This window comes from Sulfitobacter sp. R86518 (assembly GCF_042466275.1).
GTDB lineage: Bacteria > Pseudomonadota > Alphaproteobacteria > Rhodobacterales > Rhodobacteraceae > Sulfitobacter > Sulfitobacter pontiacus.
Window position 1 is genome coordinate 963,095 of sequence record NZ_JAXHCA010000005.1, and the last position, 112,339, is coordinate 1,075,433.

Annotated in this window: 112 protein-coding genes, 2 tRNA genes, 1 pseudogene and 1 riboswitch (2 of these 116 cut by a window edge); of the genes and pseudogenes, 62 read left to right on the forward strand and 53 right to left on the reverse strand. The window is 60.2% G+C overall.

Going from position 1 to position 112,339, the window contains the following annotated elements:
- Positions 1–753, reverse strand: partial view of a surface lipoprotein assembly modifier gene (locus SJY36_RS05530; RefSeq protein WP_386173527.1) — the 5' portion only. 642 nt of this gene lie to the left of the window's left edge; the window shows 753 of its 1,395 coding nt (coding positions 1–753); its start codon is at positions 751–753; its stop codon lies beyond the left edge, outside the window.
- A 5-nt stretch (positions 754–758) separates the two neighbouring features.
- On the reverse strand, positions 759–1,826 hold the full coding sequence (locus tag SJY36_RS05535; protein WP_386173529.1) for a hypothetical protein: 1,068 nt from the start codon (positions 1,824–1,826) through the stop codon (positions 759–761).
- Positions 1,827–2,027: 201 nt separating this feature from the next.
- Here SJY36_RS05535 and thyX point away from each other — a divergent pair, with 201 nt between their 5' ends.
- The 6 genes from thyX to SJY36_RS05565 all read left to right on the forward strand — a co-directional run bounded on the left by thyX (position 2,028) and on the right by SJY36_RS05565 (position 7,434).
- Positions 2,028–2,951: an FAD-dependent thymidylate synthase gene (thyX, locus tag SJY36_RS05540; RefSeq protein ID WP_386173531.1), complete on the forward strand. Its 924-nt coding sequence runs from the start codon at positions 2,028–2,030 to the stop codon at positions 2,949–2,951.
- Positions 2,944–3,930: a hypothetical protein gene (locus tag SJY36_RS05545; protein ID WP_386173533.1), complete on the forward strand. Its 987-nt coding sequence runs from the start codon at positions 2,944–2,946 to the stop codon at positions 3,928–3,930. Before thyX ends, SJY36_RS05545 begins: the two co-directional genes overlap by 8 nt.
- Positions 3,931–4,031: 101 nt before the next feature.
- Positions 4,032–5,531 (forward strand): IS21 family transposase, encoded by a 1,500-nt coding sequence (istA, locus tag SJY36_RS05550; protein ID WP_286699790.1) that lies wholly within the window; start codon positions 4,032–4,034, stop codon positions 5,529–5,531.
- Complete coding sequence (gene istB, locus SJY36_RS05555) at positions 5,528–6,280, forward strand: IS21-like element helper ATPase IstB (protein ID WP_286699791.1); 753 nt, start codon at positions 5,528–5,530, stop codon at positions 6,278–6,280. Before istA ends, istB begins: the two co-directional genes overlap by 4 nt.
- A gap of 113 nt (positions 6,281–6,393) precedes the next feature.
- The gene (locus SJY36_RS05560) at positions 6,394–6,813 is read left to right on the forward strand and encodes a hypothetical protein (RefSeq protein ID WP_386173535.1); all 420 of its coding nucleotides are present in this window, start codon (positions 6,394–6,396) and stop codon (positions 6,811–6,813) included.
- Positions 6,814–7,140: 327 nt separating this feature from the next.
- Positions 7,141–7,434 carry a hypothetical protein gene (locus SJY36_RS05565; RefSeq protein ID WP_386173537.1) on the forward strand — a complete coding sequence of 98 codons (294 nt, stop codon included), beginning with the start codon at positions 7,141–7,143 and terminating at the stop codon, positions 7,432–7,434.
- A 70-nt stretch (positions 7,435–7,504) separates the two neighbouring features.
- Here the strand turns inward: SJY36_RS05565 and SJY36_RS05570 are convergent, their stop codons facing one another.
- The gene (locus SJY36_RS05570; RefSeq protein ID WP_005852411.1) at positions 7,505–7,711 is read right to left on the reverse strand and encodes a cold-shock protein; all 207 of its coding nucleotides are present in this window, start codon (positions 7,709–7,711) and stop codon (positions 7,505–7,507) included.
- A 155-nt stretch (positions 7,712–7,866) separates the two neighbouring features.
- Between SJY36_RS05570 and SJY36_RS05575 the strand changes: the two genes are divergently transcribed.
- Positions 7,867–8,187, forward strand: a complete 321-nt coding sequence (locus tag SJY36_RS05575) for an arsenate reductase family protein (protein WP_386176449.1) — start codon at positions 7,867–7,869, stop codon at positions 8,185–8,187.
- A gap of 3 nt (positions 8,188–8,190) precedes the next feature.
- On the opposite strand, the gene SJY36_RS05580 is transcribed toward SJY36_RS05575, so the two are convergent.
- From SJY36_RS05580 to thrS, 5 genes are all read right to left on the reverse strand, one after another.
- Entirely contained in the window at positions 8,191–8,721 is a 531-nt protein-coding gene (locus SJY36_RS05580; protein ID WP_005852415.1) for a DoxX family protein, read from the reverse strand.
- Between the two features lies 1 nt (position 8,722).
- Complete coding sequence (locus SJY36_RS05585) at positions 8,723–9,472, reverse strand: putative DNA-binding domain-containing protein (protein ID WP_386173540.1); 750 nt, start codon at positions 9,470–9,472, stop codon at positions 8,723–8,725.
- A complete protein-coding gene (locus tag SJY36_RS05590; protein WP_386173542.1) occupies positions 9,469–10,317 on the reverse strand; it encodes a DUF692 domain-containing protein in 849 nt (282 codons plus the stop codon). The genes SJY36_RS05585 and SJY36_RS05590 overlap by 4 nt, the downstream gene beginning before the upstream one ends.
- A gap of 91 nt (positions 10,318–10,408) precedes the next feature.
- Positions 10,409–10,711 (reverse strand): DUF2282 domain-containing protein, encoded by a 303-nt coding sequence (locus SJY36_RS05595; protein WP_005852422.1) that lies wholly within the window; start codon positions 10,709–10,711, stop codon positions 10,409–10,411.
- A 220-nt stretch (positions 10,712–10,931) separates the two neighbouring features.
- Positions 10,932–12,881, reverse strand: coding sequence for a threonine--tRNA ligase (gene thrS, locus SJY36_RS05600; protein ID WP_278425290.1), 1,950 nt, complete (start codon positions 12,879–12,881; stop codon positions 10,932–10,934).
- A gap of 204 nt (positions 12,882–13,085) precedes the next feature.
- On the opposite strand from thrS, the gene SJY36_RS05605 reads away from it, so the two are divergent.
- The 5 genes from SJY36_RS05605 (at position 13,086) to SJY36_RS05625 (ending at position 16,836) form a co-directional block, all read left to right on the forward strand.
- Positions 13,086–14,366: an MFS transporter gene (locus SJY36_RS05605; protein WP_386173545.1), complete on the forward strand. Its 1,281-nt coding sequence runs from the start codon at positions 13,086–13,088 to the stop codon at positions 14,364–14,366.
- Positions 14,367–14,424: 58 nt separating this feature from the next.
- Positions 14,425–14,658, forward strand: coding sequence for a hypothetical protein (locus SJY36_RS05610; protein WP_005852428.1), 234 nt, complete (start codon positions 14,425–14,427; stop codon positions 14,656–14,658).
- A gap of 2 nt (positions 14,659–14,660) precedes the next feature.
- On the forward strand, positions 14,661–15,410 hold the full coding sequence (locus SJY36_RS05615) for an alpha/beta hydrolase (RefSeq protein ID WP_386173547.1): 750 nt from the start codon (positions 14,661–14,663) through the stop codon (positions 15,408–15,410).
- Between the two features lie 35 nt (positions 15,411–15,445).
- The gene (locus SJY36_RS05620; protein WP_386176451.1) at positions 15,446–16,060 is read left to right on the forward strand and encodes a hypothetical protein; all 615 of its coding nucleotides are present in this window, start codon (positions 15,446–15,448) and stop codon (positions 16,058–16,060) included.
- Between the two features lie 65 nt (positions 16,061–16,125).
- Entirely contained in the window at positions 16,126–16,836 is a 711-nt protein-coding gene (locus SJY36_RS05625) for an alpha/beta fold hydrolase (RefSeq protein WP_386173548.1), read from the forward strand.
- Between the two features lie 21 nt (positions 16,837–16,857).
- Here SJY36_RS05625 and SJY36_RS05630 read toward each other — a convergent pair whose 3' ends face one another.
- Together SJY36_RS05630 and phaZ are read right to left on the reverse strand one after the other, a co-directional pair.
- Complete coding sequence (locus SJY36_RS05630; protein WP_386173550.1) at positions 16,858–17,448, reverse strand: DUF6151 family protein; 591 nt, start codon at positions 17,446–17,448, stop codon at positions 16,858–16,860.
- On the reverse strand, positions 17,448–18,764 hold the full coding sequence (gene phaZ, locus SJY36_RS05635) for a polyhydroxyalkanoate depolymerase (RefSeq protein ID WP_064217447.1): 1,317 nt from the start codon (positions 18,762–18,764) through the stop codon (positions 17,448–17,450). Before phaZ ends, SJY36_RS05630 begins: the two co-directional genes overlap by 1 nt.
- Before the next feature lie 104 nt (positions 18,765–18,868).
- On the opposite strand from phaZ, the gene SJY36_RS05640 reads away from it, so the two are divergent.
- The 3 genes from SJY36_RS05640 to phaR all read left to right on the forward strand — a co-directional run bounded on the left by SJY36_RS05640 (position 18,869) and on the right by phaR (position 21,969).
- The gene (locus SJY36_RS05640; protein WP_386173552.1) at positions 18,869–20,674 is read left to right on the forward strand and encodes a PHA/PHB synthase family protein; all 1,806 of its coding nucleotides are present in this window, start codon (positions 18,869–18,871) and stop codon (positions 20,672–20,674) included.
- A gap of 151 nt (positions 20,675–20,825) precedes the next feature.
- A complete protein-coding gene (locus SJY36_RS05645; protein ID WP_005852437.1) occupies positions 20,826–21,269 on the forward strand; it encodes a phasin family protein in 444 nt (147 codons plus the stop codon).
- A 133-nt stretch (positions 21,270–21,402) separates the two neighbouring features.
- On the forward strand, positions 21,403–21,969 hold the full coding sequence (phaR, locus tag SJY36_RS05650) for a polyhydroxyalkanoate synthesis repressor PhaR (RefSeq protein WP_005852439.1): 567 nt from the start codon (positions 21,403–21,405) through the stop codon (positions 21,967–21,969).
- Positions 21,970–22,075: 106 nt separating this feature from the next.
- Here phaR and SJY36_RS05655 read toward each other — a convergent pair whose 3' ends face one another.
- From SJY36_RS05655 to SJY36_RS05730, 16 genes and pseudogenes are all read right to left on the reverse strand, one after another.
- Positions 22,076–23,254, reverse strand: a complete 1,179-nt coding sequence (locus SJY36_RS05655; protein WP_386173554.1) for a DegT/DnrJ/EryC1/StrS family aminotransferase — start codon at positions 23,252–23,254, stop codon at positions 22,076–22,078.
- A gap of 95 nt (positions 23,255–23,349) precedes the next feature.
- Positions 23,350–24,654 (reverse strand): NAD(P)/FAD-dependent oxidoreductase, encoded by a 1,305-nt coding sequence (locus SJY36_RS05660; RefSeq protein WP_386173556.1) that lies wholly within the window; start codon positions 24,652–24,654, stop codon positions 23,350–23,352.
- Positions 24,655–24,727: 73 nt separating this feature from the next.
- Positions 24,728–26,085: pseudogene (locus SJY36_RS05665) on the reverse strand (glutamine synthetase family protein).
- Positions 26,085–26,765, reverse strand: coding sequence for a type 1 glutamine amidotransferase (locus tag SJY36_RS05670; RefSeq protein WP_074635612.1), 681 nt, complete (start codon positions 26,763–26,765; stop codon positions 26,085–26,087). Before SJY36_RS05670 ends, SJY36_RS05665 begins: the two are co-directional and overlap by 1 nt.
- Before the next feature lie 13 nt (positions 26,766–26,778).
- Positions 26,779–28,113, reverse strand: coding sequence for a glutamine synthetase family protein (locus SJY36_RS05675; RefSeq protein ID WP_005852447.1), 1,335 nt, complete (start codon positions 28,111–28,113; stop codon positions 26,779–26,781).
- A 97-nt stretch (positions 28,114–28,210) separates the two neighbouring features.
- Entirely contained in the window at positions 28,211–29,017 is an 807-nt protein-coding gene (locus tag SJY36_RS05680) for an ABC transporter permease (protein WP_005852449.1), read from the reverse strand.
- A complete protein-coding gene (locus tag SJY36_RS05685) occupies positions 29,014–29,895 on the reverse strand; it encodes an ABC transporter permease (RefSeq protein WP_081781238.1) in 882 nt (293 codons plus the stop codon). Before SJY36_RS05685 ends, SJY36_RS05680 begins: the two co-directional genes overlap by 4 nt.
- A gap of 109 nt (positions 29,896–30,004) precedes the next feature.
- Complete coding sequence (locus SJY36_RS05690) at positions 30,005–30,739, reverse strand: transporter substrate-binding domain-containing protein (RefSeq protein WP_005852453.1); 735 nt, start codon at positions 30,737–30,739, stop codon at positions 30,005–30,007.
- 36 nt (positions 30,740–30,775) lie between these two features.
- The gene (locus SJY36_RS05695; protein ID WP_278425299.1) at positions 30,776–31,552 is read right to left on the reverse strand and encodes an ABC transporter ATP-binding protein; all 777 of its coding nucleotides are present in this window, start codon (positions 31,550–31,552) and stop codon (positions 30,776–30,778) included.
- 127 nt (positions 31,553–31,679) lie between these two features.
- Positions 31,680–32,120 carry a TerB family tellurite resistance protein gene (locus SJY36_RS05700; protein ID WP_005852457.1) on the reverse strand — a complete coding sequence of 147 codons (441 nt, stop codon included), beginning with the start codon at positions 32,118–32,120 and terminating at the stop codon, positions 31,680–31,682.
- 37 nt (positions 32,121–32,157) lie between these two features.
- Positions 32,158–32,595 (reverse strand): TerB family tellurite resistance protein, encoded by a 438-nt coding sequence (locus SJY36_RS05705; protein WP_005852459.1) that lies wholly within the window; start codon positions 32,593–32,595, stop codon positions 32,158–32,160.
- A gap of 135 nt (positions 32,596–32,730) precedes the next feature.
- The gene (locus tag SJY36_RS05710; RefSeq protein ID WP_005852461.1) at positions 32,731–33,024 is read right to left on the reverse strand and encodes a DUF1330 domain-containing protein; all 294 of its coding nucleotides are present in this window, start codon (positions 33,022–33,024) and stop codon (positions 32,731–32,733) included.
- A 10-nt stretch (positions 33,025–33,034) separates the two neighbouring features.
- Entirely contained in the window at positions 33,035–33,817 is a 783-nt protein-coding gene (rlmJ, locus tag SJY36_RS05715; protein ID WP_386173560.1) for a 23S rRNA (adenine(2030)-N(6))-methyltransferase RlmJ, read from the reverse strand.
- A gap of 24 nt (positions 33,818–33,841) precedes the next feature.
- Entirely contained in the window at positions 33,842–35,491 is a 1,650-nt protein-coding gene (locus SJY36_RS05720) for a CTP synthase (protein ID WP_005852465.1), read from the reverse strand.
- 177 nt (positions 35,492–35,668) lie between these two features.
- Positions 35,669–36,037 (reverse strand): preprotein translocase subunit SecG, encoded by a 369-nt coding sequence (gene secG / locus SJY36_RS05725; protein WP_005852467.1) that lies wholly within the window; start codon positions 36,035–36,037, stop codon positions 35,669–35,671.
- A 119-nt stretch (positions 36,038–36,156) separates the two neighbouring features.
- Positions 36,157–36,552 (reverse strand): DUF6524 family protein, encoded by a 396-nt coding sequence (locus SJY36_RS05730; protein WP_005852469.1) that lies wholly within the window; start codon positions 36,550–36,552, stop codon positions 36,157–36,159.
- Positions 36,553–36,767: 215 nt separating this feature from the next.
- Between SJY36_RS05730 and SJY36_RS05735 the strand changes: the two genes are divergently transcribed.
- Both SJY36_RS05735 and SJY36_RS05740 read left to right on the forward strand, forming a co-directional pair.
- A complete protein-coding gene (locus SJY36_RS05735; protein ID WP_005852471.1) occupies positions 36,768–38,063 on the forward strand; it encodes an adenylosuccinate synthase in 1,296 nt (431 codons plus the stop codon).
- A gap of 54 nt (positions 38,064–38,117) precedes the next feature.
- Entirely contained in the window at positions 38,118–38,348 is a 231-nt protein-coding gene (locus tag SJY36_RS05740) for a DUF2842 domain-containing protein (RefSeq protein ID WP_005852473.1), read from the forward strand.
- 105 nt (positions 38,349–38,453) lie between these two features.
- Here SJY36_RS05740 and SJY36_RS05745 read toward each other — a convergent pair whose 3' ends face one another.
- Both SJY36_RS05745 and SJY36_RS05750 read right to left on the reverse strand, forming a co-directional pair.
- On the reverse strand, positions 38,454–39,650 hold the full coding sequence (locus tag SJY36_RS05745; protein WP_386173563.1) for a hypothetical protein: 1,197 nt from the start codon (positions 39,648–39,650) through the stop codon (positions 38,454–38,456).
- Positions 39,651–39,723: 73 nt separating this feature from the next.
- Entirely contained in the window at positions 39,724–40,647 is a 924-nt protein-coding gene (locus tag SJY36_RS05750) for a hypothetical protein (protein WP_386173565.1), read from the reverse strand.
- Positions 40,648–40,784: 137 nt separating this feature from the next.
- Here SJY36_RS05750 and SJY36_RS05755 point away from each other — a divergent pair, with 137 nt between their 5' ends.
- Positions 40,785–41,477: a thiamine diphosphokinase gene (locus SJY36_RS05755; protein WP_386173567.1), complete on the forward strand. Its 693-nt coding sequence runs from the start codon at positions 40,785–40,787 to the stop codon at positions 41,475–41,477.
- Here SJY36_RS05755 and SJY36_RS05760 read toward each other — a convergent pair.
- Entirely contained in the window at positions 41,410–42,336 is a 927-nt protein-coding gene (locus SJY36_RS05760; protein WP_386173569.1) for a DMT family transporter, read from the reverse strand. The two genes, SJY36_RS05755 and SJY36_RS05760, sit on opposite strands and share 68 nt — an antisense overlap.
- 108 nt (positions 42,337–42,444) lie before the next feature.
- Complete coding sequence (locus SJY36_RS05765; RefSeq protein WP_386173572.1) at positions 42,445–43,860, reverse strand: diguanylate cyclase domain-containing protein; 1,416 nt, start codon at positions 43,858–43,860, stop codon at positions 42,445–42,447.
- An 89-nt stretch (positions 43,861–43,949) separates the two neighbouring features.
- Here SJY36_RS05765 and SJY36_RS05770 point away from each other — a divergent pair, with 89 nt between their 5' ends.
- From SJY36_RS05770 to SJY36_RS05790, 5 genes are all read left to right on the forward strand, one after another.
- Positions 43,950–44,243, forward strand: a complete 294-nt coding sequence (locus SJY36_RS05770) for a DUF3572 domain-containing protein (protein ID WP_009826578.1) — start codon at positions 43,950–43,952, stop codon at positions 44,241–44,243.
- 2 nt (positions 44,244–44,245) lie between these two features.
- Complete coding sequence (locus tag SJY36_RS05775) at positions 44,246–44,953, forward strand: HAD family hydrolase (RefSeq protein WP_386173575.1); 708 nt, start codon at positions 44,246–44,248, stop codon at positions 44,951–44,953.
- A 118-nt stretch (positions 44,954–45,071) separates the two neighbouring features.
- On the forward strand, positions 45,072–45,668 hold the full coding sequence (locus tag SJY36_RS05780; RefSeq protein WP_386173577.1) for a heme NO-binding domain-containing protein: 597 nt from the start codon (positions 45,072–45,074) through the stop codon (positions 45,666–45,668).
- Positions 45,669–45,712: 44 nt separating this feature from the next.
- On the forward strand, positions 45,713–46,714 hold the full coding sequence (locus SJY36_RS05785) for a diguanylate cyclase domain-containing protein (protein ID WP_386176454.1): 1,002 nt from the start codon (positions 45,713–45,715) through the stop codon (positions 46,712–46,714).
- A 230-nt stretch (positions 46,715–46,944) separates the two neighbouring features.
- Positions 46,945–48,693, forward strand: coding sequence for a sugar phosphorylase (locus tag SJY36_RS05790; protein WP_386173579.1), 1,749 nt, complete (start codon positions 46,945–46,947; stop codon positions 48,691–48,693).
- Positions 48,694–48,717: 24 nt separating this feature from the next.
- Here the strand turns inward: SJY36_RS05790 and SJY36_RS05795 are convergent, their stop codons facing one another.
- Together SJY36_RS05795 and SJY36_RS05800 are read right to left on the reverse strand one after the other, a co-directional pair.
- Positions 48,718–49,938 carry a glycosyl transferase gene (locus tag SJY36_RS05795; RefSeq protein WP_037963008.1) on the reverse strand — a complete coding sequence of 407 codons (1,221 nt, stop codon included), beginning with the start codon at positions 49,936–49,938 and terminating at the stop codon, positions 48,718–48,720.
- 13 nt (positions 49,939–49,951) lie between these two features.
- Entirely contained in the window at positions 49,952–50,737 is a 786-nt protein-coding gene (locus SJY36_RS05800; RefSeq protein WP_386173582.1) for an HAD-IIB family hydrolase, read from the reverse strand.
- A gap of 361 nt (positions 50,738–51,098) precedes the next feature.
- Between SJY36_RS05800 and SJY36_RS05805 the strand changes: the two genes are divergently transcribed.
- From SJY36_RS05805 to SJY36_RS05835, 7 genes are all read left to right on the forward strand, one after another.
- On the forward strand, positions 51,099–51,689 hold the full coding sequence (locus SJY36_RS05805; RefSeq protein WP_005852495.1) for a helix-turn-helix domain-containing protein: 591 nt from the start codon (positions 51,099–51,101) through the stop codon (positions 51,687–51,689).
- A 70-nt stretch (positions 51,690–51,759) separates the two neighbouring features.
- Positions 51,760–53,349, forward strand: a complete 1,590-nt coding sequence (locus SJY36_RS05810) for an ABC transporter substrate-binding protein (protein WP_064216036.1) — start codon at positions 51,760–51,762, stop codon at positions 53,347–53,349.
- Between the two features lie 92 nt (positions 53,350–53,441).
- A complete protein-coding gene (locus tag SJY36_RS05815; protein ID WP_386173585.1) occupies positions 53,442–54,551 on the forward strand; it encodes a M24 family metallopeptidase in 1,110 nt (369 codons plus the stop codon).
- Positions 54,545–55,552: an ABC transporter permease subunit gene (locus SJY36_RS05820; protein ID WP_005852501.1), complete on the forward strand. Its 1,008-nt coding sequence runs from the start codon at positions 54,545–54,547 to the stop codon at positions 55,550–55,552. The genes SJY36_RS05815 and SJY36_RS05820 overlap by 7 nt, the downstream gene beginning before the upstream one ends.
- 1 nt (position 55,553) lies before the next feature.
- A complete protein-coding gene (locus SJY36_RS05825; RefSeq protein ID WP_037962998.1) occupies positions 55,554–56,459 on the forward strand; it encodes an ABC transporter permease subunit in 906 nt (301 codons plus the stop codon).
- 3 nt (positions 56,460–56,462) lie between these two features.
- Positions 56,463–57,440: an ABC transporter ATP-binding protein gene (locus SJY36_RS05830; protein ID WP_005852505.1), complete on the forward strand. Its 978-nt coding sequence runs from the start codon at positions 56,463–56,465 to the stop codon at positions 57,438–57,440.
- Positions 57,437–58,408 (forward strand): ABC transporter ATP-binding protein, encoded by a 972-nt coding sequence (locus tag SJY36_RS05835; protein ID WP_386173588.1) that lies wholly within the window; start codon positions 57,437–57,439, stop codon positions 58,406–58,408. The genes SJY36_RS05830 and SJY36_RS05835 overlap by 4 nt, the downstream gene beginning before the upstream one ends.
- A 39-nt stretch (positions 58,409–58,447) precedes the next feature.
- Here SJY36_RS05835 and SJY36_RS05840 read toward each other — a convergent pair whose 3' ends face one another.
- Complete coding sequence (locus SJY36_RS05840) at positions 58,448–59,335, reverse strand: 2-dehydro-3-deoxygalactonokinase (RefSeq protein ID WP_386173590.1); 888 nt, start codon at positions 59,333–59,335, stop codon at positions 58,448–58,450.
- A gap of 172 nt (positions 59,336–59,507) precedes the next feature.
- Between SJY36_RS05840 and SJY36_RS05845 the strand changes: the two genes are divergently transcribed.
- The 6 genes from SJY36_RS05845 to panC all read left to right on the forward strand — a co-directional run bounded on the left by SJY36_RS05845 (position 59,508) and on the right by panC (position 65,224).
- Positions 59,508–60,431 (forward strand): choline ABC transporter substrate-binding protein, encoded by a 924-nt coding sequence (locus SJY36_RS05845; RefSeq protein ID WP_386173592.1) that lies wholly within the window; start codon positions 59,508–59,510, stop codon positions 60,429–60,431.
- Between the two features lie 84 nt (positions 60,432–60,515).
- On the forward strand, positions 60,516–61,349 hold the full coding sequence (gene choW, locus SJY36_RS05850; RefSeq protein ID WP_386173594.1) for a choline ABC transporter permease subunit: 834 nt from the start codon (positions 60,516–60,518) through the stop codon (positions 61,347–61,349).
- Positions 61,350–61,357: 8 nt separating this feature from the next.
- Positions 61,358–62,386, forward strand: a complete 1,029-nt coding sequence (gene choV, locus SJY36_RS05855) for a choline ABC transporter ATP-binding protein (RefSeq protein ID WP_243251690.1) — start codon at positions 61,358–61,360, stop codon at positions 62,384–62,386.
- 69 nt (positions 62,387–62,455) lie between these two features.
- Entirely contained in the window at positions 62,456–63,397 is a 942-nt protein-coding gene (locus tag SJY36_RS05860) for a DMT family transporter (RefSeq protein WP_386173597.1), read from the forward strand.
- A 157-nt stretch (positions 63,398–63,554) separates the two neighbouring features.
- Positions 63,555–64,382, forward strand: a complete 828-nt coding sequence (panB, locus tag SJY36_RS05865; protein WP_237278834.1) for a 3-methyl-2-oxobutanoate hydroxymethyltransferase — start codon at positions 63,555–63,557, stop codon at positions 64,380–64,382.
- The gene (panC, locus tag SJY36_RS05870) at positions 64,379–65,224 is read left to right on the forward strand and encodes a pantoate--beta-alanine ligase (protein ID WP_386173599.1); all 846 of its coding nucleotides are present in this window, start codon (positions 64,379–64,381) and stop codon (positions 65,222–65,224) included. Before panB ends, panC begins: the two co-directional genes overlap by 4 nt.
- A 73-nt stretch (positions 65,225–65,297) precedes the next feature.
- Here panC and SJY36_RS05875 read toward each other — a convergent pair whose 3' ends face one another.
- From SJY36_RS05875 to SJY36_RS05900, 6 genes are all read right to left on the reverse strand, one after another.
- Positions 65,298–66,815, reverse strand: a complete 1,518-nt coding sequence (locus SJY36_RS05875; RefSeq protein WP_386173601.1) for a catalase — start codon at positions 66,813–66,815, stop codon at positions 65,298–65,300.
- Between the two features lie 104 nt (positions 66,816–66,919).
- Positions 66,920–67,687, reverse strand: a complete 768-nt coding sequence (locus SJY36_RS05880; protein ID WP_005852524.1) for an ABC transporter ATP-binding protein — start codon at positions 67,685–67,687, stop codon at positions 66,920–66,922.
- Positions 67,684–68,712 (reverse strand): FecCD family ABC transporter permease, encoded by a 1,029-nt coding sequence (locus SJY36_RS05885; protein WP_386176456.1) that lies wholly within the window; start codon positions 68,710–68,712, stop codon positions 67,684–67,686. Before SJY36_RS05885 ends, SJY36_RS05880 begins: the two co-directional genes overlap by 4 nt.
- A gap of 20 nt (positions 68,713–68,732) precedes the next feature.
- Positions 68,733–69,749, reverse strand: a complete 1,017-nt coding sequence (locus SJY36_RS05890) for an ABC transporter substrate-binding protein (RefSeq protein WP_386173604.1) — start codon at positions 69,747–69,749, stop codon at positions 68,733–68,735.
- Between the two features lie 143 nt (positions 69,750–69,892).
- Positions 69,893–70,092: riboswitch (cobalamin riboswitch) on the reverse strand.
- A gap of 122 nt (positions 70,093–70,214) precedes the next feature.
- Positions 70,215–70,289, reverse strand: a tRNA-Glu gene (locus SJY36_RS05895).
- 183 nt (positions 70,290–70,472) lie between these two features.
- Entirely contained in the window at positions 70,473–71,420 is a 948-nt protein-coding gene (locus tag SJY36_RS05900) for an SDR family oxidoreductase (RefSeq protein ID WP_386173606.1), read from the reverse strand.
- A 167-nt stretch (positions 71,421–71,587) separates the two neighbouring features.
- Here SJY36_RS05900 and SJY36_RS05905 point away from each other — a divergent pair, with 167 nt between their 5' ends.
- Positions 71,588–72,484, forward strand: a complete 897-nt coding sequence (locus tag SJY36_RS05905) for an AraC family transcriptional regulator N-terminal domain-containing protein (protein WP_386173608.1) — start codon at positions 71,588–71,590, stop codon at positions 72,482–72,484.
- Between the two features lie 16 nt (positions 72,485–72,500).
- Here the strand turns inward: SJY36_RS05905 and SJY36_RS05910 are convergent, their stop codons facing one another.
- Positions 72,501–72,794 carry a zinc-binding dehydrogenase gene (locus tag SJY36_RS05910; RefSeq protein WP_386176458.1) on the reverse strand — a complete coding sequence of 98 codons (294 nt, stop codon included), beginning with the start codon at positions 72,792–72,794 and terminating at the stop codon, positions 72,501–72,503.
- Positions 72,795–73,115: 321 nt separating this feature from the next.
- On the opposite strand from SJY36_RS05910, the gene SJY36_RS05915 reads away from it, so the two are divergent.
- Positions 73,116–74,387, forward strand: coding sequence for a site-specific integrase (locus SJY36_RS05915; protein WP_237273468.1), 1,272 nt, complete (start codon positions 73,116–73,118; stop codon positions 74,385–74,387).
- 99 nt (positions 74,388–74,486) lie between these two features.
- Here the strand turns inward: SJY36_RS05915 and SJY36_RS05920 are convergent, their stop codons facing one another.
- Complete coding sequence (locus SJY36_RS05920; RefSeq protein WP_386173610.1) at positions 74,487–74,660, reverse strand: hypothetical protein; 174 nt, start codon at positions 74,658–74,660, stop codon at positions 74,487–74,489.
- A gap of 410 nt (positions 74,661–75,070) precedes the next feature.
- On the opposite strand from SJY36_RS05920, the gene SJY36_RS05925 reads away from it, so the two are divergent.
- The 7 genes from SJY36_RS05925 (at position 75,071) to SJY36_RS05955 (ending at position 82,401) form a co-directional block, all read left to right on the forward strand.
- The gene (locus tag SJY36_RS05925; protein ID WP_386173612.1) at positions 75,071–75,406 is read left to right on the forward strand and encodes a hypothetical protein; all 336 of its coding nucleotides are present in this window, start codon (positions 75,071–75,073) and stop codon (positions 75,404–75,406) included.
- Positions 75,403–75,909, forward strand: a complete 507-nt coding sequence (locus tag SJY36_RS05930) for a hypothetical protein (protein WP_386173614.1) — start codon at positions 75,403–75,405, stop codon at positions 75,907–75,909. The genes SJY36_RS05925 and SJY36_RS05930 overlap by 4 nt, the downstream gene beginning before the upstream one ends.
- A 259-nt stretch (positions 75,910–76,168) precedes the next feature.
- Positions 76,169–76,465: a hypothetical protein gene (locus SJY36_RS05935; RefSeq protein WP_386173616.1), complete on the forward strand. Its 297-nt coding sequence runs from the start codon at positions 76,169–76,171 to the stop codon at positions 76,463–76,465.
- Complete coding sequence (locus SJY36_RS05940; RefSeq protein ID WP_386173618.1) at positions 76,465–77,010, forward strand: hypothetical protein; 546 nt, start codon at positions 76,465–76,467, stop codon at positions 77,008–77,010. Before SJY36_RS05935 ends, SJY36_RS05940 begins: the two co-directional genes overlap by 1 nt.
- 325 nt (positions 77,011–77,335) lie before the next feature.
- Positions 77,336–78,106 (forward strand): hypothetical protein, encoded by a 771-nt coding sequence (locus SJY36_RS05945; protein WP_386173620.1) that lies wholly within the window; start codon positions 77,336–77,338, stop codon positions 78,104–78,106.
- A 63-nt stretch (positions 78,107–78,169) separates the two neighbouring features.
- A complete protein-coding gene (locus SJY36_RS05950) occupies positions 78,170–81,013 on the forward strand; it encodes a DUF927 domain-containing protein (protein ID WP_386173622.1) in 2,844 nt (947 codons plus the stop codon).
- A 782-nt stretch (positions 81,014–81,795) separates the two neighbouring features.
- Positions 81,796–82,401: a recombinase family protein gene (locus tag SJY36_RS05955; RefSeq protein WP_386173624.1), complete on the forward strand. Its 606-nt coding sequence runs from the start codon at positions 81,796–81,798 to the stop codon at positions 82,399–82,401.
- Between the two features lie 938 nt (positions 82,402–83,339).
- Here SJY36_RS05955 and SJY36_RS05960 read toward each other — a convergent pair.
- On the reverse strand, positions 83,340–84,020 hold the full coding sequence (locus SJY36_RS05960; RefSeq protein ID WP_386173626.1) for an outer membrane protein: 681 nt from the start codon (positions 84,018–84,020) through the stop codon (positions 83,340–83,342).
- Between the two features lie 227 nt (positions 84,021–84,247).
- Between SJY36_RS05960 and SJY36_RS05965 the strand changes: the two genes are divergently transcribed.
- Together SJY36_RS05965 and SJY36_RS05970 are read left to right on the forward strand one after the other, a co-directional pair.
- Positions 84,248–85,345, forward strand: a complete 1,098-nt coding sequence (locus SJY36_RS05965; RefSeq protein ID WP_386173629.1) for a hypothetical protein — start codon at positions 84,248–84,250, stop codon at positions 85,343–85,345.
- A 92-nt stretch (positions 85,346–85,437) separates the two neighbouring features.
- On the forward strand, positions 85,438–86,823 hold the full coding sequence (locus tag SJY36_RS05970; protein ID WP_386173631.1) for a DUF6161 domain-containing protein: 1,386 nt from the start codon (positions 85,438–85,440) through the stop codon (positions 86,821–86,823).
- A 155-nt stretch (positions 86,824–86,978) separates the two neighbouring features.
- On the opposite strand, the gene SJY36_RS05975 is transcribed toward SJY36_RS05970, so the two are convergent.
- From SJY36_RS05975 to SJY36_RS05990, 4 genes are all read right to left on the reverse strand, one after another.
- Positions 86,979–87,053: transfer RNA gene (locus SJY36_RS05975), tRNA-Glu, on the reverse strand.
- 75 nt (positions 87,054–87,128) lie between these two features.
- Complete coding sequence (gene recJ, locus SJY36_RS05980; RefSeq protein ID WP_386173633.1) at positions 87,129–88,868, reverse strand: single-stranded-DNA-specific exonuclease RecJ; 1,740 nt, start codon at positions 88,866–88,868, stop codon at positions 87,129–87,131.
- Between the two features lie 99 nt (positions 88,869–88,967).
- Positions 88,968–90,254, reverse strand: coding sequence for a homoserine dehydrogenase (locus SJY36_RS05985; RefSeq protein WP_386173635.1), 1,287 nt, complete (start codon positions 90,252–90,254; stop codon positions 88,968–88,970).
- A gap of 106 nt (positions 90,255–90,360) precedes the next feature.
- A complete protein-coding gene (locus tag SJY36_RS05990) occupies positions 90,361–90,657 on the reverse strand; it encodes a hypothetical protein (RefSeq protein WP_064216019.1) in 297 nt (98 codons plus the stop codon).
- A gap of 79 nt (positions 90,658–90,736) precedes the next feature.
- On the opposite strand from SJY36_RS05990, the gene SJY36_RS05995 reads away from it, so the two are divergent.
- The gene (locus SJY36_RS05995) at positions 90,737–91,324 is read left to right on the forward strand and encodes a TetR/AcrR family transcriptional regulator (protein ID WP_386173637.1); all 588 of its coding nucleotides are present in this window, start codon (positions 90,737–90,739) and stop codon (positions 91,322–91,324) included.
- A gap of 48 nt (positions 91,325–91,372) precedes the next feature.
- Here SJY36_RS05995 and SJY36_RS06000 read toward each other — a convergent pair whose 3' ends face one another.
- The 3 genes from SJY36_RS06000 to SJY36_RS06010 all read right to left on the reverse strand — a co-directional run bounded on the left by SJY36_RS06000 (position 91,373) and on the right by SJY36_RS06010 (position 94,206).
- Positions 91,373–92,053: a nitroreductase gene (locus tag SJY36_RS06000; RefSeq protein ID WP_037943891.1), complete on the reverse strand. Its 681-nt coding sequence runs from the start codon at positions 92,051–92,053 to the stop codon at positions 91,373–91,375.
- 93 nt (positions 92,054–92,146) lie between these two features.
- Positions 92,147–93,520, reverse strand: a complete 1,374-nt coding sequence (locus SJY36_RS06005; RefSeq protein WP_386173639.1) for an L-serine ammonia-lyase — start codon at positions 93,518–93,520, stop codon at positions 92,147–92,149.
- Entirely contained in the window at positions 93,520–94,206 is a 687-nt protein-coding gene (locus tag SJY36_RS06010; RefSeq protein WP_386173641.1) for a glutathione S-transferase family protein, read from the reverse strand. The genes SJY36_RS06005 and SJY36_RS06010 overlap by 1 nt, the downstream gene beginning before the upstream one ends.
- 228 nt (positions 94,207–94,434) lie before the next feature.
- On the opposite strand from SJY36_RS06010, the gene rpiA reads away from it, so the two are divergent.
- From rpiA to SJY36_RS06040, 6 genes are all read left to right on the forward strand, one after another.
- Complete coding sequence (gene rpiA / locus SJY36_RS06015) at positions 94,435–95,223, forward strand: ribose-5-phosphate isomerase RpiA (RefSeq protein WP_005852551.1); 789 nt, start codon at positions 94,435–94,437, stop codon at positions 95,221–95,223.
- A gap of 21 nt (positions 95,224–95,244) precedes the next feature.
- Entirely contained in the window at positions 95,245–96,711 is a 1,467-nt protein-coding gene (locus SJY36_RS06020; protein WP_341205357.1) for an FAD-dependent oxidoreductase, read from the forward strand.
- A gap of 93 nt (positions 96,712–96,804) precedes the next feature.
- The gene (hflK, locus tag SJY36_RS06025; RefSeq protein ID WP_386173644.1) at positions 96,805–98,028 is read left to right on the forward strand and encodes an FtsH protease activity modulator HflK; all 1,224 of its coding nucleotides are present in this window, start codon (positions 96,805–96,807) and stop codon (positions 98,026–98,028) included.
- Positions 98,028–98,939, forward strand: a complete 912-nt coding sequence (hflC, locus tag SJY36_RS06030; protein ID WP_009826613.1) for a protease modulator HflC — start codon at positions 98,028–98,030, stop codon at positions 98,937–98,939. Before hflK ends, hflC begins: the two co-directional genes overlap by 1 nt.
- A gap of 240 nt (positions 98,940–99,179) precedes the next feature.
- Positions 99,180–100,664, forward strand: coding sequence for a DegQ family serine endoprotease (locus SJY36_RS06035; RefSeq protein ID WP_386173647.1), 1,485 nt, complete (start codon positions 99,180–99,182; stop codon positions 100,662–100,664).
- A gap of 141 nt (positions 100,665–100,805) precedes the next feature.
- Positions 100,806–101,492: a TetR/AcrR family transcriptional regulator gene (locus tag SJY36_RS06040; RefSeq protein WP_235183770.1), complete on the forward strand. Its 687-nt coding sequence runs from the start codon at positions 100,806–100,808 to the stop codon at positions 101,490–101,492.
- Here SJY36_RS06040 and SJY36_RS06045 read toward each other — a convergent pair.
- A complete protein-coding gene (locus tag SJY36_RS06045) occupies positions 101,489–101,899 on the reverse strand; it encodes a Fur family transcriptional regulator (RefSeq protein ID WP_386173649.1) in 411 nt (136 codons plus the stop codon). The genes SJY36_RS06040 and SJY36_RS06045 overlap by 4 nt on opposite strands.
- A 146-nt stretch (positions 101,900–102,045) precedes the next feature.
- On the opposite strand from SJY36_RS06045, the gene SJY36_RS06050 reads away from it, so the two are divergent.
- Genes SJY36_RS06050 through SJY36_RS06065 form a run of 4 tightly spaced genes read left to right on the forward strand, consistent with a single transcriptional unit; the run spans position 102,046 to position 105,571 of the window.
- Complete coding sequence (locus SJY36_RS06050; RefSeq protein WP_009826617.1) at positions 102,046–102,951, forward strand: metal ABC transporter substrate-binding protein; 906 nt, start codon at positions 102,046–102,048, stop codon at positions 102,949–102,951.
- Positions 102,952–102,963: 12 nt separating this feature from the next.
- Positions 102,964–103,860, forward strand: a complete 897-nt coding sequence (locus tag SJY36_RS06055) for a manganese/iron ABC transporter ATP-binding protein (RefSeq protein ID WP_386176460.1) — start codon at positions 102,964–102,966, stop codon at positions 103,858–103,860.
- Entirely contained in the window at positions 103,857–104,732 is an 876-nt protein-coding gene (locus SJY36_RS06060) for a metal ABC transporter permease (protein WP_005852566.1), read from the forward strand. The genes SJY36_RS06055 and SJY36_RS06060 overlap by 4 nt, the downstream gene beginning before the upstream one ends.
- On the forward strand, positions 104,729–105,571 hold the full coding sequence (locus SJY36_RS06065; RefSeq protein ID WP_074635675.1) for a metal ABC transporter permease: 843 nt from the start codon (positions 104,729–104,731) through the stop codon (positions 105,569–105,571). Before SJY36_RS06060 ends, SJY36_RS06065 begins: the two co-directional genes overlap by 4 nt.
- A gap of 21 nt (positions 105,572–105,592) precedes the next feature.
- On the opposite strand, the gene SJY36_RS06070 is transcribed toward SJY36_RS06065, so the two are convergent.
- Genes SJY36_RS06070 through SJY36_RS06080 form a run of 3 tightly spaced genes read right to left on the reverse strand, consistent with a single transcriptional unit; the run spans position 105,593 to position 108,048 of the window.
- Positions 105,593–106,399, reverse strand: coding sequence for a carbohydrate ABC transporter permease (locus tag SJY36_RS06070; protein ID WP_386173652.1), 807 nt, complete (start codon positions 106,397–106,399; stop codon positions 105,593–105,595).
- Positions 106,399–107,271 (reverse strand): carbohydrate ABC transporter permease, encoded by an 873-nt coding sequence (locus tag SJY36_RS06075; RefSeq protein ID WP_386173654.1) that lies wholly within the window; start codon positions 107,269–107,271, stop codon positions 106,399–106,401. Before SJY36_RS06075 ends, SJY36_RS06070 begins: the two co-directional genes overlap by 1 nt.
- A gap of 21 nt (positions 107,272–107,292) precedes the next feature.
- Entirely contained in the window at positions 107,293–108,048 is a 756-nt protein-coding gene (locus tag SJY36_RS06080; protein WP_005852573.1) for a DeoR/GlpR family DNA-binding transcription regulator, read from the reverse strand.
- 286 nt (positions 108,049–108,334) lie between these two features.
- Here SJY36_RS06080 and glpD point away from each other — a divergent pair, with 286 nt between their 5' ends.
- The 4 genes in view from glpD to SJY36_RS06100 are tightly spaced (at most 51 nt apart) and all read left to right on the forward strand, a layout consistent with a single transcriptional unit that may run on beyond the window.
- Positions 108,335–109,948: a glycerol-3-phosphate dehydrogenase gene (gene glpD, locus SJY36_RS06085; protein ID WP_386173656.1), complete on the forward strand. Its 1,614-nt coding sequence runs from the start codon at positions 108,335–108,337 to the stop codon at positions 109,946–109,948.
- Positions 109,949–109,961: 13 nt separating this feature from the next.
- The gene (locus tag SJY36_RS06090) at positions 109,962–111,050 is read left to right on the forward strand and encodes an ABC transporter ATP-binding protein (protein ID WP_074635682.1); all 1,089 of its coding nucleotides are present in this window, start codon (positions 109,962–109,964) and stop codon (positions 111,048–111,050) included.
- A gap of 15 nt (positions 111,051–111,065) precedes the next feature.
- Positions 111,066–112,145: an ABC transporter ATP-binding protein gene (locus SJY36_RS06095; protein ID WP_064216008.1), complete on the forward strand. Its 1,080-nt coding sequence runs from the start codon at positions 111,066–111,068 to the stop codon at positions 112,143–112,145.
- Between the two features lie 51 nt (positions 112,146–112,196).
- Positions 112,197–112,339, forward strand: the 5' portion of a protein-coding gene (locus SJY36_RS06100; protein WP_037943909.1) for a carbohydrate ABC transporter permease. It continues 730 nt past the right edge of the window; the window shows 143 of its 873 coding nt (coding positions 1–143); its start codon is at positions 112,197–112,199; the stop codon falls past the right edge of the window.

Sequence of the window (112,339 nt, forward strand, 5' to 3'; positions counted from 1 at the left end):
CATCGGCGCATCCGCCTTGGCACTGTCGCTGAGTGAGAACGTCCGGTACGACAGCCCCAGCGTCAGATCATGCGCCCGCGTGGCTGTCTGGTGGAAGCGATAGCGTGTGTTCAGCCCAAACCCGTATTCGATCCCCGATAGCGCCTGCGCACTGCCCGACAGGACATATTCCACCGGCCCGCCAAACAGGATCTCGCTCACCACATAGTTCAGCTCTGATGTGTCGCGCGCGCTGCCATTGTTGATGTTCGAATTGGGGGCCAGCGTGAACGACAGCTGGGTCTGCAGCGCGTTGGTCTGGCGCACATAGGTATAGTGTTGTTCTACCTGTTTGCGGGCGCGGGGGCCGGGGGCGTGATGTGCCGCCCTGCGCAGCCAGAATTGCGCCCGCGTCTTATGCCCGGCAGATGATAGCGCCTGCGCCATGATCATCGCGCTGGCGTATTTCTCTGTGCCGCTGTCGGCCATGCGCCAGGCGGTGCGGCCAGCGGCAATCGCCTCGTCCGTCCGGCCCAGATCACGCAGCGCACGGGCCCGCAGCACCTGCGCCTTGAAATCCCCCGCATCGCGGTGCAGCAGCGCATCGGCAAAGCGCAAGCCCTGCGCCGCGGCCCCTGTCTCTACACTGCGCACGGCGGCATTGCGCAGCTGATCGGGCGACAGCACCACCTCTGGCCACGCCGCGCCACTCGCCGCCGCATAGATCGCGGCGACCACGGCCAACTGCCTTGCACCCTGAGCCACCCGTGCCACCGCGCTTACGGTGTGACGGCCGTCGGATCGCGGTAGATGATGAATCCGCTGGTATCGCGCGCCGTCACGCCCTGCGCCTCTGCCGTGTTCTCAAGCACCAGCACGCCCACGATCTCCTGACTGTCGTCCCCCGCCATCACGGCGTAATAATTCCCGCTCTCATAGGCGACCTTGTCGCCCTCGTTGTTGACAAAACTGCTGTTGATCGACCCGATGATCTCTCCGTTGGCATCCAGCACACCGGGGCCGACCTCGAACAATGCGGCCGGCAGGCTGGTCAGCGAGGAGTCATTCTCCGCGTTGATATTCGCCACCACATCCGACGTGACATCCCGACCGTTCACATCATAGATCCGCCGGTCCGAAAGCCTGCCAGACACACCATCCCCGACCGACCCGTCAGCATCGTTGAAATCGCCGAAATCCACCTGCACCGTCAATGTCCCGGTGGTGTATTGCATCCCGCCCGCGCCGCTGAAATCGCGGATACCGGCGGTGGAGCCCGTATAGATCCCCTGCGCGCCTTCCGCACTCTCCAGCGTCACACCGCCGGCGCGCTTGTAGATGAACCCGCCGAAACCATAGTCCGCATATTGCCCCGTGCGCACAATCGCGAATTGGGTCTTGGGCGTCCCGCTGGCATCGGTGTTCTTGCTGACGCCATAGATCGCCCGATGCGCGAACTGCCGGATCGGCTGGCCGGTCTGGCTGTCGTTGACCGTCTCTGCGGCTTCATAGACCGCATAGGGCCCCAGATCGGCCACCTGCGTGCCGCGCGCATAGACATTGTTCCCGTCAAAGGCGAGCCCATCAACCGTGAACGTATCGTCCCCAGCGTTATAGGTATATCCCTCGGCCTGACCATTGCCATTCTCGTCCTCGGGCTCGGTTCGGGTGATGTCGCTGTCGGGCGTCGGGTTCTCGGTGCCCGGTGGCAACCCCTCCCGCGAGGTAGAGCCTGCGCCCCCATCGGTGCTGCCGTCTGTGTCGTCCGTCTCGCCGTTAAACGGCGTCCCATTCCCACATGCTGCCAAAAATACGCACAGCGCCAGCGCTGATGTCCCAAATTTCATAACTGTCTGCCTCGAAAATTTCTTGTTGATTGCCGCGACAGTCGCCAATCGCGCGCCCTGCTGTCAACGCTCCACCGCGTGTCGCGTGCATTTGCCGCCAAAGTGCTACCCAAAAACAATACCGCATATGGCGGTTCCGGTGGCCTGCTGCCGCAGATATAGTAGACCCCGAATCCACGCCCATATGACAGGACGCCCCCCATGCCGATCAGCCCCGACCAACAAGCCGAAATCGACGCTCTGCGGGCAGAGCCGAAACAGACCCTGCGCGCCGTCTCCGAAGGGATGGAGGCCCATCTCTACAAGGCCATTCCCGTGCTCGACCACGGCTTTGTGCGCGTCATCGACTATATGGGCGACGATGCGGCGATCTGTCAGGCGGCCCGCGTCAGCTATGGGCGCGGTACGAAATCGGTGCAGAACGACGAAGGGCTGATCCGCTACCTGATGCGCCACTGGCACTCCACCCCCTTCGAGATGTGCGAGATCAAGCTCCACGTCAAACTGCCCGTCTTTGTCGCGCGCCAGTGGATCCGCCACCGCACCGCCAACGTCAACGAATACTCCGCCCGCTATTCGATCCTGGACCGCGAATTCTACATCCCCGAGCCGTCCCATGTGAACGCCCAAAGCGTGGTGAACAATCAGGGCCGCGGCGGCGTTCTGGAAGGGGCAGAGGCCGCCCGTGTGCTCGAAATCCTCAAGTCCGACAGCAACCGCGCCTATGACAATTACGAGGCGATGATCGCCGAAACCGGCCCCGACGGGGAACCGCAGGACGGTCTGGCACGAGAGCTGGCGCGGATGAACCTGCCGTCGAACATCTACACGCAATGGTACTGGAAGGTGGACCTGCACAACCTGTTCCACTTCCTGCGTCTGCGCGCCGATGCCCACGCCCAATACGAGATCCGCGTCTATGCCGATGCCATCTGCAACGTCGTCGCCGACTGGGTCCCCGCCGCCTACCGCGCCTTCGAGGATTACCGTCTAGGTGGCGCAACCATGTCAAATACAGCTCTTGAGTGTATCCGCCGGATGGTGAAGGGTGAGGAGGTCACGCAGGAGAATAGCGGTATGTCTAAAGGCGAATGGCGGGAGTTTATGGGAGTGATTGATGGGTGAGGAAGATAGCGATCACACGCTTCCAAGGGTAACTATAAAGAAACGTCAAGGTGCTGGAAGCTTTGGGATAAACTTTCGACTGAGCAACGATATATCGGACGATTCAGACCCGATTGTGAGAAAAATGTTGCGTCTAGTCGATGACTGGACATCCTATTGCATAACGTCACTGCAGTTTATTCCTGGGATGTCAGAAGCTGGGTTTTTCTTTGTTAATCATACGCTTGAAGAGGCGGATATTGCTTTTTTTTCCAGCTTGGCAATAGCAAAAGAAGAGAGGCATGATGAGGCTAAAGAGGAGACTACTTTTAGCTTTATTTTTCACGATGACGACTTGAGTGAAGTTGCAAAGAGAATGGAAACTACTTCGCAGATGCTCAGAGCTGCGCAAACGGTGCAGCGTTCAACACTGAGTTCTCTTATTGCAGAGTTTGATTTCTTCTTCTCTAATTTTCTTGCTTTGTGTGCCAAAAAATTTCCTGATCGGTTTTACGACCTGACTGAAAAGATTGCTTTGAGCGATTTGGCTAAATATAGCACTATGGAGCAAGTTATTGAATCTAGGATAGAGAAAACTATATCTAGAAAGCTTCGTGGGGCCCACTCTGATTACATTGAATGGGCGTTCGATTTACTTGAGCTTGAGAAGAAGGGTAAATCTTATACTAGTTCTCAGCATTACAAAGAGTTTTTAGAAGTTTGTCAGCGACGGCACATTATGACCCACAATGGTGGTGTCATTAACGATGAATATGTCCAAAAGTGCAAGACGGCTGGTCTAAAGGAATCTGAAATACTAGAAGTAGGTGATGCTGCGCAGATTGATGCCAGATATCTGAAAATGGCGACCGCGCGCGTGTATCTTGTAGGGTACTATGCGGCTCAACTCTTTTTGCAGAATCATTACCCTAACGATAGTGCCGCGTGTTATGCAAATATGTTATCAACGTCGCATTCCTTTTTGGAAAGCGATCTGTAAAACGCGGAGCAATATTGGGCCACGGAAGCGGCTGCGTTTTGCAGTTGTAGCGGAGTAAAAGTCCGCCAGTTTGTGCCCTTCGTTTATGCGGAGGGCGGGAGATGTATTCTGTGGATATTTATAGCCGCGTGCGCCGCGCGTGTTTGAAGGACGGCATGTCAGCGCGGGAGGCCGCGCGTTACTTCAATAAAGATCGTAAGACGATTGCCAAGATGCTGCGCCATGAGCTGCCGCCCGGCTATCAGCGTTCAGAACCGCCACGCCGCCCGACGCTTGATGGGTTTGTTGGTGTGATCGATGAGATCCTTCGCACTGACAAAGCCTTGATCAAAAAGCAGCGACACACAGCAAAGCGCATATTCGAGCGTTTGCGCGACGAACATGGATATGCGGGCAGCTTAACGACGGTGACCTATTACGTTCGTGAGCAAAAGCGGCGGACCAAAGAGGTGTTTGTGCCGTTGTCGCATCTTCCGGGCCATGCGCAGGTAGATTTTGGCGAGACGCTGGGTGTGATTGGCGGCGTGGAATGCAAGATCCACTTCTTTGTGATGAGCTTGCCCCATTCGGATGCGGTGTTTGTGAAGGGATATCCCGCCGAGACAACCGAGGCGTTCTGTGACGGCCACGTGTCAGCCTTTGCGTTTTTTGGCGGCATCCCGCAGTCCATTCTTTACGACAACACGAAGATCGCAGTCGCCCGCATTCTGGGGGACAAAACCCGCGTCCGGACCCAGCGGTTCACAGAGTTGCAATCGCATTACCTGTTTGATGACAAGTTTGGGCGGCCTGCGCGAGGCAACGATAAAGGCAATGTTGAGGGGATGGTTGGCTACACCCGCCGCAACTTCATGGTGCCCGCGCCACGCTTTGACAGCTTTGATGATCTCAATGCGCACCTTGAAGCGAAGTGCCTGGCCCGACAGGGCGAGACACTTCGTGGCCACGACAAAACCATCGGCGAGCGCTTGATATCTGATTTGGATGCGCTGATGGGATTGCCCGTTGCGGAGTATGAAGCCTGCGATCACGTCAGCACACGGGCCACATCGATCTCGATGGTGCGCTACAAAGGCAATGATTACTCGGTACCGGTGGCCTATGCACACCATGACGTTCATGTGCGTGGCTTTGTACACGAGGTACTGATCGGTTGCGGCAATGAGGTGATCGCACGGCACCAGCGGTCTTACGCATCCGCGGATATGATCTTTGATCCGCTGCACTTCTTGCCGCTGATTGAGCAGAAGGTTGGGGCCTTGGATCAGGCAGCGCCTTTGCAGGGTTGGGAACTGCCGGACGTCTTCGCGACCCTGCACCGCCTGCTCGAAGCCCGCATGGGCAAACCGGGCAAGCGGGAATACGTTCAGGTCCTGCGTCTGTTGGAAACATTCGACATGGATGTTGTACAGGGCGCAATCAGTCATGCCATTGATCTGGGTGCAATTGGCTATGACGCTGTAAAGCATCTCGTGCTGTGCCGGGTTGAGAAACGACCGCCGAGGTTGGATTTAGAGTTCTATCCGTATCTGCCCAAGGCCAATGTCGCCATGACGCGGCCATCCAGCTACATGAGTTTGATCGGAGGGACAGCAGCATGACTGACGCGCCTCAAATCCTTCTGCACCACCATCTCAAAAAGCTGCGACTGCCAACGTTCCAAGGCGAGTATGCCAAACAAGCGCAGCTTTGTGCGGCCGAGAACAAAGACCATGTGCACTACCTGGCACGGCTGTGTGAGATGGAACTGATTGATCGCGAGCGCCGGATGATTGAGCGGCGCATCAAAGCGGCAAAGTTCCCCAGTACCAAGAGCTTGGATAGCTTTGACTTCAAGATCATACCCAGCTTGAACAAGCCGCTGACGATGGAGCTGGCACGCTGTGATTACGTTGATCGCAAGGAAAACATCATCGCCCTTGGACCGTCAGGCACGGGCAAGACGCACATCGCTTTGGGACTTGGATTGGCTGCATGTCAACGCGGGTTGAAAGTACGCTTCACAACGGCGGCAGCCTTGGTTCATGATCTGATCGAAGCCCAAGATGAGCGGCGATTGCAGCGTCTTCAAAAACAACTGACCAGCCAGAACCTCTTGATCATTGATGAGTTGGGCTTTGTGCCCCTCAGCAAATCCGGCGCAGAATTGCTCTTTGAGGTCATATCGCAATGCTACGAACGCGGATCCGTCATCATAACCTCAAATCTGCCTTTTGATGAATGGACCGAGGTCTTTGGATCAGAACGCCTGACTGGCGCGTTGCTGGATCGTTTGACCCATCACGTCCACATCCTCGAGATGAATGGCGAAAGCTACCGGCTCAAACACAGTCGCAAAAACCGACAATAATCCACCCACAATCAAAGACAGGAAAATGCTGGCCCAAGGGCCAGCATGCGCTTTGGCCCGCTTCAGCTTTGTGAAGAGCACGCGCGCCAAAGCGCAAAACAACATCAAACGCAGTGGCCCCTTTTTATGCCGCGACCTGGCCCACTTTTACTCTGCGATTGACAACAAGAAAGTTTGATCACGGGCTGCGATTAAAGTTTGGTATAAATAGAGCCCTAGCGAAGCTATTCGATCCAAGTTTAGAGAGAAATCAGCAAACTGCGCTCGCAAAGACTGAACTCGAAAAATATGATTGGTCGGTTAGAGATCCAATATTCGAGTTGGCTATCGCTGCCGTCAAACGAGATTTTGAAAATATCAAAGAATTGGCAAGTCTCGCCGCTCAAAGCGGTTTAACCTACTCTGAAGCAAAAACTTTCGTGGTGTTTAGGGAGGTAAGAGAACTACCCGGATTTATGGAGTGTTTCCCTCGAAAAGCACTTCAACTGGCTGATAAACGCGAGAGCGAAATGCAAGACCAAAAGGCTTGCTGATACGTAATTGAGGCGCACGTTTCGGACGATACGTCTCTCGCGCGCATTCCGCGTTCGGCCCTTTGAGCCGTCCACCAGACTGCTCAGTCCAACCAAGCCGGACCATGCCTCACACCAGCGAACGCACGCCACCGCACGCTAACATAACCAAAAATAAACCAACAATAACAATTACTTAAGTTACCCATGGGTAACCCGAGCCCCGCTTCGCAGCCCGTGCCTCTGCCGGTACGCCGTAGCAGCAACACACCCCTGGGGGGCAAAAAGGCTAGACTTGGCCGCTGACGCGGGGCAAATTAAGGGAAATTGAAAATAACGAGGGATATTATGCGTCTAACAACAGGAATGATGGCCGGATTGGGTCTGATGGGCGCGGTTCTGCTGCCCGCGCAGGTCTCGGCAGAGCCCAAGATCTATGCCTATCCGTCCTCGGCCAACTATTGCCCCGCAGGGCTCCAGCCGATCACCATTTCCGGTGTCATCTGCTGCGGCACGCCGAACACCAGCACCAGCTATCAGCAGATGATGGCGCACCCCGCGCCGAAAAAGCACAAGGTGCGGCGCTATACGCCGCGTCCCGTCACCTATTCCTGCGTGCCGGGGGAAAAGGGCTGCCGCTAAGCCGCAGCCCCGCGTGCCTCTGCCCGCATGACGACCAGAAAACCCGGTGTCCCTTGGGCATCGGGCTTTTTTACAGCAGTTCCAGATCCGTCGCCATCTGACGGCCATCGCGGCCCTCGGACATCTCGAAGGACACTTTCTGCTCGTCCGCCAGTCCGGTCAGCCCTGACCGTTCCACCGCAGAGATATGGACAAACACATCCGATCCGCCGCCCTCCGGCGCGATGAACCCGTATCCTTTGGTGGTGTTAAACCATTTGACTGTACCCGTTGGCATTTCTCAACGCTCCTCATTAATCGCTGTCACAGCGTCGAAAAATTGCTTTCGCCGCCTTACGCGATAAAAGGTTGTTCACCCGCGCCGGAAATCAAGAAATTTCGCGCTGCCCGATTATCTTAGGACATATGAAACTCCAAAAAAGTGAGGTGAGAATGCTGATCTACGGTCTGAAAAACTGCGATACCTGCCGCAAGGCGATCAAGGCGCTGCCCGACGCGCAGCTTGTCGATGTGCGCAAGGACGGTGTCCCCGCCGACGTGCTGGCCCGCGCCTACGCGCAATTCGGCGCAGCACTGGTCAACACCCGGTCGACCACATGGCGCGGTCTGGACGACGCGGCGCGCGGTGCCGATCCGCTCGAATTGCTCGCGGCCCATCCCGCCTTGATGAAACGCCCCCTGATCGCGGTGGGGGAGGATCTGTTCCTCGGCTGGAACGACGCGACAAAGGCAAAGGTCAACGCCGCGCAGTAACCCTCAGCGGCGGCGCGCCAGCAAGACGCGATCCAGCGCAACCGGCCCGCCGCCCTTGACCACCAGCACCACCAGCAGCAGCACCCAAAGCCCGCGCTGGTCCAGAATGGTCCCGTCCGGCAGTCGGTCAAACCACTGACCAAGCGCGCTCCATTGCCCGTGGCCGTATAGATCGGTGAGCGATTGCAACACCACAAAGCCGATCATCCCCAAGGCCGCAAACCGCGTGAACAGCCCCAGCACGATCAACGCGGGCAGCACGAACTCCGCCAGCGTCCCCGCATAGGCCACCAGCCCGTGCCACGCCGACAGCGCGGTCGCGTCATAGCCCGCCTCCTCGAACGCGCGGGGGAAGATCTGGACATAGGCACCGGTGCTCAGCGTGAACAGACCGTCAAGCTTCGTCAGGCCAGAGGTAAAGAAATACTGCGTCAGCACCGCGGCGAACAAAAACCGCGCCAATGTGGGCAGCAGCCAGTCTTGCGCGGTGATCCAGCCGGTCGCGCGATCGTAAAGGGTGAGAGTCTTCAGCATCTTATCCGCCGTTCTTTGCGCAAAACGCGCCGGTTGCAAAGCACAGCCCCAAAGCCGCGCCAAGGTCGAAATCGGGGTGCGTGGCCAGCGCGGTGTCATGGGCCTGATCAAGTGTGGCACCGCCGGCCAAGGCGGCGAACCAAGCGCCGCCGCCGGGGGGCAACAGATGCGGGGCGGGGTCGAAGTCGGGACGGGTGATCAACACGTCCTGCGCCTGCATCTGCGGCTTGGGGGCATCCGCCTGCATGTTGAACCGCCAGATGTCATACAGCGGCCAGTCGGAGCGGAGCAGCACCGTCGCGGGGGCGGGGGGCAGCTGCGCCTGCATCATCGCGTCGGGCGCAATCTGCTGGAAGGCGGCAAGGTCGAAGGGCGCGCTGTCGGCGGCGTGATAGGACCGGCGGAGTGCGAGGTCGAGACGGGCGCAATCGGGCAGGTAACGCATCTTTGACAAAGGCGGTTGCGCGGCAAGAAACTGCGGAAAATCAGCGCCATAGTGCATCATTAACGGAGAGCTCGGCGGATGCGCACGCACAAAGGCGGGGGCGATCTGGTCGAAGTTCTGCGTGCCCAGAATCTTGACCACCAAGGGAAAAGCGCTGTGCAGCGCGCCGATCAGCGAATGGGTGACGTTGTTGCGGTAGACGTCATAGCGCGTGTCAGCGGGCGCGCCAGCAGCACCGCGCAGCCCTTCGGGGCGGTCCTGTGTCGGGTCCAGCAGGGGCGTACGAAACTGGTGCAGCGTGGTCATTGGGCCAGCACATCTGCCGCACGCTCTGCCTCGGCGCGCAGGGTCGGCCAATCGGGCACGTCATTGTCCCATTCCACCAGCACGGGCTTGGGGCCGGTACGGTCCAGCGTATAGGCCAGCAAATCCCAAACGGGGTCGACCACGGGGCGGCTGTGGCTGTCGATCAGCAGCGGCTGGTTGAAACCGACGCTGTCTTCCTCGTGACCGCCGACGTGAAGCTCGCCCACGGCGTCTACCGGATAGGCGTCGATATAGTCGCGCGGGGAGAGGGCGAGGTTTTTCGCTGAAATGAACACATTGTTGACATCCAGCAATAAACCACAGGAGGTCCGGTGGGTTAGCTCGGCCAAAAAGTCAGTTTCAGACAAGGTGGATTCATCAAAGGCGAGATAGCTGGAGGGGTTTTCCAGCAACATTTGACGCCCGATCGTGTCTTGCACCTGACTGATATGATCCGCCACGCGGGACAGGGTGGCTTCGGTATAGGGGAGGGGCAGCAGGTCGTTCAGGAATTCGCTGTCATGGGTGGACCATGCAAGATGTTCAGAGAAACTGGCAGGGTTTGCCCAGTCACAGAGCTTTTTCAAACGGGCGAGGTGGTCGCGGTCCAGTGGCATTTCGCCACCGATGCTCAGCCCGACACCATGAACGGAGAGGGCAAATTTTTCGGACAGGGCGCGCAGCTGTGCCAGCGGGCGGCCGCCATCGCCCATGTAATTCTCTGCATGGATTTCGATCCATTCAACTGGACCAGGATCGTCTTGCAGGTCTTTGAAATGCTGGGGTTTATAGCCGACGCCCGGGCTTGCGGGCAATGTGTCGAAACGGGTGGCACCGTCTGGCATAAGAGGCTCCCTATTCGAGGGGTCGTGTGAAGGGGCCTGCGCGGCGGCATGGGGCGTGCCGCGCAGGCGAAGGGTTTAGGCCGCTATGGGCTTAGGCTGGCAGGTCGCGGTCCAGCGCTTCGAGGGAGCCCATACGCTCGGACCCGTCTGCCATTGCGGGCAGTTCCATGTCGGCGCAGGTGCCTGCGTCAACCAGTTTCCAGGCGTTGCCCTGGTAATCGGTGACGGATGTGCCAGCGCATGTGGTGCCCGGGCCTGCGGCGCAGTCATTCTGACCGGCAAGCGCCACGCCGTAGCATTTTTCTTTCGACGCGGCGTTTGCTGCGGTCGAATGTGCGGACAGGGCAGCGGCAACTGCGCCTGCAACGGCGAGTGTTTTCATTGTGTTGGACATTGGTGTTTCCTCCTGAGGTTGGTTGCTTGTCGATAAGGACATTAAGCCGCGTGGGGTGCGACAAAGCTACTCACATCGGAGTGTGTCACGGAGGCGTCAGAAAATCGCCGGTTTTTTTGTAACAATTCGCGAGATTCCAGCGTTGGGAGGCGCAATTTTGAAACATAGTGACATGTTCGGGGCGCAAGTTCGTTGCGCCCCGAGGGGTTTGTTACAGTTTTTAGCCGCGTAAATCGGGCGGTGTGGCTTCGATGCCCAAGGCGTTCGCCACATCCGACAGCGCCTGAACCGAGGTCTGCTTTTCCCCCAGACGGCGGACGGACACGGTTTTCTCTTCGACTTCGCGCGCGCCGACTGCAAGGATCACCGGCACTTTGCCGACCGAATGTTCACGGACCTTGTAGTTGATCTTTTCGTTGCGGATGTCGGCCTCGGCGCGGACGCCTTGCGCCTTGAGCGTGGCCACGACCTCGTGCACGTATTCATCCGCCTCGGAGGTGATGGAGGCGACGACGACCTGACGCGGGGCGAGCCAGAAGGGCAGCTTGCCCGCGTGTTCTTCGATTAGGATGCCGATAAAGCGTTCGAACGACCCCAAGGTGGCGCGGTGCAGCATGACGGGGCGGTGTTTCGCGCCGTCCGATCCGATATAGGTCGCGTCCAGCCGTTCGGGCAGCACGAAGTCAACCTGATGGGTGCCGCACTGCCAGTCACGGCCGATGGCGTCGGTCAGCACAAATTCCAGTTTCGGGCCGTAGAACGCGCCTTCGCCGGGGTTGAGCGTGGGTTCGATGCCTGCCTTGCGGGTGGCCGAGAGCAACGCCGCCTCGGCCTTGTCCCAGACCTCGTCCGAGCCGGAGCGTTTTTCGGGACGGTCAGAGAATTTGACGCTGAAGTTTTCAAAGCCGAGGTCTTTGTAGATGCCCGACAGGAATTCGATGAACTTGGCGGTTTCGGCTTCGATCTGGTCTTCGGCGCAGAAAATGTGGCCGTCATCCTGTGTGAAGCCGCGCACGCGCATGATCCCGTGCAGCGCGCCCGAGGGTTCATAGCGGTTGCACGATCCGAATTCGGCCATGCGCAGGGGCAGGTCGCGGTAGGATTTCAGACCCTGGTTAAAGATCTGCACGTGGCAGGGGCAGTTCATCGGTTTCAGCGCGTTGACCGATTTCTCGCGGGCGTGTTCCTCGTCCACTTCGACGATGAACATGTGGTCTTGGTATTTCTCCCAGTGGCCGGAGGCTTCCCAGAGTTTACGGTCCACGACCTGCGGTGTGTTCACCTCGACATAGCCGCCGGCGCGTTGCTTGCGGCGCATGTAGTCTTGCAGCTGGGTGTAGATCAGCCAGCCGTTGGCGTGCCAGAAGACCTGACCGGGGGCCTCTTCCTGCATGTGGTAAAGGTCCATCTCGCGGCCCAGCTTGCGGTGGTCGCGTTTGGCGGCCTCTTCCAGCATGTTCAGGTGGGCTTTCAGCTTTTCCTTGCCGGTGAAGGCCACGCCGTAGATGCGTTGCAGCATCGCGCGGTCGCTGTCGCCGCGCCAGTAGGCCCCCGCGATGGACATCAGTTTGAACGCGTCGCCCGGCACCTGTCCGGTGTGTTGCAGGTGCGGTCCACGGCACAGGTCTTGCCAGTCGCCGTGCCAATACATGCGCAGCGGTTCGTCGCCGGGGATGCTGTTGATCAGCTCGACCTTATAGGGTTCGCCGTTGTCCTCGTAATGCTTGATCGCGCGCTCGCGGTCCCAGACCTCGGTCCGGACGGGGTCACGCTTGTTGATGATTTCCTTCATCTTCTTTTCGATCAGGCCAAGGTCTTCGGGAGTGAAGGATTCCTTGCGGTCGAAGTCATAGTACCAGCCGTCCTTGATGACGGGGCCGATGGTGACTTTTGTGTCTGGCCAAAGCTCTTGCACGGCGCGGGCCATGATGTGGGCGAGGTCGTGGCGCACCAGCTCGTTCGCTTGCGCTTCGTCGGCCATTGTGTGGATCGCGATGCTAGCGTCCGCGTTGATCGGCCATGCCAGATCATAATGGGCACCGTCCACGGTGGCGCTGATCGCTTTCTTGCCAAGCGATTTGGAGATGTCGTTCGCCACGTCGCCCGCAGTGATACCTGCGTCGTACTGACGTGCGTTGCCATCGGGAAGGGTGAGGGTGATCTGGGCCATCTGGGCCTCCTCGTCGGTTTGGCGCCTACGAGACGCCCGGTTGCGGGTTATATGCGTCCGGCCTGTTTGGCGTCGGTGGTCTGGCTTGTCAATATCGCGGTGGGGCGCGCGGGCGCGGCGGGTGAAATGGGGCGCTGTCCTTTCCTTGGGGGCGCGGTGCCATAGATAACATCAGATTAACGGGTAGCGACGGGACGCGAAGACATGCAGGATGATGTGGCGCAGCGGGCGTTTGAGACGCTTTCAGGGGCAGAGGGCGACGCGCAGGATCTGTCGCCCCATGCGCAAGAGGCCGAGGCCCCGAACGCCCTGCGCCATATCGCCAGCCTGACCATGACCAAAGTGGCTGACGGGCTGATTGACCCCAAGCTCATGCTGTCGTGGCTGCTGACGGCGCTTGGTGCGCCTGCGGTCTATGCCGGGGCGCTGGTGCCGATCCGCGAGGCGGGGGCGCTGTTGCCGCAGATCGTGATGGCGGGCTGGGTGCAGGCGATGGCGCGGCGCAAATGGGCGTGGGTCGCGGGATCTGCGGGGCAGGGCGTCTTCGCGGCGCTGATCGTGCTGGCGGCGCTCACGTTGGACGGATCAGCGGCGGGGCTGGCGATTTGCGCGGCGCTGGCGGGGCTGGCGGTCAGCCGTGCGGCCTGTTCGGTGTCGTATAAGGATATCCTTGGCAAGACCGTGGGCAAATCGCGGCGCGGGTCGATCACGGGCACGGCGGGGTCTGTCGCCTCTGCCGGGGTGCTGGTGCTGGCGCTCCTCCTGATGTCGGGGTTGGTGCAGGATCGCGGCGTGGTGATCGCGGCGATCGCGCTGGCGGCGGCACTTTGGGGCGGCGCAGCGCTGTTGTTTTCCACGCTGGACGAGGCCAAAAGCGAGGGCGGCAAGGCGACGCCTGCCAGTTTCTCTATCCTGAAGGAGGACGCGAATCTGCGGCGGTTCATTCTGGTGCGGGGGCTGCTGGTCGCCACATCGCTTGCGCCGCCGTATTTTGTGGTGCTGGCGGGGGGCGAGGATCAATCCGCCCTCGGCCAGCTTGGCGCGCTGGTGCTCGCCTCGGCTTTGGCGTCGCTGTTAAGCTCCTACGTCTGGGGGCGGCTGTCGGATCAATCGAGCCGCCGTGTGCTGATGTTGACCGGCATTGTCGGGGCCTTGGCGATGGTGGGCGCGGTGGCGCTGGCGCTGCTTGGGATGGCGACGCAGATCTGGGCCATGCCGCTGGTATTGTTCATCCTGATGATCGCCTACCACGGGGTGCGGCAGGGGCGGTCTACCTATCTGGTGGATATGTCGCCCAAGGACCAGCGGTCGGCCTATGCCGCCGTGTCCAACACGGTGATTGGCGGGCTGCTGTTGGTCGCGGGCGTGGCGGGGGGCGGTGCCGCGCTGATCGGGCCGGTGGCGACGCTGGTTCTATTCGCAGTCATGTCCGCAGGGGCCGCGATTGCGGCGCTTGGGCTGCGCGAAGTCGAAGCGGCGGATTGATCGTCTGCGCCACGGGGCGTATGACTGGGGCGCGCATTTGATCCAAAGGGGTTCGCCCATGTCCAAACACAACCGCAACTTCGAGCTGACGATCAGCGATATCGACCTGATCGAGGCAGCGCTACATGTGACCAAACGCGATCTGTCGATGGATGCGCTGAATGACACCGCATCGATGCTGCCTGCCGATGCCGCCAAAGACAGCCTGCGCCGGATCGACGATCTGCTGGGCCGTCTGCACAACCAGAAAATCTTTTATCGCCCCGCCAAGGGCACCTATCTGGGGGGCTGAGGATGACGGCTCCGATGTATCTGGAAACGCCCCAAGGGCGGCGGCTGGCCTATCACAAGACCGAAGGCACAGGCCCCTGCGTGGTGTTTCTGGGCGGTCTGAAATCCGACATGATGGGCACCAAGGCGGTATTCCTTGAAGACTGGGCCAAACGCGAGGGGCGGGCATTCTTGCGGTTCGATTATTCGGGTCACGGGGAATCCTCTGGCGCGTTCACGGAGGGCTGCATTGGTGATTGGGCCGAAGACACATTGGCCGCGGTAGAGGCGTTGACCGAGGGCCCGATCCTGCCGGTGGGGTCATCCATGGGCGGCTGGCAATCTCTGCTGCTGGTGCGCGCGCTGCCCGCGCGGATCGCGGGGCTGGTGACCATCGCCGCGGCCCCTGATTTTACCGAAGACGGCTATTGGGCCAGCTTCACCGAGGCGCAGAAACAGACTCTGGCCGAGACGGGGCAGGTCGAACTGCCGTCCGATTATATGGAGCCTTACATCATCACCCGCCGGATGATCGAGGACGGGCGCAAGCAGCTAGTGCTGCGCGATCCGCTGCATTTGCCGTTCCCCACGCGTTTTCTGCAAGGCACCGCAGACACCGCCGTCAGCGTCGCCACAGCCGTGCGTCTGCTGGAACATGCGCAGGGGCCGGACATGCAGTTGCAACTGGTCAAGGATGCGGACCACCGCTTTTCCGACGACCGCTGTCTGAAGCTGCTGATCCAAGCGGTGGAAGAGGTCTCTGCCACGACCTGAGGATTGGGGGCTTTGCCATGCGTAAACCGGCCAGCATGTGGAGCCTTGAAACCTTTGGACGGGTCCGGCTGTCGCGGCATTTCTTTATGCGCGATTTCATGTACTCAGAGATCTCGGGGTTTCACGGGCAGCCCAATATCCCCGACAATCCCGATCTTGCTATCGAAAACGGACGGGTTTTCTGCACGACCTTGCTGGACCCGCTAGAGGAAACCTTTGGCCGGATCGCCGTACGGTCGGGGTATCGGTCGGCGGCGCTGAATGCCTATGGCAACCGGCACAAGCTGAATTGCGCGGCCAATGACAACCCGATCGAATGTCACATCTGGGACCGTGGCGCAGGGGCGGGGGCGATTGCGGGGGCGACCATCGTGATCCCGTGGTTTGCCGACCAGTATGATCAGGGGCGCGACTGGCGTGATCTGGCGTGGTGGGTGCATGACCATCTGCCCTATTCCGAGATGTGGTTCTTTCCCAAGCTCGCCGCCTTCAACCTGACGTGGAGACCGCAGCCGCTGCGCAGCATCTCAAGCTATATCGCGCCACGCGGGATGCTGTTGCGCGGCGGGAAGTCGCCGTCGGAGCCCGTGGCGCAGCGCCGTGCGCGCTATGGCGATTTTCCGCCCTTGCGTGGCATCGCCTATCCGTGATGAGGTGCGGCGCAGCAGCAGTGTCCCGAAGTGACGCGAATTTATGACTAGTGACAGGGACATACATGGCTGACCCTCTTGTTTTTCTGCCGGGCCTCATGTCTGACGCGCGGGTATTCTGGCCGCAGATCGCCGAGCTGTCGGCGAAAACCGCTGTGACTGTCGCCCCGATTACCCAAGGCGAGCGGATCGAGGAAATCGCCTCTGGTCTGCTGGACCAGTTGCCCAAGCGTTTCGCGCTGGCAGGGTTGGGGTTGGGCGGTGCTGTCGCGCTCGAGATTTTGCGCCGCGCGCCGGATCGGTTGACGCGGTTGGCGTTGATCGATGCCAGCCCGCTGGCCGAAACGCCGCAGAGTGCTGCCGCGCGCGAGATGTTGATCGTCAAGGTCAAGTCGGGGCGGCTGGCCGATGCCATGCGCGAAGAGCTGAACCCCGTCTGGCTCGCCCCCGGTCCGGACCGCGCGGCGATTTTGGAGATTGCGCTGGATATGGCCGACACGCTGGGGCCGGAAGTCTATGTGCGCCAAGCCCGCGCCTTGCAACGGGCCCGTGACCAGCAGGCGGTATTGCGCAAGTGCAAGGTGCCGACGCTGGTGATGTGTGGCGAGGTGGGCAGGCTCAACCCCGTCAAACGCCATAGTTTCATGGCCGAACTGCTGCCTTATGCGATTTTGCGCGTGATCGAGGGGGCAGGGCATCTGCCTACGCTGGAACAGCCCGAAGCCACGACTGCCGCGATCAAGGAATGGTTGAAGATGCCCCTGACCCCTGCGTGATCGGGACGGGGCAAGTGCGGGTTAGCGCAGCGCCTCGGTGATCGCCTTGCGCTGGTCACGCGGAACGATATGCACGGGGCGTTTGGGCGTTGCCGTGTCCGGATCGATAAAGGGGTTCACCTTCCAGCGGCCTGTCACCTTGGCCCCGGCCGCCCGCGACAGCGCCCCCCAGATCAACCGTGGCAGCCCTTCGTTCCGCAGCTTGCCCGAGGGCGTCGGGATATAGCCGGTGCCGACGATCGGCCCAAGCGGGGCAGGGTCGGACAGGGTGCGGGTCATGATGCTGGCAAAGGCGCGCTTGGGCTTGCGCAGCGTGTTGAACATCGGCGTGCCACAGCAAGAGGCATACCAGCGCAGTAGATTTGTCTCCCCGAAGGAAAACACCGACAATTTGTCGAAACCCTGATCGAAGTGGAATCTGTCGGGGGTGGTCTGGAACAGTTGGATCGCCCGTGGCGCGGGGTCGGGCTGGTCGAGGTAGACCTCGGCCGCGCGGCAATCGATGCAGTGGCATTGGGCGTGGCTGCCGCGCGCGGGTGTCACGCCGCGCAGGGTCCCTTTGACCGTGCCGCAGGCACAGGCAAAGGGCAGGTCACGCGGCGCGGCGGGCATTATGCCGTCGACTTCTGTGCGGGGATCGAGGTTTTACCCGCGCTGGCCGGGGCCGCAGGGGCCTTGGGGGCTGTCGCCTTGGCCGTGCGCTGGTTGTCGTCGATGAACTTCAGCACCAGCGGGCGGATATTCTCGCGCCAGCTTTTGCCGGCAAAGATCCCGTAGTGCCCTGCGCCGTCTTCGAGGTGGCTTGCCTTTTTGTCGTCGGGCAGGCCGGTGCAGAGGTTCAGCGCCGCGATACATTGACCGGGGGCCGAGATATCATCCTTGGTGCCCTCGACCGTTTTGACGGCGACATCGGTGATCTTGCCGATGTCCACGGGCTGACCCTTGATCGAGAAGCTGTTGGTGCCGATCTCGTTATCCTTGAAGATCCGCTGCACGGTGGAGAGGTAGAATTCAGCGGGCATGTCCATCACGGCGAGGTATTCGTCGTAGAACTTGTTGTGTTTGTCGTGGTCGCCCGCCACCCCTTGTGCGACACGCATGATCTGGTCGCGGAAGGCCTTGGCATGGGTTTCGGCGTTCATCGTGATAAAGGAATTCAGCTGCAGCAGACCTGGATAGACCTTGCGGCCCACGCCCTGGTGCTGGAAGCCGACCTGCTGGATCATCATCTCTTGCAGCTGGTTCATATTCACGCGGTGACCGAAATCCGTCACCTCTGTCGGGCTGGCCGCGGTGTCGATGGGGCCGCCGATCAATGTGAGCGAGCTTGGCTGCGCCTTGGGGTCCTGTTCCGCCAGATAGGCGGTCGCGGCGAGGGTCAGCGGGGCGGGTTGGCACACCGCGATGACATGCACGTCGGGGCCCAGATGGCGCATATAGTCAACGAGCCGCAGGGTATAGTCCTCTACGTCGAACTTGCCGGCGCTGACGGGGATGTCGCGGGCGTTGTGCCAGTCGGTGATATAAAGGTCCGCGTCAGGAATCAGGCTGATGACGGTCGACCGCAGCAGCGTCGCATAGTGGCCCGACATGGGCGCGACCAGCAGGATCTTGCGCTTGGGCGCATCGCGGCCCTGTACGACGAAATGCACCAGATCGCCAAAGGCACCTTCCAGCTCTTTCTCGATCAGGACGGGATGGTCCGCACCATCAACGCCCACGGCGGGGGGGATATCCCAATCAGGTTTGACCACCATGCGCGAAAAGCTGCGTTCGGTCACTTCGCCCCATGCGGCCATCCAGTTCAGCGCAGGGTTCGGGATGGCGGCAAAAGCGGGATACGATGCCATCGCCAACGCCGTGGCACCCAGCCACTGGTTGGTGTTTCTCATCGTTTCCATTAAATCGTAAGATGCCATATACTTCATGTAAGGGGTCTCCTGTTGGGGGCCTTGTGCCCGGCATCTTGTCAGACCCTCCCCCAAAGGTCGGCGCGATGCTGCAGGTGCAAACATAGGGAGGAACGGTTAGCATGACAATAAAAACAACCAAGACCGACGCAGAGAGCTCCAAGGCACAGGAACGTATGGAGGAAAACCTGCGAAAGGTCGAAGCGCTTGGCGCGCGGCTGTCGCAGATCATGGTCGGGCGGGACACGCATCAGGCGAGTTTGGACGGCCCGAATCAAGAGCTGTTTGCAAAGGCCGCCGCGTCCTATTGGACCGAAGCCGTACAGAACCCCGCCAAGATGATCGAACAGCAGGTGTCCTACTGGAGCAAATCCGTCGGCCACTTTATGGAGGCGCAGCAGGCGCTGGCCAAAGGCAAGCTGGCCGCGCCGGAAGATACCTCGCCCGAGGATCGCCGCTTTGCCAACCCGCTGTGGAAATCGCACCCCTATTTCAACTTTGTCAAACAGCAGTACCAGATCAACGCAGAGGCCTTGGGTCAAGCGGTGGATCATGTGGCCGATCTGGCCCCGCATGAAAAAAAACGGCTGCAATACTTCAGCCGCCAGATCATCGACATGATGAGCCCGACCAACTTTCTGGCCACCAACCCCGATGCGCTGGAGCGCGCTGTGGCGACCGAGGGCGAAAGCCTGATCCGCGGGCTGGAGAACCTGATTGCCGATCTGGAGGCGAATAACGGCGAGCTGATCGTGCGGCTGGCCGATGAAAGCGCGTTTGAACTGGGCCGCAACATCGCCACATCCCCCGGCAAGGTCGTCTATCGCAACAAGCTGTTCGAGCTGATCCAATACAGCCCCAGCACCGAAAAGGTCGATGCCACGCCGATCGTGATCTTCCCGCCCTGGATCAATAAATTCTATATCCTTGATCTCAAGGCCCAGAACAGTCTGGTGAAATGGATCGTGGATCAGGGCTATACGCTGTTTATGGTGTCATGGGTCAATCCGGACCAAAGTCATCGTGACATCGGCATGGGCGACTATATCGAGGACGGGTTCCTGACCGCGATCCGCGAGGTCAAGGAGATCACGGCGCAGGAACAGGTGCACGCCGTAGGCTATTGCATCGCAGGGACCACGCTGTCGCTGACGCTGTCCTTGATGAAGCAGCGCGGCGATACATCCGTCAAATCCGCGACCTTCTTTACCGCGCTCACCGATTTCTCCGATCAGGGGGAGTTCCAGCCCTTCCTGACCGATGACTTTATCGACGGGATCGAGGCAGAGACCAAGGACAAGGGGATTCTGCCTTCGGTCATCATGGCGCGAACGTTCTCTTTCTTGCGGTCGAATGATCTGGTCTATGGGCCCGCGATCAAAAGCTATATGCTGGGCGACACGCCTCCGGCCTTTGATCTGCTCTATTGGAACGGTGACGGGGCGAACCTGCCGCAGCGCATGGCGATGGAGTATCTGCGCGGGCTTTGCCAGCAGAACAAGCTGGTCGAGGGCGGCTTTGAACTGTTGGGTCATCGTCTGAAGCTGGAGGATATCGATGTGCCGCTGATCGCCATCGGCTGCGAGACCGACCACATCGCGCCGTGGAAAGACAGCTATCGCGGCGTGCGCATGATGGGCAGCGCGGACAAGACCTTTGTGATGACCCAATCGGGCCATATCGCGGGGATCGTGAACCCGCCGAGCAAAGGCAAATACGGCCACTACACAAACGACGACCTGTCGCTGGATCACGAGGACTGGCTGGAGGGGGCAAAGTTCCACGAAGGGTCGTGGTGGCCCCGCTGGGGCGCGTGGCTCGAGAATTGCTCTGACGGGAAAGTCGATGCCCGTATTCCGGGTGAAAAGGGCCGTGATACCCTTGGCGAAGCCCCGGGTACCTATGTGGTGCGCAAGGCAAGGGGCTGATCTGATTAGTCAATTTTTTATGGGGCGGTGGGCTGAAATGGCCTGATGCTGCATTGCAGAAAAAACTTGCAATGCCGCACTGCAGCATCTATCTATGGGGTAGTCATAACGTAGCGGTAGACGCCGCTTGACCCCAGAAGGAGAGTTTACCATGACGAAGACACCAGATTTCGCCGCGATGATGAAAGACATGATGGGTGCATTCCCAGTTGACACATCCGCAATGAACGACGCGTTCAAAACAACCGCGACACTGAACGAAAAGCTGTCCGGCGTAGCGCTGAACGCTGCCGAGAAATCCGCCGAGATTTCCAGCAAATGGACAAAAGACACTCTGGCAAAAATGTCCGAGATGTCGAAAGCCAAGCAAGAGCCAGCAGATTACGCCAAAGCAATGACCGAGTTCACCTCGGCCTCTGCTGAAGTCGCGTCCGAGCATATGGCCGCTTTCGCTGAAATCGCGAAGAAGGTCCAGATGGACACAGTCGAGCTGATGATGGCTGCGGGCAAAGACATGTCCGAAGAAGCAACCGCTGCTGTGAAAAAAGCGACATCCGACGCGACAGCCGCCACAAAGAAAGCCGCTGCGAAGTAATCGCACCGGCCTTTGGTTCAGGTAAAGATTGATCAGGGCAGACTTTGCGGTCTGCCCTTTTTTGTGGCACCTATCTTTTTCATTTAAGCTGCCCTAAGCTGCAATGCAGCATGCTATTTGGGAAGGATCTACCGTGACCGAAACAGTCAAGCCCCTGCTTATCAAACGATATGCCAGCCGCCGCCTGTATAATACCGAAACCAGTGACTATGTGACGCTGGATGATATCTCGGGGTTTATCCGCGACGGGCGCGAGGTGCAGATTGTGGACCTGAAATCAGGCGACGATCTGACCCGCCAATATCTGCTGCAGATCATCGCCGAACACGAAAGCCGCGGTGAATCCGTGCTGCCCGTGGATGTGCTGAACGATCTTGTGCGCAGCTATATGTCCCCCGATGCGAGCGTTGTGCCGCAGTTCCTCAAGACATCGTTTGACATGCTGCGCGACGGTCAGGCGCGGGTGCTTGAGAACATGAACACGATCAACCCGATGGCGAAGATGCCCGGTTTCGAGGTCATGCAGGCCCAGCAAGAGGCGTTCATGAAGGCGATGACCGGCAATATGCCGACGCCTTGGAACGGCATGGGCAAGACCGACCAGCGCCCCGCCAGCGCCAAGGGCGATGACGCCGAAAGTCTGGATGCGATCAAACAACAACTCGCCGAGCTGCAGGAGAAACTCTCCAAGCTGAAGTGACGGCGCTTGGCCCCCGTTTGAACGGTTAAAGCCCACCCGCTGACGGGTGGGCTTTGGTGTGTCTGCCGGATGCCTCCGGCGGGAGTTTATCTGGCAAAATGAAGCCTCAGGCCGCGGCGGATTTCGTCACCGTCGCCAGCGCCCCGAGCAGCACATTCACAATCGCGTCGAGCTCGGCTGGTTGCAGTTGCACGGGCAGGCGCACGTCGCAGGCGGTCATCAACATGGCGCGGGTCCGGGGTAGGTCGGGCAGGTCTTCGATGAACTGCCAGTTCCAGAAGGCGCGCGCGTTGTCGGTGCTTTGGCCGAAGACCTGAACCTTGACGCCGGCCTTGGCGCTGGCTTCGGCAAAGGCGCGGATGGCGGCATCGTCCAGCCCGACCAGATTGAACTGGATGGAATCCGGCGCGCGGGTTTCAGGGGCCAGCGGGGCGGGGACGTCGATCTGGGGGGCGGCGTTCAGCTTGGCCGCGACGTAGTCATGGTTGCGCAGCCCGTCGGCCACACGGCGGGGCAGTTCGGCCAGTTGGGCCCGCACCAACACCGCTGACAGGTTGTTGAGACGCAGGTTATAAAGCGGCAGTTTGTTTTGCCAGCGCGCGCAGGCATCCGCGATGCCGGGGTGTTTCTTCCAGTTGTGTTCATAGGCACCGGACATGATGATCGCGCGGGCCACCAGATCGGCGTCGTCGGTGATCAGGATGCCGCCTTCGCCCGCGTTGACCATCTTGTAGGACTGGAAGGAAAAGCAGCCGATCTTGCCGATGGTGCCGATCTTGCGGTCGTGCCATAGGGTGCCGAGCGAATGGGCCGCATCCTCGATCACCGGCACGTTTGCGGCATCGCACAGCTGCATGATCGCATCCATATCCGAGGTATGGCCCCGCATGTGGCTGATGATCACGGCGTGGACACCCGGCAGCTTGGCGGCGAAATCCGCCATATCGATCCGGTAGTTTTCCCCGACCTCGCAGAGCACCGGCGTATAATGGGCGTGGATCACGGCAGAGGGCACGGCCGCGAAGGTAAAGCCGGGGATCAGCACCTTGGCGTTCTGCGGCAGGTCCAGCGCCAGCAGCGACAGAAACAGCGCGGCAGAGCAGGACGACACCGCCAGCGCATAGCGGCTGCCCATCATCTGCGCAAACTCGGCCTCCAGCAGGGACACCGGCGCATCGGCCGCAGCGGTGTAGCGAAACAGATCGCCGCTTTGCAACAGCTGCTCTATCTCGGCGCGGGCTGTGTCGGGAATGGCTTCGGCGCTGTGCATGTCGGGCAGGGTCATATTTCAATATCCTGAATGTTTGTTTTCAGAATGGTAAAACAATGCGTCTATGGGACCAAGCCTTTTCCCCGTTCCGCTTCATGAATGTTTTGTGACTATATTCCTAGCCGGTCGCGCAGGCTGAACCAGCTCATGGCGAGCGCAAGCAGCGGGCTGCGCAGCGCGCCGCCGCCAGGGAAGGTCGGCGTGGGCAGGGCGCTCATCGTATCAAAGCCGTCGCCATCGCCCTGGATCGCACGGGCCATCAGCTGCCCTGCGTGGATCGCGGTGCCGACGCCGTGGCCGGAATAGCCCGAAGCCGACAGGATGTTAGGGGTCACGCGGGCCAGAAAGGGCAGCCGTTTCATGGTGATCGCCAGCGTGCCGCCCCAGGCGTAGTCGATCTTGACGTCGCGCAGCGCGGGGAAAACCTGGCCCATGGGTTTGCGCGCCTTGGCGGCGAGGTCGCTGGGGAAGCGGTAGCCATAGCTTTCGCCGCCGCCGAACAGCAGTCGCCCATCATGGCTGAGCCGGAAATAATTCACCACGAATTTGCTATCGGCCACGGCGACATCCCGGGGCAGCACGTCTTTCACGCGGTCGCCCAAGGGTTCGGTGGCGACGATAAAGTTGTTGATCGGCATGACCTTGGCCGCGACCTTGCGGTTCAACCCGCCCAAATAGCCGTTGCAGGCCAGGATCACATGGTCCGCCGTCACCCGCCCGCCATCGGTCTGCACAGTGGCGGGGCTGCCTTCGGTGATGTGATGCACGGCGCTGCGTTCATAGATCTCGACCCCTGCCGCCTGCGCCGCCCGTGCCAGCCCGAGGGCGAGGTTGAGAGGATGCAGATGCGCGGCCCCCATATCCAGAATACCGCCGCGATAAGCAGGCGACGCACAGACGTTGCGCAGCGCGTCGCGGTCCAACACCTCTATCTGGTCGTAGCCATAGCGGTCCTGCAAGACGCCGGCATAGGCGTGCAGATGCTCTACGTCACCGGCAGAACTGGCGGTCCAGGCGACGCCGGGCTTGAGGTGGCAATCGATGTGATGGGTCTTGATCAGGCTTTTGACAAGCGCTTTGGCGTCCTGACCCAGATCCCATAGTCGCGTTGCGGCGTCGCGTCCGACCATCTTTTCCAGCGTGTCCTGTTCGACGCGCTGACCACTGCCCAATTGCCCGCCATTGCGCCCCGAGGCCCCAAATCCCACGCGCTGCGCCTCGACCAGCACGACGCGGCGACCGGCCTGTGCCAGATGCAACGCCGCCGACAGGCCCGTATAGCCGCCCCCCACAACGCAGACATCCGCGCGCTGATCGCCCTTGAGCGTGGGGTAGGCATCGGTCGGGGTTGCGGTCGCGGCGTACCAGCTGTCTGGATAGCGCCCCGGCGCGTCGTTTGCGTATAGCAGGTTCATTGCAGATCGGCCCCCTTGGCCGCTTCCAAATGGTCTTAAATCCTCGCCGAAGGCTCCCGCGGGTGCGGCGGGCCTAGACGTTCATCAACAGGTGCTCGCGTTCCCACGGGGAAATCACATGCAGGAACTCTTCGTATTCCGCGCGTTTGACGATGGCGTAGACGCGGGCGAACTCGGGGCCCAACACCTCGTGCAGGGTTGTGGCCTCTTCAAACAGATCCAGCGCGGATCCCAGCACCTGCGGGATATCCCCGTCGCCGTCATAGGCGTCGCCCTTGAATTCGGCTTTGGGCTTTTTCTGTTCCATCAGGCCCAGATAGCCGCAGGCGAGCGAGGCGGCGATGCCGAGGTAGGGGTTGCAGTCCATCCCGGCGAGACGGTTCTCGACCCGGCGTGACGCGGGGCCGGAGAGGGGCACGCGGATGCCGGTGGTGCGGTTGTCGCGGCCCCATTCCAGATTGATCGGCGCGGCATGGTCTTTGACGTAGCGCCGGTAGCTGTTCACATAGGGCGCAATGACCGCCAGCGCGTCGGGCATGTGGTTCTGCATGCCGGCGATAAAGTGGTAAAACGCGTCCGTCTCGCCGCCTTGCGGGCCGGAGAAGATGTTCTTGCCCGTCGTGGCATCCAGCACCGAATGGTGGATATGCATGGCGCTGCCGGGTTCGTTGGCGATGGGTTTCGCCATGAAGGTCGCGTAGCAATCGTGGCGCAGGGCGGCTTCGCGGATCAGACGCTTGAAATAGAATACCTCGTCGGCCAGCCGCACGGGGTCACCGTGGATCAGGTTGATCTCGAGCTGGCCCGCGCCGCCTTCCTGGGTGATACCGTCAATCTCGAACCCCTGCGCTTCGGCAAAGTCGTAGATGTCGTCGATCACGGGGCCGAATTCATCGACGGCGGTCATGGAATAGGCCTGACGCGCGGCAGCAGGGCGGCCCGAGCGGCCCATCATCGGTTTGATCTCATGCGCGGGGTCGAGGTTGCGCGCGACCAGGAAGAATTCCATCTCGGGGGCGACAACCGGCTCCCACCCTTGCGCGCGATAAAGATCGACAACGCGTTTCAGCACATTGCGCGGCGAATATTCGACCGGATTGCCGTCGCGGTCAAAGGCGTCGTGGATCACTTGCAGTGTCCAGTCGCCGGTCCAGGGGGCGGCGGTCGCGGTCGAGATATCGGGCCGCAGGATCATGTCTTTTTCGATGAACCCGTCGGCACCGGCGGCGTCGCCCCATTCACCGGTGATGGTCTGGTAGAAGATGCTGTCGGGCAGGTGGAAATATTCCTGCCGTGCGAATTTTGTGGCGGGCACCGCTTTGCCGCGTGCGATGCCGGGGAGGTCGGGGATGATACATTCAACTTCGTCGAGCCGCTTGCCCTCCAGATATTCGCGTGCTGCGGGGGAAGCTCTTCAAGCCAGTCGGACATCATAATCTCTCTTTCTTGAGGAAATCTGCAATATGGTCGGCGATTTTTGCATTGTCGGTGGGGGCGTCCAGCAGGGCGGAAGCCGCCTGAAGCTGGTGATCGGGCACGACGCCCTTGCCGCGGGTGCGGATCAGCCCGTCGATAAAGTCTTGGGTAAATTCGGGGTGGGGCTGGATGGTCCAGATGTGATCATCATACAGCAGGGCCGCGTTGGCGCAGAAGTCGGAAGCGCCGACCACCTTGGCCCCTTCGGGCAGTTGGGTGACCTGATCCTGATGCCAGGCATTCAGGGCCAGGGTCTCTCCGTCGATGGTGTATTCGGTGCGGCCGACGGACCAGCCGCCGGCGAATTTCTCGACCTTGCCGCCAAGGGCTTGTGCAATGATCTGGTGGCCAAAGCAGATGCCGACCAGCGGACGGCCTGCCTCGCGGATGGCGCGGATCAGCTGTTCCAGCGGGGGGATCCAGTCGTGATCCTCGTAGGCACCGTGTTTCGATCCGGTGATCAGCCAGCCGTCCGCATCCACCGCCGAGGCGGGGAAGTCGCCATCGACCACGGACCAGATCTGGAAGTCGAACCCGTGCCCGCCCAGCAGTTTGACGAACATATCGCCATAATCGCCAAGCGCGTCTTTCATATTGTCGGGGGAGTGGCCGGTTTGAAGGATACCGATTTTCATAGGGGGCATCTCATTACACCGTGTCCAGATAGATTTCGACCTGCTCTTGCGGGGTCAGTTCCTGCATATAATGCAGCTCTTGGCGCTTGGTGAGGATAAAGTTGCGCACCATTTCGGGGGCAAAGATGCGCTTTACCTCGGCGGAGTTTTCGAAGGCGTCGATCGCGGATTTCCAGTCGCCGGGGATTTGCGGCAGGTCGGCGGCATAGGCGTTGCCGGTGATCGGGGCGGGGGGCTCTGCCCCGTCCTCGATGCCGTTCATCGCGGCACCCAGCACGGCGGCCAGCATCAGATAGGGGTTCACGTCGCCGCCCGACACACGGTGTTCGATCCGCCGCGCCTTGTGGCTGCCGGACGGGATACGGATGGAGGAGGTGCGGTTCTCGTAGGCCCAAGAGATCCCTGTGGGCGCGTGGGCACCGGGCACCATACGGTCAAAGCTGTTGGCATGGGGCGCAAAGACCAGCGCGCAACCGGCCATGGCATTCATACAACCCGCCACAGCGTGACGCATGATCGCCGTGCCTTGGGGGCCGCCGTCGTCAAAGACGTTGTTACCGTTCTTGTCGAGCACCGAGAAATGCGTGTGCAGGCCCGACCCGGGGTAATCCTCGTAGGGTTTCGCCATGAAGCTTGCGGCAAAGCCGTGGCGGCGGGCGAGGCCCTTGACCAGCATCTTGAACAGCCAGGCATCATCGGCGGCGCGCAGGGCGTCGTCGCAATGCATGAGGTTGATCTCGAACTGGCCCAGACCCGCTTCGGAAATGGCGGTATCGGCGGGGATGTCCATCTCTTCGCAGGCGTCATAAAGATCGGTGAAGAATTCATCGAACTGATCCAGCGCGCGGATCGACAGGGTTTCAGCGGCCTTGCGGCGTTTGCCCGACCGCGGCGACAGCGGCACCTGCAGTTTGCGGCCCGAATCGTCGATCAGGAAAAACTCAAGCTCGACCGCGCAGACCGGCGTCAGCCCGCGATCCTTGTAGCGTTCGACCACCGCGCGCAGGGCATGGCGCGGGTCGCCGCCATAGGGGCGTCCGTCCTCGTGGAACATCCAGATCGGCAGCAGGGCCGAGGGCGCATCAAGCCAGGGCATTGGCAGAAAGCCGCGTTCGGTCGGGTGCAGGATGCCATCGGCATCGCCGCTTTCAAACACCAGCGGGCTGTCGTCGATGTCTTCGCCCCAGATATCGAGGTTCAGCACCGACATGGGAAAGCGCGTGCCGTCCTCTACCACCTTGTCGGCAAAGCGCGTGGGGATGCGCTTGCCGCGGGCCTGACCATTGAGGTCGGCGGCGGCCACACGGATTGTGCGGACCTGAGGATGTTTGCGGAGCCAGTTTTTCATATCACACCTTGCAAGCGGCGGGCATGAACGGCGTTCTTACAACGTGAAAACCGGGGGTAGCGCCCACGCGCTAAATAATTTGATCAAAAAACAGATACTACCGGATCAGATTTAGACGCAAGCGAATTTTCCGCACCGCAGCCTGAGGCACATGGCGGTTCAGACGGCGGTTGATCAGCCCGAAGATGGCGATGATCACCAGCGTCAGCAAAATGAAGTAGCCCGCCAGAATGGGGTAGGGGATAAACGGGTTAAAGGTCTTATCCGCGAAATAGCTGGCGTAATACAGCGCGTCCCCGCGTTGTTGCAGCGCCGGAAAACCGGTGAAAAACACCAGCGTTGTCGCATGAAACAGGAAGATCGCCTCGTTTGTATAGGCGGGCCATGCCAGCCGCAGCATGGTGGGCCAGATGATGCGCTTGAATCGCGGCCAGCCGGAAATGCCGTAGGCATCGGCGGCTTCGGTGTCGCCCTTGGGGATGGATTGCAGCGCGCCATAGAAGATCTCGGCCGAGTAGGCAGAGGTGTTGAAGAACAGAACAATCAGCGCCCCAAGCCACGCAGAGGTGAACATATCAAAGAACGGGTGCACAGATTTTAGGCTAAGGAACAGGAAATAGCCAAAGAAGAACTGGATGAACAAGGGCGAGCCGCGGAACAGGAAGATGAACCATTCGGCCGGTTTGCGCAGCCAAGGGCTGGGGTGGGCCTTGGCCACGGCCAGCGCCGTCGCCAGCAGGAAGCCGCTGACCAGCGCGAAAAAACCGTAGTAGACGTTCCAGATCATGCCCGACCCGATCAGGGTGAACTGGTCACATAGCGTAAAGTCGCTGCGCGGCAGCAGCCGTTCGCCATAGCCAAGCGAGCGCAGCCCGTAGGATTGGATTGTTTCCCAACAGGTCATGCCGCTGCCTTTCGCTGTGCTTCGCCGCCGGCGGTGGCCTGACCCTTGGTCAGACGGCGCATCAGCCGGTCGAGCACGATTTCAGACACACGGGTAAAGCAGAGGTAGAACACCAGCAGCGCCAGAAAATACCACATGCGCCAGTCGGGATGGGGGTAATCGGTAAAGCGCGGGGTCTTGGCTCCGCCCAGATCACGCGCCCAATAGACGATGTCTTCGACGCCCAGCAGGAACAACAGTGGGGTGGCCTTGATCAGCACCATCCACAGGTTTCCCAGACCGGGCAGCGCATAGACCCACATCTGCGGCACAAGGATACGCCAGAACGTCTGGCGCGGGGTCATGCCATACGCCTCGCCGGTCTCGATCTGGGCGCGGGGCACAGCGCGCATCGCGCCATAAAGCACATTGGCGGCAAAGGCCCCGAAAACGATCGCAAAGGTCAGCACCGCGAGCGAAAAGCCATAGGCCTCGTGGACCCATTGGGCAGAGTTGCCAAGTGGCATCTTGGCGGCCTGACAGACGATAAAGTCGCTGCCCTGACGGATCGGTTGATCCCAGTCGGGGCATTTCACCTTGTGACGCAGGTATTCGATGCCCTGATCCAGCGCGATGACGAAGAACAGGAAGAAGGCGATGTCGGGCACGCCCCGCACAATGGCGATATAGGCGCGGCCCAGCCATGACAGCGGCGCAAAGGGTGACCGCGCGGCCATCGCGCCGCCAAAGCCAAAGGCAAGTGCTGCGGGGGCGGTGATGGCGAGCAGCAGCAAGACGGTGCCGAATGCACCATAAAAGGCCAAATGCTTGCCCGTGGTCAGGTAGCACGTCAGCCACGACAGGCCGGAAAGCGTTTCTGGGTCGGTGCAGGCAAAAATGGCGGAATGTCCCGGTGGTATGCGCCCTTTGGCGGGCGTCTGGATTTGGGTCTTTAATCAGATCGGCAGGCAGAGAAAAGGGGCGGCATCTGCGCCGCCCCGATCATGATCAGAATGTATTGGCGTCTTCGCCGAACCATTTGATGATCAGCTTGTTCAGGCTGCCATCGTCCTTCATGGACTGGATCGCGGCGTCGAACTTCGCTTTCAACTCTGTGTCGCTTTCGCGCAGGCCAAGGCCGATGCCGCCGCCCAGTGGCACGTCATCACCGACAAAGACCATCTCGCCGCCGGATTCCTCGACCGTGGGGACCAGCGCGTCCTTGTCGGCGAAAACCGCATCCGCTTCGCCATTGTTCACGGCTGCGACGGTTTCATCATAGGTGGCGAATTCCAGCAGGGTGGCACCGGATTCAGCCACGTGACCGGCCTGGATCGTGCTGGTCTGCGCTGCAACAACACCGCCCATCACATCGGCATCCGCCGATTTCGCCGCATAGGCGGACGCCGCGGGCGGGAAGTAGTTCTGTGTGAAATCAATCACTTCTTCACGCTCGTCGGTGATGCTCATACCGGCGATGATGGTGTCGTAGTTGCCCGATGTCAGGTTCGGGATGATGCTGTCCCATTCGTTGGTGACCCATTCGCAGGTCAGCTCGGCACGGGCGCAGAGCTCGTCACCGACTTCGCGCTCAAAGCCGTCTACTTCGCCCGCGTCATTCAGGAAGTTATAGGGAGGGTAGGCCCCTTCGGTCCCCATGCGGATGGTCTTGCCGTGGGCGTCTGCCATGGCGAAACCGGTGCTCAGCGCCAGTGCGGCGGTTGCAAGAACGAGTGTTTTCATTTTTGAAGTCTCCCAGTTTATTGTTTTTAGGTGGTTTTACTCTGCGTGAGTGGCCGAGAGGAACCCGCGCAGACGTTCTGATTTAGGGGCGCCGAACAGGTCTTCGGGGGCCCCTTGTTCTTCGATCAAACCCTGATGCAGGAACACGACGTGATCCGAGACATCGGCCGCCAGTTTCATATCATGGGTTACGATCATCATGGTCCGCCCTTCGGCGGCCAGATCCTTGATGACTTTGACGACCTCTTGCTCAAGCTCGGGGTCCAGCGCCGAGGTCGGTTCGTCGAATAGCAATGCTTCGGGCTCCATACACAGCCCGCGTGCGATGGCGGCGCGCTGTTGCTGGCCGCCCGACAGTTGCGCCGGAAAGACATCGCATTTATCGCCGATGCCCACCTTGTCGAGATAGGCCCGCGCGGCGGCCTCAACCTCGGCACGGTCGCGGCGCAGGACGGTCAGCGGGGCCTCCATCACGTTTTGCAGGATCGTCATATGGGACCACAGGTTGAACTGTTGGAACACCATCGACAAATTTGTGCGGATGCGCAGCACCTGTTTTGGATCGGCAGGGCGGCGGTGGTGGCCGCTGCCTTTCCAGGTGACTGCCTCGCCGTTGAAACGCAGATCGCCCTCTTGGCTGTCTTCCAGCAGGTTGCAGCAGCGCAGCAGCGTCGATTTCCCGGAGCCGGACGACCCGATGAGCGAGATGACGTGCCCGCGCGGGGCCTTGACCGACACCCCCTTGAGCACCTCCAAAGGGCCATACGCCTTGTGAAGATTGTTGATCTCAATAACGGGGGGCTGATCTGTCACTGTGCTGCCTTATTGTGCATTCCGCAGCAAGTTAAGGTGATTTTAAGGGGGATTTGCAATCCAGAACTTGGGTTTCGCCCAATAATTCAACGGTTGACCCCGCGTAAATTCACCGCCTGCGCGTAAACTAGTCTTTGTCTTCAATCTGCTTGCGCACGATGGCGCTGTCGGTGTCTGTGACCCCCAGCAGGTTGGCCACCAAACGCAGCAATGCGTTTTCCTCGTCAGAGCGGCTGCCATCAGCCAGCACAACTTCCCACAGGGCTTTGATCACGGCAAGGCGGTCGTCATAGGGGACGGCATCCTTGATCGCGCGGGTAAAGCGGACGGTATCGGGGGCTTCGGCCTCCAGCGCTTCGGCGTCTGCCCGCAGGGAGGCGGTGCCATCTGCGTCCAGCGCATAGCGTTTCGCGATGATCTGGTCGATGCGCGCGCGCTCGGACGGGGCGTATTCATTATCCGACTTGGCGATGCGCACCAAAAGCGCGGTCAGCGCAAGGCGGGCATCCCCATCGGGAAGCTGGGCGGGATCAGGCTGGGTCAGCCGTTTGATGAATTCTGCGAACATGGGCGTGATATAGAGCGGTTGCGGCGCAAGGCCAAGGTCACAAAGCGTTCAGCGCTTTTTCGCGGGCGGCGGTCATGTCGGCGTCGCTGAGGCCAAGCGCGGTTTCAATGGCCAGCAGCTGGATCTCTTCGTCGTCGTCACGTGCGCCATCGGCCAGCGCCACAGACCACATCGCATCGCCAAGCGCCTTGCGGTCCTCATAGGGGACTTCCTCGCGCAGGATCTGGGCGAATTCGGGCGTACCGGGGGCGTGGCGTTCCAGCGCTTCGCAGGTGGCGCGCAGTTTCGCGGCCTCGATCGGTTTCAGGCCAAAGGTCTGCGCGAGGATGCGGTCGATCTGCCCCACTTCGGCAGCGCGGTAGGTGCGGTCGGCCAATGCCACACGCACCAGCAACGCGCCAAGGGCAAGCTGGGGGGTCGGCTGTGGCAGCGGCTTGGGGTCCGGCTTGCGGCGGGGGAATAGACGTTCAAACATGGCAACTCTTTATCCTTGCGGGCACATGAGGCTAACCCAATTCCGCGCGCAGCGTTCCGTTTTTCCCATATTCGCAAAGGGGTGATGTATAAAAAGCGCAATGCCGCAGGGGCAGGCGAGGGGCCTGTCGCGGCCTCAGGCGTCATACCCTTCGACGATGACCAGATTCCCATCAGAGACGGAGGACCGGATATCCTTGGCCGCCTGATAGCCCTCGCTTTCATAGCAGGCCACCGCATCGGCCAGCGAGGCAAATTCGATCACCACGATGCGCGGATGCGACGTGCCTTCGCGGATGTCGGGCGCGGCCCCACGCACCAGAAACTTCGCCCCGAAATCGGCAAAGGGCTTGGCGTTGGCGGCGCGGTATTTGTCGTAGACTTCGGCATCATGCACGTCGACGTTAGCGATCCAGTAACCTTTGGGCATCGGGGGCTCCTTATCGGGGTAGGGTTTTGAGCTTGGCCGCCAGACGGGCCGCTTCTTCTTTTAGCCCAAAGGGCGGGTTCAGCACGAACATGCCTGACCCGACCATCCCGTGACCGGGGCGCGCAGGGGCAAAGCCGACCTCGTGACGCAGGGCCTCGGGGTGGGCCCCCATCAGCGTGCTGAGCATCGGTTGATGCGCTTTATTGGTCAAAATGGGATACCATAGTGCGATGATGCCGACGTTCCACGCGCGCGCCAGCTTGCCAATGTGGCGCGGGATATCGGCGTAGTCTGTCTTGATCTCGAAGCTGGGGTCGATCAGCATCAGGCCACGGCGCGGGGTGGGCGGGGTCAGGGCGAAAGCCATGTCGAACCCGTCGCGGTGGTGGCATTTGACGTCATAGGGCGACATCGCCAAATCAAGGGCGGCATGTTCGCCGGGGTGCAGTTCGGCCAGATGGATGCTGTCGCTGTCGCGCAGCAGCTTGGCCGCCAGCAGGGGCGAACCGGGGTAGGCGTCTGCGCCATGTTCAGCGGTGATCTGGTCAAGCACCTGTGCGTAAGGATGCGCATCGTCGAACCAGCCGCGCACGCGGCCAATGCCCTGTGCCGCCTCGCCTGTTTTTAACGCGGGCGTGTCGGACAGGTCATACAGCGCGCGCCCGGCATGGGTTTCCATATAGGACAGCGGTTTGTCCTTGCGGGTCAGATACCCCAACATCCACGCCAGCAGGCTGTGTTTGTGAACATCGGCCAGATTGCCGGCGTGGTAGATATGTTGGTAGCTGAGCATGCCGTTGGCCGCCTTTCGCGAGGGTCAGACCAGCCGCGACATTTCCTTGGCGGCGCGGATGAAATCCTTGAACAAGGGGTGCGGATCAAAGGGCTTGGATTTGAGTTCGGGGTGGAACTGCACACCGATGAACCACGGGTGATCGGACCATTCCACGATCTCCGGCAGCATGCCGTCGGGCGACATCCCCGAAAAGGTAAGACCCGCTTTTTCAAGCTGCTCGCGGTAGGCGGTATCGACCTCGTAGCGGTGGCGGTGACGTTCGTCGATGGACGTGGTGCCATAGACTTTGGCCACGTTCGACCCTTCTTTCAGCGTCGCGTCATAGGCGCCAAGCCGCATGGTGCCGCCTTTGTCGTCGTCGACCTTGCGTTCAACCTTATGGTTGCCCTGCACCCATTCCTTAAGGTGGTAGACCACGGGCTCGAACCGTTTCTTGCCGGTGGATTCGTGGTCGAATTCTTCCGAGCCGGCGGTTGTCAGACCGGCCACGTTGCGCGCGGCTTCGATCACGGCCATCTGCATGCCCAGACAGATCCCCAGATAGGGGACTTTCTGCTCGCGGGCATATTGCGCCGCCTTGATCTTGCCCTCGGTGCCGCGTTCGCCAAAGCCGCCGGGCACGAGGATCGCGTGGAACCCTTCGAGGTGGGCCGATACATCATCGCTTTGATCAAAGACCTCGGCATCGACCCAGTCGATCTTGACCTTGACGCGGTTGGCCATGCCACCGTGGGTCAGCGCCTCTGCAATCGACTTATAGGCATCTTCCAGCTGGGTATATTTGCCGACGATGGCGACGTTCACTTCGCCTTCGGGGTTGTGCACGCGGTCAGAGACATCGCGCCAGACCGATAGTTCGGGCTTGGGCGCGGGGGAAATATCGAAAGCATCCAGCACGGCCTGATCCAGACCCTGCGCATGATAGGCCAGCGGCGCGTCATAGATGGTTTTCAGGTCATAGGCCGCGACCACGGCCTCTTTGCGGACGTTACAGAACAGGGCGATTTTCTCGCGCTCTTTCTCGGGGATGGGGTGTTCGGAGCGGCAGACCAGAATATCGGGCGCGATCCCGATGCTTTGCAGTTCCTTGACGGAGTGTTGCGTCGGCTTGGTCTTCAGCTCGCCGCTGGCCGCGAGATAGGGCAGCAGGGTGAGATGCATGAAGATACACTGGCCGCGCGGCTTGTCGTGGCTGAACTGGCGGATCGCTTCGAAGAAGGGCAGGCCTTCGATATCGCCGACGGTGCCGCCGATTTCGCACAGCATAAAGTCGACCTCGTCATCGCCGACGTGCAGGAAATCCTTGATCTCGTTGGTGACGTGGGGAATCACCTGAATGGTCTTGCCCAGATAGTCGCCGCGCCGCTCTTTCTCGAGCACGGTGGAATAGACCCGGCCCGAGCTGATCGAATCCGTCTTGCGCGCGGCCACGCCTGTAAAGCGTTCGTAGTGGCCCAGATCCAGATCGGTTTCGGCGCCATCGTCGGTGACGAAAACCTCGCCATGTTCAAAGGGCGACATCGTGCCGGGATCGACGTTCAGATAGGGGTCCAGTTTGCGCAGACGGACGGAGTATCCGCGCGCTTGCAACAAGGCCCCCAACGCCGCAGAGGCAAGGCCTTTGCCAAGGCTGGAAACCACACCACCGGTGATGAAAATATAGCGTGCCATGTGATGAAGGCCCCCGTGAGTTCAGATTTGATGCGGCAAAAGCCAAGCAATTGAGCTGCGGAAAACCGCAGCATCACGGGACTTAAGCCTAACAGGATTCGGATGGAAAAAGCAAGGCCAAGCCGCAACATCCTGTTGCGTATCTTGGCCCAACCTCAAGCTGTTGTAGTGTCTGGATTAATCCGCAGTCGGCACTTGCGGTGTATTTTCCGCAGGTGTCGGTGGCAGCAGCGCGTCGGCATCGGGCAGCGCTGGTGCGTCACCCTGGTTCAGCGCGGGTGGCGTGCCGCCCAGACGATCGATAACCGAAGAACCGGCGGATTTTTCAGCCGCGATGATGGTCAGCGTGATCGAGGTCACAATAAAGGCCGCGGCCAGAACCCAGGTCAGTTTGCCCATAGCCGTGGCTGCTGCACGACCGGAAACGGCCCCGCCGCCACCGCCGCCGCCCATGCCAAGGCCGCCCCCTTCGGACCGTTGCAGCAACACGACTGCAATCAGGCCAAGGGCCAGAATGAGATGGACAATCAGGACTACATTTTCCATGGGTACCTACGGCTCTGCGTTTTGGACTTTGGGCGTGTCTAGGCAAGTTTGCCTATGGGGGCAAGGGAGGATTGGCACCCGCGGTGCCGCTTGGGCGGAAAGCCCGTGTGAAAGCCGCCTCAGGTTTCCACATCGTCCACGTCTGCCTGACCGGATACCGCCCTGCGAAAGATGCTCCAGCTGAGGCCGATGCCCAACACAAAGCTCAACGCGACAAGGCCGAGCCAGAGGTTAAAGCTGCGGTTGTCCAGCCGCAGAATGCCCAGATCATAAAGCACCCAGAGGCTTGACCCCACCAACGCCAGCACCAGCAGCATCCCCAGCCCGCCGATAGAGCGCAGCGTCGCGCGGAGATAGATCACGTAGCCGATGAACAGCAAAAGCCCCAGCAGCACCGCGATGGACAGGTTCATATGCCCGTATCGCTGCGCCCAGGTGACATAGTTATAGGGCGTCGGGTTAAAGGTCGCGGCCAGCAAGACAAAGGCGCAGGCCCAACGTATGATGAATCCCATCTGCGGTACTTCCTTCTTTGATCCGGCATGGAATATCGGTGCAGCCCAGGCAAAGTCTATGGCCCGATGCGAAGTTTCACGGCCCCAAGCTGATAAATGCCCAGAAAAATGACGCGGCGGCGTTTTGGCTGCATTTTACAGTTTCGGTCCCCGACGGTCGTCGCTATACCTCCACGGGTTTGCACGGTTATTTGAACTGTTAAAGGAATATCTTCATGGCCAACGTCGTAGTCGTAGGCGCCCAATGGGGCGACGAAGGAAAAGGCAAAATCGTGGACTGGCTCAGCGAACGGGCCGATGTCATCGCGCGTTTTCAGGGCGGCCATAACGCGGGCCACACATTGGTCATCGACGGCAAGGTCTACAAGCTGCACGCGCTACCTTCGGGCGTTGTCCGCGGCGGCAAGCTTTCGGTCATCGGTAACGGTGTTGTGCTGGACCCGTGGCACCTGCTGAAAGAGATCGAGACGATCCGCGCCCAAGGCGTAGAGATCACGCCCGAAACGCTGATGATCGCGGAAAACACACCGCTGATCATGCCCTACCACGGCGAGCTCGACCGCGCCCGCGAAGAGGCCGCGTCCAAGGGCACCAAAATCGGCACCACCGGTCGCGGCATCGGACCGTGCTACGAGGATAAAGTCGGCCGCCGCGCCATCCGCGTCGCCGATCTGGCCGATACAGCCACGCTTGAAGCCCGCGTCGACCGCGCGTTGCAGCACCATGATCCGCTGCGCAAGGGTCTGGGCGTCGAAGCCATCGACCGCGACGGGCTGGTTGAACTGCTGAAAGAGATCGCACCGAAGATCCTTGAATACGCAGCACCTGTCTGGAAGGTGATGAACGAAAAGCGCAAGGCTGGTAAGCGTATCCTGTTCGAAGGGGCGCAGGGTGCGCTGCTGGACATCGACTTTGGCACCTATCCTTTCGTCACCTCGTCGAACGTGATTGCAGGGCAGGCGGCGACCGGCGTCGGCATCGGACCGGGCGCGATCAACTATGTGCTGGGCATCGTCAAAGCCTATACCACCCGCGTCGGCGAAGGCCCATTCCCGACCGAACTGCATGATGCGGACGGTCAGCGTTTGGGCGAGCGGGGCCATGAATTCGGCACCACCACCGGGCGTAAGCGTCGCTGTGGCTGGTTCGATGCGGCTTTGGTGCGCCAGACCTGCGCGACCAGCGGCGTCACCGGCATCTCGCTCACGAAACTGGACGTGCTGGACGGGTTTGAAACGCTCAAGATCTGCACCGGCTACGAGCTGGACGGGGAGCAGTTGGACTATCTGCCCACAGCGGCCGACCAGCAAGCCCGCTGCACCCCCATCTACGAGGAAATGCCCGGTTGGTCCGAAAGCACCGAAGGCGCGCGCAGCTGGGCCGATCTGCCCGCGAACGCGATCAAATATGTGCGCCGCGTCGAAGAGCTGATCCAGTGCCCGGTGGCGCTGCTGTCCACCTCGCCAGAGCGGGAAGACACGATTCTGGTCACCGACCCCTTCGCCGATTGATCTGACACGCCGGGGCCCTTCGGGGCCCTTGGCACGTGATGAAAGGACGACACAATGGCCCTTGGATATAAAGCACGCCGCCGGTGGGCGCTGGTCATTCTGCTGATTGGTCTGCCGCTCTATATCATTGCGGCGGTGGTCACCGTGTCGCTGTTTGACCGGCCACCCTTCTGGATCGAACTGGTGATCTATATCGCGCTTGGCGTGGTCTGGGCGATCCCGTTCAAATTTGTGTTCAAGGGGATCGGTCAGGCGGATCCGAACGCGGATCACGACGCAGAATAACCCGTTTCGCCTGCACGTCGTATAGGCTTGCACACCATCATTATCGCATAAAAAAACGGCCCCCTCGGGGGCCGTTTTTCGTTTCGGTTGTCATTTCTTGCCCGCTTAGCCAGCGGCGCGTGCATCGGGTTGGAACCCGATCTGTTCGGAAGCCTTGAAGCGGCCACCTTCCAGTTTTTGCAGCTTGCCGGTGCGCAGCAGCTGACCGAAGGAGCGTAGACCTTCCTCGCGGCTGAAATCCTCGGCACCGCCTTGGCGTACGGTGTTCATCAACTGCGGACGCGAGAAATCGTCCATGCCTTCGACAAAGGCCATATAGGCCGCGGCCGCCTCCAGCAGGTCGGGAAGCTGGGTCGCGCCCATTTCCTCGGCGAATTCGGCAAAGCCACCGGCTTGCGGCACCGGCGCGGGGGCCACTGCGGCCACGCGGCGAGGGCGTACGGGGGCCACATTGCGCGGCTGGTCCGTGTCGATCCGCTGTGCCGCTACCAGCTTCAGCGGGGCAGGACGCGGTTCGGCGGGGCGTTCGGTGCGGGCCGTGGTCGACGCGGGGCGGCGTGGTTTGACCACCTCGGCCAGATCGCTGCGGTAGGCGTTGTTTTCGCGTTCCGCAGCATCGGGCGCACCAAGGGCCATATCGGCCTTTTTCGCGGCCACGGCGGCGCGCAGATGGGTGATCGCGTCGCGGCGTGTGGCGGCTTCGGGTTCGTCCATCTGGTTGTCGGTTTCCGCCAGCAGACGGTTCATATCCGGGCCGCTGTCCGCATCGAGCGTTGGCAGGCTGCGGCGTTGCGGGGCGGCTTTGGGGGCTTCGGCTTCGGGCTCTGCCGCGGTTTCGGCTTGGACCTCGGCCTGTACCTCTTCGGCGTCATCCTCGGAAACATCAATGTCGAGGGTTTCTTCCTGGGCCGTGTCTTCCTGCAAGTCTTCCTCGGCGGTCTCTTCTTCGGGCGCGTCGTCCTCATCGGCGACAGCTTCTTCGGCGTCCTCAAACGCGTCGGTCAGCGTATCGGCAGCGGCGGAGGACAATGTTGCCTCAAGCTCGGCCAGCTCGCGGGCCAGATCTTCTTCATCCTCGTCAGAGAGCGTCGATTCGGGGTCGCGCTGGATACGCAGGGCGGGCTTCTCAGGCTCTTCCAGAACCGCAGGCGCGTCTTCTTCGACCTCTTCCAGCTCGCCTTCGGCGATGGCACGGTCGATGTCGGCGCGTTTGACCTTGAGCACACGACCACGGGGCGCTGCGTCTTCTTCGGCTTCACCGGTTTCGTCAGCGTCAACCTGCGCGGCGTCAGCTTCTGCCACTTCATCAGCCGCAACGTCTTCGTGCTGTTCTTCACTCTCTTGTGCAGCGGTAACGTCTTCTTCAGCTTCGAGGTCAGAAGGATTGTGCGATGTCTTCGACCGTATCGTCGGCGTCCAGCGCGCCCTGGATGTCGTTGATCGCGTTCGCGATGACATCGTCGGTGCTGTCTTCGGCGTCGATTGTGTCCTCGTCGTCAAAGACCTGAGGCTGCGGTGCGGCGGGAGCGTCCTGATTGGCGACCACGGCGCGGATGCGCTGCAGTTTGGCCGCGATGCTATCCACGACAGGGGCCGCAACGGGCTGGATTTCGGAGTCTTGGTCGTCGACGGTCACCTCGCTGCGCGGGCTATCGGCGAAAAACGCTTCGACATCTTCGTCGGGTTGGCCGGGGACGATATCCACTTCGGCGGCCGGTGCCACAGGAGCAGGGGCTGCTTTGGCCTGCGTGGCTTCGGGCTTTGGCGCGGCAACATCACGGCTGACCACCTCGTCGCGCGGTGCGGCAGCTTCGGCCTGAGGCGCGGGCGCGGCCTCTGGCTCGGCAGATTTCAGCGCGTTGATGCGGTAGGCGTCATAATAGGCAGAGATTTCCTTGGGCCGGCGCGGCGCGAAGGAGGTCGACACCACTGACGGACCGGCAGCGGTGCTGCTGACCTGCGGCTGCGGTGCGGCAGGTGTCTTGGGTGTTTCGGCTGCTTCGGGCGCAGGGGCGGGCTGCGCTGGCGCTGCGGGTTCTTCCGGGGTCTGCGCGCTCAGAACGATCTGACCGTCCTGCTGGCGCGCTTCGACGCGGCGCGAGATTTCTTTCTGGGCGATATGAGCCAGCATCTCCGCATCGGGCTGTGCGGGTTCTGCACCGAAATACCGATCCTCCGACGACAGGTCGCGGAAATACTCTGCGATGGCCTTCATGGTGCCGAATGAATCGTCAAAGCCTTCCAACGTGCACGAGAAAGTGCCGTATGAGACCGTCAGAATTTTGTTGTTATTCATCATCGGATGGTCGTCCTCTGCCTATTTGCAGCTTACTGTTTACCATAAGGTTCAAGACCAATTCGGCTCGAATCTGTGCCCTGCAACGTATCATTTAATGTCAAAATTGCGGCATTGTTTCCAATTTGAGGTAAAACCGCGTGAAAACAACCATTGTGGCAAGCCGCAGCCCTGTCACCGTCATCGGGGGCGGGCAGCCCGGTCCGAACGACCTGAACGAGGCGTTGCAGCTTGCCCCGATGTGTGTGGCGGTCGATGGCGGGGCAAATCTGGCCCGCGACGCAGGCGTAGAGATCGCGGCGCTGGTGGGGGATTTCGATTCTGTCACACCCGAGACCCTGTCGCAAATCCCGCCCGCGCGGCAGTTCAAACTGACAGAGCAGGAAACCACCGATTTCGACAAGGCGCTGCGGTCGGTGGCCGCACCGTTGATCATAGCGGTGGGGTTTTCGGGCGGGCGCGTGGACCATCAGCTTGCCGCCCTGAGCTCTCTGGCGCGGCATCCGCACCAGCGTTGCCTGCTCATCGCCGGAGAGCAGGTGATTTTTCTCGCGCCGCCCCGGCTTGATCTGCCGACGCGGGCGGGGGATGTGGTGTCGATATACCCGCTGGCGGCGGTCCACGGGGAAAGCAGCGGGCTTGAGTGGCCGCTTGACGGGCTAGAGCTTTCGCCGCTGGGACGATTGGGCACATCGAACCGTGCGACGGGGCCCGCGACCCTTAGGGTGGATCGTCCCGCTGCGTTGGTAATGGTGCCCAGGGTGCTCATTCCGCAGGTTGCACAATCGCTGCTGCAGCCAGACGCCGCTGCGTGGCCCGCTCCCTCAGAATAATATAGAGACCGGCGGCCATCGTGATCCCCATCCCGAGCGCCGCCAGCGCATCGGGCAGATCGCCAAAGACGATCAACCCGACCAGCGTCGCCACGGGAATTTCGAGATATTGCATCGGTGCCAGCGTGGCCGAGGGGGCGTAGCGCAAGGACCATGTCATCAGCAGATGTGCCACACTGCCAAGGACGCCGATTGCGATCAGCAGCATCCAGGCGTTTGCATCAGGGACCTGCCAGCCCAAGGCGGGCAGCGCAAGGGTTTGGCCCAGACCCAGCAAGGGCAGCAGTATCACCACGGCGATAAACCCGCTGACCGTTTGCAGGCTGATCGGGTCGGTGTGTTTCGCGATCTGCCGTGTCACCAGCATGAACAGCGCAAAGTTCAGCGCTACGCCAACGGGCAGCAATGCGGGCCAGCCCACCTCGGCAAAGCTGGGTTGCACCACCAGCAGTGTGCCGCAAAAGCCAACGATACAGGCGAGAAGCCGGCGGGTGCCGACCTCTTCGCCGAGCACGTATTTGCCGAGCAGAAGCATAAAGAAGGGCATGACAAAGATAATCGCCACCGCATCGGCCAGCGGCAGGTATTTCAGCGCGGTGAACATCATCGCGATCCCGATGACATGCAGCACTGTGCGCACAAAGGCGAGCCACAGCGTTCGGCCCCGCATCGCCAGCGGCCTGCCCGTCAGCAGTACCAGCGGCAGCAAGATCAGCAATTGCACGGCAAAGCGGATAAACACGACCTGACCCAGCGGCACGGAGGACCCCAGCAGTTTCGCAATCGCATCACCCACAGGGGCAACGATGCAAAAGCCAAGCATCATGGCAATACCGGTCATCGGTTTATCGGGCAGCATGGCAAAGCCTTTGTCGTGGATCAGGGGGATACGCCCCGGATGTGCAAGCGTATCGCGGCGAGAGTGGCGGCATTTTTCCGGCTTTGCAACCGTGGGGAGAGGGTGATTTCACGCCGCTGACCTGATCAGACCGACGCGATCGCGCCCGCGGTGTTTCGCACTGTATAAAGCCTGATCCGCGCGGTCGATCAGCTCTGCCGCGATGGCCGAGGCATCAAGTGGGGCAGGGAAGGCGTCGCTGGTTTCAGGCTGTGCGGTACATAGCCCGATGCTGATCGTGGCATGGATAGGCTGCGCGCTGGCGGGGATGGTAAATGGCGTCGTGCGGTAGGCTTCGCACATGCGTTTGGCCATCCGGGTGGCCTCTGCCTCTGTGATGCCCGGGAGGATGAGTAAAAATTCCTCCCCTCCGATGCGGGCGGCAACGTCGAGCGGGCGCAGACATGATTTCAACCGGCGTGCGGTTTCGACCAACACGGCGTCCCCCGAGGCGTGGCCGAAAGCGTCATTCACCCGTTTGAAGTGGTCTATGTCTGCCAGCATCACGGCCAGCGGTATCCCTTTGCGGCGGGTGCGCACGGCCAGCCGCGCGACCTCTGACAGGGCGTGCCGGCGGTTGTAGATTCCTGTCAGCGGATCAAAAACCGCTTCGCGCAGGCGTGTATTGACATCACGCCGGATCGTGTCGCCCTGCTGTTTGCGCGCCAGGAGCCCGGTCAGCCGCAGCGAAAGTTCATCGATATCAAAACCATGCTGCATCAGATCGTCGGCCCCCAGATCCAGCGCATGGGCGGCACCGGCGGGGTGGGGGCGGGATTGGAGCACAAGAATACCGCAGTGCCGTGTCGTCGTATTCGCCCGCAGGGTCGAGATCAGGCGCAGTTGCGCCTCGTCGCGCGTTTCGACACCGGTCAGGGTCAGGATGAAGACATCGGGCAGCGCGTCCTGCCGGATACCGGTCAACGCGTCGTGGATGGTCGTCTGGCTGACAGCCCCCCTCAGGCGTTTGCGTAGCTGGGTGACATGCACCTGTGTCTCTGCCTTGTCATGGCTGACGACCTGGAACGTGCCCGGGCGGGTGAAGGTGGCAGCGGTTTCTTCCAGCCCGAGCGGGAGGCACATCGCGTCGCGCATGGCCGTGGGGCTGGCCCCGTGGCCCGCGCGTATCATGCTGCGCACCCGTCCCAGAAACAGCTTGTCGCAGACAGGTTTGACCATCGCTTCCTGTGCGCCATTCGCCAGCAGGTGCAAACACAGCGCCGCGCCACCGCCATCGGCCAAGGCAAAGACAGGTATCCGTGATGTCCGCGGCGACCCCGCGAGCATGGTGCATAGGGCCGTCGCATCCTGCCCGTCCAGATGATGCGCCGTGATGACCAAATCAGGCCCCGACCGGCGCGAGATGTCGACCGCCTGGGCCACGGTGGACGCCTGCCATACCTCGTAGGAGGCGGACATGAGTTTGGTTTTCAAAGCGATGCGGTTGGTCGCAACCGTATCCACAATCAGGACTTTACCGGGCACTTGTCTTCATTCTCCACTCACGTGTAACTGGCTTAAGCGCCCTTTGTTGCCGTGATTGGTTAACAAAGGGTTTCGTTTGGGAAACCGTGATGGAAATTAATATGATGAAGCAAGATGCCGCCGAGACGGTCGCCCTGCAGGCCTTGGCCTGGCTGGCCGCGAACGAAGACCTGATGCCCACCTTTATGGGATCAACGGGCGCATCTGCCGAAGACCTGCGCACGCAGGCCGGTGATCCGGTGTTTCTCGGCGCGGTGCTGGATTTCATCATGATGGATGACGCCTGGGTCACGGCGTTTTGCGATACCGTGAACATCCCTTACGACCGTATCATGCAAGCCCGCCAGTCGCTTCCGGGTGGCGCGCAGATGAATTGGACCTGAAAATGATCAAAGCGCTACTGTTCGACAAAGACGGAACCCTGTTCGACTTCGCCGCCACATGGGAGGCATGGGCCAATGCTTTTCTGACCCGGATCAGCAAGGGAGACGGAGAGAGGGCGGCTTTGCTGGGGCAGCAGATCGGCTTTGATTACGGGACGCAGAGATTCTCGCCCGACAGTATTGTTATTGCGGGCACACCGGGGGAAGTCGTTGATGCGCTGGCCCCCCATGTGGCCGAGATGGCGAAGACGGATCTCTTGGACCTGCTGAACCACGAGGCCGAAAACGCCCCTCAGGCAGAGGCGGTGCCGCTGGTTGCCTTGCTAGAGGCGTTCAAGGCACGCGGGCTGGTGCTTGGCGTCGCCACCAATGACGCCGAAGCGCCCGCCCGCGCGCATTTGGGCGGCGCGGGGGTGACCGGATATTTTGACTTTATCGCAGGTTTCGATAGCGGCCACGGTGCTAAGCCCACGCCCGGGCAGCTCTTGGCGTTTGCCAAAGCCGTGGGGGTGGACCCGTCGGAAGTCGCGATGATCGGGGATAGCCTGCACGATATGGCGGCGGGCCGTGCGGCGGGTATGGCCTGCGTTGCGGTGCTGACGGGGCTGGCCACACGTCAGGACCTGGAAGGGGCCGCCGATGTGGTGCTGCCCGACATCGGCCATCTGCCCGCGTGGCTGGACGGGCAGAGACATGACCCGCAGGGATGACAGCTAGATTGCATTTGAGACAAAACCAAAGCGCATTCCGCCGCGGAGGAGGTTTAGCCTTCGGCCTTTGTTAACTCCCATCCGCGATCTTCCCCGTGAAACGGCGGAAAGGGGCGCGATGCACGGGCTGATCAACCATACGATCCAACGGTTCGTGCTGGATAGCTTTGGCCACCGTGTCTGGGCGCAGGTCGCCCTGCGCGCCGATCTATGCGCCGTTATGGGCACGGCGGATTTCGAACCGATGCTCACCTATGACGATGCCATCACGCCGCGGGTTATCAACCGCCTGTCTGCCGTGATGAAACGCGCGATCCCCGATCTTCTGGAAGATCTGGGTGCCTGGCTTGTGTCCAACCCCGACCGCGAAGGCGTGCGGCGCTTGCTACGCTTTGGCGGCGACGATTTTGAAGAGTTCTTGCATTCGCTCAACGACTTGCCCGAACGGGCCACCCTCGCCGTGGAAGACCTGCAACTGCCCCAGATGGAGGTCGCGCAGCTTGATGACTGGCGCTTTACGCTAACGTGTCGCGGGAAAGTGCAAGGCTTGGGCTATGTGATGATGGGCGTGATGCGGGTGATCGCGGATGACTATGGCACATTGGCCCTGCTCGATTGCAAAGCCGCCCCACCGGAGGGGGAGGTGATTACCGTCACGATTATTGACCGGCACTACGCGCAGGGGCGCAGCTTTGATCTGGGTGCATGCGGGTGACAGGTGGGGCAGCCTATGAGGCGGCATTGGATGTGCTATGCCCGATGCATGTGATCGTGCAGCCCTGCGGACGTATCCGGCATGTGGGCCCCACCATCCAAAAACTGCGCCATCGTGGCACTTGGATCGGGAGCAATTTTTTCGAGCAGTTTGTCATGCGCCGACCGAATATGGCCGATAGTATTGCGCAAATCCGCCCGATGGCGGGGCGCAAGCTGCATCTGGCGTTGCATGACCGGCCCGAGCAGATTTTTAAAGGGGTTCTGGTCCCGCTGCCTTGTGGCGAAGATCAGATGGAAGGCTCGGAAACCGACTGTCTGATAAACCTGTCATTCGGGATATCGATCCTGAACGGCGTCCGCACCCATCGCCTGAGCAATGCCGATTTCGCGCCGACCGACCTTGCGGTCGAGATGCTTTATCTGATGGAGGCGAAATCGGCGGCGATGGCGGCATCACGTGCGCTGAACCAGAAGCTTGAGGTCGCAAAGATCGCGGCGGAGGAGCAAGCGTTTACCGATACGTTGACCGGCTTGAAAAACCGGCGCGCGATGGATCACGTGCTGTCTCGGCTTATCGCGGGGAACAAGGGGTTTGCCGTGATGCAGATCGATCTGGATTACCTCAAGGCGGTGAATGATAGCCTGGGCCATGCGGCGGGGGATCACGTGTTGCAAACCGCGGCCCGGATCATGGTGGAGGCAACAAGGGACATCGACACCGTCGCCCGCGTCGGCGGTGACGAATTTACCCTGCTGCTGCCTGGCGTTGCCGGCAGCGCGCATCTGGCACAGGTCGCCGAACGGATTATCACGCGACTGGAACAGCCGATCAAATTTGATGGCGCGGCGTGCCAGATCTCTGCCAGCATCGGCAGCATAGGGGTCAAAGCGGGGCAGGACGTCGTGGCCGAAGATGTCCTGTCGGACGCCGATGCGGCGCTTTACCGCTCTAAGCAAGCTGGGCGTGCGCGGCACACGGTGCACGGTGAAACTGTGACCGACGTCATGCAGAAGGGGAGGGAGAAACCACACGCGCTGCAGTAGATGACGGCGCGCGCTGGGCGTGCTGGCTTAGGTACGCGTCATAATTGCGGGGCCTTTAGATCTGCGGGCGTTCAATCTGCGCAATGCTTCAAGATTGTGCAGACTGCCTCAAAACGCGCCGCAGGGGGCTGCGGCGACAGGATTATGGGGGCACCGCTTTTGGCTGCTCGTCACACGGGCGCGGCTGCGTTAGGGTTTTGGGAAAGGATATTCAGGGAAGGCAGGACATCATGACGGACAGTGCCCGTTCTCTCGGCTCTCGGCTCAGCGCCGTGTTGGCAGAGGTCTATCCCGATCTGGATGCGGACATCCTGGCTAGCATGGTCCTTGATGCCTTCTGGCCCGAGGGCACAACCCGCCGCAAACGAGGCCGGATTGCCGGCAATACGCTTTGGTCGGAACGGGACGCGCTGCTGATCACCTATGGTAACTCTATCGTGGACGGGGCGCATAAGCCGCTGGATTTGTTGAACGACTTCTTGCATCGCTACCTGCGCGGTACATTGAACAGCGTGCATATTCTGCCGTTCTTCCCCTATACCTCTGACGACGGATTTGCCGTATCCGATTTTCGCGCGGTGAACCCGCAGCTTGGGGATTGGCCTGATATCAACCGCATCGCCGCCGATTTCACGCTGATGTCCGATCTGGTGCTGAACCATGTGTCGAGCCAGGGGAACTGGTTCAACGCCTACCGTCAGGGGCAGCCCCCCTATGACAAGTTCTTTTTCGAAGCCTCGCCACAGGATGATCTGCGCGAGGTGGTGCGCCCGCGCACGACGCCGCTGTTGCAAGAGGTAGAGACTTCAAGCGGCCCGCGCCATGTCTGGTGCACTTTCAGCCATGACCAGATCGACCTTGATTTCCGCAACCCCGAGGTGCTGCTTGAGTTTTTGCGCATCATTCGCCTGCATGTGGATAATGGCGTGCAGATCATCCGGCTGGATGCGGTCGCGTTCTTGTGGAAGCAGATCGGCACCCCGTCGATCCACCTGCCGCAAACCCATGCGATTATCCGGCTGATGCGGTTGCTGTGCGACTATGCGCCGGAAAAGATCATCCTGCTGACCGAAACCAATGTGCCCAAGGCCGAAAACCTCAGCTATTTCGGGGCAGGGGACGAGGCCCATGCGATCTATAATTTCCCGCTGCCGCCACTGATCTTGCATGCGATGATGTCGGGCAATGGGGCGCATCTGAGGCGCTGGCAGCGCACGATGCCGCCGGCCCCCATGGGTTGCGCCTATCTGAACTTTACCGCCAGTCACGACGGCATCGGCATGCGCCCCGCCGAAGGGTTGCTGCCCGAGGACGAAAAACAACAGGTCATTGATACGGTGCTACAGGTCGGCGGTTTGGTGTCGATGCGCAGCCTGCCCGACGGCGGGCAAAGCCCGTACGAGCTGAACACGACCTTTTACGACGCGCTGTCGCGGACCTTTAAGGGCGAGGATGACCATCATCATGCACGGTTCATCTGTTCGCAGACCATCGTCATGTCGCTGGAGGGGATACCCGCCTTCTACATCCACGCCATGCTGGCGACGCCCAATGATCACGCGCAGGTCGAACATCGCGGGATGAGCCGCGCGATCAACCGACACCGATGGGATTATCCGAGCTTGCGCGACCGGCTGGCCGATGCGTCCAGCGCGCAGGCGCGCGTTTTGGGCGATCTGTCGGCGCGGCTAAAGGTGCGGCAGAAACAAAAGGCGTTTCACCCCAATGCGACGCAATTCACCGTGAACCTGCAAGATGACCGCGTGTTCGGCGTGTGGCGGCAAAGTCTGGACCGCAAACAGTCGATCTTTGCGCTGCACAACGTCAGCGACGCCTCTGTCGCGATTTCGGCGGCGGCGCTGAACCTGATCGAGGATCAACCGTGGCTGGACCTGATCAGCGGTGATTTGATTGACGCCAGCGCGGATCACATCACGTTGGCCCCCTATCAATGCATGTGGATCACCAACCGGTTCTGACCCCGCCGCCCGCGCGGCCCTCAGCTAGGTGTATTCGGCGTCATCCGCTGCTGCGGCCTCGCGCAGATTGGCAAGGAACTCGGGCGCGGCGGCGTGGACGCGGTTCCATGTGGGGATAAAGGGGGTCTCGTGCGGGTTATCGAGAAAGAAGTGTCCCGCCCGCATGATATTCTCGGTAAAGAGCTCGATCGCGCGTTCTTCCTTATGGCGGTCGATGCTGAGCCCGTTCATTTTGGCGTCGTTGTAATAGGCATCCAGCAGGTCGAGCGCGCAGCGATAATAGGTCGCCTTGAGCGTGCGAAAGACATTGGGTGTGAACACCGTGCCGTCTGCCGCCAGCTTGCGGAAAATTGCCTTACAGATGTCGGTGGACATGCGGTTCAACCCCGCATCGGCGTCGGCCTCGCTCAGATCTTGGTGCTTGTGGTCATAGTCGTCGGCGATTTCGACCTGACAGACGGATTTCGGCGCGAGGTTGCGCCATGCCTCTGACAGCACGCCGATCTCCAGCCCCCAGTCGGAGGGGATGCGCAGATCGGGCAAGATATTGGTCCGCATGGCAAATTCGCCCGAGAGCGGATAGCGGAAGGCGCGCAGGTAATCGATATAGTCACGGTCGCCCACGACCTTTTTCAGCGCGATCAGCAGCGGGCTGACCAGCAGCCGCGTGACCCGCCCGTTCAGCTTGTCGCTGCCCACCCGCGCGTAATAGCCTTTGGCGACCTGATAGGGGAAATTCGCATTGGCGACGGGGTAGATCAGCCGCGCCAGCAGGTCGTTGGTATAGGTCACGATATCGCAGTCATGGATCGCCATCACCGCGCTGTCCTGACAGGCGATCAGATAGCCGAGGGAGGACCAGACGTTCTTACCCTTGCCTTGTTCGGCGGGGGCGAGGCCCATGTCTTTCAGCTGCGCGCCAAGCGCCAGCATCCGCGGGCTGTCGTTCCAGATCACGATGTGGTTCTGGTTAAGGCCCTTGAAGAACTCTTTCGCATGGCGGAACTGTGCCTCGTCCGCGCGGTCCAGACCGATGATGATGCGGTGCAGATAGGTGACCTTGGACAGCTCTGCCAGAATGCGGGGCATCGCCTCGGTCTCTAGCTCGGAGTAGAGACAAGGCAGGATCAGCGCCATTTTGCGGGTCTGGGCAAACGTCTCGAGCTCGTAGGTCATTTCGTCCAGCGAGCGGGTGCGCAGATTGTGCAGGGTCGCGATATTTCCGTTTTGATGAAAATCAGCCATGCGTTGTCATTCCTTAGTTCAGGTTAAGCCGCGCGATCAGGTCCAGCACGGCACCGTTCCATCCGGCAGGGCCGGGGAGCGTGGTGCGGGTGATCCTGCCGATGTCCTCACCGGGCAGCGGGGGCAGGGGGTCGCGGTGCGGGTTGGCGACAATGACGCCAAACTCGGCTGCTTGCAGCATCTCTATGTCATTGGGGGCATCGCCAAGCGCCAGCGTATGGCGCGGCGCAAAGGCGTCGGTCAGCGCGGCCATCTGGTCGGCTTTGGTGCGCCCGTAGGAGAGGGTCAGAAACCGCCCCCCTTCGCGCGCATGGATACCGTGATCATGCAGGGCGTCGATAAATGCGCCGCGCAACTCGGCGCTGCCCGACCAGATGCCGGGTTCGGAAAAGGCCCGCTCTGCCGCGTTGGCGGCGTCATTATGCGACAGGCCGGTGATCTGTGCGATCTGCGCTACGGTCATATCGCCGAACCCGCAAAACGGGTCGCGCAGCTCCGTAGGCAGGCTGTCGAGCGCGTGGCGCAGGCGCACGTAACTGTCCGTTTTGGGCATGTCAGTGCTGTCGGGCGGTAAAATACCGGCACCGTTTTCGATGATCGCGGGGCAGTGATCCCATGCCAGTTCGGCGCGAATCTCTGCGATCTCGGGCGCGGTTTTCGAGCTCGCCAACACCACTGCGGCCCCGATTCTGCGCAATGTATCCAAGGCCGGGGTGGCCGCATCCCAGCGATAGGAACTATGTGACAGCAACGTGCCATCAAGGTCCGTAAACACCAGCAGGGGTAAAGACATAGCCATAGATCAAGCGTGTGGTGCGGGACCGATTGTTGCAACTGGGTACAAGTGTTCATCGCGCGGTTTGCATTGTTTTTCTAGCTTTTGCCTAAAAAATGTGCAGAAACTGGACTGCGTGGATGCGCACGTATAAATAAAATCACATGGGCGCGTTCGGGGGGAGGGTCCGGTGTAAAAGAGGTCAGGTGACGTCGCGACCAAGGGCTCTGTTTTCACTCTGACAATAATTTTTATTGTTGACGTAAACAAAGTTGCGCGACAGTCTGAGCGCCAAGATACGCCAAAGCGTGCTTCGGGGGATTATTTGTCAACAACTGCGATACAGGCGGCGGCGCTTTCGCCACCAGAGGGATTGGGCGACCGCATGCGGATGCAGCGTCATCGGATGGCGATGACATTGCAGCAGCTGTCGTCGGCCTCCGGTGTGTCGGTGGGCTATCTGAGCCAGGTGGAACGCGGCAACGCGACACCGACGCTTGGCACGCTGAGCCAGATCGCTGCCGCGCTTGACGTTGATGCGGATTTTTTCGTGCGGACCCCGCGCACGGTCGATAGCCTGACCCGCGGTGCCGCAAGGCCCCGTTTCGCGGTGGCGGGATCGTCGATTGAATATGAACAGATCGGTGCCGAACGCGCGGGCCACGAGATGACATCCTATGTGATGAACGTGCCGCCCGGCTATGAATCCGAAACGGTGACCCATGTTGGCGAAGAGATCATCTATATCCTTGAGGGTGAGATCTCGCAGATGGTTGGCGAACGGGAGTATCTGATGACGGCGGGCGACAGCCTGCATTATCTGGGTACCACGCCCCATTGCTGGGCCAACAGAACAGACCGGCAGGCCCGCATCTTATGGGTCGGTCGCATGAAATACGATAAGTCCGGGGAAATCGGACAGAGTGAGGCCGCGCCGGCAGAGAGCTCGCGCGAAATGTTACCCCTCAGGCGTTAACCCTATCGCCCTCATCGGCCCACAGAGGCCGTGGGGAGATAACACTTTACCAACTAGGAGAATAAATCGAATGTCTTTCAAGAAAATCATGGCCACGGGCCTGCTGCTGAGCACGCTTGGCGTTGCGGCGCAGGCGCAGTCGCTGGTCTATTGCTCGGAAGGGTCGCCAGAAGGCTTTGACCCGGCCCTGTACACCGCAGGCACGACCTTTGATGCGTCCAGCCACCCGATCTACAACCGCTTGGCGGAATTCAAGGTCGGTACCACCGAAACCATTCCCGCGCTGGCCGAAAGCTGGGACGTGTCCGAAGACGGCAAGACCGTAACGTTCAAGCTGCGCAAAGGCGTCAAGTTTCACAGCAACGCCCAGTTCACGCCCACACGCGATTTTAACGCCGATGACGTGATCTTTAGCTTTGACCGTCAGGGCAACGCCGACAACCCCTACAACCAAGTATCGGGTGGCACCTGGGAATACTACGGTGCGATGTCGATGCCTGATCTGATCGAAAGCATCGAAAAGGTTGACGATTACACCGTTCAGTTCAACCTGACCCGCGCCGAAGCGCCGATCATTGCCAACATGGCGATGGACTTTGCTTCGATCGTGTCCAAGGAATATGCCGACGCGATGCTGGAAGCCGGCACGCCGGAAATGCTGAACCAGGCGCCTATCGGCACCGGCCCGTTCACCTTCCAAGCCTACCAGAAAGACGCCGTGATCCGTTACGTGCGCAACGACGAATACTGGGGTGACCCGGCGAAAGTCGAAGCGTTGATCTTTGCGATCACACCGGATGCCTCCGTGCGCTACCAGAAGGTACAAGCGGGCGAATGCCACGTCATGGCCTATCCGAACCCTGCGGACGTGCAGGCGATGAAAGACGCCGAAGATGTCGTCGTGATGGAGCAAGAGGGCCTGAACGTGGGCTATCTGGCGTACAACACGCAGATGCCTCCGTTCGACAACGCCAATGTGCGTAAAGCCTTGAACATGGCGATCGACAAGCAAGCGATCATCGACGTGGTGTTCCAGGGCTCCGGCGAAATCGCCAAGAACCCGCTGCCGCCGACAATGTGGTCCTATAACGATGCGATCGAGGATGACAAATACGATCCGGAAGCCGCGAAAGCCGCGCTGGAAGCCGAAGGCGTATCCGACCTGACGCTGAAAATCTGGGCGATGCCGGTCCAGCGTCCCTATAACCCCAATGCCCGCCGTATGGCCGAGCTGATGCAGGAAGACTTCTCGAAGGTCGGTGTCGACGTAGAGATCGTGTCCTACGAATGGGGTGAATACCTTGAGCGTTCCAAAGCGAAAGACCGCGATGGTGCCGTTCTGCTGGGTTGGACAGGTGACAACGGTGACCCCGACAACTTCCTCGCGGTTTTGCTGGGCTGTGACGGCGTAGAGAAATCCAACCGCGCACAATGGTGCAACGAGGAATTCGACGCGCTGGTTCAGGAAGCCAAGGTTCTGCCAACACAAGAAGAGCGTGCGCCGCTGTATGAAAAAGCGCAGGAAATCTTCAAGGACCAAGCCCCTTGGGCCACCATCGCGCATTCGGTTGTTTACATGCCAATGCGCCCCGAAGTTGAAAACTATGTTGTGCACCCGCTGGGTGGCCACATCTTCAACCAGGTTGGCCTGTCGCAATAACAGCGATGACAAAGCAATGGGGACGGTGCATGTCGCGCCGTCCCTTCCTCTATTCTAGGCCCCGGCCACGTTAACGAAAGGCGCAAGCCCCCGTGTCAAAGAACCTCTCTCAACGTCTTGCCGACTATGCCGCTGTGGCCGCCGATTTGGGCGTAGACGCCGTGGCGCTGGTGCCCGGACCCAATTTCTCGCGCGCCGTTGGCCATAGGTTTATGAGCAATGAGCGCCCCTTTGTTCTGGTGATCCCTGCGGATAAACCTGCGGCGGTGCTGTTGCCGAACCTCGAACTGGGCAGCTGGGACATGGTCGGATTTGACGGCGCGGTGTTTGATTGGCGCGACCAGACCGGCTATGCCGATGCATTTGCCGCGCTAACGCAGCATTTGGGGATCTCGTCGCTGGCGGTCGAAGGGCAGGTGATGCGCGTCTTCGTGCACCATGCGTTCAAACAGGCACAGCCCGATCTTACCATCACCGATGCAGAGCGTGAAATCTCTGCCCTGCGGATGATCAAAACCCCCGAGGATATCGCCGCCCTGCGCGAGGCGATTGCGATTTCCGAACGCGCCCTCCAGCGCACGCTGGACAGCGTCAAGCTGGGCCAGAGCGAGAAGCAGATCGAACAGACGCTGGTGCAGGCGCTTTTCGCGGAAGGGGCGGATGACCTGTCCTTTGGTCCCATCGTGGCCGCCGCGGATGGCTCGGCCCGGCCCCATGCCCATGCGCGCGAGGATTACGCGGTCAAGGCGGGCGATGCGCTGCTGCTGGACTTTGGCGCGCGCAAGAACGGCTTTGCCGCCGACATCACCCGCACCGTTTTTCTGGATCACGTCACCGACGAGGGGCGCGATGTCTATGACACCGTGCTGCGCGCCAATATGGCAGGGCTTGCCGTGACCCGCGCGGGGGTGACCGCTCATGACATCGACGATGCCGTGATCTCTGTGCTGGAAGCCTCGCCCTATGGGGACCGCATCCGCACCAAGACCGGCCACGGTCTGGGCCGCGAGGTCCACGAGGCCCCTTATATCATGCGGGGCAACCACATGACTTTACCCGCCGGAACGGTTTACACCAATGAACCCGGCCTCTACGAGATCGGAAATTTCGGCGTGCGCATCGAGGATGACGTGCTGATTACCGACGACGGCTATGAAACGCTGACCAACTTCCCCAAAGAGCTGATGGTGATAAAATGCTGAACTATGTTCTGGGACGACTGCTGACGTTCATCCCGACCTTTATCGGGGTGACGCTGATCTCCTTCGGGTTCATCCGCGCGCTGCCGGGCGACCCCATCCAAGTGATGGCGGGCGAACGCGGCATCTCTGATGAACGCTATGCCCAACTGGCCAAACAATTCGGCTATGACCAGCCGATCTATGTCCAATTCTGGGATTATCTGACCGGCGTGCTTCAGGGCGATCTGGGCAATAGCTTTGTCACCAAACGCCCGGTGTTTGACGAATTCTTTACGCTCTTCCCAGCCACGCTTGAGCTGGCGGTCTGCGCGATGATCTTTGCCATCGCCCTTGGCCTTCCGGCGGGGGTGATTGCGGCGGTGAACCGGGGCAAGTTCTTTGACCGGGCGCTGATGTCCACGGCGCTCGTGGGCTATTCGATGCCGATCTTCTGGTGGGCGCTGCTGCTGATCATCGTCTTTTCGGGCAACCTGCAATGGACGCCTGTGTCGGGGCGGATTGATCTGCTGTATTATTTCCCCAACCCCACCGGCTTTATGCTGATTGACAGTTTGGCGTCGGGGCAGAAGGGGGCGTTCCTGTCAGCGGTGCGCCATCTCGTTCTGCCAACGATCGTGCTGGGGACAATCCCGCTGGCCGTGATCGCACGCCAGACGCGGTCGGCCATGTTGGAGGTTCTGGGCGAGGATTACATCCGCACCGCCCGCGCCAAGGGCATGTCTCCGGGGCGGATCAACGGCATCCACGCCCTGCGCAACGCCCTGATCCCCGTGATCACCGTGATTGGTCTGTCGGTCGGCACATTGCTGGCCGGTGCGATCCTGACCGAAACCATCTTTAGCTGGCCGGGCATCGGCAAGTGGATGGTCGATAGTATTTTCCGCCGCGATTACCCAGTGGTTCAGGGCGGGCTGCTGCTGATTGCTGTGATGGTGATGGTCGTGAACCTGACCGTCGACATGCTTTACGGCGTCATCAACCCCAAAATCAGAAAGCGATAACATGGACGACGCACTCTCTGCCGAAGCCGCAATGGTCCAGGAACGTCCGGGCCGCTTGCGCGAATTCTGGTTCTACTTCCGCGAAAACCGCGGCGCTGTCATCGGGCTGTGGATCTTTGCGGTCTTTGCCTTTCTGGCCCTGTTCGGTCCGTGGGTCGCCCCCCATGACGCGACAGAGCAATTCCGCGCCGCCACCCTACAGCCCCCCGCGTGGCAAGAGGGCGGCACCTGGACCCATATCCTGGGCACCGATCCGCTCGGGCGCGATATGCTGTCGCGTCTGATTGTGGGCGCGCGTTATTCCTTCTTTGTGGGGGTCGTCGTTGTCTCTATCGCGGCGACCGGCGGGATCATCATCGGTCTGATCGCGGGCTTTGCGCCTAAATGGGTCGATAGCATCATCATGCGTGTCATGGACATCGTGCTGGCGTTCCCGTCCCTGCTGCTGGCGCTGGTGTTGGTGGCGATCCTCGGGCCGTCGCTGACCAACGCGATGATCGCCATCGCGATTGTGTTGCAGCCCCACTATGTGCGCCTGACCCGCGCCAGCGTGCTGTCGGAACGTCAAAAGGATTACGTGACCTCGGCCCGCGTGGCGGGGGCAGGGATCTTCCGGCTGATGTTTGTCACCGTGCTGCCCAACTGCCTTGCGCCGATCATCGTGCAGGCCGCGCTGTCATTCTCGACCGCGATCCTTGATGCCGCGGCCTTGGGCTTTCTGGGGATGGGGGCGCAGCCGCCCACGCCTGAATGGGGCACCATGCTGGCCGAAGCACGCGAGTTCATCCTGCGCGCCTGGTGGGTCGTGACCTTCCCCGGCGTGGCGATCCTTGTGACCGTGCTGGCGATCAACCTCATGGGTGACGGCCTGCGCGACGCGCTTGATCCGAAACTGAAACGGAGCTGAGCCATGACACTTTTGCGTATCAGAAACCTAAGCGTTGATTTCGCCACGGCCTCGGGCAAGTTCCGGGCGGTGGACGGCGTCGACCAGGACGTGAACGAAAGCGAGATCCTCGCGATTGTGGGGGAAAGCGGGTCGGGTAAATCCGTGTCGATGCTGGCGCTGATGGGGCTGCTGCCCTGGACCGCCACCGTCACCGCGGACGAGCTGACCTTTGACGGGCACAACCTGCTGACGATGGACGCCAAGGCGCGCCGCAAGATCGTTGGCAATGATCTGGCGATGATCTTTCAGGAACCGATGTCATCGCTCAATCCCTGTTTCACCGTGGGCTGGCAAATCCGCGAGGCCCTGCGGGTGCATCTTGGCATGGGCCGCCGCGAACGTCAGAAACGCGCGATCGAGCTGTTTGAACAGGTCGGCATCCCCGATCCCGAAAAGCGCCTGTCGGCCTTCCCGCACCAGATGTCGGGCGGGATGAACCAGCGGGTGATGATCGCCATGGCGATCGCCTGCAAGCCCAAGCTGCTGATCGCCGATGAACCTACCACGGCGCTCGACGTGACCATTCAGGCGCAGATCCTCGATCTGCTCGCGTCCCTACGCGAGGAAACGGGCATGGGGTTGGTGTTGATCACGCACGACATGGGTGTGGTTGCGGAAACCGCTGAACGGGTCAGCGTGCAATATGCCGGCCAGAAGATCGAAGAGCAGCCGGTGATCCCGCTGTTTGACGCGCCGCACCACCCCTATACCTCGGCGCTGCTGGATGCGCTGCCAGAACGGGCGACTGAAAAGCGGCTGCCGACCATTCCGGGCGTGGTGCCGGGGCAATTCGACCGCCCCGCAGGATGCCTGTTTTCGCCACGCTGTAAATTCGCCAACGCCAAATGCAAGTCCGAAGCGCCGCCCGCCTTGGGCGCTGATCTGGGCTATGCGCGTTGTTTCTACCCCTTGAACACAGACGAAAGGGTCGCATCATGACCGCACCTGTGATGACTGCAACGGCGCTGGAGCGTCACTATGAAGTCGGCGGCGGGCTGTTTCGCAAGCCGCGTACGCTCAAGGCCGTGGGCGGGCTTGATTTCGCGCTCTATCCCGGCAAGACGCTGGCCGTCGTCGGCGAAAGCGGCTGCGGGAAATCGACCTTGGCGCGGATGGTCACGATGATCGAAGACCCGACCGCCGGATCGCTGACGCTGGATGGAAAACCCGTGGTCCGCGAAGACTGGGCATCGCTGCGCAAATCGGTGCAGATCGTGTTTCAAGACCCCTATGGCTCGCTCAACCCGCGCCAGCGGATCGGCGCGATCCTCGAGGAACCTCTCAAGATCAACCGCCCCGACATGAGCAGCAAGGAGCGTACCGCCAAAGCGCGCGAGATGCTCGGGCTGGTGGGCTTGCGGCCTGAACATTTTGACCGCTATCCGCATATGTTTTCCGGCGGTCAACGCCAGCGGATCGCGATTGCGCGGGCGTTGATGCTGGATCCCAAAGTGCTGGTGCTGGACGAGCCTGTGTCCGCGCTGGACCTGTCGATCCAGAGCTCGGTGTTGAACCTGTTGGTTGATTTGCAGGAACGTCTGCAACTGGCCTATCTGTTCATCTCCCATGACCTGAGCGTCGTGCGTCACGTGGCGGATGAGGTGATTGTGATGTATCTGGGGCGCGCGGTCGAACGCGGCAGCCGCGATGATGTGTTCGATGCGCCGTTCCACCCCTATGCCAAGGCGCTGCTGTCGGCCACGCCCCAAGCGGACCCACGCGGCGCGAAAGAGCGGATCAAGCTGCAAGGCGAACTGCCATCGCCACTGGCGATCCCCGATGGCTGCCCCTTTGCGCCACGATGCTGGAAAGTGCGCGACAAATGCCGCGCCATGCGGCCCGAACTGCCGCAGGGGCATCATGCCGCGGCGTGTTTCTTCCCTGAAAACGGTGGCACCCCGGCCTAGGGCCGGGGGCTTCCTCGTTTGTCTCGCGCGCGGGTCAGATCAACTCGCGCTCGGGTCGGCGCAAAGCCTTAGCCCGGCGCGCACATGGTCGCGGCGCGAGACGTGGCTGGCGGTCAGACCTTGGGCGGCAAGCCCGCGTGCATAGAGCGGGGCGAGGGGGCTGTCGGACAGGATGACCACCTCGCGGCCCAGCCAATAGGCGCGGGCACCGGCCAGCTCTAGCCCGATCAACAAACCCATCAGCCGTGACCAGCCTGCGTCCGTCGTGGGGCCGTCGATGGTGGCTTGCGCCGAAATCTCGGCCAACGCGGTGGCAAAGATTTGCGGGCGAGCCATGACATCATTCACGGCGGCGTCGAAAGTATCCTCATCCAACGCATCACCGACAACCGCCTTGGATAGCGGGGCTGTCGCGGACAGCTGCGTGGCCATCATAGGGGTGAGAAAACTTTGAAAACTGACGACCTCGCGGGCGCTGATGTGTGCCCATGTGGACTGCGCATCAAGGCAACAGATTACCCCGTCAAACTCGGACGCTGCCTGAAGGTAGCCCGCAATCGCCGTCTCGGCCCCTTGCGTGATCTGGGGTGGGCTGGCCTGTTTCAGGCCGGGCACCGCGCGCAGCTCCAGCCGCGGGTCATCAACCTCTAGGGAAAGCACCCCGCCCAAGGGCTCTGCCGGAACGGGGCGCAGGCTGCTGGCGGGCAGGGCGGGCAGCCCCGCGACGATCACCGGCAAACGCTGCTGGTCGGACAGATAGGGCGACAGCAAATCCGTAAGTGCCGCGACAAAGCCGTCTTCCGCAGGCAAAGCAGCGACCGGCCCGTCGGCCTGCGCCAGCACATCGCCGCGTGGATCATGCACCCACAGATGCATATGCCCATCCGCGACATCGACCCCGATCCACGCGGGGCTTGCAGCGCTCACGCGTGGGGGCCTGTGAAGAGGGGAATGGTGAAATAGGGGGTGCCGATCATGGGGTGTCTCCTTGCCTGAGCCGCGTCTTGCCGCGCGGTCGTGTAGAAATCGGGTTGCATCAAAGGGCGCAATCGCGCTCTATTACGCGATCAACAATAAACATAACGGGAGTTCCTCTGCCATGAAAGTTCTTGCAGCAACCACCGCGCTTACCCTCTCCCTTGCCAGCAGCCTTGCTGCCGCAAGCTGTGACGAGATCACCTTTTCCGACGTAGGTTGGACCGACATCACAGCGACCACTGCCGCGACAACCGTCGTGCTGGACGCTTTGGGCTATGAGACAGACGTGAAAATCCTTTCCGTTCCAGTGACCTACACGTCGATGGCCGCAGGCGATGTGGATGTGTTTCTTGGCAACTGGATGCCCACGATGGAGGCGGACATCGCCCCCTACCGCGAGGATGGCAGCGTTGACACAGTGCGCGCGAACCTGACCGGCGCGAAATACACGCTGGCCGTGAACAAAGCCGCCGCTGATATGGGGATCAAGAATTTCGCCGATATCGCCGCCAATGCAGATGCGCTGGACGGTCAGATCTACGGCATCGAGCCGGGCAATGACGGCAACCGCCTGATCCAGTCGATGATCGACGATAACGCCTTTGATCTGGCCAAGTTCGAGGTCAAGGAATCCTCGGAGCAGGGGATGCTGGCACAGGTCAAACGCCTGTCCGCCAAGGGCGAGCCTATCGTCTTCCTTGGTTGGGAACCGCACCCGATGAACGCGAACTTTGATCTGACCTATCTGGAAGGCGGGGACGATTTCTTTGGCCCCGATCTGGGCGGTGCGACCGTTCATACCAACACCCGCGCCGGTTTTGTCGAGGAATGCCCCAACGTGGGCAAGCTGCTGACCAATCTGGAATTCACCCTCGCTATGGAGAACGAGATCATGGGTGCCATTCTGGATGACGGCGAAGAGCCCCGCGATGCGGCGACGGCCTGGATCAAGGCGAACCCTGATGTGCTCGACACATGGCTGGACGGCGTGACCACCGTGGACGGTGGCGACGCGATGGCGGCCGCCAAGACCATCGTCGAGTAATCCACCCTTAGGATGTGAAAAGGGCCTGCCATCGGGCGGGCCCTTTTTGCCATCATCGCATGATACCAGCCTCCGGAGGTTCCCATGAACTGGCTCACCGATAACAAGATCCCGATTGATGACGCCGCAGAGGCGGTTTTTGATTGGCTGCTGATCAACGCGGGTTGGCTGTTCGACGGGCTGGCCGTCGCGATGGAGTGGTTGATTGACGCGATCCTCTGGGTGCTGCAAACGCCACATCCGCTGATCGTTATCGCTGTCTTTGGCGCGTTGACCTGGGCGATCCAGCGCAACTGGAAAACCCCGCTGCTGATCGTGTTGGGGTTTTTGTTCATCCTTAATCAGGATTACTGGGAAGAAACCACCGAAAGCCTGACGCTGGTGCTATCGGCCTGTGTGGTCTGCATGGGCGTCGGTGTTCCCATCGGCATCGCCGCGGCGCATCGACCGCGCATGTACCGCTATATGGCACCCGTGCTGGACCTGATGCAGACGCTGCCCACCTTCGTCTATCTTATTCCCGCGATTGTCTTTTTCGGCATCGGCATGGTGCCGGGGCTGATCGCGACGGTGATCTTTGTCCTGCCCGCGCCGATCCGGTTGACGCAGCTTGGTATCGCCTCCACCCCCAAGGCGCTGCTTGAGGCCGCGCAGGCTTTTGGCGCGAAGCCCAGCCAGACCCTGTGGAAGATTGAACTGCCCTATGCGCTGCCACAGATCATGACCGGTCTGAACCAGACGATCATGCTGTCGCTGTCGATGGTGGTGATCGCGGCCCTCGTGGGGGCGGATGGTCTTGGCGTGCCGGTGGTACGCGCGCTTAATCAGGTGAACACGGGGCTTGGCTTTGAATTGGGGCTGATCATCGTCGTGGTCGCCATCATGCTGGACCGGATGCTACGGGTGACACGTAAATGAGCGATCAAATGACCAACCCCGCAAACGCTGTCGAATTCGACAATGTGTCCATCGTCTTTGGCCCGAAACCGGCCAAGGCGCTGCCCTTGATGGATGCCGGACAAGACCGTGCCGAAATCGAGGCCGAGACAGGGCAGATCCTCGGGGTGCATAACTGCACGCTTGACGTCAAACAGGGCGAGATCCTTGTGCTGATGGGCTTGTCCGGCTCTGGCAAATCCACCTTGCTACGCGCGGTCAACGGGTTGAACCCGTTGGTGCGTGGATCGGTGCGGGTACATGATGGCGACTGGAGCTGCGATGTCACCGCCAGCTCTGCCGCTGATCTGCGCCGCGTGCGCCGCGAATGTGTGTCGATGGTGTTCCAGCAGTTCGGATTGCTGCCGTGGCGCACGGTGCGCGACAACGTGGCGCTTGGGCTGGAACTGGCCGATGTCCCCAAACGCGAACGGCTTGAACGGGCAGAGGCGCAGCTCAAGCTCGTTGGTCTGGCAGATTGGGCTGACCGCAAGGTCAGCGAACTGTCGGGCGGGATGCAGCAACGCGTGGGGCTGGCCCGCGCCTTTGCCACCGAAGCCCCGATCCTGCTGATGGACGAGCCTTTCTCGGCCCTTGATCCGCTGATCCGCACCCGGCTGCAGGACGAGTTGCTTGATCTGCAACGCGAGTTGAAACGCACGATCATCTTCGTCAGCCATGATCTGGACGAAGCCTTCAAACTGGGCGGGCGCATCGCGATTATGGAGGGCGGGCGCATCGTGCAATGCGGCACCCCGCGCGAGATTTTTTCGAACCCCGCGTCGGACTATGTGGCGGAATTCGTGGCCAATATGAACCCGCTTGGCGTGCTGACTGCCCGCGATGTGATGGGCCCGCCCGCCGCGACATCGGGCGGGGCCGTCGCCGCCGAGACGCCGGTGGCCGAGCTGATTGGCAAGATCGGCGATGATGCGCAGGCGATCCCCGTGGTCGAGGACGGAGAGACGATCGGCACCGTGACCGCAGGCAGTATCGTATCGCGCTTGCAGTCCGAATGATGCTTTGACCTCAGGCGCTTGGCGGGTCATCACTACGCCACAGGACCGCTCAGTGCAGGGGATGACAGGATGACGGATCAGGAAAGCTCGGGCCGCCAGAGCAATGCACTTGGCGTGGCAGGTGTGCTTTTTGCAGGCATTGTCTGGGGCACCACCGGCACCGCCGCGACCTTTGCCCCTGACGTGAGTGCTGCGGCGATCGGTGCCGCGGCGATGGGGATCGGCGGCATCGCGCAGGCGCTGCTGGCGCTGCGGGGCATCACCCAAGCGCGTGCGCAGCTTTGGCAGCAGCGCGGGTTGCTGCTGCTGGGGGCCTTGGCGGTGATGATCTATCCGCTGGCGTTCTATGGCTCCATGCGGTTGGCGGGGGTGACCATCGGGACCGTCGTCACCATCGGCACCGCGCCCCTGTTTGCCGCGCTGATTGAATATGTGATGGAGCGATCCTTGCTGACCCTCCGGTGGAGCCTTGGCGCGCTGGCGGGCGTCGCTGGCATGGTGCTGATCTGTCTGGCCGAGGGCGGGCATGGGGCCGTGGGGGGCACCAATGTGCCGCTTGGGGTCGTGCTGGGTCTGCTCGGCGGGTTTACCTATGCGCTTTATAGCTGGACGGCGCGCGCGATGATGCTGCGCGGCCTGCGGTCTTCGGTGGCCATGGGTGCCACCTTTGGACTGGGCGGGCTGATGTTGATACCTGTGCTACTGGCGACCGGCGGCCCGCTGCTGGCCTCGTGGGGGAACGCGGCGGTCGGGCTTTATATGGCGTTTGTGCCGATGTTTCTGGGCTATATCTGTTTCGGCTACGGGCTGTCGCGGGTGCGGGCGAGTACGGCCACGACCCTGACGCTGATCGAGCCGGTGGTCGCAGCACTGCTGGCCGTTGTCGTGGTGGGCGAACGCTTGCCCCCCCTTGGTTGGGCGGGCGTCGGGCTGGTCGTGCTTTGCCTGCTGGTGCTGACGGTGCCCACGGGGCGGGGCGCGCAGCCAGTGGCTCCGATCCCGCCCAAGTAGTATCCGATTTGCCTGACGCAGCGACATGGGTAAAATTCATGCGCTTTTGCTACCTACATTGCGGCGTTTTAGTCTAGAAGCATCGCCAAGCCGCCCCATGCCCCGCCATGGCCCCGATAGATTGCAATGACGACCTTACCAAAAAGGACCGCCACAGATGAGCGCCACAGCCCGTAAGACCGCCCCCATGCCGACGGATATTCTGGCCCGCAAAGGGGGGGCTCCGCTGGTGAGCCTGACCGCCTATACCACGCCGATGGCGCAAGTGATGGATGGCATCTGCGATTTCGTGCTTGTGGGCGATTCAGTGGGGATGGTGCTGCACGGGCTGCCCTCGACGCTGGACGTCACGATGGAGATGATGATCCTGCACGGTCAAGCGGTGCGGCGCGGGCTGACCCAGTCGATGTTGGTGATCGATATGCCCTTTGGCAGCTACGAGCAAAGCCCGGCCCAAGCCTTTGAGAACGCGGCACGTTTGATGCGTGAAACCGGTGCCGGTGCGGTCAAGCTTGAAGGGGGGGAGGTGATGGAAGACACCATCGCCTTCCTGACCAAACGCGGCATTCCGGTGATGGCGCATATCGGCCTGACGCCGCAGTCGATCCACACGCTTGGCGGGTACAAGGTGCAGGGGCGCGGTGCGGCCGCCACGCAGCTGATGGCCGATGCGCAGGCGGTGACGCGGGCGGGGGCCTTTGCCGTGGTGCTTGAGAAAGTACCGCAGGCTTTGGCGGACCAGATCACTGAAACGGTCGCTATTCCCACCATCGGCATCGGTGCGTCAGCACAATGCGACGGGCAAATTCTGGTGGTCGATGACATGCTGGGGCTGTTCACCGCCTTCAAGGCGAAATTCGTAAAACGCTATGCCCATCTGGGCGATGACGCAAAGGCCGCGGTGCAGGCCTATGCCGACGAGGTCACGGCGCGATCCTTCCCCGGACCCGAGCATGTATTTTCTGACGAGGTTTCCAAAACATGACACCCGAAATTATCCGCACGCTGGTTGAACTGCGCAGCAAGGTCGCCGGATGGAAAGCCGCGGGCGAAAGCGTCGCCGTGGTGCCGACGATGGGCGCGCTGCATCAGGGGCACCTGAGCCTCGTGCGGGCCGCAAAAGAGGCGTGCGACCGTGTGATCGTGACGATCTTCATCAACCCCAAACAATTCAACAACCCTGAGGACTACAAGAACTACCCCCGCACCGAGGAAGAGGACGCGCGCAAGCTGATCGCGCTGAAGGCGGATGTCGTCTATGTGCCAGATGGGGAACAGATGTACCCCTACGGTTTCGCGACGACTGTGTCGGTCGAAGGCATCACCCAAGGGCTGTGCGGGGCGCATCGGGCAGGGCATTTCGACGGGGTGGCCACCATCGTGACCAAACTCTTCACCCAGACCCAGGCGGACAAGGCATTCTTTGGCGAAAAGGATTATCAGCAGCTTCAGGTGGTGACCCGTCTGGCGCGTGATCTGGACCTGCCGATAGAGGTGATCGGCTGCCCCACCATCCGCGAGGAGGACGGTCTGGCCATGTCCTCGCGCAACCTGCTGCTGTCGGATCGCGCCCGCACCTGGGCCCCCGAACTTCACCGCGCGATGGAGGAGATGTCAGAGGGGCTGCTTGCTGGTGGCGATCTCGAAACGCTCCGCGCGGCGGCAGTGTCGCGGGTGGAACGTGCGGGCTTTACGCAGGTGGAATACCTTGACCTGCGATCTGCTGACCAGTTGGAGCTGATGACCACGCCCGACCGCCCCGCACGTCTGTTGGCCGCCGCGTGGCTGGCCGGTGTGCGGCTGATCGACAATATCGCCGTCGGTTAAATCGCTCTGGAATATGCAAAAAAGCGGGGCCCGCGAAGGCCCCGCTGATTGTCTGGCTTGAAATGGGTCGGCGTTACTTGCCGCCGATGCTGAGGGCAGAGGCCATGCCGGGGGCTTTGGATTCCCCGCCCAACTTCTCGCGCACACTGGCCTCGATCTTGTCGCCGGTGTCCTTGTCGATGTTGCGCCAGTATTCAAAGGCACGGACCAGCACCTTTTCGCTTACACCGTCGCACAGGTGCCCCACCACGTTCGATACCAGACGCGCGCGGGCATCTGCATCCATCACCTCGCGGACAAGCTTGCCGGCCTGGCTCCAATCATCGTCATCGGGGCGCAGGGTATAGGCCTGACGTACCATGTCGCCATCGGAATACCATAGGCCCGCTTCATGCTGATGCGGCTGCGCAGAGGGCCCACCATACGAGTTGGGCGCGTACACGGGATCAGAGACTTTTTCGGTCCGGCCCGCGCCGTCTTTCGAATAGCTATGGGTGGGCGAGACAGGTTTGTTGACCGGAATTTGCTTGTAGTTGACACCCAGCCGCGCGCGGTGCGCGTCCGCGTAGGAAAAACCCCGTGCCAACAGCATCTTGTCTGGCGACAGACCCACGCCCGGCACCATATTGTTCGGCTCGAACGCGGCCTGTTCGATCTCTGTATGGAAATCAGTGGGGTTGCGGTTCAGGGTCAGCTTGCCGACCTCGATCAGCGGGTAGTCCTCGTGCGGCCAGACCTTGGTCAGATCAAACGGGTTGATGCGATAGGTCTTGGCATCCTCGTAAGGCATGATCTGCCACTTGAGCGTCCAGCTCGGGTAGTTCCCGTCGCGGATGTTGTTGAACAGATCGGCGCGGTGGTAGTCGCCGTTGGTCCCCGCCAGCTTGCCGGCTTCATCCTGGCTAAGGTAGGCATTTCCGTCGCCCTGATCGGTGTGGAAGTGGAACTTGACCCAGAATTTTTCACCCTCGGCATTGACCAGCGAATAGGTGTGGCTGGAATACCCGTTCATCTCGCGCCAGTTTTTCGGAATCCCACGGTCGCCCATGAGATAGGTCACCTGATGCGCGCTTTCGGGCGAGAGCGTCCAGAAGTCCCACTGCATATCGTGGTCGCGCATGTTGTTATCCGCACGGCGTTTCTGGCTGCGGATGAACTGCTGGAACTTGATCGGATCGCGGACAAAGAAGATCGGGGTGTTGTTGCCGACCATGTCAAAGATGCCTTCGTCGGTGTACATCTTGATCGAAAAGCCACGTGGGTCGCGCCATGTGTCCGGGCTGCCGCGTTCGCCTGCCACGGTCGAAAACCGCATCACCACATCGCATTTCGCACCGGGCTGGAAGATATTCGCCATCGTGTACTTCGACACGTCTTGCGTCGTCTCAAAGGTGCCAAATGCGCCCGAGCCTTTGGCGTGTGGCTGGCGCTCTGGAATACGTTCGCGGTTAAAATTCGCCATCTGTTCAAGCAGATAGTGGTCATTCAGCACGATCGGGCCATCGGGGCCAACGGTCAGCGAATGTTCATCGCTTTGAACGCGAATGCCGGCGTCTGTGGTTGTGGGAGGGGTTTGCTTCTTGTCGGTCATCTGTAGCTACTCCTTCAGGGTCCACAGGCAAAACCTGTAGCGTGACGGATAGTTCCCGTCCAAATGTGTAAGGAGTTGAATAGAAGTGTGGCCGCTTGGCGCGCTTAATGGGTCGCCGTGTGAAAGCGGATCACCTGCGCGTTATCCGCCGGATCGACAAGGAAATGCCCGCAGACGCCAAAGACCTCGCGCAGTAGGGTTTCGGTCATGATCTCGGAGGGGGTGCCGATGGCGCGCAGCTTGCCATCTTGCAAGACGCAGATCCGGTCGCAGAGCGTGGCTTGGTTCAGGTCATGCAGGGCGATGATCGCCGTTGTCGGCAAGCGCTGGATCAGTTCAAGGATCGACAGCTGGTGGCGGATATCCAGATGGTTCGTCGGCTCGTCAAGCAGCAGCACTTGCGGCCTTTGGGCCAGTGCACGGGCGATATGAACGCGCTGTTGTTCACCGCCCGACAGCGTGTGCCAGTGGCGGTCGCCAAACCCCGACAGATCCACATCCGCCAGCGCCTGCGTGACGATGGCGTCGTCCCCTGCGCTCCACCCGCGCAGGGCGGACAGCCATGGAGTGCGGCCCAGTTCAACGGCATGGCGCACGGTGATGCGATCTGCGGTATCGGCGTGTTGTTCGACCAGGGCCAGCCGCTGCGCGATATCGCGCTGGCGCATCTTTGCAAGCGGTGCGCCGTCCAGTTCGACCCGCCCGCGCGAGGGTTTCTGAATACCGGCAAGCATATGCAGCAACGTGGATTTGCCGGACCCGTTCGGCCCGATAAGCCCCAGCTTTTCGCCCGGCCGCAAGGACAGGGACACGTCGTTGACGATGGCGCGGTTGCGCACCCGCCAGCCCAGTTCGTGACAGGACAGAATCATGGCGACGTCCTTTTGCCAATCAGGATCAGCGCAAAGACGGGCGCGCCGACCAAAGCGGTCACCACCCCGATGGGCAGCACTTGGCCCGGTACGATCACTCGCGAAACCACATCGGCAAAGACCAGAAACACCGCCCCCGCCAGTGCGGAAGCAGGCACAAGGATCGCATGACGATGCCCCACGACGATACGCATGGCATGGGGGATCACCAGCCCGACAAAGCCGATCGCTCCCACCACCGAGACCATCACCGCCGTGACCAACGCCGCCGTGCCGATCAGCAGCAGCTGCACGCGGCGCACCGGAATGCCCAAGGACGCGGCGCTGTCGCTGCCGAAGGTAAAGGCATCCAGCGCGCGGGCGTGCCACAGGCAGGCCAGCAGCCCGATCATCGCCGCGGGCAGGGCGCTTAGTATATCGGGCCAGCGCACGCCCGACATATTCCCCAAAAGCCAGAACATGATGGCACGGGCCTGTTCGGCATTGGCTGATTTCGTGATCATCAGCGCGGTCAGGGCGTTGAACATCTGGCTGCCCGCGATACCGGCCAGCACGATCACGCCCGCGGCCCGCAGGCCCACACCGCCCCCCGCCGCCTGCGCCAGCAAGGCGACAAAGGCAAAGGCCACCAGCGCCCCGCTGAACGCACCGATAGACAGCGAGATGGCACCCCCCCCCAGCCCGAGGATGGTCACCGCCACAGCACCCGTGGACGCCCCCGCAGAGATGCCCAGCAGATAGGGATCCGCCAGCGCATTGCGCAGCAGTGCTTGCAGCACAACGCCCGACAGCGCCAGACCGGCGCCGCAGCACATTGCCACCACGGCCCGCGCCATGCGGTAGTTCCACACGATGCCCTCGTCGATCTTGTCCACCGCATAGCCCGCGTTCAGCGCCTTGTTGGCCAGCACCTTCAGCACCACCAGCGGCGGGATAGAGACCTCGCCGATGGCCGCACCAAACAGCAATGCGGCCAGCAGCACCGGCGGGATGATCACCCACCAGTGCCACTGCGGCCTGCGCATCACAGAGCGGTCGATTGCGGTCATTCGGCTAGATCGAAACCGGACAGCGCGTCAGCCATCGTTTCCAGCGCATAGATCGCACGCACGGTCGGGTCCATCGCGTGGGCGTCCATGGTAATGATGCGGCCCTCTTTCACCGCGGTCATCTCGCGGGCGACGGGGTCGTTCATCAGGAAGGCGCGCTTTTTCTCGATGTCATCCGCAGGGAAGCGGCGGCGGTCCATTTTGGCAAGCACGATGAACGTCGGGTCGGATTTCGCCAGAGTCTCCCATCCGACCAGCGGCCATTCCTCGGCCGAGGTCACGACGTTTTCAACGCCAAGCTTGTCCATCATATAGGCGGGCACACCCTGTTGACCTGCGACATAAGGGTCCGCCGCCATCTCGGACGACGAGAACCAGAACAGCGCCGAGGTGCCTTGCGGCAGGTTCAGCGATTTGGCTTTCTCGACCGCCTTTGCCTCGCGCGATTGCAGGTCTGCCAGCAGCGCGGCACCGGCGTCTTGCGCGTTGTAGATGAGGGCGAGCTCTTCGATGCTGGTATACAACTGCTGGGTCGTGAACAGTTCGGATCGCGTGCCGTCCGCACCGACAGAGTTATCCTTGGCCGCGCAATCGGTGGGCATCACATAGGTCGGCACGCCCACCTCGTGAAAGCTGTCGCGGGTGCCGACCATACCTTCGGGGCCGACGTGCCATTCATACATCACGGTGACCAGATCGGGGCGTTTGCCCAACACGCTTTCAAAGCTGGGGTCGTTGTCCGCCAACCGTTCAATCGCATCGTTTGTCTCTTTGAACTCTGGCAAAACGGGGCTGAACCAGACAGAGGTTCCCGCGATCCGGTCCTGCTGGCCCAGCAGATACAGGATCTCTGTCGTGGATTGCCCGATGGTCACGGTGGTCTGGGGGGGCGCGTCAAAGCTGAGCGTGTGGCCGCAGTTGTCGATGGTCAGCGGATAGTCTGTATCTGCGCCAAGCGCGGTGCTGCCTGCAAGGCTCGCAATCAGGGTCAGGCTGGAAAAAAATGTTTTCATATCAAGGGCTCCGGTTGGTCCGATGCCGGGGTCTTTGAATAGAAAGAGAAGGGGCCAGCCAAACGGCACGCGGGCGCATTTTGGTCTGCGCGTAAGGTAAGATCCGGTCCCATCATCATCCTCTCCCGAGCAACCCCGCCCGGTGTTTCAGGTTCAGTGTCGGCAGGTCTCCTGACTGACGGATCGCGGCTGTCCCCGCCTTCCCGGACCTTTAGGCCCAGTGGCATGATGGAGGTAGCTCACCGTCTACAGTTGCGGGGGCAGTTCCGGTTCATCCACACCAAAGCGCGGATGGCGAATTCCCTATTATTTCCCGAAGGAAACCGACCCGGTTTCGATGACAGTTGTCCGCCCACCCGTCAAGTTGCGTTTTTGCGGTCGTCATCGCGGGACAAAGGCAAATAACGCAGGCCACGGGTCCGCAGAATGGGCGAGAGGCAAATAACAAACGGATGGAAAACCAAGTGGCAGCCCGTAGGGGAGTCGAACCCCTCTTTTCAGGTTGAAAACCTGACGTCCTAACCGATAGACGAACGGGCCACTTAACTTGTGAGCGCTTCTTTAGGCAAAGCCATCGGCGGGCGCAAGTGCAAGCCGCATGAGAAAGCGGGGAAACACGGCAAAAAAATCACAGATTTTGATGCCGTATTCCAAGGGGCGTATGGCGAGGGGGATCGTCGCGTGAAACGCGCGCCGCGCGCGGGATGAAGGCGCGCGTTTCCCTTAGATTTCCCAGTGAAAACCTGTCGCTTTTTCGGAGACGGTCCAGAGTTTCTCCATCACGGGTTTGTCGTAGGCATGGGGATTCAGTGTGCCTTTGCCAACGGGCCCTCCGGTTTGCAGCCATCCGGTCGGGCCATAAAGCGCGCGCTGCGCCAGCCCGTCTTCGGTCGCGCACATGACCTCGGGATACGCGCCTTTTTCGGCGGATTGCACCATTGGCGTCTTGCTCATCATCCACCAGGTGACCCGTGTGAAAAGCCCGCCGCTTGTGCTGATCAGCGAGGTCGCCGACGCGCCGGGGTGGCAGACATACACCTCAACGCGACTGTCGGTGGCTTTTAGCCGGTCCTGAAGCTCATAGGCAAACATCATCTGCGCCAGCTTGCTTTGGCTGTAGACCGCGTTGGCGCTATAGTTCTTGTCCCAGTTCATGTCGTCGAACTGGATCGTCTTGATCCCCATGTTGTACCCGAGGCTGGACACCACAACGATCCGGCCCGCGCTTTCCTGAATGCGATCAAACAGCATCCCACACAGCAGGAAGTGTCCGTAGTGGTTGGTGCCAAGCTGGCTTTCGAACCCGTCAACGGTCAGCTGCTGTGTCGGCACCTGCGCGATGGCAGCGTTGCAGATCAGCACGTCAATCCGGGGAACGGTGCGTTTCACCTCCTCCGCCGCGGCGCGCACGCTGGCCAGATCAGACAGATCCATCCGCACAAAGCTCACCTCGGCGTTGGCACCGAACGTGTCCTTGAGCGTTTTGACCGCTGCGATGGACTTGTCGGCGTTGCGGTTCAGCATGACGACTTTTGCCCCCTTGGACAGCAGGATGCGCGTGGCCTGAAAGCCCGCACCGGCGGTCGTGCCGGTGATGAGATATGTTTTCCCCTTGAGCGATCCAAGGCGATCAGGTGTCCAGCCTTTGGGTCCGAAAGTCGTGTCCTTCATCGTCATGTTCCTTTTCGATGTCAGCGCGGCAGCGATACGCGCTGTGTTTGATGTTGAAGGGTAAATAGCTCTCGGTTGGCTCTCAAAACAGGCGAGATCGTCGCGAATACTTGCCTGATTGTATCACGCGCTTGCGAAAGGCGAATGTGACGCAGTAGATTGCCCACATGAGCAAAGACCAGATCAGACAGCTAATCCGGAACAACGCGACCCAAGAGGGGCTGACGGGAACCGGCATTGACGGGGTGCGCCTGTTTCGGGCCACGCAGGCGATTCCGTGCGTACCGGCGGTCTATGAACCCAGCGTTATTGCTATCGTCAGCGGCGCGAAAGAGGCCGTGCTGGACGGGCACAGGTACATCTATGACGACAGCCGATATATGTGCTGCCCGATGTCGATGCCGGTGAAGGCGGGCACGCCGACCGCCTCTGCCGAAAGCCCGCTCTACGGGGTTATCATTTCGCTCGATAAGCGGGTGATGACAGAACTGTCGATGGAGATGGAAAATACCGGCAATGTGATTCCCGAGGTCAAAGGCGGTTTGCGCGCGCAGGGGATCAGGCTGGCCGCTTGGGATGATGCCTTTGCCGACGCGCTGCTGCGTTTGCTGCAGTTGGGTGGCAATCCGGCGGATACGGCGATCCTTGGCGAGGCACGGCTGCGCGAGCTTTACTACGCGATCCTGAAGGGGGAGGCAGGGCGCTTTGCCAGACAGGCCTTCGGCGCGGGCAATGCGATTGCACGGTCGATCGCGCATGTATCCTCTCACCTGGACGCGCCGATCTCTATTGATGATATGGCGTCCCGCGCCGGGATGAGCCGCGCCGCCTTTCACCGCAAGTTCAAGCAGGTGACGACGATGGCCCCGATCCAGTTTGTCAAATCCATGCGGCTCAACAATGCGGCGATGAAGATCGCAGGCGGCATGTCAGTGAACGAGGCGGCGGTCGATGTGGGATATGTCAGCCCGTCGCAATTCAGTCGCGAATTCAGGCGGATGTACGGGAAATCCCCGCGCCAATGGGGGGATGCCCAGCAGTTTCCGGTTGAAATGGGCCAATAAGGGGCTGGTGGTAGGATCAGACGCCTACAACCACCTTGCCGATGGCCCGCGCGCTGGTCGGGCGGTCATAGGCTTCGCCCACCGTATCAAGGTCGACCCTCTGGTCATCAAGCAAGGGCTCCAGCGCCCCTGCGTCCACAATCTCTGCCAGTTTGGTCAGCTCGGCAGCTTCGAACGAAGCGTCGTCACCGTAGGCGGTAAGGGTCTTGGCTTTCATGCTGGTCATCTTCGCGTGATGCCTACCTGAAGATTGCCATGATTTATCTAATTGACCTGATTGTGAGCCCGGTTTTCTGATTATGGATATAATTGGTTAGGCGCAAACTGTGTTCGAAGACATCAGAGCTTAGCCGTCCAGTCCGCCGCGCGAGATCAAACAGCGCAGAAACAGCGGCAAACACATCTCGCCCGGGCTCATGGCGCATTGTCTTCAGAATGTCGGGTAAGGGCACAAGTGGCAGCCCGTAGGGGAATCACACAGGGCTAAATGTAGAACATGCTTCAATATCAATTAAATAAAATCAATTACTTAACGAATTTTAGATTCTATTTGCACAACATGTAGTTGGGGGTTAGTTTGGGGGTCAGTTCTTAGGGGTGCGAAGCCCGACCAATAGAAAGTGACTTCCAGATGTCAAAACTGAAAGCGGCAGAGCTACAGGGTCTACCTGTTAAGAAGCACCATGACGGCGCAGGGTTATACTTCGATAAGAAAAAGCGGGGCGCGTCATGGATATACAAGTACACGCTGAACGGCGCAGCGCGGGAAATGGGTTTGGGTAAGTATCCTGAAGTATCACTGGCAAAGGCCAGAGAGCTGGCGTCGAAGGCCCGGGGCATTAAGGCAGAGGGACGCGATCCTATAGCAGAACGTACCGCCGTTAGGCGGCAAGGGGTTACCTTTGAAGAAGCTGCCCGGGAGTATTGGCAAGTACATTGCCAGCATTACGCAAGGCCCCTGAATTGGCTGCGGGGCATGGAATTGAATGTCTTTCCGCACATCGGTCGCAAGGGCGTCGCAGACCTCACCGCCGATGATCTTATCAAGTTCCTCAAACCTATGTGGGGGCAGGAGAAGACACGCAAGCTGCGCCAATGGATTAACGCTGTAGTTGGCTACGTGTCGGTAGATGATCCAAGAGTCGACCGCGATCTAATGGACCGTGTCGCAAATCGCCTAGGGCCTCAGAACATCGAACATGAAAACCATCCTGCAATCCCGTGGCAAGACGCGCCTGCGCTATGGTGTGCGTTACAGGACACGTCCGTAGGCCTCTCCATGAAGCTGCTCATGCTGACAGGCGTTCGCGTCAACTGCATCGTCATCGCGGAGTGGTCTGAATTTGACTTCAAAGAAAAGGTTTGGACCATCCCAGCGGGCAGGGTGAAGCACTGGGAGTACGTCTTCCGCGTCCCCCTGACGGGGGCCATGATCGACATTCTACGAACTGCACGGCGCAAATGGGGCGGAACGGGGTATGTCTTCCCGTCAGAGGCATCGAAGAGCGGGCATCTTAGTAACAATGCGCACCGCCTTTGGCTCCGCAAGTATGAATGGAAAGATGCAGAGGGCCGTCTCGCCACAGCGCATGGTCTGCGGACCACGTTCCGCAATTGGTCGGATGACGTTCTGCGTATCGACTTCATGCTAGGTGAGCATATCATCCAGCACATGAAGGGCCGGGGGGATCGCGATCAGCGTGCCTATCTACGTTCCGATAAGCTGGAGAGGCGTCGCGAGGTTCTAGAAGAATGGGATACCTATTTACGCAGCCTCGCGGAGGAGCGTTACCGCAGTGATAAGGAGCGGCGCTCCTTGGATGACGTGATTGAGCTTAGTAGTGGGCGAACGAAGCGCGAGGTTCTGGAATGGGTGCATAAGGAAATGACACATGAGGAGTGAGTCGCGTTAGCGGCAAGGCTTGTCAGGCTTACAGAGAGGCCCCTGACGGGGCCTCTGCTCATTCTATATACCATCCCGCCAAAGCATCGCGGATAGGGCCTACGCTGGCTCTCCTAGTACTTCCAGAGCTTCAAGCGCATCGCGCAAGTGGGCCGCTACTTCGACCTTCATTTCCTTACTGAAATTGAGCTGAGCCGCGTTAGCGGCGCGGTCTGTCAGCGCAATTAAGAGGGCATGAGCCTGAGCCTGGGCTTGGTCGGTGGTCTGTTGCATGATTCGTCTTCTCCGTTTTGAGTTTCTATAAGTCAAAACTACGTTGAGAAATAAGCCACTGTAAAGGTTAGATTAAATCACATTCGGTGTCATTTTTCCGACATCGCGTCACAATTTCTTACATATTTAGATGTTCTGATTCATGTTTATGACCCTATGTCAAGCATAAAATTGACAAAAGCTGCAATTTGGGTTAGGTTACGTTAACACCAGAGTTTAAAATCAACAAAAATGAGCAGGAAATAATGAATATAACAGTTTTTGACTACGCAGATGCCGTCGGTGTCCATCTAGGCACTGCGCGGCGGCGGTTGGAGTGCGTACCGCGCGACGTGCGGTCAAGGCCGCACCGCTTTGGGCTGGCAGATGCCCTCCTAACCCTGAAGCAAAAGGAAGTGGATGACGGGGCCATGCGGCGGCTGGTCGCTACAGTCTCAGTCAACGGCGACCGCCTGTACGTCGCTGATGATGTGACTGCTGCAAAGGCGCTGTTTGCCTTGCTTCCGCAGGATTGCCGTGCACGTTTTGATGTAGCGCGTAGCCTCTTCTTTGCGTCGGTGGCGAACAGTGCGATGGCCGTGCCTTCCGTCATGGAATCTGTTGGGACCCTTTCGGACCTTCTGCTCCTGCAACGTGACGTTTTGCGATGTGTCGTCGGAGTCGATGCGACCTGCGATGTCGCAGGTATTGCCCCAGCGTTTGCGCTCGTCAATTGCAACAATTCTTACCTTGAGGAGGCTGCATGATGTCCCAGAATTTCGAAACATTCACCAATATCGTTAATTCCAGCCCTGTTTTGACAGATCGATTTTCTGCACTAGTACAGGACACGATCAGCGCTGCCAGAGAGCGGCACGGTGTAGACCTCACCATCGAAGACTGTACCTCCATCGCGGAGCTACGCAACGCGACACTCGGGGCCGAGCTGGATCGCGACGAGCTGGACCGTCAGTTGCAGGAGCTACCGAAGCTCTCAGACAGCAAGCTCAAGGTTGATGTGGCGGCTGGCGATCAGGAAGCCATGGCGGTGGCATTGCAGAAGGTTAACGCTGGCAAGGAAGCAGTGCACCATGAGCGCAGCAGTGAAGACCGCGCTCGGCGAATTTCGCTGGCTCGCGAACTGGGCATCGCAACGCCACCGCCCGTGCAAGATGATCTTCGATCCCGCGCTGAAAAGATTGAGCTTTTGCAAGAGGTTAAGAACCCGGCGAAGCGTGTTGCGCTGGCAAGAAAGTGGGGGCTGCTGTGAGCCGCGAAAGCTTTCTAGATTCAATCACAAGTGACGATCACAGCGATGCTTCAGCACGGCCTCGAAAGCGATCTAGGAAAGAAGCTCAAAGGCGCAAGGCGGTCAGAGAAAAACTTGAACGAGGCCTAGAGCGCCGAGCGCGGGATCAAGATCAAGCATCGTGAAAGAATACTGGCCTGCCCACGCGGCCAGCCCATCCGGCGGCGACGGGAGAAACGTCGCCGGATCACCTCCAACAACTAAGAGAAAGAACTGATAAATGTACGAACAGACGGCAGGTTTGAGCACGCAGCTCGCCAGATTTTTGACAAATTCGATGGAGGCGTTTGAAGCACGCGGCCAAGGATTTTACGTCAACTTTAACCGCTTAAAGCGCGAACTGGATGACGATGCAGTTCTGACCATGTCGGTGCTGCTTCAAGCTGGTTTTGCCCAGTCTACAAACACCGATGGAGAGTGGACCACGGCACGCGGTTCCGCTGGTAAGACTAACCTTTTTAAAGCGTTCCCGGACGGTGGACTGGTAGATATCTTAGACGTGTTGGAGCCGGTGTGATGGCAGCAGAATTGCCCAACAAGCGGCACGAGGAATTTGCGAGGCTTATCGCCGGTGGAGTCAAGCAACGAGATGCATATGCCCGGGCCGGATATGCGAGCGCGAACAACAGAGCGGCGGCATCGCGCCTCGCGAAGAAGGTGGCAGCGCGAGTCGAGGAGCTGCGGCAAGAAGAGTCAATCAGGATATATGCCAGCATGGGCGCAAGAAGCTCAAGCGGGAGCCTCGCTGACCTAGGCATTACCATTTCTTGGTGTGCAGAACAGTATCGTAAAATTTTATCGAAGGCCCGCGCCTCTGGCGACTGGAAGTCAGCTACAGACGCGACGCGGTCCTTGGAAAAGTTGATCCGAGATGCAGAAACGCGGGGCAGTGACGCACCTAAGACCAGCGGTCAAAAGATCGATATTGATCACATGATGTCGATCCTGTCCAAGTTTGCCGCGCCTTCAGTACAGATCGTCGATGATCACCCAGCGACAGATGCAGAGGTTTCGCCAATGGCACGCAACCGAGCCTTGGGCAAAGCTGCCGAGCACGACTGAACAAAAAACGCCGCCCCGGGGGGAGCGGCGCATGAGGTGGGAGAAAGAAACCACCTCTGAAACACAGGGACACAAAATCCTGATGTTATAAACATAACCCGGATTGCCTGTAATTGTCAAGCGTTTTCTGGGCTTTAGCGGTTTTTCGTGACCGGGGCGCTACAAAAAACGGAAAACATCAAAATCACAAAATGATTCGTTGATCGAATCGTGATTCACAATTACTAAAAAGAGGCAAGCGAAATTGTAAAAGAGATTTCAGCTTGAAGCTAAAATAACACAGCAGCCCAGTTTGGGCGAAAAAGAGAGAAAGAGACTACGATCTATGACTACTACCCAGCGCAGCGATGCGCCAACTATCAGCGATCTTGAAGCTGCGCCGGAAGAAACGATTGCCAACCCCTTCGCGGAGGCAGGTCTGAACCTGTTCGGCCTCAAGGGGGAACCTAAGTGCGCGGAAGAATATGCCGCCATCTTGCAAGATCATGCTGAGACAAATGTAATCAATATCGCCGACTACCAAGACGGCAGCCGGGAAGTTCTTGCTGGTGAAGATGCATCTTCTGCTCCCGAGCTACTGAACGACGCTGAAATCCTTGGCACCGAGCCGGAAGGATTTGCAGAGTTTATTGGGCGTGAGGCTACTCTTCTCGTAGGCGAGATGTGGGGTGCGCGTGATCGTCGTAACACCCAAGATTCAGAATGGGTATCTCCCACCATGTCTTGGAGCAATTGGGTCATAGGGGGAGCTGGAAACGGCAACGCTCCTGCATGGGGCTTCTCCCGACACCCTGCTGGGAAGAACAAGGCTGGGCCATGTATCGTGCTCGGATCGTCTGTAGGTGGTGCACGCAAGGCCAAGGCCATGGACACCATGTACGCTATGGGTCTGGATATCGACTCCGGCGCAAAGCTCGATGACGTTCTCGTGGATATTGAGGAGAAGGGCCTTCTGTGTCTTGTCTATACTTCGTACAACAACGGTACCAGTGGTCTTGAGCTAAAGCGTGATGAAGTTCTTCGAAAGCTGAAGATCACCCGCGACCCGACCGAGGCCGAGATCAGACAATATCTGCGCGAGTTTGACAAGAATTGATATGAAGATTCGTTCATTTCAGAGTGCAAGATCAGTACGCAGAAAAGTCAAACAACTGAAGGGGTGAAGATTATTCTTTCTACCCCGCCGCTTGAAAAGTTTCGTCTAATCTTTCCTCTGGAGACACCTGTAAAGCTTATCGACCTCGCTGACACGCAGCAGGCCTCCTTGGACCTGTGGGAAGACAAGATCACCGGTCTAGCCCAGAATGTGCTTGGTATCCATTTCGATACCTCCTGTACCGATCCAAGCCGCCTATTCTACACGGCACGACACCCCAAGGGATCCACGGATTGGTATGCCGCTGTGGTGATGGGTACTCCCCTAAAGTTCGATGACGTCGAGCCGATGCGCAAGAGCACCTACACGTCCAATCGGGAGGTGAACGCCTTCACGATGGCGGCAGACATGTCTGGCGACGAACGTCCGCCGATGGCGCTGACACCGTCCGGGAAGAGCCTGAACGACTGGCACCGTACCGCGAAGGACCGCTTCATGCTCGCGGACCTGATGGAGACCCTGTGCCCAGATCGTGTGCGCAACGCAGGTGGTGAAGCACAGGGACACGTCCACACCGAATGCCCCTTCGAACATGAGCATAGCTCTGAAGGTGGTACAGCGACGATGGCGGTTAACGCAGTGGACTCTCAGTCGGAGTATTGGACTTGGTTCTGTCACCACGATTCATGCCAAGGCCGCCATAAGCTGCAGCACCTTGAAGAGGCTCTTCGGCAGGGATGGTTCGAGGAAGATGCGCTTTTCGATATGGACCTTGGCTTCATGCTCGCGGCAGCGGATGGAGAAATTGATTCATTTGAAACGGAAGAAGCGAAGGAAGACCGCCGCGCCGAAGTTCTGGGGGGCCTGATTGCCGAAGCCAAGGTGCTGGACAACCAGTCCTCCGACCGGGCTGTCTCGGAGCTGCTGACGCAGGCCTACACCAATTTCGACGTGATCGGCGAAACAGGCAAGGCCGCGCTTCTAGAGGCAATTGCAAGCGAAACCAGTTTGGGCGTCCGTAAGCTGGAACCGATGTGGAAGCGTATTGCCGAGGAACACGCGTCGGCCTTGGTTGCCGAGGAAGCTCGTCGTCGTGCTGAGATGGAGACGCCGAACTATGTTTCGGTGTCTGAGGCCACGCCGGACTCTGTCAGCAATGCCGCCGCCGCGTCCAAGTGGTTGCCCAGCGGATTCGTACATCGTGACGGCTGGTTTGCGCAGGTGCGGGACGACAAGGCGATGCGCGTCTCTCGCGAGTTTGAAGTGCTCTATTGCGCCGATGGCGAAAAGGGCAGCACCCGGACCAACGAAGTGACGATCCGGTACCAGCACCGAACAAATTCGCTGGGGATTGTGGAATCCACTTTCCGAATTGGCGACACGTACAAGGACAGTGGCACCATCTTAGGGCGGCTGAGAAACGAAGGACTCGACTTCGCGCCGAGTGCCCCGACCGAGGCAGTCCTGACCCTGCTCCGTGCCGTTAATTCCGAACGGGAAGCCGTTTACGTGGAGCAGTCTGGGTGGCTGTCCGACAAGGTGTATGTAAGCCCTACGGGGGAAGTGGTGAAGCATCCGGCAGACGAGCGTCTGTACGTGTTGGATCACACGATGCGGGTCAGCGATGCCAAGGCCGGGAATTTAGTGATGGCAGTAGAGGCCGCGTCAGCGGCGCTGCGCGGGCGCAACGCAAAGCGTTTTCTGCCGGGTTTCTTGGGTGGTCCCGTCGGGTGCCTCGCCGACTTCCTAGACGAAGAACTGGCCGTGATTGTTGCCAACGAAGGCAAGGCTAAGCATGGTAAGACGACTTCGCTTAAGGCAGGTATTTCATGGTTTGCCGTCGCGTCGGCGGAAGGTCTTCTGATCACAGGAAATACTACTCCGACTGCGCAGGAAGGCAAGGCAGTTGTGGCATCCGGGGCTATGTTCGCTGCCGATGAACAGGGCACGTCGAAGGCAACCGCAAACGACGAACAGGCCAACGCCTTACAGTTTGCCGGTCGTATCGGGCGAGCACGGGGCAAGACGGACGGCGCATTGCGCGACGTGAATACGTGGCACGGTTGCATGGGCATGTCGACGGAACGCGGGCTGCTGGATCGGCTGGAGGCAGAGCAGGCGCAGGATAGCAGTATCGACATTCGTTCGGGTGCACTGTCGCGCATCTTCACCGTGAGCTACGACTCTGCGGTCAAGTTGGATCGGGAAGAAGATGCCGCCGAACTGGCCGCGTATGACGTGCTGGCGCATGGCGGGGCATATGGATGGCTGGGTCCGATGTTTGCCGCTAAGCTGATTGAGCTGGGCGTGGATGAGGTGCGGGGGCGCGTTAGCGCCTTGGTGTCGGAATGGGGAAAGGGCAGGTCAGGTGCGGCGGAGCGGGTTGTAAGGACCGCTGCACTGTTCGGTGTCGCGGCGCAGATCGGGCAGGAAGCCGATCTTTTGCCCCAAGATGTCAACTTGAAGGCGATGCTGTCGGAACTTCTGACCGAGACGCTGGACCAGCGGGCGCACCATCTCGACACCGAACGGCAGGTCAAGGACGCCCTGCGGCGCACGATTATTCGAATGGTGAACCGCCGACAGATTGTCGAAGTCGGGCACGCAGACGAAGCTAGAGGAGAAATAGTCGGATACTGGACGTCGAAGAGCAAGTTCGATGACCTCGCCGCCCGAACCTACATCCTGCCTGTTGATCGTCTGGGGATGCTAGTAAAGACCGAGACCGGTGCGCTGGTGGACCAGATGCGTGAGGAGAGCGCAGTCGTTCTGCCGAGTGCAGGCACCAAGTTCTTCAAGCGAGGGCTTTGGGAAAACACCCCCGGCGAAGGTAAGAAGGTGCTCAGCCTTCGGATCACGGGCGAATGGGTGCACGGCGACCTCGACACCGACGAAGTTGCCGCCTGAAATGCACATCGTCCCCCCACGGGGGGACGATGGGGGGACGGGTTGGGGGACGAAGAATTAGGCTATAAACCCTTATTTTATTGACGGAAACAGTCCCGTACCCCCTTGTACCCCTTGTACCCCTTGTACCCCTAAAAAATAGATACCTTCTTGAAACCTGTATCTTTTCTATGGGTCACACCCGCCCTAAGAAAACTTTGCCCCGCTGCCCCCGAGTGTATTTTTCAGGGGAATTGGGGGGATTGGGGGGGATGCGACTGATAAGCTTCTGGATTTAAAGGATAATTCATTGTGACATCCGTCCCCCCGCCGTCCCCCCAAGGGGGGATGCCCAAACCAGCCTCCAGTCGCATCGCGACCCTGATCGCGCAACCCGCCAAAATCGCTGCCAAAATATTCAATATGTTGAATTTGTCCATAAAACACAGGGGCTTCGGCCCCTGTAACCGGCAGGTGGCAAAGTTGCTCGTATAATCACATTAGGGTAATAAAATTACTTTATGGCAAAGTGGGCATTCCACCCGCTAACGCGGGGAATACCATCAACCCACATCACCGACACGCTGGCCTATTGCCCCTACGACCTATCGAGTGGGCATCCCCCGCGTTAGCGGGAACCAGAACGCCGCGTCCCTTCGGTTTCTGATCTGGATTACTATCAATAGAGATGTCCCTAAAGATATTTGATAGATATCTTGGATTCGCTATCAATAGAGGCTGGACTCCATCCTAGTGATACACTATCTCTTGATCCAGTAGCATGTGATAAAGGAGGGAGTATCGTGGAAAACTGGGGTTATGTGAGGGTGAGCACGAATGCCGATAAGCAGGCTGCTACATGGCAACATCAAGCAGACCTGCTGACGCAGGCAGGCGCAACGAACATCTTCAAAGAAGAGTTGAGTGCTGGCCATCACCGACCTATCTTTGAAGACATGCTAGAGCAGGCAATGGACCGTGCGGAACAGACAGGCCAGCCCGTCAACGTCCACATCACTAAGATGGACCGCGCCTTCCGGGATATTGAGCATGCTATCCGGACCGTGAAGCGCTCACACAAGCACGGGGTCCGCTTCACACTACATGACATAGCCAAGACGCCTCTGGACCCCACGGACGCCGCGCAGAGCCTTCACTTCCACGTGCTTGCCGCTATCGGGCAGTTCGAGAAAGACCGCTTTGCTGAGCGTCGCGCCATCGGGATCGCCAAGGCGAAGAAAGAAGGCAAGTACAAGGGCAGAGCACCTACGGCACGGGCTAAGTCAGCCGAAGTGCTGGCACTCCACACCCGGGAATTCAAGGCACCTGAGATCGCCAAACAGCTAGGTATCGGGGTTGCATCCGTCTATCGCATCCTAGCCGCCCACAAGGCCAAGGCTGACGCCTAGCACGTGCTAACGCACGTCAGCGACCTTTACCTGATCCACCGACACACCTGACGCAGTCTACCGCGAATGCATCGGCACGGGTGACTCGGTGTACCAGCGGTGGCCTGCGTTAGCAGGTGTACCAGCGCGATCACCTCCCTTCAATCCAGATCGAAATGGAAGCATAATGGGGAATTCCACTTAAAACATTGATAAGTAATAATAAAAATTGACGTAGGGACCCAAGAGGGGCTACCGGGTGGGGGTGACATGGTCGCGCAGATGCTAAGCGATACCCCCTGTGCGAGTGCTAGTTGCTAAAGTTCCGATCTGCGTATCAATATCTTTCATTGGTCTGGAGGGGGGTACCCCCACCCCCTAAACCGAAACACTAACTCCCCTGAAAAATTTTAAAAATTCATCCGCAAAAGTTGCTCGGCCCAATGCGATAGGGAAATGCGACGGCATCCACCGGGCATCAACTTGGACAGAATGTGTAACAGTATCGGCGTGTGCTCGGACTAACTTGAACAACTTAAAGGATTACTTCATGGTGATCTGTGGCAATCAATGCCTCAGGGAGGAATTAGAACACTTAAGTGTGTCACTTAGGTGAATTTTAAAACAATCATGATAAAAAAAATTTTTAAGAATACGTTTTGCTTTGTTGGTATCCATTCATGGCGTGAGAGCAAAACTATGCCTGAGAAGGTTTGCAGAAACTGCGGTCGCAGGCATTCGTACTATTGAACCTGATAAGAAAAGAAAAAATAAATCTTGTCAGAACTACCCTGCACCAAGAAAAATCGAATTGTCTCAATACTGAGTTTTCACGGCAACTGAACTAAGTCATGCAGGGCATCAAGTTCTAATGCACACCAATAGGCAGAACACAAAAAAAACAGCTACCCAATTAGCTTGGGTAGCTGTTCAAACTTAGGGTCTGGAGGCCTTACAGTTTAGAAGCGGTAGTTAACACCGAACTTAATTTGTTGAAGATCAGCTTCAAGCAGGCCTTCGGTGTTATCGACATCACCGAAATCAGTATAGCTATACTCTGCGTAGCCGGTCCAATTTTGCGTGAACATGTATTCACCACCGAAACCAATTGTTACACCGTCAAGATCTTCGGACAGGCTGTCCCCGTCGAGTGACACTTCGCCTTTAGCTTTGCTGTAGCCCAGCAAACCATATGCAAGGAAGTTATCTTGCACGAGATAGCCGCCGCGAGCAAAAATCGTCGCCATATCTTGAATTTCGACTTCTACGCCGGAATCGGCTAGAATACCTTCGCCGTCGCCGTCATAGGAGCCAAAGTTGTACTCTGCGCCAAGGCCAAAAACGCCGCGGCCAAATTGCCAGTCATATCCTGCCCGCAATGCAGCGGATACACCGTCAGGCTCGGATAGATTATCGCTGAAACCTTCGTCGCTCAAAAATGAAGCCGCTTCATCGTTTGCATCGAGAGAACCGAAACCGTAGCTGATGTTGCCACCGACGTAGCCGCCAGTCCATGCAGGTGCTGGAGCTTGGTCAGCCATCATAACAGGCTGTTCCATAACTGGAGTGACCAAGTCACCCGCCAGTACTGGTGTAGAAACGAGCAAGGCCAACGCCGCGCCATAGGTAAAAGTATTCACTGGAAATCCCTTCCGATAATATCGCTAACCATCGTCTCTTCACACGTATTTCAATTACTTGCAATTGCACCCTGAGGTTGCTTCGTGACATCTGTAATACATGTTGCAATTGAGCATCAGCGATAAGTAGGCACCCCCTTCAGTCGGAAAGTACAGCTCTGGGAATTCCACTGACAAAGTCCGCCATTGCATCTAAACGCGCTGCAGCCCTAAGCAAAGCACGGGCGATGGAACTCGTCGCGAGAAACAGCTTTGCCACGATGGAAGCAGCGAAGCTCTTTGCAGATGTCGAATTGTCCGGCGCGGCAAATGTCGATGCAAAGACGCGGGCTATGCTTGCCCAGATCGATGCAGCGGAACAACTGAAGGACGCACAGGCCAGCCCCATGGACGCGGTCATGGGCGATCCGGAGGGCAATTTTAAAAGCGCTCTATCCAGTGCGTTGCAAGCTGACTTTGACCTGTCCAGCATCGCCGAAGGCATCCGCGCAAGCCTAGCCGACGCTATGGCGGAGCAGATCACAGACGCAATCTTTCCAGAGCTGAATAGCGGTGCATCCGAAGCAGCGCAGATGCAGGCGGCGCTGACAGCGGGCGGGGCTAACGCTGCTCAGCAGATAAGAGCCGCGATGGCAACAGGAGCAACCGGAGCAGGCCAGAAACTAGGCTCAGGCGTCAGAACGGCATCTATACAGGGCGCAAGTGCTCTACAACGTGCTGGTATAACCTCTGCAACTTCTATGGCGACAGGCGTCTCCGCAGCAGGCTCCGCAGGCGCAACACAGATGCAGTCCGGCATCATCGTCGGGTCCACGGTCGGCGCACAGAAGATGGAAACCGCGACATTCTGCGGCGGTAATGGTGGTGGTGGTTTCGGTAGTATGTTCCGTGGCGGCAACTGGCTGGGCATCGGTGTAGGCCTGCTAGGCGGTCTCCTAGGTGGCGGAGGAGGTAGCAGCTCGTCCAGTTCTTCTACGTACACACCCGTGACGAAGACCAGCAAATACTATGGTCCAGACAACGTCCCCAGCTATGCAGCGGGTACCGCCAATACGTCGGGCATCCCTGCCGTTCTACATCCGAATGAAGCTGTTATCCCGCTTTCCAACAACAGGAAGGTTCCTGTGGAAATGGGTAGCGCAGGCGGTCCAGCTCCGATGACGTTCAGCGTCGTGAACAACGTTACGGTGGAAGGCTCAGAAGATGATCAGGAGAACGCCCTGAACATCGCGACATCTATTTCTGAACGCATGGAGATGATGATCGAAGAGAAGATGATCGAGCATTCCCGCTACGGTGGGTATCTCAATCCCCGGGGGAGTTAGTGGGGGCGGCGTTAGCCGCACCATCCTAAGTTGTAATGGTGTAAGCCGTGTGCAAACGTTGATCCAAAGTCAATTCATACGGCGAGTTTACCATGGCGGCTACACCTTACCACATAACCTATGCAGATCATCCCGACGTAAGGTATCCGAGCAAATCTGGAATGCTCACATACATTAAGGATGAGCGTACGGCATGGGGGCCATTCTTAGATGAGCTTCCAAATATGTTGAAAGGGCATGTGCCATTCCGGCACAACAACAGTCAAAGCCCAGAGACTCTTTCGGCAGCCCTCGAAATTTTAGAGGGTAAGTTGGAAGACGTTAACCAATTTAACCAAGCAACACGTAAGGCAATGCATGGCGGTAGTATCGCCTTGCCGCCGAACTCTGATAGCGCGGAAGGGCGGTTAATCCTCGCGTTATTTAATGGTGAAAAGACCATCGAAGCGCTTGCTGTATATATTCGCTTTATCGAACTCAATTTTGGCGCTCAACCATCTACTAACCAGTTCTACGGCCCCCTTTCCCAGAAAGGTGAGCGTCTACTTGAGTCCGGAATTGTCGCGGCGGTATTGCCATTCAGTAAAGTGTCTTCGGCAAAGCTTGCTGGTGCGGCTCGGAAAGCTGCGAACCACAATGACGCGTTAGAGCAGGAAGTCGCTAAAGCGGCAACAATCAATGAAGAACATGAAAACCGTCTCAACGAGTTCCTTGAGGAGCAGAAGCAGAGAAGCAAAGATTTAGAAAACGGCATTCTTGATAAATTTATAGAGCGCACCGATCAGTACGACGAATGGAAATCAGGCATTGATGGTCAAGTCTCGGAGCGCTTTGAAGAAGCTGAGAAGCGCATCGCTGGCGTGGAACGTTTAAGCAAAATTAAACTGCAGCAGCAAGAGGAGGAGTTCGGGCGTCTCCAAGACCTGTTTGCAACCCAACTTCGTTTGCGCTCCCCTGTAGCTTTGTGGGAGAGGCGAGAGCAAAGTCACTCTGAGAACTCTAGCGGAGCTTTGTGGCGATTGGGCATCTTCGGTTTTGTTACGGCTGCGATAGCAATCGGGGTTCCTGTATGCTTTGGCGACTATATCGCTGGAAGCTTCTTCGAGATGGTTTGCTCGCCACAGGGAGCCGAGGGTGCTGCAGAACTTCAGTGCGAGCGGTATTTTTCTGCCAAGGGTCCTTTAACCGTCACAGGCCTCCTCCTCGCCATGTCGATCCTCACTTGGATCACACGCTTGCAGTACCGCATCCACTTAAGCGAACGTCACCTCGCTCTTGATGCTAGTGAGAAAAAGGCCTTCGCCGAAACCTACCTAGCAATGAAGGAAGGTGAGGACGTGGGGCAGGCGAACGAGGCTATTGTACTGGCATCGCTGTTCCGACCCACCCAAGATGGGATCATTCGTGATGACGAGACAGGAATGGACCTCTCTGCGGTAGCGTTGTTAGCAAAGCAGCTTGGCAAGAGTGGTCCGTAAATATGCTGTGCAGAAATTCTGCTTACGGCGAAAGCGATTTTACACAAGGGGGAATCGAAACTCAGGGGCCAAACTCACACTTGGGGGTTCATTTGGGGGTCGCTTCCGCACAGTGGCGCTAAGTATTTGTTATGAATGGGGTAAGTAGGCACAAGTGGCAGCCCGTAGGGGAGTCGAACCCCTCTTTTCAGGTTGAAAACCTGACGTCCTAACCGATAGACGAACGGGCCACTTAGCTTGTGAGCGCTTCTCTAAGGAATGCGGCGCAGGCGCGCAAGCAGAAATCGAAAGAAAATGAAAAATTTTTACGCAGGTGCCGCATCTTCCAGACGCAGCTGCACAGACTGTCGGCCCCGCCACGTATTGATGTCCAGACGACCGGCCAGATGGAACCGTGCACCACCGTGATTTTCCAGTGCCGGGCCAAGCGGGCCGTCAAATGCGCCGAAGGCGATGGCGTCCATTTTGGTGTTGTTGCCGTCGCCAAAGCTGATCTTGAGGTGGCTTTCACCCACCCGCTTGGCAAAGCGGATCTGCATGTCGGCAAAGGCATATCGCGGGGCAGGGGCACCGGCCCCGAAGGGGCCTGCCTGTTCCACCTGCTGCGCCAGTTCCACCGTCGCGGCGGCGGGCATCAACATGCCGTCCAACTTCAGGTCTGCCGCGCCAGCCAGATGCGCGCCCTGCTTGGCCAGTAGCTCTGACAGCCGCGCCATGGCGGCGTCCAGCTTGTCTTCGGCCACGGTCAGCCCGGCGGCCATCTTATGCCCGCCGCCCTTGATCAGCAGGCCCTCGGCCGCCAGCCGCTGGATCGGCGCGCCCAGATCAATCCCCGAGACAGAGCGGCCAGAGCCTTTGCCGATGCCATCCTCGAACCCGATCACGATCGACGGCCGGTTCGACGCCTCTTTCAAACGCGAGGCGACGATGCCCACCACGCCCGGATGCCAGCCCGCGCCCGAGGCCCAGACCAAAGGCGCGTCAAAGCCGCGGGCCTCTGCCTGATCCAGCGCGGCGGCGCGGACGGCGGTTTCAACATCGCGGCGCTCGGTGTTCAGCAGATCCAGCTTTTCGGCAAGCGCCTGCGCCTCATGGGGATCATCGCAGGCCAGCAGCCTTGCCCCCAAGTCCGCTTGCCCGATGCGCCCGCCCGCGTTGATCCGCGGGCCAAGCAGAAACCCAAGATGATAGGCCGCTGGGGCCGTATCCATCCGCGCCACATCGGCCAAGGCGGCAAGCCCCAACCTGTCGCGCCGCGCCATGACGCGTAGCCCCTGACGCACAAAGGCGCGGTTCACGCCGATCAACGGGGCGACATCGGCCACCGTGGCGAGCCCCACCAGATCCAAGAGCGCCATCAGGTCAGGCCCGCGTGCGCCCGCTTCGCGCAGTTGGCGCCCTGCCTCGACCAGCATCAAGAACACCACTGCCGCGGCACAAAGATGCGCCAAGGCACCGTCTTCATCCTGCCGGTTGGGGTTCACCACGGCCAAGGCGTCGGGCAGGGTTTCTCCGCCCAGGTGGTGGTCCAGAATAACGACATCCGCCCCGACCGCCGCGGCCACCGGCCCATGGGACAAGGTCCCGCAGTCAACGCAGACGATCAGATCATGGGCCGCGGCCAGTTCGGCCATTGCGGCGTCATTGGGGCCATATCCTTCGTCGATCCGGTCCGGCACATAAAGCGTCGCGGCGCAGCCCATCTCGCGCAGCCAGACCAGCAGCAGCGCGGCAGAGCTGCCACCATCCACGTCATAATCCGCAAAAACGGCAATCCGCTGACGTGCTTTGACCGCAGCAAGAAAACGCGTCGCGGCTTTTTCCATGTCGCGCAGGGATCGCGGGTCAGGCAGCAGATCGCGCAACGACGGTGCAAGAAACGCCTCGGCCTCTTCCGCCGCCACACCGCGCCGCGCCAGCACCTGACACAGGGCCAGCGGCAGGCTGGTCTGCTGCACCAGAACTTCGGTCGCGCGTTCCACCTCGACACCGGGGCCCACCCAGCGACGCCCCATCAAAGACGCATCAACACCTAGAAAGCTCATGCATCTCCCCCTTCCAAATGGTCAAAAATCCTCGCCGAAGGCATCCGTCTCATCCTCCCCACAATGGGCAGGGCAGGGGGGCGGCCGCGCCCCTCGGGGTTACAGATCCTCGATCCGCAGTGCCACGGGATCGCTTGCCAGCACACCGGTTTTCGCCATCGCGGCCAGAGCCTCGTCCAGCGCGGTGCGGCTGCATTTATGGGTGACGATCAAGACGGGGGCCTGATCGCTGCGGTGTTCGGTCTGGCGCATGCGGTCGATGCTGATCCCGGCCTCGCCCAGAACGGTGGCGACTTTGGCCAGAGCACCGGGTTTGTCCAGCAGGCCCATGCGCAGATAGAAGGCGGCGGGGCGCTGCGACAGGGCCGCGGTGGCCGAGGCGAGCGTTGCCGCCTTCTGGCCAAAGACCGGGCCATGCCAGCCGCGTGCGATATCGCAGATGTCCGACAATACAGCGCTGGCGGTGGGGCCTTCACCGGCACCGGGGCCGCGCAGGACGATCTGCCCGATGGCATCGGCTTCCAGCACGATCATATTGGTCCCGCCCGCGAGTTGTCCCAGCGGAGAGCTGTCGGGCACAAGGCAGGGCTGCATGCGCTGTTCCAGCCCGCGGCCGGTCATTTGCGCGACGCCCAGAAGCTTGATCTTGTATCCCATATTCGCGGCAGCCTGAATGTCGTCGATGCTGACGCGCTGGATGCCTTCGATCTCGATCCCGTCGAAATCCACCTGCGTGCCAAACGCGATCGACGACAGGATCGCCAGCTTATGCGCCGCGTCAATCCCGCCGACATCAAGGTTCGGGTCCGCTTCAAGATAGCCAAGCGCCTCGGCCTCCTCGAACAGGGAGTTATAGCCGTTGCCGGTCTCTTCCATGCGGGTCAGGATATAGTTGCAGGTACCGTTCATCACGCCCATGACGCGGGTGATCTCGTTCCCGGCAAGGCTTTCTGTCAGCGCCTTGATCACGGGGATGCCCCCGGCCACGGCAGCTTCATAGCGGATCAGGCAGCCCGCGGCTTCGGCTTGTTCGGCCAGCGCCTGACCGTGGATCGCCAGCAGCGCCTTGTTGGCGGTGACCACATCTTTGCCCGAGGCAAGCGCGGCTTCGGTCGCGTCCTTGGCGGGGCCTTCGTCGCCGCCCATCAGTTCGACAAAGACATCCACATCATCGCGTTTTGCCAGTGCGACGGGATCATCTTCCCACGCGTAGCCCGACAATGTGACACCGCGGTCCTTGTCGCGGCTGCGGGCAGAGACGGCGGTGATGGTGACGGGGCGACCGGTGCGGGCCTCGATCAAGGCAGCCTGCTTGCGGATGATCCGCACCACGCCAACCCCAACGGTGCCCAATCCGGCAATCCCAAGACGAAGCGGTTGTGACATGGTGCAATCCTTTTGGTGGTGCGCGGCAGCGGGCTGCGGCGTTTCGGGGGTTTAGCCGCGATGTAGCCCTTTCCTACCGCGCACGCAACGCGACATTGCATGCGCCTTATTGCAGACCTTGGGACAAACGCTGCTTTTCCGACCCCGACAGAACCGATCCGCGCAAGCGCGCCGCGCGCGCCTGCAACCGTTCGACCCGCGATGTCAGCCCGTTTTCGGTTTGGGGGATGTTCACCTGTCCGGCCTCGGCCTTGGCAAGCAGCGGATCGACCGGCACAAGTGCTGGATAGTCCGAGGCGAGAAGCTCGGGCGTGGCACGGCTGTCGAGCGCGGGAAACTGCGTGCAGGCCGCGGGCAGGGTCAACGCGGCAAGGCAGAGCGGAAGAAGGATACGGTGCGTCATAGATCAGTCATGCACCAGCAACGGAAATCGCGCAAGCAGGGGTTTGCCTTTGAACATGCGTTCAATTAACCTTTGACCCATGGCGCGTACAACCGGATCACATTCTGACATCACTCGGCCCAAAATCCGCGCGGCAGCGTTGCGGCTTTTCGCCCGTCACGGCTTTGCTGCCGTATCCATGCGGGCACTGGCGACGGAAGTCGGGGTGCAGGCGGGCGCATTGTATAATTACACGCCGGACAAGCAGACCTTGTTGTTCAGCCTCTTGCAGGACCATATGAACGACCTGCTTGCGGCCTGCGACAGTGACCCCAGCCAAAGCGCGGTGGATCGCTTGCGCCAATTCGTCGATTTTCACATCCGCTTTCACGCCGACCGCCCGGACGAGGTGTTCATCTCTTATATGGAGCTGCGCAACCTCACGCCCGAGAATTTCGCCGAGGTCGAAGCATTGCGCCGCCAGTATGAAGACCGGCTAGAGACGATTTTGCGAGACGGGGCGGCGGCGGGGGATTTCGCCATCGCGGATACCAAGATCGCGACCTTGGCGGTGATTGCGATGCTGACAGGGGTGAACACGTGGTTTCGCGCAGGCGGACGGCTGTCACTGGACCAGGTGATCGCGCAATATTGGGATATGGTGCGCAAGTCCGTCACGGCGGGGTAGGCCCCCGCGCGTGACGCTGGTTTTCAAGGCGCTTAAGGCCGTAGGGCGTTAATCGTCGAAGCCGACGAACCGCGTGACCTCTTCGACGGGGCGGCGGGTAGAGACGACGGCATTGGCCGAAAAATCCTCGTCCGGCCAGCCCATGGCGACGCAGGTCATGATCACCTGATCGTCGGGGATTTGCGCATGTTCACGCACCACAGGCGATTGCATGATGCCCTGACCGTTGATCACGCAGCCCAGACCTTTGCTCCACGCGGCGAGGACAAGGCCGTAGGTCACCGCGCCCAGATCGAAATGCGCGATGGTGCCGTTGTCATCCAGCGACTTGTCAAAGCAGACGACGATGGACACCGGCGCGTCAAACTGGCGGAAGCCGCGCATCACCCAATCCTGACGGCGCTCCTTGTCGTCGCGTTCGATCCCCATGGCAGCAAAGAGCTGTTTCGCGATGCCGACCTGACGGTCGCGATGGACACCGGCATAGGCCCCGTGATCGCTGATTTCACGCACCGGCGGCACGCCTTGCAACATACGGGTCGAATTCCCTTCACGGACTTTCTCAAGCGGTTCGCCGGTCAGCACATGCAGATGCCACGGCTGGGTGTTCATCGAGGATGGAGCGCGATTGGCCAGTGCGATGACCTCTTCCAGCAGGGCGCGCGGCACGGGGTCTTTCTTGAAGCCCCGGATGCTGCGCCGTTCCTGCATTGCCTGTTTCAGTTCCATCTTGCCCTCCCGCAAATTTCCTGACGGCTGTCAGACTGTTGTAGTTCCGCGGTGGGGTCAAGCGCGGGTGGGGCCGCGTGCCGCTGCGTCAGATCAGCAGTTCGGGACGTTGACCGCCAGCCCCCCAAGCGAGGTTTCTTTATACTTTTCAGACATATCCGCACCGGTCTGACGCATGGTTTCGATGCAGGCGTCCAGCGGCACCAGATGCGTGCCGTCGCCGCGCAGCGCAAGCGACGCGGCGGAGACCGCCTTGATCGCGCCAAGCCCGTTGCGTTCGATGCAAGGCACCTGCACCAGACCGCGCACGGGGTCGCAGGTCATGCCCAGATGATGTTCCAGCGCGATTTCGGCGGCGTTCTCGATCTGTTGCGGCGTGCCGCCCATCACGGCACAGAGCCCGGCTGCGGACATGGCGGCGGCGCTGCCCACTTCGGCCTGACAGCCCGCTTCCGCCCCCGAGATCGACGCGTTGAATTTGACCAGCCCGCCGATCGCCGCAGCGGTGAGCAGGAAATCCTCGATATGCGCCTCTGATGCGCCGGGGACGTGATCCAGAAAATAGCGCAAGGTCGCGGGCATCACACCCGCCGCGCCGTTGGTGGGGGCGGTGACGACTTGCCCACCGGCGGCGTTTTCCTCGTTCACCGCCATAGCGTAAACGCTCATCCAGTCGTTGATCGTGTGGGGCGCGCGCTGGTTCTGGCCGCGCTCCGAGACCAGCGCATCATGGATCGCCTTGGCGCGGCGTTTGACGTTCAACCCGCCGGGCAGGATGCCATCGGTTTCAAGCCCGCGGTTGATGCAGTCGTTCATCACCTGCCACAGCCGCTTGGTGCCGTCGCGCAGCTGCGCCGCGCCGCCGCGCGATTCCTCGTTGGCGCGTTTCATCTGGGCGATGCTCTTGCCGGACTCTGCCGCCATCTGCAGCATCTCGGTTGCGGATTTGAACGGGAAGGGCACCGGCGCGCCTTGGTCCGTGTCTTTGCCCGCCGCCAGTTCGGCTTCGGTCATAACGAAGCCGCCGCCGATGGAATAATACGTCTCGCGCAGGGTGACATCGCCTTGGGCGTCGGTGGCCATCAGCATCATCCCGTTGGCGTGGCCGTCCAGCTTGGTGTCATAGTCAAAGATCATATCGGACTTGGGCGCGAAACTCAGCGTGCCAAGGTCTGGCAGGGTGATCGTCTGCGTGCGGTTGATCTCGGCCAGTACCTCTTCGGCGCGGTCATTATCGTAGTCTTGCGGCGTGAACCCCGCGAGGCCAAGGATCGTGGCGCGGTCCGTGGCGTGCCCCACACCGGTAAAGGCCAGACTGCCATGCAGCGATGCGCGCAGGCCCGCGAATTTGAACGGGGAGGCGCGCATCAGGTCCAGAAACCGTGCCGCCGCCACCATCGGCCCCATCGTGTGCGAGGAGGACGGGCCGATGCCCACTTTGAACATATCGAAGACAGAGAGAAACATCAGGTGGCACTTCCTATGGGTGGGGTGGCAAGGTGGGGCGCGGTAAACGGCGTGGGCCCCAGCCCTTCGGCGGTTTGCGCGGCCGCCGTGCAGGGGAGCGTTTCGACCCGAGCGCAAAGCGCGTGCAGATGCGGGGTGGCGCGCAGATCGAACCAGCCGCGATCACGGTTGCGCGGATACAGCGCACACCAGCGCAACAGCGGGGCGACGTAAAGCGCAAGCGCGAGGGGCAGCTTATCCGCCGCGGCCCGGTCCTCCAGCCTGCGCAGATGGGTTTGCAACGCTTGGGTTACGGTTGTGTGCAGCGCGTCTTGGGCGGCGTTGTCAGCGCCCACGTATTTATCAGGGTAAAACAGCATACGCAGGGCAGGGTGCACCGTATTGGCAACGAAAAACAACCACTTGAGGAAATCCGCCCGCGTGGCATCCGTCGCGGCAGGGGCCAGCCCCCCGTGCCGGTCCGCCAGCCACAGCAGGATTGCGCCGGTTTCGAACATCGGCCCGTCCGGCGTCTGCAACGCGGGGATCAGCCCGTGCGGGTTCAGCGCGCGATAGGCGGGGGCAGACTGCCCCTGCGCCGCGCGATCGACCAGACAGGTGTCATAGGCCACGCCCTGCGCCTCGAGCGCGAGGCGGATGATCAGGGAGGCATTGTCGGGGGCGTAGTGCAGCGTGTAATCGGTCATAGGCCGGTGGTATCCCATTGCGCCGGAGGCGGGCGATTGAAAACGACCGATCTGCGCGGTTTGCGGTACTCTATCCAGATTATCGGCGCATAACACCCCCGTGGCACCGTGGCGCAGGCCATGTGTCACCGCCCGCAGGCCACGCGACGCGACGACAATGCGGTTTTGAGGGTCGCGCGCCGGCGCGGCTGCGTCTATAAGGGCGTCGATTAACGAGGAGTCGCTGCCATGACCGGAGAATTGTCACCCATCGATAAGGCCAAATTTGTCGCCGCCAAACGCGCTGCACAATTTGTAGAAGACGGAATGCGCGTCGGATTGGGCACCGGCTCTACCGCCGCGTGGCTGGTGCGCTGCTTGGGAGAGATGGTGCGCGACGACGGCTTGCGGATCAAGGGCGTGCCCACGTCGACCCGTACCGCGCAGCTGGCGCGCGAAGTGGGGATCGAGGTGATCAGCCTTGATGAAGCCAAGTGGCTGGACCTGACCATCGACGGCGCGGACGAGTTCGACGGAGAGCTGAACCTGATCAAGGGCGGCGGCGGTGCCTTGCTGCAAGAAAAGATCGTGGCCACCGCATCTGATCAAATGGTCGTGATTGCCGACATCGGTAAAGAGGTCGAAACACTGGGCGCATTTCCCCTTCCGGTAGAGGTTATTCCCTTCGGATGGCAGACCACACAAGCGCTTGTCGAAGAGACTTTGGTGTCGATGGACGTGCTGGGGCGCAATTCCACGCTGCGTATGAACGGCGACATCCCCTTCGTGACGGACGAGGGGAACTACATCCTTGACCTGCATCTCAAGCGGATCGGCAACACCCGCCAGATGGCCTTGGTCATGAACCAGATGCCGGGCGTAGTTGAAAACGGGCTATTCATTGATATCTGTGATGCCGTGGTGATCGGCTATGGCGATGGCCGCGTCGAAGTGCGCGACATCAACGAAGGCACTGTTGATCGCGATAAGATGGAGTTTGTCGAGACGGATAACCTGTTCTCCGACCTGAGCGATTAACAAAGAAAGGCCCCGGCCCAGATGAGCGATTTTGATTACGACCTTTTTGTCATTGGTGGCGGTTCCGGCGGCGTGCGCGCCGCGCGTGTTGCGGCGGGCGAATACGGGGCCAAAGTCGCCCTCGCCGAAGAAGACCGCTATGGCGGGACATGCGTGATCCGGGGCTGCGTGCCGAAAAAGCTGATGGTTTTTGCCTCGGGCTATGCCGAGCTGGTGGACGAGGCGCAGTGCTTTGGCTGGGACATCAAGCCGGGCACCTTCGACTGGCACGCGTTCAAAACCCGTTTGAACACTGAACTGGACCGGCTGGAAGGCGTCTATCGCAAGCTCTTGGCCAATTCGGAGGTCGATACCTATGACCAGCGCGCCACGATCAAGGATGCGCATACGGTGCAGCTGGCCAATGGCGAAACCCGCACGGCCAAACACATCTTGCTGGCCACCGGCGGCCGTCCGGTACGCCCGGACGTGCCGAACGCCCAGCTTGGGATCGTGTCGGACGATATCTTCCATCTCGAAAGCCTGCCCAAGTCGATCCTGATTGTGGGTGGCGGCTATATCGGCTGTGAATTCGCCTGCATCCTGAATGGCTTGGGCGTCGAGGTGACGATGTACAACCGCGCGGCGCAGATCCTGCGCGGTTTTGATGACGAGGCCCGCGGGCTGATCGCTGAATCGATGACAAATGCAGGCGTCGATATCCACTGCGGCACCAGCATCGTCGAAATGGCGCTGGAATCCGAACACGAGGCGGGCACCATGCCCAGCAACTCTGACGCGGCGATGGGGGCCACGGCTGAGCAATCGAACGAGCTGAACAATTGCGACGCGCGCGCGGGCACGCAGGGGCCGATCTGGGTCAAAGCCTCCAACGGGGCCGAAAAGGTCTTTGATATGGTGCTGTTCGCCACAGGGCGCGCACCGAATACCGATGGCATGGGGCTGGAAGAGGTCGGCGTGTCGCTGGGCCGTCGCCAAGAAGTCGAAGTCGACGAATACAGCCAGTCGGGCGTCCCGTCGATCTATGCCATCGGCGATGTCACCGACCGCGTGAACCTGACACCGGTTGCGATCCGCGAAGGCATGGCCTTTGTGCAAACCGTCTTTGGCGGCAACCCGACGCCCGTGGATCACGATCTGATCCCGTCGGCCGTGTTCACACAGCCCGAATTCGGCACCGTCGGCCTGACAGAAGAGCAAGCGGCAGAGCAGGAACCGGTCGAGATTTATTCGGCGTCGTTCCGGCCCATGCAAACGGCCTTTGCCGAAAAGAACAAACGTGTGATGATGAAGCTGATCGTCAGCAAGGAAACACGCGTCGTTCTGGGGTGCCACATCGTCGCACCAAACGCGGGCGAGCTGATCCAGCTGGTGGGCATTGCCGTGAAGGCGGGGCTGACAAAAGAGCAATTCGACGCGACCTGCGCCGTGCACCCGACCATGTCCGAAGAGCTGGTCACCATGCGCAGTCCGACACGCACTGCTTGAAGTTCGGGCGAATATGCCCAACTCTGCACAAGATAAAACCGCGTAGGCGGTTGGGATAGGGCCGCTGTAGCGGCCATACATAGGGAAGAATTAATGGCTGGAAATACAGGCGGTCCTTGGGGCGGCGGAGGAAACTCAGGCGGTGGGAACAATGGTGGCGACCGCAACCGGCCCGGAGGGCAGCGGCCCACCGGTGGTGGCGGGCGCGGTCCGGGTGGCGACAAAGGTCAGATGCCCGAAATCGACGATCTGGTGAAAAAGGGTCAGGAACAGCTGCGCGTCCTCATGGGCGGCAAAGGCGGCACCCGTAACTCCGGCGGCTCTGGCGGGAATATGGGCGGCGCAGGCCCCAAGTTCACCCGCGGCACAGTGGGTCTGGGTCTGGTGGCGGCCGCTGTCGTCTGGGGGATGGCAAGCTTTTATACCGTGCGCCCTGAACAGCAGTCGATCGAACTCTTCCTTGGCGAATTTTCTGGTATCGGGACAGAGGGCCTGAACTTTGCCCCTTGGCCTTTTGTCACTGCCGAAGTCTTTGACGTGACCACCAACCGCGCCGAAACCATTGGCGCAGGACGCAGTGGCGACGACAACGAAGGGCTGATGCTGACCACGGATGAAAACATCGTCGATATCGATTTTCAGGTCGTCTGGAACGTGAAGAACGCCGAGAACTTCAAGTTCTCGCTGCGGGATCCGCAAATGGCGGTGCGTGCGATTTCTGAATCCGCCATGCGCGAGATCATCGCCCAGTCCGAGCTGGCACCGATCCTCAACCGTGACCGTGCCACCATCGAAGCCTCCGCGCGCGAGCTGATCCAGACCACGCTTGATAACCGTGAGACCGGGATCAACATCATCCGCGTCAACTTCAACAAGGTGGATCCGCCCAGCCAGACGGTCACCGTGACGGATGCAAATGGCAACACGACGCAGGAATCCGTCATCGACGCCTTCCGCGACGTGCAAGCTGCCGAACAGGAACGCGATCGGGTCGAACGTCAGGCTGACGCTTATGCCAACCGCCGCACCGCCGAAGCCCGTGGTGAATCCGCCCGCCTGCTGGAAGCCGCCGAAGGGTACCGCGCACGTGTGGTCAACGACGCCGTGGGTGAGGCAAGCCGCTTTGAAGCGGTATTGCAGGAATATGAAGCAGCACCCGATGTGACCCGTCGTCGTCTGTACATCGAGACAATGGAGAAAGTACTGGGAGACGTGGACAAGATCATCCTCGAAAACGGCTCTGACGGAACCGGGCAGGGGGTCGTGCCTTACCTGCCGCTCAATGAACTCCGCAACTCCAACCGAGGATCGAACTGATGCGTAAACTCAATATCCTCATCCCCGTGGTTGTGATCGCAGCCGTTGTCGCCCTGTCGTCGATCTTTATCGTGGACGAACGTGAACGCGCGCTGGTGCTGCGTTTCGGCCAGATCAAACAGGTGCGTGAAGACGCGGGCATCGGGTTCAAAATCCCGCTGCTGGACGAGGTCGTCCGCTACGACGACCGTATCCTGTCGCTTGAAACGCCGATGATCGAGGTCACCCCCGCCGATGACCGTCGTCTCGAAGTGGATGCCTTTGTGCTGTACCGCATCAACAGCGTGCGCCAGTTCCGTCAGGCGCTTGGCACCGACGGCGGCCGTCAGGCTGAAATCCAGTTGAACGGTATTCTTGACGGTCAGATCCGTGCGGTTCTGGGCTCGCAGGGGGTGACATCCAACACCATCCTGTCGCCCGAACGCTCTGCCCTGATGGACCAGATCCGCGAACGTTCAGACGCGCGTGCGCAGGCGCTTGGTCTGGATGTGGTCGATGTGCGTTTGCGCCAGACCAACTTGCCAGAGCAGAACTTTGACGCGACCCTGCAGCGGATGATCGCTGAACGTGACCGCGAAGCGACCGATGAACGCGCCCGTGGCCGCGAGGCGGCGCAACGTGTCACCGCCCTTGCGGATCGTACCTACGAGGAAATCCTGTCGGAAGCCCGTCGTGATGCCCGTATCACCGAAGGTGAGGCCGACGCCGAGCGGAACAAGATCTTCGCGCAAGCCTATTCCAAGGATGCGGAGTTCTTTGAATTCTACCGCTCGCTCAGCGCTTACGAGCAAGCGTTGAAGGGCGAGAATTCTACCATGGTGATGTCGCCCGACAGCGAGTTCTTTAACTATCTCAAGTCGGACGAAGGCAGCCGCAGCCAACGCGCGACTACCACCGGGACCGGCAACTGATCCTATCCACGGTGCACTTTCAAACAGGGGCTGGCAGAAATGCCGGCCCCTGTTTCGTTTGGGGACATGACCACAGGATCAACGGGATGATGGACGGCAATTTCGCATAGAAACCGAGGGTCGCGTTGACATGCGCGTGAGGATGACCATCTTTCACCTTGCAGCAGTGGGTTTGCAGATGCACTCTGCCAAGGACACACAAACGGGGTGTATCGCCCCTTATAAAACCGGAGTTGACGAATGCAGCCAAAGGCCGTTTCCCTGTCGCGTACCGACGCAATATCGCCCCAGATCAAATGGTTGATGATGGGTATGCTGGCGCTGGCTTTTGTCCTGATGCAGGCCGTGGTCGCACTGGCCAAACCCGAAAGCCTTGCGCCGCTTGCGGAAAAGATCAGCCCGTCGGTCGTGAATATCACCACCTCCACCACCGTTGAAGGGCGCACGGGCCCCCGTGGCATCGTGCCCGAAGGTTCCCCCTTCGAGGATTTCTTCAAGGAATTCCGCGACCGCAACAATGGTGGCGAAGCCCCCGCGCCACGCAAATCTTCGGCGCTTGGGTCGGGGTTTGTCATCTCTGAAGACGGGTTCGTCGTGACCAACAACCACGTGATCGAAGGCGCGGACGAGATTACCATCGAGTTTTTCACTGGCCTTGAACTGAAGGCCGAAGTCATCGGCACCGACCCCAACACCGATATTGCCCTGCTTAAGGTTGAAGCCCCAAGCGCGTTGCCTTTTGTCAGCTTCGGCGACAGCAATGCCGCCCGCGTTGGTGACTGGGTGCTGGCCATGGGGAACCCGCTGGGTCAGGGGTTTTCCGTCTCGGCCGGTATCGTCTCGGCGCGCAACCGTGCATTGTCGGGCACCTATGATGACTATATCCAGACGGACGCTGCCATTAACCGCGGCAACTCCGGCGGGCCGTTGTTCAATATGGACGGCGAAGTCATTGGCGTGAACACCGCGATCCTGTCGCCCAACGGCGGCTCCATCGGGATCGGTTTCTCGATGGCGTCGAATGTCGTGACGCGTGTTGTGAACCAGCTTAAGGAATTCGGCGAAACCCGTCGCGGCTGGTTGGGTGTGCGTATTCAGGACGTTACTCAGGATGTGGCCGACGCGATGGGGCTTGCCAAAGCGTCCGGCGCGTTGATCACCGATGTACCGGACGGCCCCGCCAAGGATGCAGGCCTGAAAACCGGTGATGTGATCCTCAGCTTTGCAGGGGTCGAGGTTGAAGACACCCGCGGTCTGGTCCGTCAGGTGGGCAATAGCACCGTCGGGGCCTCGGTCCGCGTGACTGTCCTGCGCGAGGGAAAATCCCAGACGCTCAAGGTCAAGCTGGGCCGCCGCGAAAATGCCGAAGGCGCAGGGGCGTCTGCGCCTGAGCCAGAGGATGAGGCAGAGCCCGAAGCGCCTGCGTCAAAGTCGGTGCTTGGTCTGACAATCACGCCGCTGACGGATGATCTGCGTACCGAGCTTGGGGCGGATGATTCAGTCGAGGGTCTAGCCGTGACCGAGGTGGACGAGATGTCGGAAGCCTTCGAGAAAGGCCTGCGTGTCGGGGACATCATCACCGAGGCGGGCCAACAGCCGATCCTGTCCATCACCGATCTGGAGGACCGGATCACCGAGGCCAAAGACGGCGGCCGCAAGTCGCTGTTGCTGTTGGTGCGCCGCGCAGGTGACCCGCGCTTTGTGGCCTTGGGTCTGGGCGACTAAATCCGCCCCATATCGCCGGAAAAACACTGCCCCCGTCGGTCCCCGTACCGGCGGGGGTTTTGCGTGAGGCGCGTCTGCACGCTGCCGGTTGTTTCGCATATCGAAAGCCGATAGGATTTACGTCAAATGAAGGACAGCCCCATGCACGACACATCCACGACGGCCATTCGCAGCGATCGGCTGTCTGCGCTGCGCACCCAAATGCTGGCAGAGGCGGAGATTACCAGCGTGCAGAACCAGTCGCTGATCCAAAGCCGCCGCGAACAGATTTGCGAGGCGGCCTTGTCGCTGTTTCTTGAGAAAGGCTTTGCCGCCACCACGATCCGCGACATCTGTGCGCGCTCGGGCGTCAATCAGGCCAGCATCTATGATTATATCGCGAATAAGAACGACATCCTGCGCCGCCTGCTGAACCAGCTGTGGTTCCGCGAGGACGTGTCGACGCTGCCGATCATCCTGCTGGATGAAAACCTGTCACTTGAGGACGCGTTCGAGAAATACTTCCGCGAAAGCTGGTCGATGAAACGGGATGGCACGCTGCTGGCCTATCGATGCGTGCCGCATATGCAGGCCGAAGACCGCCGCGCCCTGCACGCGCGCGAGTTTGCGGTGATGAAGGATCTGGCCGACCAGCTTGCCCCGCGTCTGGGGATGCACAGCGACGATCAACGGCTTGATATCGTTGCCAATCTGATGGTGTTCCTGTCAGCCTTTGGCCCGATGCGCGACTGGCTGATCCGTGACATCCCGGACGAGGTGATCCTGCGCACGATCTCGGCCGGTGCGGCGGCGATGGTCAGATCGCTTGCGGATCAGACGCAGACCTAAAGTTTACGGGCGCGAATGACCGTGTGGTGGCTGACCAGCTCATAGCCCATCTCGGCCGCGACACGATCCAGCAGCGTCGCGATCTCGGTCCCTGGAATTTCCACCAGATCCCCACTGTCGACATCGACCAGATGGTCGTGGTCCGTGTGGGGCATCATCTCGTAGCGGGCAGGGGCATCATCCAGCACCAGTTTGCGCACCAGCCCTGCGTTTTCAAGCACTGACATGGTGCGATAGACCGTGGCGACAGACACAGTGTCATCAAGTCTGCGCGCCTTTTCATACAGGTCTTCGACATTGGGGTGATCGTCGGTTTCCGCCAGCAGCGATACGATGGTTGTGCGCTGTGGCGTGACCCGCAGGCCCGCTTCACGCAGCAATTGCTTGTAATCAGCGCTGTGGGTCAAACCGATGTCCTTTCTCGTCTGCCTTCTTGTTACGCAAGATTCATCTTGCCCGCAAGTTTATGCGACCTATTCTTATTTGCATGTTTGACATATGCGACTAATTCGCATTTACATCTAGCGAACGCATTGGTCCTTGGAGGAACAGAATGAGAAAGAATGTGCTGGCGTCGGTTTTTGCTCCGGTTCTTGGTGTTGCAGCGATGGCGGGCGTGCCTGCTGTTGCGGCTGATTTCAAAGTCGTCACGACCTTTACGGTTCTTGCCGATATGGCGCAGCAGGTGGGTGGCGATGCGGCAGAGGTGGTATCGATCACCAAGCCGGGTGCGGAAATCCACGGCTATGAACCCACCCCGCGCGATATCGTGGGCGCGGTGGATGCCGATCTGATCCTGTGGAACGGCATGAACCTAGAGCTGTGGTTCGAGCAGTTCATCTCGAACCTCGGGGATATTCCGTCGGCGACGCTGACCGACGGGGTGGAGCCGATTTCGATCGGGGAGGGGGAGTATGAGGGCAAGCCGAACCCCCACGCCTGGATGGGGCTGGATAACGCGCTGATCTATGTCGACAACATCGCGGCAGCTTTTGCCGAACACGACCCTGACAACGCGGCGACCTATGCCGCCAATGCCGAAAGCTATAAACAAGAAATCCGCGATACGATCACGCCCCTGCGGGACCGCATTGCGCAAATCCCCGAAGACCAGCGTTGGCTGGTGACCTGCGAAGGCGCGTTCAGCTACCTCGCGCGGGATTTCGGGATGAAAGAGCTGTACCTCTGGCCGATGAACGCCGACCAGACCGGCACGCCGCAGCAGGTGCGCAAAGTCATCGATTCCGTGCGCGACAATGATATTCCGGTCGTTTTCTGTGAAAGCACGGTGAATACCTCGCCTGCAAAGCAGGTCGCGCGGGAAACCGGCGCGGCCTATGGTGGTGTGCTTTATGTCGATAGCCTCAGTACCGCCGAGGGGCCCGTGCCAAGCTATCTGGACTTGCTGCGCGTCACCTCGCAGACTGTCGCGGACGGGCTGGATGCAGGCCTGAAGTAAATGGATACCCATATGCACCCCGCCCCCACGACGACCCCAGATGTCAGCCTTGCGCCCGATGCGATCGGCATCAAGGCCACCGATGTGACCGTGACCTATCGCAACGGCCACACCGCGCTTTATGATGCCAGCTTCGAGATCCCGCGCGGTACGATCACAGCGCTGGTCGGGGTGAACGGGGCGGGGAAATCCACGCTGTTCAAGGCGATCATGGGCTTTGTGCCCGCCGCGCAGGGGCAGATCACCCTGCTGGGCAAGACGGTCAAACAGGCGTTGCGAGAAAACCTTGTGGCCTATGTCCCGCAGTCCGAAGAGGTCGATTGGGCCTTTCCGGTGCTGGTGCAGGATGTGGTAATGATGGGGCGCTATGGGCACATGGGGTTCCTGCGCCGTCCCAAAGCCGCCGATCATGAGGCGGTGGACGATGCTCTGCGCCGCGTCAACATGACCGAGTTCCGCCACCGCCAGATCGGAGAGCTGTCCGGCGGGCAGCGCAAACGCGTTTTTCTGGCGCGCGCCTTGGCGCAGAACGGGCAGGTGATCCTGCTGGACGAACCCTTTACCGGCGTAGACGTGAAGACCGAGGACCAGATCATCGACCTGCTGCGCGAGTTGCGCGACGAAGGGCGGGTGATGCTGGTGTCGACGCATAACCTGGGCTCTGTCCCGGAATTCTGTGACCGGACCGTCTTGGTCAAGGGCACGGTGCTGGCCTATGGGCCGACGGAAACAGTCTTTACCCATGACAATCTGGAAACGGCTTTTGGCGGGGTGCTGCGGCACTTTACCCTTGGGGGGCAAGACCTGCACGATGATGACGACGGGCGCGAGCTGCGGATCATCACCGACGACGAACGCCCCTTCGTGCATTACGGCGAACGCATCGACACTTCCGAGGACGACACATGATCGACCTGCTGCTAGAGCCGTTCAGCTATGACTATATGTTCAACGCCATGTGGGTGTCAGCGATGGTGGGGGCGGTTTGCGCCTTTCTGTCGTGCTATCTGATGCTCAAGGGCTGGTCGCTGATCGGCGACGCGCTGAGCCATTCTGTCGTGCCCGGTGTGGCGGGGGCCTATATGCTGGGGTTGCCCTTTGCGCTTGGCGCGTTTCTGGCGGGCGGTATGGCGGCGGGGGCGATGCTGTTTCTGTCGGGGCGGTCGGGGCTGAAGATCGACGTGATCATCGGCATCATCTTTACCGCATTTTTCGGCCTGGGCCTATTCATGGTGTCGCTATCGCCCATGTCGGTTAGCATCCAGACCATCATTATGGGCAATATCCTTGCCATCGCGCCGCAGGATATCGTGCAGTTGGCGATCATCGGGGTTGTCTGTCTGACCGTGCTGCTGCTGAAGTGGAAAGACCTGATGGTCACCTTCTTTGACGAAAACCACGCACGCTCCATCGGGTTGCGGCCCGAGCTGTTGAAGGCGGTGTTCTTCATGCTGCTGTCGGCGGCGGTGGTGGCGGCGATGATGACCGTCGGGGCCTTTCTGGTGATCGCAATGGTCGTGACGCCGGGGGCGACGGCCTATCTGCTGTGCGACCGTTTCCCACGGCTGATCATCGTATCGGTGCTGATCGGCACGATCACCAGCTTTCTGGGGGCCTATGCCAGCTATTTTCTGGACGGTGCCACGGGCGGGGTGATCGTCACGCTGCAAACCGCGATCTTCCTGCTGGCCTTTGTCTTTGCGCCCAAACACGGCGTGCTGGCCGCGCGGCGCAAGGCTGCGGCGGCGCTCAAATCCTTGCGAGACGGGGTGGCCCCATGATCGAGACGTTGCTGTTTCCCTTTCAGTTTCCCTTCATGCAGAACGCTTTCTGGATCGTCCTGCTGGTCGCCCCGCCGACGGCGTTGCTGTCATGCTTTCTGGTGCTTAAAGGCTGGGCCTTGATGGGCGATGCGGTCAGCCATGCGGTTCTGCCGGGGGTCGTGCTGGCCTGGATTACGGGGCTGCCGTTGATTGTAGGGGCCTTTGCCGCGGGCATGTCCTGCGCGATGCTGACCGGATACCTGAGCTATAACAGCCGGATCAAACAGGACACCGTGATGGGGGTCGTCTTTTCGGGCATGTTCGGGATCGGCATCATCATGTACACCTCGATCACCACGAACCAGCATCTGGATCACGTGTTGTTCGGCAATATGCTGGGCGTCGGCGCGCAGGATCTTTGGACGGCGGGGCTGATCTCGGCCTTTGTGACGGCGTTTCTGGTGCTCAAGTGGAAAGATCTGCTGCTGCACGCCTTTGACCCCGCGCAGGCGCAAGCCAGCGGGCTGCACACGGGGGTCTTGCACTATGGGTTGCTGGCGGTGTTGTCGCTGACCATCGTGGCGACGCTGACGGCGACGGGGCTGATCCTTGCGGTGGCGTTGCTGGTCACACCGGGGGCGATTGCCTTTCTGGTGGTGCGCAGCTTTGGCCCGATGCTGATCGTATCTGTGTTGGTCTGCCTCTTGTCGATGTTCGCGGGCGTCTACGCCAGCTTCTTTCTGGACAGCGCACCGGCTCCGACAATCGTGTTGATCCTGACGGTGATCTTTGTCCTGGCCTTCATCAACCGTTTGCTGGTGACGCGCCGCACCTCGCGTCAGGCGGCACGGGGGTAGCCTTGAAGGGGAGGGCGGCCTCTAGACCCGCCCGACCTTGAACCCGCGGGACAGATGATTGCGCATGGCAAACAGCAGCAATGCGCCGGGCAGCATAGAGGTCAGCGTGAAGGCCATGACCATCCCGATATCCGTCTGAAAGCCGAACATCGCGCTGAGCGCCATAGAGATCGGCTTGCCGTTGGTGGTGGTCAGGATGCGGGCAAAGACGACTTCTACCCAGCTGAACATAAAGCAGAAAAACGCAGTCACCGCGATGCCGGGCGCGATCTGCGGCAGCAGGATCTTCCAGATGTAGCGGGGGCGCGAATAGCCATCAAGGAAGGCCGTCGCGTCCATCTCGCGCGGGACGGCGGCGATAAAGCCCTGCAAAATCCAGATCGACACAGGCAGGTTGAACAGACAATGGGCCAGCGCGATGCCGGTGACCGAGTTGACGATGCCAAGCACCGAGAAAAGCTGGAAGATCGGCAGGGTCAGCACCACCGGCGGGGTGATGCGAAAGGCGATGAAGCTGAAGAACAGATGTTTGTCCCCCAGAAACGACAGCCGCGCAAAGGCAAAGGCTGCGGGCAGGGCGACGGGGATGGTGATCGCGATATTGATCAGCACATAGGCGACTGAATTGCCAAAGGCCGCGCGCAAGCTCGGGTCGGCCCAGATGGCGCGATAGTTGCGCAGCGTTGTCTCGCCCAGGCTCAGCCCGTCCTGCGCCAGCGTCGCGGTAAAGCTCAGCACCGCCATCTGTACCAGCGGCAGGATGGTAAAGAGGATGAACGCCCCCAACAGCGCCAGTTTGATCACGGGCCATGCCCGACGCGGTATCATCACGGCACCCCCGGTTTGCGATCGTCAAGCTTGGCCTGCACCTTGGTAAAGACCCATGCAATCGACAGCACGATCAGGAAATATAGCACCGACCGCGCGGCCGAGGGGCCGTAGTTGAACGCCTTGATCTCCTCGCCCAGATCCACGGCGAGGAACAGGCTGGCCTCGGCCGGGCCGCCGGCATTGATCGGAAAGGCCTCGGTGTAGATCATGAAACTGTCCATGAACCGCAGCAGCACCGCCATGAACAGCACATGCTGCAACCGCGGCAGTTGGATATGGCGAAACACCTGCCACGGGCGCGCCCCGTCGATGGCGGCGGCCTGATACAGCGGATCGGGGATCGTGGTCAGCGCGCTATAGGCGAGGATGACCACAAGGCTGGTCCAATGCCACGTGTCCATTGCCAAGATCACCACCCAGGTCAGCACGGCGCTGTCCTTCCACGCGGCGGGCCAGCCGTAGCCCGCCAGCCACTGCCCCAAAATGCCTGTGTCGTCGTTCATCAGGCTCAGCCAGAGCGCAGGGATCATATTCCACGGTACCAGCAGCGGCAGCGACAGCACAGCCAAGGCGGCCCCTGCCCAGATCCGTCCGCGCGGGATGCACAGGGCCAGCGCGATTCCCAGCGGGATCTGGATGCACAGCACGAAGGTCGAGAACAGCGCGCTGCGCCCGAAGCTCGCCCAGAACCGCGGTGCGGTGATCAGGTCGCGAAACCACTCTGTGCCGATCCAGAAGCGCGATTGCAGGGTGAAAATCTCGAAAAACGAATAGTTGATGACGGTGACCAGCGGGATCAGCCCGACCACCCCCAGCAAGAGGCAGGCGGGGGCGACAAAAAGCCAGCCGCGCGGGTCATGCTGCTTCATGGGGTTCTGTCCACGTTTTGGTCAGGCCGTCACAACCGAGGTGCCCCAGCCCGCGCATTCCGCCTTCAGCGCATCGGGCAGGTGGTGGTCGGTGAACAGCGTGTTTACATCGCGCAGCGAACAGATCGTCAGCGGGGCCTTGCGCTGGAACTTCAGGTGGTCGGCCACGACCATCACCGTGCGTGACCGCCCGATGGCGGACCGGCTCACCAGCACCTCTTGCCCGTCGAAATCCAGCAGATCGCCATCCGCATCAATGGCAGAACAGCCCAGAACCGAGAAATCGAACTTGAACTGTTTGACCATCTCGGCAGTCAGCCCGCCCACCATGCCACCATCCGCACGGCGCAAGACGCCGCCTGTCAGGATGATCTCGCAGCTTTGGTTGGCAGCAAGGATATTGGCAATGTTGAGGTTGTTCGTCACCACCAGCAGGTTTTCGTGATGCAGCATTTCCTGCGCGACTGCCTCGGTACTGGTGCCGATGTTCATGAACACCGACGCCCCATGCGGTATAGCCTGCGCGCAATGTTCGGCGATGGCGCGTTTGCCTTCCTCGTTCAGGCGGCGGCGTTCGTCATAGACGATATTCACCACCCCCGACGGGATCACCGCGCCGCCATGCACCCGTTCCAGCTTGCCGCTTTCAGCAAGCTCGGACAGGTCACGGCGGATGGTCTGCACGGTGACGTTATACGCCTCTGCCAGCCCGTCGACGGTGACTTTGCCGTCCTTGCGCGCCAGCTCCAAAATCTCGCGCTGTCTGAAATTTGACATAGATCCCCCCGTCTTTGGCTGGGGATGCTCAAGGTTTCTGCACGCCCGACCAAAACTTACAATCTACGGAAAGCGAAGCACGTCAAGGCCGCGAATCGTGGTATATCGTCTGTAAGGCGCAGAAATGCGCGTCAGGCGAAGGATTAATGCGCCTAAAATCAAGGCTATAGTCGAAAACGAAAAAAAACGAACGTTCGATCTTGAAAAACGAAGGGGCTTGGTGTCTTTTGTCACGACGTCCCGCAAACCTAGCTGCGAGACGCGAAAATGATGCGGGGAGGCTTCATTGAGCCAGCTTGAAACAGAACACAGCGTCGATCTCTTTGTGATCGGCGGAGGGATCAACGGCTGCGGCATTGCACGCGACGCCGTGGGCCGTGGGTTTACCGTCGAGCTGGCAGAGATGAACGATCTGGCCTCGGCAACCTCCTCGGCCTCGACCAAGCTGTTTCACGGCGGGTTGCGTTATCTGGAATACTGGGAGGTCCGCCTTGTCCGTGAGGCGTTGATCGAACGCGAAACCCTGCTGAAAGCGATGCCGCATATCTCTTGGCCGATGCGCTTTGTGCTGCCTTATCATAAGGATATGCGGTTCGAGGGGGATACGCCCACCTCAAAGCTGCTGAACGTGTTCATGCCGTGGATGAAGGGGCGTCGCCCTGCGTGGCTGATCCGCTTGGGTTTGTTCATGTATGACAATCTGGGCGGGCGGCAGATCCTCAAGGGGACGACCGCGGTCGATCTGACGCAGGCCCCCGAGGGGGCACCGCTGCAGGACAAGTTCGAAAAGGCCTATGAGTATTCCGACTGCTGGATCGAAGACAGCCGTCTGGTGGTGCTGAACGCTCGCGACGCCCAAGCCCGTGGTGCGCGGATCAACACCCGCGCCAAAGTTGTTTCTGCCGAGCAGGTCGACGGCGTGTGGCAGGTGACGCTGGAACCGAAAGACGGCGGCCCCCAACGCGTGGTACAGGCCAAGATGCTGGTCAACGCCGGTGGCCCCTGGGTGGAAAACGTCATCCGCAACACTGTGCGCATCAATTCCTCGGAAGGGGTGCGGCTGGTGCGGGGCAGCCATATCGTGACGCCCAAGCTGTATGACCACGACAAATGCTACTTCTTCCAAGGCGAAGACGGGCGCATCATCTTTACCATTCCTTACGAGACAGATTTTACCTTGATCGGCACCACAGATGCCGACCACACGGATGTGTCCGAAAAGCCGGTCTGCACCCCCGAGGAGCAGGACTACCTCGTACGTTTTGCGTCCAAATACCTGAAAAAGCAGATCACCACCGACGATATCGTCTGGACCTACTCCGGTGTGCGCCCGCTGTATAACGACGGGGCGAGCTCTGCCACGGCGGCGACGCGAGACTATGTGCTGAAGGTCGACACATCCGCCGGTGCGCCGGTGCTGAACGTCTTTGGCGGCAAGATCACCACCTACCGCCGTTTGGCCGAAAGCGCGCTAGAGAAGATCCAGCCCTATTTCGCCAATGACGCCAAACCCTGGACGGCGGGTGTCGCCTTGCCTGGCGGCGATTTTCCGGTAGACGGCGTGGCGGCGTTGAAACAAGGGTTGCAGGACCGCTACGGCTTTTTGACCCAACGTTGGGCGGATCGTCTGGTCAAAGCCTATGGGCGCGAGGCATTTGATGTCTTGGGCGACGCGCAAACCGCGGCAGATCTGGGGCGTGATTTCGGCGCGACCCTGACCGAGCGTGAGGCCAAGTGGCTGATCGACAAGGAATTTGCCCGCACCGCTGACGACATCATCTGGCGCCGGTCCAAACTGGGCCTGCGGCTTGACGCGGATGAATTGAACACGTTGGAAGCATGGATGGTGGAAACCACCGCCACGCCCGCCGACAACACTACAGCCGCCACTGGCGCGTGAAGGGGAGAGGAACATGTCGCTCGTTTTGCAAGGCGTGTCCAAGGTCGTAAACGGCCAGACGCATATTCATCCGACAGATCTTGAGCTGCAGTCCGGCACCATGAACGTGCTGCTGGGGCCGACATCTGCGGGCAAGACCTCCCTGATGCGGTTGATGGCGGGGCTGGATGTGCCCAACACCGGCAAGGTGATCTGGAACGGCGAGGATGTCACCGGCATGCGCGTTCAGGATCGCGGTGTGGCGATGGTGTATCAGCAGTTCATCAACTACCCGTCGATGACCGTCTACAACAACATCGCCAGCCCCATGCGGTTGCTGGGCAAATCCAAGGACGAGATCGACAGCGCCGTGCGCAAGGCCGCCGATCTGATGCAGTTGACGCCGATGCTGGACCGCAAGCCGCTGGAACTGTCGGGCGGGCAACAGCAACGCTGCGCGCTTGCACGGGCTTTGGTCAAGGACGCGGGGCTGGTGTTGCTGGACGAGCCGCTGGCGAACCTCGACTACAAACTGCGCGAAGAGCTGCGGGCCGAGATCCCGAAAATCTTTGAAGAAGCAGGGTCTATCTTCGTCTATGCCACGACCGAACCGGAAGAGGCGCTTTTGCTGGGCGGGCACACCGCCACATTGTGGGAAGGGCGCATCACGCAGTTCGGCCTGACCCCCGTGGTCTACCGCCAGCCGGTTGATGCCACGACTGCGCGCGTCTTCTCTGACCCGCCGATGAACTTCCTCAACATCACCAAGGCCGGCGACACGCTGACCTTTGGCGACGGCAACACGGTCTCGACCTTCGGGAACTTCAAGACCGTGGCCGATGGCAGCTATGTTGCGGGCTTCCGCCCCAATCACCTTGAACTGTCCAAGCAGTCTGACGACGCGCTGGAGTTTGCGGGCAAGCTGAACGTGACCGAGATCACGGGGTCAGAAACCTTTATCCACCTTGATCACCACGGTGAAAACTGGGTCGGTCTGGTGCACGGGGTCAAAGACCTCAAGATCGGGGCTCCGCTGAACGTCTATCTTGACCCGACACATGTTTACATCTTTGCCGAAGACGGCACATCCGTGGCCCCCGCATCCTATGCGGCAGCGGCCTGAGGGAGGACCGGACCAATGGCAAAAATCACCCTTGATAACCTGGCGCATTCCTATTTGCCCAACCCCACCAGCGAAGATGATTTCGCGCTGAAAGAGCTGAACCACGATTGGGTGGACGGCGAGGCCTATGCGCTTTTGGGCGCGTCGGGCTGCGGGAAATCCACGTTGCTGAACATCATCTCGGGCCTGCTGCACCCCAGTCAGGGCCGCATCCTGTTCAACGACCGTGACGTGACCAACGACCCCACGACCAAGCGCAACATCGCGCAGGTTTTCCAGTTTCCGGTGGTCTATGATACGATGACCGTGCGCGACAATCTGGCGTTCCCGCTGCGCAACCGGGGGGCAGATGCGGCCTATGTCGCGCAGCGCGTGCAGCAGATCGCGGGGATGATCGGCATGGAAGACATGCTGAACCGCAAGGCGCGCGGGCTGACGGCGGATGCGAAACAGAAAATCTCGCTCGGGCGGGGGATGGTGCGCGAGGACGTGAACGCGCTGCTGTTCGACGAGCCGCTGACCGTGATCGACCCCCATATGAAGTGGGAGCTCCGCACGCAGCTAAAGTCGCTGCACCATGAATTCGGTCACACGATGATCTATGTGACCCATGACCAGACAGAGGCGCTGACCTTTGCGGATAAGGTTGTCGTCATGTATGACGGCCGCGTTGTGCAGATGGGCACCCCGCAAGAGCTGTTCGAGACACCGCAGCACACCTTCGTGGGCTATTTCATCGGCTCGCCCGGTATGAATGTGCTCGACGCGACGGTGACCGGTGACAAGGCCGTCATTGGCGGCCACGAGATCGACTTGGGCCACGGCTTTGCGCCGCTGGACGGCAAGGTCGAACTGGGCGTGCGGCCTGAGTTCACACGGCTTGCCACGGGCGAGGCGGGGCTGCCCGTCACGATCAAGCGGATCGAGGACGTGGGCCGTCACAAGATCGTTCGTGCTGACTTTAATGGCAATGAAATCAACGTGATAGCCGAAGAAGGTGCCGAGATTTCGCCGGATATGAACCGCATTGTTTTCGACCCTGCCGGGGTGAATGTCTATGCCAACAGCTGGCGCGTTGCGCCGCAGGGGGCCTAAGATGATCCAATCCGCCGCTTTCCCGCTGACCCTCGCTGAAAGGACCGCGTCATGAACAAGACCGTCAATCAAAAGGCCTGGTTCCTTGTGTTGCCCGTGCTGCTGCTGGTGGCTTTCTCTGCCGTGATCCCGCTGATGACCGTGGTGAACTATTCGGTGCAGGATACCTTCGGGAACAACCAGTTCTTCTGGGC

Coding starts and splice junctions, on each gene's coding strand:
- SJY36_RS05535 (WP_386173529.1), bottom strand. CDS start 1,826: ATGAAATTTGGGACATCAGCGCTGGCGCTGTGCGTATTTTTGGCAGCA.
- thyX (WP_386173531.1), top strand. CDS start 2,028: ATGCCGATCAGCCCCGACCAACAAGCCGAAATCGACGCTCTGCGGGCA.
- SJY36_RS05545 (WP_386173533.1), top strand. CDS start 2,944: ATGGGTGAGGAAGATAGCGATCACACGCTTCCAAGGGTAACTATAAAG.
- istA (WP_286699790.1), top strand. CDS start 4,032: ATGTATTCTGTGGATATTTATAGCCGCGTGCGCCGCGCGTGTTTGAAG.
- istB (WP_286699791.1), top strand. CDS start 5,528: ATGACTGACGCGCCTCAAATCCTTCTGCACCACCATCTCAAAAAGCTG.
- SJY36_RS05565 (WP_386173537.1), top strand. CDS start 7,141: ATGCGTCTAACAACAGGAATGATGGCCGGATTGGGTCTGATGGGCGCG.
- SJY36_RS05570 (WP_005852411.1), bottom strand. CDS start 7,711: ATGCCAACGGGTACAGTCAAATGGTTTAACACCACCAAAGGATACGGG.
- SJY36_RS05575 (WP_386176449.1), top strand. CDS start 7,867: ATGCTGATCTACGGTCTGAAAAACTGCGATACCTGCCGCAAGGCGATC.
- SJY36_RS05580 (WP_005852415.1), bottom strand. CDS start 8,721: ATGCTGAAGACTCTCACCCTTTACGATCGCGCGACCGGCTGGATCACC.
- SJY36_RS05585 (WP_386173540.1), bottom strand. CDS start 9,472: ATGACCACGCTGCACCAGTTTCGTACGCCCCTGCTGGACCCGACACAG.
- SJY36_RS05590 (WP_386173542.1), bottom strand. CDS start 10,317: ATGCCAGACGGTGCCACCCGTTTCGACACATTGCCCGCAAGCCCGGGC.
- SJY36_RS05595 (WP_005852422.1), bottom strand. CDS start 10,711: ATGTCCAACACAATGAAAACACTCGCCGTTGCAGGCGCAGTTGCCGCT.
- thrS (WP_278425290.1), bottom strand. CDS start 12,881: ATGGCCCAGATCACCCTCACCCTTCCCGATGGCAACGCACGTCAGTAC.
- SJY36_RS05605 (WP_386173545.1), top strand. CDS start 13,086: ATGCAGGATGATGTGGCGCAGCGGGCGTTTGAGACGCTTTCAGGGGCA.
- SJY36_RS05610 (WP_005852428.1), top strand. CDS start 14,425: ATGTCCAAACACAACCGCAACTTCGAGCTGACGATCAGCGATATCGAC.
- SJY36_RS05615 (WP_386173547.1), top strand. CDS start 14,661: ATGACGGCTCCGATGTATCTGGAAACGCCCCAAGGGCGGCGGCTGGCC.
- SJY36_RS05620 (WP_386176451.1), top strand. CDS start 15,446: ATGTGGAGCCTTGAAACCTTTGGACGGGTCCGGCTGTCGCGGCATTTC.
- SJY36_RS05625 (WP_386173548.1), top strand. CDS start 16,126: ATGGCTGACCCTCTTGTTTTTCTGCCGGGCCTCATGTCTGACGCGCGG.
- SJY36_RS05630 (WP_386173550.1), bottom strand. CDS start 17,448: ATGCCCGCCGCGCCGCGTGACCTGCCCTTTGCCTGTGCCTGCGGCACG.
- phaZ (WP_064217447.1), bottom strand. CDS start 18,764: ATGAAGTATATGGCATCTTACGATTTAATGGAAACGATGAGAAACACC.
- SJY36_RS05640 (WP_386173552.1), top strand. CDS start 18,869: ATGACAATAAAAACAACCAAGACCGACGCAGAGAGCTCCAAGGCACAG.
- SJY36_RS05645 (WP_005852437.1), top strand. CDS start 20,826: ATGACGAAGACACCAGATTTCGCCGCGATGATGAAAGACATGATGGGT.
- SJY36_RS05655 (WP_386173554.1), bottom strand. CDS start 23,254: ATGACCCTGCCCGACATGCACAGCGCCGAAGCCATTCCCGACACAGCC.
- SJY36_RS05660 (WP_386173556.1), bottom strand. CDS start 24,654: ATGAACCTGCTATACGCAAACGACGCGCCGGGGCGCTATCCAGACAGC.
- SJY36_RS05670 (WP_074635612.1), bottom strand. CDS start 26,765: ATGAAAATCGGTATCCTTCAAACCGGCCACTCCCCCGACAATATGAAA.
- SJY36_RS05675 (WP_005852447.1), bottom strand. CDS start 28,113: ATGAAAAACTGGCTCCGCAAACATCCTCAGGTCCGCACAATCCGTGTG.
- SJY36_RS05680 (WP_005852449.1), bottom strand. CDS start 29,017: ATGACCTGTTGGGAAACAATCCAATCCTACGGGCTGCGCTCGCTTGGC.
- SJY36_RS05690 (WP_005852453.1), bottom strand. CDS start 30,739: ATGAAAACACTCGTTCTTGCAACCGCCGCACTGGCGCTGAGCACCGGT.
- SJY36_RS05700 (WP_005852457.1), bottom strand. CDS start 32,120: ATGTTCGCAGAATTCATCAAACGGCTGACCCAGCCTGATCCCGCCCAG.
- SJY36_RS05705 (WP_005852459.1), bottom strand. CDS start 32,595: ATGTTTGAACGTCTATTCCCCCGCCGCAAGCCGGACCCCAAGCCGCTG.
- SJY36_RS05710 (WP_005852461.1), bottom strand. CDS start 33,024: ATGCCCAAAGGTTACTGGATCGCTAACGTCGACGTGCATGATGCCGAA.
- rlmJ (WP_386173560.1), bottom strand. CDS start 33,817: ATGCTCAGCTACCAACATATCTACCACGCCGGCAATCTGGCCGATGTT.
- SJY36_RS05720 (WP_005852465.1), bottom strand. CDS start 35,491: ATGGCACGCTATATTTTCATCACCGGTGGTGTGGTTTCCAGCCTTGGC.
- secG (WP_005852467.1), bottom strand. CDS start 36,037: ATGGAAAATGTAGTCCTGATTGTCCATCTCATTCTGGCCCTTGGCCTG.
- SJY36_RS05730 (WP_005852469.1), bottom strand. CDS start 36,552: ATGGGATTCATCATACGTTGGGCCTGCGCCTTTGTCTTGCTGGCCGCG.
- SJY36_RS05735 (WP_005852471.1), top strand. CDS start 36,768: ATGGCCAACGTCGTAGTCGTAGGCGCCCAATGGGGCGACGAAGGAAAA.
- SJY36_RS05740 (WP_005852473.1), top strand. CDS start 38,118: ATGGCCCTTGGATATAAAGCACGCCGCCGGTGGGCGCTGGTCATTCTG.
- SJY36_RS05750 (WP_386173565.1), bottom strand. CDS start 40,647: ATGATGAATAACAACAAAATTCTGACGGTCTCATACGGCACTTTCTCG.
- SJY36_RS05760 (WP_386173569.1), bottom strand. CDS start 42,336: ATGCTGCCCGATAAACCGATGACCGGTATTGCCATGATGCTTGGCTTT.
- SJY36_RS05770 (WP_009826578.1), top strand. CDS start 43,950: ATGGAAATTAATATGATGAAGCAAGATGCCGCCGAGACGGTCGCCCTG.
- SJY36_RS05775 (WP_386173575.1), top strand. CDS start 44,246: ATGATCAAAGCGCTACTGTTCGACAAAGACGGAACCCTGTTCGACTTC.
- SJY36_RS05780 (WP_386173577.1), top strand. CDS start 45,072: ATGCACGGGCTGATCAACCATACGATCCAACGGTTCGTGCTGGATAGC.
- SJY36_RS05785 (WP_386176454.1), top strand. CDS start 45,713: ATGCATGTGATCGTGCAGCCCTGCGGACGTATCCGGCATGTGGGCCCC.
- SJY36_RS05790 (WP_386173579.1), top strand. CDS start 46,945: ATGACGGACAGTGCCCGTTCTCTCGGCTCTCGGCTCAGCGCCGTGTTG.
- SJY36_RS05795 (WP_037963008.1), bottom strand. CDS start 49,938: ATGGCTGATTTTCATCAAAACGGAAATATCGCGACCCTGCACAATCTG.
- SJY36_RS05800 (WP_386173582.1), bottom strand. CDS start 50,737: ATGGCTATGTCTTTACCCCTGCTGGTGTTTACGGACCTTGATGGCACG.
- SJY36_RS05805 (WP_005852495.1), top strand. CDS start 51,099: ATGCGGATGCAGCGTCATCGGATGGCGATGACATTGCAGCAGCTGTCG.
- SJY36_RS05810 (WP_064216036.1), top strand. CDS start 51,760: ATGTCTTTCAAGAAAATCATGGCCACGGGCCTGCTGCTGAGCACGCTT.
- SJY36_RS05820 (WP_005852501.1), top strand. CDS start 54,545: ATGCTGAACTATGTTCTGGGACGACTGCTGACGTTCATCCCGACCTTT.
- SJY36_RS05825 (WP_037962998.1), top strand. CDS start 55,554: ATGGACGACGCACTCTCTGCCGAAGCCGCAATGGTCCAGGAACGTCCG.
- SJY36_RS05830 (WP_005852505.1), top strand. CDS start 56,463: ATGACACTTTTGCGTATCAGAAACCTAAGCGTTGATTTCGCCACGGCC.
- SJY36_RS05835 (WP_386173588.1), top strand. CDS start 57,437: ATGACCGCACCTGTGATGACTGCAACGGCGCTGGAGCGTCACTATGAA.
- SJY36_RS05845 (WP_386173592.1), top strand. CDS start 59,508: ATGAAAGTTCTTGCAGCAACCACCGCGCTTACCCTCTCCCTTGCCAGC.
- choW (WP_386173594.1), top strand. CDS start 60,516: ATGAACTGGCTCACCGATAACAAGATCCCGATTGATGACGCCGCAGAG.
- choV (WP_243251690.1), top strand. CDS start 61,358: ATGACCAACCCCGCAAACGCTGTCGAATTCGACAATGTGTCCATCGTC.
- SJY36_RS05860 (WP_386173597.1), top strand. CDS start 62,456: ATGACGGATCAGGAAAGCTCGGGCCGCCAGAGCAATGCACTTGGCGTG.
- panB (WP_237278834.1), top strand. CDS start 63,555: ATGAGCGCCACAGCCCGTAAGACCGCCCCCATGCCGACGGATATTCTG.
- panC (WP_386173599.1), top strand. CDS start 64,379: ATGACACCCGAAATTATCCGCACGCTGGTTGAACTGCGCAGCAAGGTC.
- SJY36_RS05875 (WP_386173601.1), bottom strand. CDS start 66,815: ATGACCGACAAGAAGCAAACCCCTCCCACAACCACAGACGCCGGCATT.
- SJY36_RS05880 (WP_005852524.1), bottom strand. CDS start 67,687: ATGATTCTGTCCTGTCACGAACTGGGCTGGCGGGTGCGCAACCGCGCC.
- SJY36_RS05885 (WP_386176456.1), bottom strand. CDS start 68,712: ATGCGCAGGCCGCAGTGGCACTGGTGGGTGATCATCCCGCCGGTGCTG.
- SJY36_RS05890 (WP_386173604.1), bottom strand. CDS start 69,749: ATGAAAACATTTTTTTCCAGCCTGACCCTGATTGCGAGCCTTGCAGGC.
- SJY36_RS05900 (WP_386173606.1), bottom strand. CDS start 71,420: ATGAAGGACACGACTTTCGGACCCAAAGGCTGGACACCTGATCGCCTT.
- SJY36_RS05905 (WP_386173608.1), top strand. CDS start 71,588: ATGAGCAAAGACCAGATCAGACAGCTAATCCGGAACAACGCGACCCAA.
- SJY36_RS05915 (WP_237273468.1), top strand. CDS start 73,116: ATGTCAAAACTGAAAGCGGCAGAGCTACAGGGTCTACCTGTTAAGAAG.
- SJY36_RS05920 (WP_386173610.1), bottom strand. CDS start 74,660: ATGCAACAGACCACCGACCAAGCCCAGGCTCAGGCTCATGCCCTCTTA.
- SJY36_RS05925 (WP_386173612.1), top strand. CDS start 75,071: ATGCGGCGGCTGGTCGCTACAGTCTCAGTCAACGGCGACCGCCTGTAC.
- SJY36_RS05930 (WP_386173614.1), top strand. CDS start 75,403: ATGATGTCCCAGAATTTCGAAACATTCACCAATATCGTTAATTCCAGC.
- SJY36_RS05935 (WP_386173616.1), top strand. CDS start 76,169: ATGTACGAACAGACGGCAGGTTTGAGCACGCAGCTCGCCAGATTTTTG.
- SJY36_RS05940 (WP_386173618.1), top strand. CDS start 76,465: ATGGCAGCAGAATTGCCCAACAAGCGGCACGAGGAATTTGCGAGGCTT.
- SJY36_RS05945 (WP_386173620.1), top strand. CDS start 77,336: ATGACTACTACCCAGCGCAGCGATGCGCCAACTATCAGCGATCTTGAA.
- SJY36_RS05965 (WP_386173629.1), top strand. CDS start 84,248: ATGGAACTCGTCGCGAGAAACAGCTTTGCCACGATGGAAGCAGCGAAG.
- SJY36_RS05970 (WP_386173631.1), top strand. CDS start 85,438: ATGGCGGCTACACCTTACCACATAACCTATGCAGATCATCCCGACGTA.
- recJ (WP_386173633.1), bottom strand. CDS start 88,868: ATGAGCTTTCTAGGTGTTGATGCGTCTTTGATGGGGCGTCGCTGGGTG.
- SJY36_RS05985 (WP_386173635.1), bottom strand. CDS start 90,254: ATGTCACAACCGCTTCGTCTTGGGATTGCCGGATTGGGCACCGTTGGG.
- SJY36_RS05990 (WP_064216019.1), bottom strand. CDS start 90,657: ATGACGCACCGTATCCTTCTTCCGCTCTGCCTTGCCGCGTTGACCCTG.
- SJY36_RS05995 (WP_386173637.1), top strand. CDS start 90,737: ATGGCGCGTACAACCGGATCACATTCTGACATCACTCGGCCCAAAATC.
- SJY36_RS06000 (WP_037943891.1), bottom strand. CDS start 92,053: ATGGAACTGAAACAGGCAATGCAGGAACGGCGCAGCATCCGGGGCTTC.
- SJY36_RS06005 (WP_386173639.1), bottom strand. CDS start 93,520: ATGTTTCTCTCTGTCTTCGATATGTTCAAAGTGGGCATCGGCCCGTCC.
- SJY36_RS06010 (WP_386173641.1), bottom strand. CDS start 94,206: ATGACCGATTACACGCTGCACTACGCCCCCGACAATGCCTCCCTGATC.
- rpiA (WP_005852551.1), top strand. CDS start 94,435: ATGACCGGAGAATTGTCACCCATCGATAAGGCCAAATTTGTCGCCGCC.
- SJY36_RS06020 (WP_341205357.1), top strand. CDS start 95,245: ATGAGCGATTTTGATTACGACCTTTTTGTCATTGGTGGCGGTTCCGGC.
- hflK (WP_386173644.1), top strand. CDS start 96,805: ATGGCTGGAAATACAGGCGGTCCTTGGGGCGGCGGAGGAAACTCAGGC.
- hflC (WP_009826613.1), top strand. CDS start 98,028: ATGCGTAAACTCAATATCCTCATCCCCGTGGTTGTGATCGCAGCCGTT.
- SJY36_RS06035 (WP_386173647.1), top strand. CDS start 99,180: ATGCAGCCAAAGGCCGTTTCCCTGTCGCGTACCGACGCAATATCGCCC.
- SJY36_RS06040 (WP_235183770.1), top strand. CDS start 100,806: ATGCACGACACATCCACGACGGCCATTCGCAGCGATCGGCTGTCTGCG.
- SJY36_RS06050 (WP_009826617.1), top strand. CDS start 102,046: ATGAGAAAGAATGTGCTGGCGTCGGTTTTTGCTCCGGTTCTTGGTGTT.
- SJY36_RS06055 (WP_386176460.1), top strand. CDS start 102,964: ATGCACCCCGCCCCCACGACGACCCCAGATGTCAGCCTTGCGCCCGAT.
- SJY36_RS06060 (WP_005852566.1), top strand. CDS start 103,857: ATGATCGACCTGCTGCTAGAGCCGTTCAGCTATGACTATATGTTCAAC.
- SJY36_RS06065 (WP_074635675.1), top strand. CDS start 104,729: ATGATCGAGACGTTGCTGTTTCCCTTTCAGTTTCCCTTCATGCAGAAC.
- SJY36_RS06070 (WP_386173652.1), bottom strand. CDS start 106,399: ATGATACCGCGTCGGGCATGGCCCGTGATCAAACTGGCGCTGTTGGGG.
- SJY36_RS06075 (WP_386173654.1), bottom strand. CDS start 107,271: ATGAAGCAGCATGACCCGCGCGGCTGGCTTTTTGTCGCCCCCGCCTGC.
- SJY36_RS06080 (WP_005852573.1), bottom strand. CDS start 108,048: ATGTCAAATTTCAGACAGCGCGAGATTTTGGAGCTGGCGCGCAAGGAC.
- SJY36_RS06090 (WP_074635682.1), top strand. CDS start 109,962: ATGTCGCTCGTTTTGCAAGGCGTGTCCAAGGTCGTAAACGGCCAGACG.
- SJY36_RS06095 (WP_064216008.1), top strand. CDS start 111,066: ATGGCAAAAATCACCCTTGATAACCTGGCGCATTCCTATTTGCCCAAC.